Source organism: Brevundimonas sp. TWP3-1-2b1, assembly GCF_049896165.1.
Lineage (GTDB): Bacteria > Pseudomonadota > Alphaproteobacteria > Caulobacterales > Caulobacteraceae > Brevundimonas > Brevundimonas subvibrioides_B.
Genome location: NZ_JAFCTT010000005.1, coordinates 107,576 through 210,176, shown reverse-complemented (window position 1 = coordinate 210,176; position 102,601 = coordinate 107,576). Strand labels below are relative to the sequence as shown.

At 68.6% G+C, this 102,601-nt stretch carries 113 protein-coding genes, 2 pseudogenes and 1 riboswitch (1 of these 116 only partly in view); of the genes and pseudogenes, 77 read left to right on the top strand and 38 right to left on the bottom strand.

What is annotated here, in order from left to right:
- Positions 1-103: 103 nt before the first annotated feature.
- From ACP7AB_RS07045 to ACP7AB_RS07035, 3 genes are all read right to left on the bottom strand, one after another.
- On the bottom strand, positions 104-637 hold the full coding sequence (locus ACP7AB_RS07045) for a NaeI family type II restriction endonuclease (RefSeq protein WP_425988969.1): 534 nt from the start codon (positions 635-637) through the stop codon (positions 104-106).
- Between the two features lie 41 nt (positions 638-678).
- Positions 679-1,746, bottom strand: a complete 1,068-nt coding sequence (locus tag ACP7AB_RS07040; protein ID WP_425988966.1) for a DNA cytosine methyltransferase — start codon at positions 1,744-1,746, stop codon at positions 679-681.
- A 101-nt stretch (positions 1,747-1,847) separates the two neighbouring features.
- Positions 1,848-2,246: a very short patch repair endonuclease gene (locus ACP7AB_RS07035; RefSeq protein ID WP_425988963.1), complete on the bottom strand. Its 399-nt coding sequence runs from the start codon at positions 2,244-2,246 to the stop codon at positions 1,848-1,850.
- Between the two features lie 181 nt (positions 2,247-2,427).
- On the opposite strand from ACP7AB_RS07035, the gene ACP7AB_RS07030 reads away from it, so the two are divergent.
- From ACP7AB_RS07030 to ACP7AB_RS07010, 5 genes and pseudogenes are all read left to right on the top strand, one after another.
- On the top strand, positions 2,428-3,024 hold the full coding sequence (locus ACP7AB_RS07030; RefSeq protein WP_425988960.1) for a hypothetical protein: 597 nt from the start codon (positions 2,428-2,430) through the stop codon (positions 3,022-3,024).
- A gap of 111 nt (positions 3,025-3,135) precedes the next feature.
- Entirely contained in the window at positions 3,136-3,861 is a 726-nt protein-coding gene (locus tag ACP7AB_RS07025; protein WP_425988957.1) for a DUF305 domain-containing protein, read from the top strand.
- Positions 3,862-3,890: 29 nt separating this feature from the next.
- The gene (locus ACP7AB_RS07020) at positions 3,891-5,735 is read left to right on the top strand and encodes an LVIVD repeat-containing protein (protein ID WP_425988954.1); all 1,845 of its coding nucleotides are present in this window, start codon (positions 3,891-3,893) and stop codon (positions 5,733-5,735) included.
- 167 nt (positions 5,736-5,902) lie between these two features.
- Positions 5,903-8,107, top strand: a complete 2,205-nt coding sequence (gene katG / locus ACP7AB_RS07015; protein WP_425988987.1) for a catalase/peroxidase HPI — start codon at positions 5,903-5,905, stop codon at positions 8,105-8,107.
- 100 nt (positions 8,108-8,207) lie between these two features.
- Positions 8,208-9,494, top strand: a pseudogene (locus tag ACP7AB_RS07010) (MFS transporter).
- Here ACP7AB_RS07010 and ACP7AB_RS07005 read toward each other — a convergent pair.
- Positions 9,478-10,344, bottom strand: a complete 867-nt coding sequence (locus tag ACP7AB_RS07005) for a hypothetical protein (protein ID WP_425988952.1) — start codon at positions 10,342-10,344, stop codon at positions 9,478-9,480. The pseudogene ACP7AB_RS07010 and the gene ACP7AB_RS07005 sit on opposite strands and share 17 nt — an antisense overlap.
- A 247-nt stretch (positions 10,345-10,591) precedes the next feature.
- On the opposite strand from ACP7AB_RS07005, the gene ACP7AB_RS07000 reads away from it, so the two are divergent.
- Positions 10,592-11,179, top strand: coding sequence for an OmpA family protein (locus ACP7AB_RS07000; protein WP_425988985.1), 588 nt, complete (start codon positions 10,592-10,594; stop codon positions 11,177-11,179).
- Positions 11,180-11,339: 160 nt separating this feature from the next.
- Here ACP7AB_RS07000 and ACP7AB_RS06995 read toward each other — a convergent pair whose 3' ends face one another.
- A complete protein-coding gene (locus ACP7AB_RS06995; RefSeq protein WP_425988949.1) occupies positions 11,340-12,014 on the bottom strand; it encodes a bifunctional 4-hydroxy-2-oxoglutarate aldolase/2-dehydro-3-deoxy-phosphogluconate aldolase in 675 nt (224 codons plus the stop codon).
- Between the two features lie 546 nt (positions 12,015-12,560).
- Between ACP7AB_RS06995 and ACP7AB_RS06990 the strand changes: the two genes are divergently transcribed.
- On the top strand, positions 12,561-12,902 hold the full coding sequence (locus ACP7AB_RS06990; protein ID WP_425988947.1) for an endonuclease domain-containing protein: 342 nt from the start codon (positions 12,561-12,563) through the stop codon (positions 12,900-12,902).
- Positions 12,903-13,821: 919 nt separating this feature from the next.
- Here the strand turns inward: ACP7AB_RS06990 and ACP7AB_RS06985 are convergent.
- Entirely contained in the window at positions 13,822-14,430 is a 609-nt protein-coding gene (locus ACP7AB_RS06985) for a hypothetical protein (protein WP_425988944.1), read from the bottom strand.
- Between the two features lie 129 nt (positions 14,431-14,559).
- Between ACP7AB_RS06985 and ACP7AB_RS06980 the strand changes: the two genes are divergently transcribed.
- On the top strand, positions 14,560-15,465 hold the full coding sequence (locus tag ACP7AB_RS06980) for a hypothetical protein (protein ID WP_425988942.1): 906 nt from the start codon (positions 14,560-14,562) through the stop codon (positions 15,463-15,465).
- 35 nt (positions 15,466-15,500) lie between these two features.
- Here ACP7AB_RS06980 and thiC read toward each other — a convergent pair whose 3' ends face one another.
- Entirely contained in the window at positions 15,501-17,522 is a 2,022-nt protein-coding gene (gene thiC, locus ACP7AB_RS06975) for a phosphomethylpyrimidine synthase ThiC (RefSeq protein WP_425988940.1), read from the bottom strand.
- Positions 17,523-17,606: 84 nt separating this feature from the next.
- Positions 17,607-17,714, bottom strand: a riboswitch (TPP riboswitch).
- A gap of 28 nt (positions 17,715-17,742) precedes the next feature.
- On the bottom strand, positions 17,743-17,898 hold the full coding sequence (locus tag ACP7AB_RS06970; RefSeq protein ID WP_425988937.1) for a hypothetical protein: 156 nt from the start codon (positions 17,896-17,898) through the stop codon (positions 17,743-17,745).
- Between the two features lie 187 nt (positions 17,899-18,085).
- Here ACP7AB_RS06970 and ACP7AB_RS06965 point away from each other — a divergent pair, with 187 nt between their 5' ends.
- Positions 18,086-18,499 (top strand): BLUF domain-containing protein, encoded by a 414-nt coding sequence (locus ACP7AB_RS06965; protein WP_425988934.1) that lies wholly within the window; start codon positions 18,086-18,088, stop codon positions 18,497-18,499.
- A 56-nt stretch (positions 18,500-18,555) separates the two neighbouring features.
- Positions 18,556-19,557 (top strand): D-cysteine desulfhydrase, encoded by a 1,002-nt coding sequence (locus tag ACP7AB_RS06960; RefSeq protein ID WP_425988931.1) that lies wholly within the window; start codon positions 18,556-18,558, stop codon positions 19,555-19,557.
- Here the strand turns inward: ACP7AB_RS06960 and ACP7AB_RS06955 are convergent.
- Entirely contained in the window at positions 19,554-20,321 is a 768-nt protein-coding gene (locus ACP7AB_RS06955) for a hypothetical protein (RefSeq protein ID WP_425988928.1), read from the bottom strand. The two genes, ACP7AB_RS06960 and ACP7AB_RS06955, sit on opposite strands and share 4 nt — an antisense overlap.
- 277 nt (positions 20,322-20,598) lie before the next feature.
- Between ACP7AB_RS06955 and ACP7AB_RS06950 the strand changes: the two genes are divergently transcribed.
- The 4 genes from ACP7AB_RS06950 to ACP7AB_RS06935 all read left to right on the top strand — a co-directional run bounded on the left by ACP7AB_RS06950 (position 20,599) and on the right by ACP7AB_RS06935 (position 25,728).
- Complete coding sequence (locus ACP7AB_RS06950; protein ID WP_425988926.1) at positions 20,599-21,261, top strand: aspartate/glutamate racemase family protein; 663 nt, start codon at positions 20,599-20,601, stop codon at positions 21,259-21,261.
- A gap of 143 nt (positions 21,262-21,404) precedes the next feature.
- Positions 21,405-23,852, top strand: a complete 2,448-nt coding sequence (locus ACP7AB_RS06945; protein WP_425988923.1) for an alkaline phosphatase PhoX — start codon at positions 21,405-21,407, stop codon at positions 23,850-23,852.
- Between the two features lie 107 nt (positions 23,853-23,959).
- Positions 23,960-24,883 (top strand): nucleoside hydrolase, encoded by a 924-nt coding sequence (locus ACP7AB_RS06940; protein ID WP_425988920.1) that lies wholly within the window; start codon positions 23,960-23,962, stop codon positions 24,881-24,883.
- Positions 24,880-25,728 carry a ribokinase gene (locus ACP7AB_RS06935; RefSeq protein ID WP_425988918.1) on the top strand — a complete coding sequence of 283 codons (849 nt, stop codon included), beginning with the start codon at positions 24,880-24,882 and terminating at the stop codon, positions 25,726-25,728. Before ACP7AB_RS06940 ends, ACP7AB_RS06935 begins: the two co-directional genes overlap by 4 nt.
- Here the strand turns inward: ACP7AB_RS06935 and ACP7AB_RS06930 are convergent.
- Entirely contained in the window at positions 25,725-25,853 is a 129-nt protein-coding gene (locus ACP7AB_RS06930) for a hypothetical protein (protein ID WP_425988915.1), read from the bottom strand. The two genes, ACP7AB_RS06935 and ACP7AB_RS06930, sit on opposite strands and share 4 nt — an antisense overlap.
- Positions 25,854-25,933: 80 nt before the next feature.
- The gene (locus tag ACP7AB_RS06925; RefSeq protein ID WP_425988912.1) at positions 25,934-26,521 is read right to left on the bottom strand and encodes a DUF1993 domain-containing protein; all 588 of its coding nucleotides are present in this window, start codon (positions 26,519-26,521) and stop codon (positions 25,934-25,936) included.
- Positions 26,522-26,576: 55 nt separating this feature from the next.
- Here ACP7AB_RS06925 and ACP7AB_RS06920 point away from each other — a divergent pair, with 55 nt between their 5' ends.
- Positions 26,577-27,161, top strand: coding sequence for a hypothetical protein (locus ACP7AB_RS06920; RefSeq protein ID WP_425988909.1), 585 nt, complete (start codon positions 26,577-26,579; stop codon positions 27,159-27,161).
- On the opposite strand, the gene ACP7AB_RS06915 is transcribed toward ACP7AB_RS06920, so the two are convergent.
- Positions 27,158-28,291 (bottom strand): zinc-dependent alcohol dehydrogenase family protein, encoded by a 1,134-nt coding sequence (locus tag ACP7AB_RS06915; RefSeq protein ID WP_425988906.1) that lies wholly within the window; start codon positions 28,289-28,291, stop codon positions 27,158-27,160. The two genes, ACP7AB_RS06920 and ACP7AB_RS06915, sit on opposite strands and share 4 nt — an antisense overlap.
- Before the next feature lie 120 nt (positions 28,292-28,411).
- Here ACP7AB_RS06915 and ACP7AB_RS06910 point away from each other — a divergent pair, with 120 nt between their 5' ends.
- Complete coding sequence (locus ACP7AB_RS06910; RefSeq protein ID WP_425988904.1) at positions 28,412-28,849, top strand: acyl-CoA thioesterase; 438 nt, start codon at positions 28,412-28,414, stop codon at positions 28,847-28,849.
- A gap of 11 nt (positions 28,850-28,860) precedes the next feature.
- Here the strand turns inward: ACP7AB_RS06910 and ACP7AB_RS06905 are convergent, their stop codons facing one another.
- Complete coding sequence (locus ACP7AB_RS06905) at positions 28,861-29,061, bottom strand: hypothetical protein (RefSeq protein WP_425988901.1); 201 nt, start codon at positions 29,059-29,061, stop codon at positions 28,861-28,863.
- 224 nt (positions 29,062-29,285) lie between these two features.
- Between ACP7AB_RS06905 and ACP7AB_RS06900 the strand changes: the two genes are divergently transcribed.
- The 5 genes from ACP7AB_RS06900 to ACP7AB_RS06880 all read left to right on the top strand — a co-directional run bounded on the left by ACP7AB_RS06900 (position 29,286) and on the right by ACP7AB_RS06880 (position 32,697).
- Positions 29,286-30,059, top strand: a complete 774-nt coding sequence (locus ACP7AB_RS06900; RefSeq protein WP_303694213.1) for a YebC/PmpR family DNA-binding transcriptional regulator — start codon at positions 29,286-29,288, stop codon at positions 30,057-30,059.
- A 131-nt stretch (positions 30,060-30,190) separates the two neighbouring features.
- Positions 30,191-31,537 carry a hypothetical protein gene (locus ACP7AB_RS06895; RefSeq protein ID WP_425988897.1) on the top strand — a complete coding sequence of 449 codons (1,347 nt, stop codon included), beginning with the start codon at positions 30,191-30,193 and terminating at the stop codon, positions 31,535-31,537.
- 38 nt (positions 31,538-31,575) lie between these two features.
- Complete coding sequence (locus ACP7AB_RS06890; protein WP_425988893.1) at positions 31,576-31,827, top strand: CopG family ribbon-helix-helix protein; 252 nt, start codon at positions 31,576-31,578, stop codon at positions 31,825-31,827.
- Positions 31,809-32,099 carry a type II toxin-antitoxin system RelE/ParE family toxin gene (locus ACP7AB_RS06885; RefSeq protein WP_425988890.1) on the top strand — a complete coding sequence of 97 codons (291 nt, stop codon included), beginning with the start codon at positions 31,809-31,811 and terminating at the stop codon, positions 32,097-32,099. Before ACP7AB_RS06890 ends, ACP7AB_RS06885 begins: the two co-directional genes overlap by 19 nt.
- A 79-nt stretch (positions 32,100-32,178) precedes the next feature.
- Positions 32,179-32,697, top strand: coding sequence for a hemerythrin domain-containing protein (locus ACP7AB_RS06880; RefSeq protein WP_425988887.1), 519 nt, complete (start codon positions 32,179-32,181; stop codon positions 32,695-32,697).
- A 3-nt stretch (positions 32,698-32,700) separates the two neighbouring features.
- Here ACP7AB_RS06880 and ACP7AB_RS06875 read toward each other — a convergent pair whose 3' ends face one another.
- The gene (locus ACP7AB_RS06875; protein WP_425988884.1) at positions 32,701-33,234 is read right to left on the bottom strand and encodes a hypothetical protein; all 534 of its coding nucleotides are present in this window, start codon (positions 33,232-33,234) and stop codon (positions 32,701-32,703) included.
- A 1-nt stretch (position 33,235) separates the two neighbouring features.
- Positions 33,236-34,915: a M20/M25/M40 family metallo-hydrolase gene (locus ACP7AB_RS06870; RefSeq protein WP_425988881.1), complete on the bottom strand. Its 1,680-nt coding sequence runs from the start codon at positions 34,913-34,915 to the stop codon at positions 33,236-33,238.
- 133 nt (positions 34,916-35,048) lie between these two features.
- Here ACP7AB_RS06870 and ACP7AB_RS06865 point away from each other — a divergent pair, with 133 nt between their 5' ends.
- From ACP7AB_RS06865 to ACP7AB_RS06840, 6 genes and pseudogenes are all read left to right on the top strand, one after another.
- A complete protein-coding gene (locus ACP7AB_RS06865; RefSeq protein WP_425988878.1) occupies positions 35,049-35,738 on the top strand; it encodes an MgtC/SapB family protein in 690 nt (229 codons plus the stop codon).
- Positions 35,739-35,784: 46 nt separating this feature from the next.
- A pseudogene (gene ruvC / locus ACP7AB_RS06860) lies at positions 35,785-36,306 on the top strand (crossover junction endodeoxyribonuclease RuvC); the annotation flags it as partial.
- A gap of 137 nt (positions 36,307-36,443) precedes the next feature.
- Complete coding sequence (gene ruvA / locus ACP7AB_RS06855; protein ID WP_425988875.1) at positions 36,444-37,061, top strand: Holliday junction branch migration protein RuvA; 618 nt, start codon at positions 36,444-36,446, stop codon at positions 37,059-37,061.
- A gap of 145 nt (positions 37,062-37,206) precedes the next feature.
- Positions 37,207-38,241 (top strand): Holliday junction branch migration DNA helicase RuvB, encoded by a 1,035-nt coding sequence (gene ruvB, locus ACP7AB_RS06850; RefSeq protein WP_425988872.1) that lies wholly within the window; start codon positions 37,207-37,209, stop codon positions 38,239-38,241.
- Positions 38,238-38,513, top strand: coding sequence for a BrnT family toxin (locus tag ACP7AB_RS06845; protein WP_425988870.1), 276 nt, complete (start codon positions 38,238-38,240; stop codon positions 38,511-38,513). The genes ruvB and ACP7AB_RS06845 overlap by 4 nt, the downstream gene beginning before the upstream one ends.
- Complete coding sequence (locus tag ACP7AB_RS06840; RefSeq protein WP_425988867.1) at positions 38,491-38,745, top strand: BrnA antitoxin family protein; 255 nt, start codon at positions 38,491-38,493, stop codon at positions 38,743-38,745. Before ACP7AB_RS06845 ends, ACP7AB_RS06840 begins: the two co-directional genes overlap by 23 nt.
- A 4-nt stretch (positions 38,746-38,749) precedes the next feature.
- On the opposite strand, the gene ACP7AB_RS06835 is transcribed toward ACP7AB_RS06840, so the two are convergent.
- Positions 38,750-40,288, bottom strand: a complete 1,539-nt coding sequence (locus ACP7AB_RS06835; RefSeq protein ID WP_425988864.1) for a serine hydrolase domain-containing protein — start codon at positions 40,286-40,288, stop codon at positions 38,750-38,752.
- Positions 40,289-40,410: 122 nt separating this feature from the next.
- Between ACP7AB_RS06835 and ACP7AB_RS06830 the strand changes: the two genes are divergently transcribed.
- From ACP7AB_RS06830 to folP, 15 genes are all read left to right on the top strand, one after another.
- Complete coding sequence (locus ACP7AB_RS06830; RefSeq protein WP_425988861.1) at positions 40,411-41,874, top strand: alpha/beta hydrolase; 1,464 nt, start codon at positions 40,411-40,413, stop codon at positions 41,872-41,874.
- The gene (locus tag ACP7AB_RS06825) at positions 41,871-42,329 is read left to right on the top strand and encodes a YbgC/FadM family acyl-CoA thioesterase (protein ID WP_425988858.1); all 459 of its coding nucleotides are present in this window, start codon (positions 41,871-41,873) and stop codon (positions 42,327-42,329) included. Before ACP7AB_RS06830 ends, ACP7AB_RS06825 begins: the two co-directional genes overlap by 4 nt.
- A 145-nt stretch (positions 42,330-42,474) precedes the next feature.
- A complete protein-coding gene (gene tolQ, locus ACP7AB_RS06820) occupies positions 42,475-43,251 on the top strand; it encodes a protein TolQ (protein WP_425988855.1) in 777 nt (258 codons plus the stop codon).
- 21 nt (positions 43,252-43,272) lie between these two features.
- Positions 43,273-43,728, top strand: a complete 456-nt coding sequence (locus ACP7AB_RS06815; RefSeq protein WP_425988853.1) for an ExbD/TolR family protein — start codon at positions 43,273-43,275, stop codon at positions 43,726-43,728.
- Positions 43,729-43,731: 3 nt separating this feature from the next.
- The gene (locus tag ACP7AB_RS06810) at positions 43,732-44,517 is read left to right on the top strand and encodes a hypothetical protein (RefSeq protein WP_425988850.1); all 786 of its coding nucleotides are present in this window, start codon (positions 43,732-43,734) and stop codon (positions 44,515-44,517) included.
- A 365-nt stretch (positions 44,518-44,882) separates the two neighbouring features.
- Positions 44,883-46,292 carry a Tol-Pal system beta propeller repeat protein TolB gene (tolB, locus tag ACP7AB_RS06805; protein WP_425988847.1) on the top strand — a complete coding sequence of 470 codons (1,410 nt, stop codon included), beginning with the start codon at positions 44,883-44,885 and terminating at the stop codon, positions 46,290-46,292.
- A gap of 123 nt (positions 46,293-46,415) precedes the next feature.
- Entirely contained in the window at positions 46,416-46,970 is a 555-nt protein-coding gene (gene pal, locus ACP7AB_RS06800; protein WP_425988983.1) for a peptidoglycan-associated lipoprotein Pal, read from the top strand.
- Positions 46,971-47,192: 222 nt separating this feature from the next.
- Entirely contained in the window at positions 47,193-48,305 is a 1,113-nt protein-coding gene (locus ACP7AB_RS06795) for a DUF3667 domain-containing protein (protein WP_425988844.1), read from the top strand.
- 40 nt (positions 48,306-48,345) lie between these two features.
- Positions 48,346-49,203 (top strand): tol-pal system protein, encoded by an 858-nt coding sequence (locus ACP7AB_RS06790; RefSeq protein ID WP_425988841.1) that lies wholly within the window; start codon positions 48,346-48,348, stop codon positions 49,201-49,203.
- A gap of 71 nt (positions 49,204-49,274) precedes the next feature.
- A complete protein-coding gene (gene tilS, locus ACP7AB_RS06785) occupies positions 49,275-50,558 on the top strand; it encodes a tRNA lysidine(34) synthetase TilS (RefSeq protein WP_425988839.1) in 1,284 nt (427 codons plus the stop codon).
- A gap of 56 nt (positions 50,559-50,614) precedes the next feature.
- On the top strand, positions 50,615-52,564 hold the full coding sequence (ftsH, locus tag ACP7AB_RS06780) for an ATP-dependent zinc metalloprotease FtsH (protein WP_425988837.1): 1,950 nt from the start codon (positions 50,615-50,617) through the stop codon (positions 52,562-52,564).
- 110 nt (positions 52,565-52,674) lie between these two features.
- The gene (locus ACP7AB_RS06775; protein ID WP_425988834.1) at positions 52,675-53,889 is read left to right on the top strand and encodes an acyltransferase family protein; all 1,215 of its coding nucleotides are present in this window, start codon (positions 52,675-52,677) and stop codon (positions 53,887-53,889) included.
- Positions 53,890-53,949: 60 nt separating this feature from the next.
- Complete coding sequence (locus ACP7AB_RS06770) at positions 53,950-54,600, top strand: hypothetical protein (protein ID WP_425988831.1); 651 nt, start codon at positions 53,950-53,952, stop codon at positions 54,598-54,600.
- A 4-nt stretch (positions 54,601-54,604) separates the two neighbouring features.
- Positions 54,605-54,907, top strand: a complete 303-nt coding sequence (locus tag ACP7AB_RS06765; RefSeq protein WP_303694190.1) for a winged helix-turn-helix domain-containing protein — start codon at positions 54,605-54,607, stop codon at positions 54,905-54,907.
- A 31-nt stretch (positions 54,908-54,938) separates the two neighbouring features.
- Positions 54,939-55,751, top strand: a complete 813-nt coding sequence (gene folP, locus ACP7AB_RS06760; RefSeq protein ID WP_425988828.1) for a dihydropteroate synthase — start codon at positions 54,939-54,941, stop codon at positions 55,749-55,751.
- Here folP and ACP7AB_RS06755 read toward each other — a convergent pair.
- From ACP7AB_RS06755 to ACP7AB_RS06745, 3 genes are read right to left on the bottom strand one after another with little or no spacing between them, the layout of a single operon-like run.
- The gene (locus tag ACP7AB_RS06755; RefSeq protein ID WP_425988825.1) at positions 55,748-56,122 is read right to left on the bottom strand and encodes a VOC family protein; all 375 of its coding nucleotides are present in this window, start codon (positions 56,120-56,122) and stop codon (positions 55,748-55,750) included. The two genes, folP and ACP7AB_RS06755, sit on opposite strands and share 4 nt — an antisense overlap.
- Complete coding sequence (locus tag ACP7AB_RS06750) at positions 56,119-56,655, bottom strand: SRPBCC family protein (RefSeq protein ID WP_425988822.1); 537 nt, start codon at positions 56,653-56,655, stop codon at positions 56,119-56,121. The genes ACP7AB_RS06755 and ACP7AB_RS06750 overlap by 4 nt, the downstream gene beginning before the upstream one ends.
- Positions 56,652-56,963 (bottom strand): ArsR/SmtB family transcription factor, encoded by a 312-nt coding sequence (locus tag ACP7AB_RS06745; protein WP_425988820.1) that lies wholly within the window; start codon positions 56,961-56,963, stop codon positions 56,652-56,654. The genes ACP7AB_RS06750 and ACP7AB_RS06745 overlap by 4 nt, the downstream gene beginning before the upstream one ends.
- 84 nt (positions 56,964-57,047) lie before the next feature.
- Between ACP7AB_RS06745 and thiD the strand changes: the two genes are divergently transcribed.
- The gene (gene thiD / locus ACP7AB_RS06740) at positions 57,048-57,860 is read left to right on the top strand and encodes a bifunctional hydroxymethylpyrimidine kinase/phosphomethylpyrimidine kinase (RefSeq protein ID WP_425988980.1); all 813 of its coding nucleotides are present in this window, start codon (positions 57,048-57,050) and stop codon (positions 57,858-57,860) included.
- Positions 57,857-58,438 carry a nucleotidyltransferase family protein gene (locus tag ACP7AB_RS06735; RefSeq protein ID WP_425988818.1) on the top strand — a complete coding sequence of 194 codons (582 nt, stop codon included), beginning with the start codon at positions 57,857-57,859 and terminating at the stop codon, positions 58,436-58,438. Before thiD ends, ACP7AB_RS06735 begins: the two co-directional genes overlap by 4 nt.
- On the opposite strand, the gene ACP7AB_RS06730 is transcribed toward ACP7AB_RS06735, so the two are convergent.
- Positions 58,411-58,845, bottom strand: coding sequence for a GNAT family N-acetyltransferase (locus tag ACP7AB_RS06730; RefSeq protein WP_425988816.1), 435 nt, complete (start codon positions 58,843-58,845; stop codon positions 58,411-58,413). The genes ACP7AB_RS06735 and ACP7AB_RS06730 overlap by 28 nt on opposite strands.
- A gap of 49 nt (positions 58,846-58,894) precedes the next feature.
- Between ACP7AB_RS06730 and ACP7AB_RS06725 the strand changes: the two genes are divergently transcribed.
- The 19 genes from ACP7AB_RS06725 to ACP7AB_RS06635 all read left to right on the top strand — a co-directional run bounded on the left by ACP7AB_RS06725 (position 58,895) and on the right by ACP7AB_RS06635 (position 77,553).
- Positions 58,895-59,701, top strand: a complete 807-nt coding sequence (locus tag ACP7AB_RS06725) for a PhzF family phenazine biosynthesis protein (RefSeq protein WP_425988814.1) — start codon at positions 58,895-58,897, stop codon at positions 59,699-59,701.
- A gap of 99 nt (positions 59,702-59,800) precedes the next feature.
- Positions 59,801-59,995 carry a hypothetical protein gene (locus ACP7AB_RS06720; protein ID WP_426046124.1) on the top strand — a complete coding sequence of 65 codons (195 nt, stop codon included), beginning with the start codon at positions 59,801-59,803 and terminating at the stop codon, positions 59,993-59,995.
- 127 nt (positions 59,996-60,122) lie between these two features.
- Positions 60,123-60,404 (top strand): hypothetical protein, encoded by a 282-nt coding sequence (locus ACP7AB_RS06715; RefSeq protein WP_425988811.1) that lies wholly within the window; start codon positions 60,123-60,125, stop codon positions 60,402-60,404.
- 21 nt (positions 60,405-60,425) lie between these two features.
- Positions 60,426-61,106: a response regulator transcription factor gene (locus tag ACP7AB_RS06710; RefSeq protein ID WP_303694183.1), complete on the top strand. Its 681-nt coding sequence runs from the start codon at positions 60,426-60,428 to the stop codon at positions 61,104-61,106.
- Positions 61,103-62,542, top strand: coding sequence for a sensor histidine kinase (locus ACP7AB_RS06705; protein WP_425988809.1), 1,440 nt, complete (start codon positions 61,103-61,105; stop codon positions 62,540-62,542). The genes ACP7AB_RS06710 and ACP7AB_RS06705 overlap by 4 nt, the downstream gene beginning before the upstream one ends.
- A gap of 92 nt (positions 62,543-62,634) precedes the next feature.
- Complete coding sequence (locus tag ACP7AB_RS06700; protein WP_425988807.1) at positions 62,635-64,026, top strand: hypothetical protein; 1,392 nt, start codon at positions 62,635-62,637, stop codon at positions 64,024-64,026.
- Between the two features lie 17 nt (positions 64,027-64,043).
- Positions 64,044-64,856 (top strand): c-type cytochrome biogenesis protein CcmI, encoded by an 813-nt coding sequence (gene ccmI, locus ACP7AB_RS06695; protein ID WP_425988806.1) that lies wholly within the window; start codon positions 64,044-64,046, stop codon positions 64,854-64,856.
- 70 nt (positions 64,857-64,926) lie between these two features.
- Positions 64,927-65,418, top strand: coding sequence for a cytochrome c maturation protein CcmE (gene ccmE, locus ACP7AB_RS06690; RefSeq protein ID WP_425988803.1), 492 nt, complete (start codon positions 64,927-64,929; stop codon positions 65,416-65,418).
- A complete protein-coding gene (locus ACP7AB_RS06685) occupies positions 65,415-67,403 on the top strand; it encodes a heme lyase CcmF/NrfE family subunit (protein ID WP_425988800.1) in 1,989 nt (662 codons plus the stop codon). The genes ccmE and ACP7AB_RS06685 overlap by 4 nt, the downstream gene beginning before the upstream one ends.
- A gap of 149 nt (positions 67,404-67,552) precedes the next feature.
- Positions 67,553-68,050, top strand: a complete 498-nt coding sequence (locus tag ACP7AB_RS06680) for a cytochrome c-type biogenesis protein (RefSeq protein WP_425988798.1) — start codon at positions 67,553-67,555, stop codon at positions 68,048-68,050.
- A gap of 119 nt (positions 68,051-68,169) precedes the next feature.
- The gene (locus ACP7AB_RS06675) at positions 68,170-69,726 is read left to right on the top strand and encodes a Do family serine endopeptidase (RefSeq protein WP_425988795.1); all 1,557 of its coding nucleotides are present in this window, start codon (positions 68,170-68,172) and stop codon (positions 69,724-69,726) included.
- An 86-nt stretch (positions 69,727-69,812) separates the two neighbouring features.
- Positions 69,813-70,484 carry a response regulator transcription factor gene (locus ACP7AB_RS06670; RefSeq protein ID WP_425988792.1) on the top strand — a complete coding sequence of 224 codons (672 nt, stop codon included), beginning with the start codon at positions 69,813-69,815 and terminating at the stop codon, positions 70,482-70,484.
- 75 nt (positions 70,485-70,559) lie between these two features.
- Positions 70,560-70,955: an endonuclease domain-containing protein gene (locus ACP7AB_RS06665; protein WP_425988790.1), complete on the top strand. Its 396-nt coding sequence runs from the start codon at positions 70,560-70,562 to the stop codon at positions 70,953-70,955.
- A gap of 7 nt (positions 70,956-70,962) precedes the next feature.
- Entirely contained in the window at positions 70,963-72,375 is a 1,413-nt protein-coding gene (locus tag ACP7AB_RS06660; RefSeq protein ID WP_425988789.1) for a sensor histidine kinase, read from the top strand.
- Positions 72,372-75,257, top strand: a complete 2,886-nt coding sequence (locus ACP7AB_RS06655) for a bifunctional [glutamine synthetase] adenylyltransferase/[glutamine synthetase]-adenylyl-L-tyrosine phosphorylase (protein WP_425988787.1) — start codon at positions 72,372-72,374, stop codon at positions 75,255-75,257. Before ACP7AB_RS06660 ends, ACP7AB_RS06655 begins: the two co-directional genes overlap by 4 nt.
- Before the next feature lie 77 nt (positions 75,258-75,334).
- Complete coding sequence (locus ACP7AB_RS06650; RefSeq protein ID WP_425988784.1) at positions 75,335-75,952, top strand: EF-hand domain-containing protein; 618 nt, start codon at positions 75,335-75,337, stop codon at positions 75,950-75,952.
- Between the two features lie 76 nt (positions 75,953-76,028).
- A complete protein-coding gene (locus tag ACP7AB_RS06645; RefSeq protein ID WP_425988781.1) occupies positions 76,029-76,610 on the top strand; it encodes an RNA polymerase sigma factor in 582 nt (193 codons plus the stop codon).
- The gene (locus ACP7AB_RS06640) at positions 76,607-77,044 is read left to right on the top strand and encodes a hypothetical protein (protein ID WP_425988779.1); all 438 of its coding nucleotides are present in this window, start codon (positions 76,607-76,609) and stop codon (positions 77,042-77,044) included. Before ACP7AB_RS06645 ends, ACP7AB_RS06640 begins: the two co-directional genes overlap by 4 nt.
- Positions 77,041-77,553 (top strand): periplasmic heavy metal sensor, encoded by a 513-nt coding sequence (locus ACP7AB_RS06635; RefSeq protein WP_425988777.1) that lies wholly within the window; start codon positions 77,041-77,043, stop codon positions 77,551-77,553. Before ACP7AB_RS06640 ends, ACP7AB_RS06635 begins: the two co-directional genes overlap by 4 nt.
- Before the next feature lie 78 nt (positions 77,554-77,631).
- Here the strand turns inward: ACP7AB_RS06635 and ACP7AB_RS06630 are convergent, their stop codons facing one another.
- Both ACP7AB_RS06630 and ACP7AB_RS06625 read right to left on the bottom strand, forming a co-directional pair.
- On the bottom strand, positions 77,632-80,064 hold the full coding sequence (locus tag ACP7AB_RS06630) for a PAS domain-containing sensor histidine kinase (RefSeq protein ID WP_425988774.1): 2,433 nt from the start codon (positions 80,062-80,064) through the stop codon (positions 77,632-77,634).
- Between the two features lie 130 nt (positions 80,065-80,194).
- Positions 80,195-80,767, bottom strand: a complete 573-nt coding sequence (locus tag ACP7AB_RS06625; RefSeq protein ID WP_425988771.1) for a hypothetical protein — start codon at positions 80,765-80,767, stop codon at positions 80,195-80,197.
- A 264-nt stretch (positions 80,768-81,031) separates the two neighbouring features.
- Between ACP7AB_RS06625 and ACP7AB_RS06620 the strand changes: the two genes are divergently transcribed.
- From ACP7AB_RS06620 to ACP7AB_RS06610, 3 genes are all read left to right on the top strand, one after another.
- Complete coding sequence (locus ACP7AB_RS06620) at positions 81,032-81,490, top strand: hypothetical protein (RefSeq protein ID WP_425988769.1); 459 nt, start codon at positions 81,032-81,034, stop codon at positions 81,488-81,490.
- A gap of 82 nt (positions 81,491-81,572) precedes the next feature.
- Positions 81,573-83,066 carry an aldehyde dehydrogenase family protein gene (locus tag ACP7AB_RS06615; protein WP_426046123.1) on the top strand — a complete coding sequence of 498 codons (1,494 nt, stop codon included), beginning with the start codon at positions 81,573-81,575 and terminating at the stop codon, positions 83,064-83,066.
- A 200-nt stretch (positions 83,067-83,266) separates the two neighbouring features.
- Entirely contained in the window at positions 83,267-84,253 is a 987-nt protein-coding gene (locus ACP7AB_RS06610; protein WP_425988764.1) for an aspartyl protease family protein, read from the top strand.
- 115 nt (positions 84,254-84,368) lie between these two features.
- Here ACP7AB_RS06610 and ACP7AB_RS06605 read toward each other — a convergent pair whose 3' ends face one another.
- From ACP7AB_RS06605 to ACP7AB_RS06575, 7 genes are all read right to left on the bottom strand, one after another.
- A complete protein-coding gene (locus ACP7AB_RS06605; RefSeq protein WP_425988761.1) occupies positions 84,369-85,631 on the bottom strand; it encodes a glutamate-5-semialdehyde dehydrogenase in 1,263 nt (420 codons plus the stop codon).
- Entirely contained in the window at positions 85,628-86,782 is a 1,155-nt protein-coding gene (proB, locus tag ACP7AB_RS06600; RefSeq protein ID WP_425988758.1) for a glutamate 5-kinase, read from the bottom strand. Before proB ends, ACP7AB_RS06605 begins: the two co-directional genes overlap by 4 nt.
- Positions 86,783-86,824: 42 nt before the next feature.
- Positions 86,825-87,676, bottom strand: coding sequence for a KPN_02809 family neutral zinc metallopeptidase (gene ypfJ / locus ACP7AB_RS06595; protein ID WP_425988755.1), 852 nt, complete (start codon positions 87,674-87,676; stop codon positions 86,825-86,827).
- An 80-nt stretch (positions 87,677-87,756) separates the two neighbouring features.
- On the bottom strand, positions 87,757-88,122 hold the full coding sequence (locus tag ACP7AB_RS06590) for a hypothetical protein (protein WP_425988754.1): 366 nt from the start codon (positions 88,120-88,122) through the stop codon (positions 87,757-87,759).
- A gap of 47 nt (positions 88,123-88,169) precedes the next feature.
- Positions 88,170-88,820: a class I SAM-dependent methyltransferase gene (locus ACP7AB_RS06585; RefSeq protein ID WP_425988751.1), complete on the bottom strand. Its 651-nt coding sequence runs from the start codon at positions 88,818-88,820 to the stop codon at positions 88,170-88,172.
- Between the two features lie 5 nt (positions 88,821-88,825).
- Positions 88,826-89,179 carry a hypothetical protein gene (locus tag ACP7AB_RS06580; RefSeq protein ID WP_425988749.1) on the bottom strand — a complete coding sequence of 118 codons (354 nt, stop codon included), beginning with the start codon at positions 89,177-89,179 and terminating at the stop codon, positions 88,826-88,828.
- Positions 89,176-90,174: a fatty acid desaturase family protein gene (locus ACP7AB_RS06575; RefSeq protein WP_425988746.1), complete on the bottom strand. Its 999-nt coding sequence runs from the start codon at positions 90,172-90,174 to the stop codon at positions 89,176-89,178. The genes ACP7AB_RS06580 and ACP7AB_RS06575 overlap by 4 nt, the downstream gene beginning before the upstream one ends.
- Before the next feature lie 78 nt (positions 90,175-90,252).
- On the opposite strand from ACP7AB_RS06575, the gene ACP7AB_RS06570 reads away from it, so the two are divergent.
- From ACP7AB_RS06570 to ACP7AB_RS06560, 3 genes are read left to right on the top strand one after another with little or no spacing between them, the layout of a single operon-like run.
- Positions 90,253-90,657 carry a hypothetical protein gene (locus tag ACP7AB_RS06570; protein ID WP_425988743.1) on the top strand — a complete coding sequence of 135 codons (405 nt, stop codon included), beginning with the start codon at positions 90,253-90,255 and terminating at the stop codon, positions 90,655-90,657.
- The gene (locus ACP7AB_RS06565; protein ID WP_303694154.1) at positions 90,654-90,851 is read left to right on the top strand and encodes a helix-turn-helix transcriptional regulator; all 198 of its coding nucleotides are present in this window, start codon (positions 90,654-90,656) and stop codon (positions 90,849-90,851) included. Before ACP7AB_RS06570 ends, ACP7AB_RS06565 begins: the two co-directional genes overlap by 4 nt.
- Before the next feature lie 34 nt (positions 90,852-90,885).
- Positions 90,886-91,827, top strand: a complete 942-nt coding sequence (locus tag ACP7AB_RS06560) for an alpha/beta fold hydrolase (RefSeq protein ID WP_425988740.1) — start codon at positions 90,886-90,888, stop codon at positions 91,825-91,827.
- A 166-nt stretch (positions 91,828-91,993) separates the two neighbouring features.
- Here ACP7AB_RS06560 and ACP7AB_RS06555 read toward each other — a convergent pair whose 3' ends face one another.
- From ACP7AB_RS06555 to ACP7AB_RS06525, 7 genes are read right to left on the bottom strand one after another with little or no spacing between them, the layout of a single operon-like run.
- Positions 91,994-92,824 carry a DUF3298 domain-containing protein gene (locus ACP7AB_RS06555; RefSeq protein WP_425988738.1) on the bottom strand — a complete coding sequence of 277 codons (831 nt, stop codon included), beginning with the start codon at positions 92,822-92,824 and terminating at the stop codon, positions 91,994-91,996.
- A 13-nt stretch (positions 92,825-92,837) separates the two neighbouring features.
- The gene (locus ACP7AB_RS06550; protein WP_425988736.1) at positions 92,838-93,857 is read right to left on the bottom strand and encodes a UbiA family prenyltransferase; all 1,020 of its coding nucleotides are present in this window, start codon (positions 93,855-93,857) and stop codon (positions 92,838-92,840) included.
- 36 nt (positions 93,858-93,893) lie between these two features.
- Positions 93,894-94,349, bottom strand: coding sequence for a YkgB family protein (locus ACP7AB_RS06545; RefSeq protein WP_425988734.1), 456 nt, complete (start codon positions 94,347-94,349; stop codon positions 93,894-93,896).
- Between the two features lie 60 nt (positions 94,350-94,409).
- Entirely contained in the window at positions 94,410-94,859 is a 450-nt protein-coding gene (locus ACP7AB_RS06540; protein ID WP_425988732.1) for a DMT family transporter, read from the bottom strand.
- A gap of 11 nt (positions 94,860-94,870) precedes the next feature.
- A complete protein-coding gene (locus ACP7AB_RS06535; protein WP_425988730.1) occupies positions 94,871-95,341 on the bottom strand; it encodes an NUDIX domain-containing protein in 471 nt (156 codons plus the stop codon).
- Positions 95,342-95,350: 9 nt separating this feature from the next.
- The gene (gene arsC / locus ACP7AB_RS06530) at positions 95,351-95,758 is read right to left on the bottom strand and encodes an arsenate reductase (glutaredoxin) (protein WP_425988727.1); all 408 of its coding nucleotides are present in this window, start codon (positions 95,756-95,758) and stop codon (positions 95,351-95,353) included.
- A gap of 43 nt (positions 95,759-95,801) precedes the next feature.
- Positions 95,802-96,590: a hypothetical protein gene (locus tag ACP7AB_RS06525; protein ID WP_425988725.1), complete on the bottom strand. Its 789-nt coding sequence runs from the start codon at positions 96,588-96,590 to the stop codon at positions 95,802-95,804.
- A gap of 207 nt (positions 96,591-96,797) precedes the next feature.
- Between ACP7AB_RS06525 and ACP7AB_RS06520 the strand changes: the two genes are divergently transcribed.
- The 7 genes from ACP7AB_RS06520 (at position 96,798) to ACP7AB_RS06490 (ending at position 100,895) form a co-directional block, all read left to right on the top strand.
- Positions 96,798-97,550, top strand: coding sequence for an SDR family oxidoreductase (locus ACP7AB_RS06520; RefSeq protein WP_425988722.1), 753 nt, complete (start codon positions 96,798-96,800; stop codon positions 97,548-97,550).
- Positions 97,551-97,558: 8 nt separating this feature from the next.
- A complete protein-coding gene (gene folB, locus ACP7AB_RS06515) occupies positions 97,559-97,933 on the top strand; it encodes a dihydroneopterin aldolase (protein ID WP_425988720.1) in 375 nt (124 codons plus the stop codon).
- Positions 97,934-98,150: 217 nt separating this feature from the next.
- Positions 98,151-98,675, top strand: coding sequence for a 6-pyruvoyl trahydropterin synthase family protein (locus tag ACP7AB_RS06510; RefSeq protein ID WP_425988718.1), 525 nt, complete (start codon positions 98,151-98,153; stop codon positions 98,673-98,675).
- A gap of 72 nt (positions 98,676-98,747) precedes the next feature.
- Positions 98,748-99,422 carry a DUF4870 family protein gene (locus ACP7AB_RS06505; protein ID WP_426046122.1) on the top strand — a complete coding sequence of 225 codons (675 nt, stop codon included), beginning with the start codon at positions 98,748-98,750 and terminating at the stop codon, positions 99,420-99,422.
- 10 nt (positions 99,423-99,432) lie between these two features.
- Positions 99,433-99,822 (top strand): hypothetical protein, encoded by a 390-nt coding sequence (locus tag ACP7AB_RS06500; RefSeq protein ID WP_425988713.1) that lies wholly within the window; start codon positions 99,433-99,435, stop codon positions 99,820-99,822.
- Positions 99,823-99,889: 67 nt separating this feature from the next.
- Positions 99,890-100,177, top strand: coding sequence for a GNAT family N-acetyltransferase (locus tag ACP7AB_RS06495; protein ID WP_425988710.1), 288 nt, complete (start codon positions 99,890-99,892; stop codon positions 100,175-100,177).
- 52 nt (positions 100,178-100,229) lie between these two features.
- Positions 100,230-100,895 (top strand): DUF4126 domain-containing protein, encoded by a 666-nt coding sequence (locus ACP7AB_RS06490; protein WP_425988708.1) that lies wholly within the window; start codon positions 100,230-100,232, stop codon positions 100,893-100,895.
- Here ACP7AB_RS06490 and ACP7AB_RS06485 read toward each other — a convergent pair.
- Positions 100,867-101,175 (bottom strand): hypothetical protein, encoded by a 309-nt coding sequence (locus tag ACP7AB_RS06485; RefSeq protein WP_425988705.1) that lies wholly within the window; start codon positions 101,173-101,175, stop codon positions 100,867-100,869. The two genes, ACP7AB_RS06490 and ACP7AB_RS06485, sit on opposite strands and share 29 nt — an antisense overlap.
- 160 nt (positions 101,176-101,335) lie before the next feature.
- On the opposite strand from ACP7AB_RS06485, the gene ACP7AB_RS06480 reads away from it, so the two are divergent.
- Positions 101,336-101,725, top strand: a complete 390-nt coding sequence (locus tag ACP7AB_RS06480; protein ID WP_425988702.1) for a hypothetical protein — start codon at positions 101,336-101,338, stop codon at positions 101,723-101,725.
- 37 nt (positions 101,726-101,762) lie between these two features.
- On the opposite strand, the gene ACP7AB_RS06475 is transcribed toward ACP7AB_RS06480, so the two are convergent.
- Positions 101,763-102,601: the end of a monovalent cation:proton antiporter-2 (CPA2) family protein gene (locus tag ACP7AB_RS06475; RefSeq protein ID WP_425988699.1), read on the bottom strand. Its footprint extends 1,021 nt past the window's final position; only the last 839 of its 1,860 coding nucleotides appear in the window; its start codon lies beyond the right edge, outside the window; the stop codon is at positions 101,763-101,765.

Sequence of the window (102,601 nt, the reverse complement as noted above, 5' to 3'; positions counted from 1 at the left end):
CCTGCTCGCGCAGGATCCCGATGATCTGCTCTTCCGTAAATCTCGATCGCTTCATTCTGTCCGTCCTTTCGAGGGGCGGACTCTAGCTATTCCTGGAGGAGTTTCAGGGGGTCACGTCATCTGGAGCGATCCAAAGAATATTGGCATAGGCGGGAGTGAGGATGCCTCTTTTCCCGTCTCTGTTCGGTTTTCCGAGATAGCTATCACGAGCTATCATGAGGCCCATCCAAGCCTTACGTTCGGTTTCATTTGCCGCAATCAGGACAACCGGCTCTTCGTTTCGGAAGGTTTCCGGTGGGATCATCCAAGCCCAGGGCGTGCTGACCGTGTTTTTTACATCCACGTCATAGCCAGCGATAACGAGGTCTCTTACGCCCTTCGGAGCATCGAGCATGTCCCTGAGGAAGTGTTCGATCTTCAAGCCGATGAACGTCTTTTCGACGTTGTCGAGCTCGGACAGAGTCGTTCTTCCCGTCCTTACTGGATCGAGGACGAACTCAATCGCTTCAAGCGTCAGAAGAGAAAACGCCTCTCGCGGCCGTTTGCGCGTCGCAACAGCAATCGCATCGGCGATCAGCTTTAGGACGTCATAATCGACGTGGTCTGGGCCGACCGCTGACGGAGTGAGCTTGCTCATTCCATCGGGTGTAGCCGAAAATTCGGCGAGTAGGGTCGTCTTTAGGCGGCCAGGGACTGTTCAACCAAGATGGCTGAAACGACCTTGGCCAGCGCCCCCGCCAAGTGTGGCGGCACGGCATTGCCGATCTGGCGCGCGACCTGAACCTTCGTTCCATAAAATTTGAAGTCGTCAGGGAAGCCCATGAGCCGGGCGGCTTCGCGGTGACTAATTGGGCGGTTGGCTTCCGGGTGCAGATAACGCCCCTTTTCGGGTTTGTAGAACTCAGTGCGGATGGTGACAGACGGTCGGTCCCACCACAGGCGCCCAAAAAGGTCCGTGCCGCCGCTGGTCTTGCGCACCCAGCAGTCCGGCGTGATATCCGGACGGTTGGCGAGTAGGTCGAACCGGTTTCCGCCGGGCGGCACGGCTGCGTATCGCTGAAGGCTCTTCTCTGTCGGCGTGCGCCCGAAGTGGAGGTTCAGCGTCCGCTTCGAGCCGATTTCGGTGCCGATGGTCGCAGCAGGCAGGTCGGCGATGACGTCGCGAACCGTTCGCCACCGAGGAAGGTTGGATTTCAATTTCGGATCGGCGTGCGACGGCAGGGGCGGGAAGCTCGGCAGGTTGAAAGCCTGGCGCCAACCGAGGATGATCGTGCGCTTGCGCGTCTGAGGCGCGCCGAAGTCGGCAGCGTTGACGATCGCGGCCTGGGTCTGGAAGCCGTGCTGTTTGGCCTTGGCCTCGATCAATAGCCGCTCAGGCGAGCGATATAGTTCGGCGACGTTCTCCATGACGAAGACGCGCGCGCCTGAACGCTCGGCGATTTCGATGAAGGGCTCCCAAAGAGCACGTCGCGCGTCGCCGTCCCGCTTCTTGTTGAGAAGGCTGAAGCCTTGGCAAGGCGGACCGCCGATGACGACGTCGGCCTGCGGCACCTCGTTGTGAAGTAGCCACTCTTCGATGTTCGCTTGAACCGCGCGACCCGGGAAATTCAACTCGTGTGTTTTGACAGCGGCGGCGTCGTTGTCGAGCGCAAGAACCGTCTTGAAGCCGCCGCAGAGGTTTTTGTCGCAGAAGCCCAGGCTCATGCCGCCGGCACCGCTGAACAGGTCGATTACACGTAGAGTCATCGGTCTTCTCGTGAGCGGTCGGTGTCGCGTAAACAAAACGCGAACAAAAATCCCCTGTCAACAGCATGCCATCTACTGGTTGGGGGTGAAATGCCTGTTACCTACTGTAGGTAGGAGGAAAGGGCGTTTTTCAGTTGAACCGGGTCCTTGGTCTCACACTCCCAGACGGTCACCACCCTCAATCCAAGTGCCTGGAGCTGTGAGTCTACCCTTCGGTCGCGTTCTTTGTTGCGCGCAAACTTGGCGAGCCATTCGTCGCGATTGTGGCTCGGCATCGTGCCTCGATTGCAGTCGTGCTGGTGCCAAAAGCACCCGTGCACCTGGACGGCCCAGCCCTTTGATCGATTTGCGAAGTCGGGCTTGCCCGGCAGGGATTTGACGTTGCGCCGATAGGACAGTCCCATCCGGCAAAGGGCTGACGCCACCCGTTCTTCGGGAGTGGTCTTCGCTTGCTTGACCTTGGCCATGGCAGCGGAGGTTCGGGCGTTGAGGGGTTTCACGCTGCGGGCCTAGCAGCCAGCATATGCTCACTCCAGAACCGATCCGCGCTCTCGCCTTTTCAGCGCCTAATGACGGCCATACCCATCAACGGATCGTCCGATTTCGCCTTACGGATCAAGGTCCGGGATTATTTAGAGCCTTTATCCGCGCAGGCCCTCCCGGCGGCCGCACACTGTCGGCATGGCCAAAGCTCCTCCTGAAGCCCCTGCGACCTATTTCCGGCTCTCGGACGAGACCTGGGCCCTGATCGTCGAGGAGTACGCCAACGGCGCCACGGCGAAACAACTGGGCGCGAAGTGGAAGGTGGCTCCCAACTCCGTCTATCGCCACGTCAGCGCGGCGAAGATGACCAAGCGGGACTGCGGCGACCAACGGGCGCGGGCGCACGCCAGGTCGGTGACGCTGGCGGCGAAGGCGCGGGACGCGAAGCTGGGGCCCCGGGGGGAGACGGTCGAGCCGGCCCTGACCACCCTGTTCGCCCCGCCGCCGGACGACGACCCCGACGCAACCAGCGCGATCGCCCTGGCGCGGCTGGCGACGCTGGCGTCCGGGCGGGCGATGAAGTCACGGCTGTGGATCGAGGCCAAGGCTCTGGCCGGGCTGGCGGAAGCCTATGCGAGGCTGGGCGCGGCGGGGGCCGATGACTGGGCCGGGAACAGGCCGTCGCCGCAGGACGAGGCGGCGCTGGCCTATGTGCTGGAGCGGCTGGAGGCGGAGGATCGCGACGCCGAACGCCTGCGCGAGATCGAACGGGAGGGGTGGTCGGAGGCCGGATGACGGGAGCGGCGACCGTTGGCCGTGACGATGTCGGCAAGCGGCTTGCCCTTTGGCGCGGCCAGCGCCTAGTCTGGATTGTGGCCGAAACGTGCGGCGCGGGAGTGGTGTAGCGTGCGCGGTGAGTTTGGCATTCTTCTGGCGCTGGCGATCTCCCTGGCGGCAGCTCCGGTCTCCGCCCGGCCCGTGCCGGCCCAGGCCATGCCAGCCCCGTCCGTGCCGATCTTCCAGCCGGGCGCGCCGGGACAGGCCTCGCGGATCGTCACGCCCGAGGCGGCGCGGGCCCTGGGGCGCACGACCTTCACCGCGGACGACGTCCGCTTCATGCAGCATATGATCGTCCACCACGCCCAGGCGGTGGAGATGGTCGAACTGCTGCAGACGCACGGGACCGGTCCGACGGTGGGCCTGATGGGCCGCCGCATCGCCCTGAGCCAGGAGGCCGAGATCGCGCTGATGCGCGGCTGGCTGGCCGAGCGGGGGCAGGCCGAGGCCATGACCGACATGGCCGGGATGCACGCCGGTCACGGCGGCATGGATCACTCGGCCCATATGAACCCCGCGGCCGCCGCGCCGGATCCGGACGACGTCGCGCCGATGGCCGGCATGCTGACGCCGCGCCAGATGCGGACCCTGGCCGAAGCGCGGGGGACCGCGTTCGACCGGCTGTTCCTGACCGGCATGATCCAGCACCATCAGGGCGCGCTCGGCATGGTCGACGACCTGATGACCCGGCCCGACGCGGCGAACGATACGATGCTGTCCGACTTCGCCGCCGCCGTCGTCGCCGACCAGCAGGCGGAGATCCTGCGCATGCAGTCCCTGCTGTCCGACCTTTGAACCCCGAACTCCTGACCCGAGAGATGTCCATGATCCTGCGCAAGACAATGCTTTCCACCGTCGCCGCCCTGGGCGTTCTGCTGGGGGCCGCCGCCGCGGCGGCGCAGCAATCGTCGGGACCGGGCGAGCTTCAGGTCATCACCGCCGACGTGCGCTCGAGCCTGTCGGCCGGATACGACGACGCCGGACAGGCGGCGCTCGGCATGGCGCTGGAAAGCCACACGCCGCACGCGCCGGGCTTCGGAACATCGGAGACCCTGTTCTCGCCGCCGAAGACCGACGAGGAGCGCGCCGCCATGCGGGCCGCGGCCGAGGGCAACAACGCCTTCAGCGTCCTGGGCATGGCGAACTCGGACATGGCGATGTCGAACGGCCGGTTGTTCGTCGGCAATTTCAACGGCTTCAACGCCTATGACGTGTCGAACGGCGCACCCCGGCTGGTGATGTCGGTGGTCTGCCCCGGCGGCCAGGGCGATGTGTCGGTGCACGGCGACCTGCTGTTCATGTCGGTCGAGGAGAACCGCGGGCGGCTGGACTGCAGCGGCGGCGGCAACGAGGGCGAGGTCAGCGCCGAACGCTTCCGCGGCGTGCGCATCTTCGACATCTCGGACCTCAACGCCCCGCGCCAGATCGCGGCGGTCCAGACCTGCCGCGGCTCGCACACCCACACCCTGTTGCCGCACCCGACGGATCCCAATGTGCTGTACGTGTACGGCCAGGGCACATCGAGCGTGCGCAAGGCGGGCGAGCTGGACATCTGCACGGACGGCCAGCCGGATACGAACCCCGAGACGGCGCTGTTCTCGATCGACGTGATCAAGGTGCCGCTGGACCATCCGGAGAACGCCGCCCTGGTGAACCGTCCGCGCATCTTCGCCGACAGCACGACGGGTCGCGTCGCCGGCCTGTGGCGCGGCGGTCGCGCCGGCATCGCCAGCCAGAACACCGCCCAGACCAACCAGTGCCACGACATCACCGTCTATCCGGAGATCGGCCTGGCGGGCGGCGCGTGCAGCGGCAACGGCATCCTGCTGGACATTTCGGACCCGGAGAACCCGGCGCGGACGTCGGACATCTTCGATCCCGACATGGCCTACTGGCACTCGGCGACCTTCAACAACGCCGGCGACAAGGTGGTCTTCACCGACGAGTGGGGCGGCGGCATCGGCGCGCGTTGCACGGCCGAGGATCCGGCGACCTGGGGCGCCAATATGATCGCCACGATCGCCGACCGGACCCTGACCGGCCGCAGCTTCCACAAGCTGCCGTCGGCGCAGGGCGCGACCGAGAACTGCGTGGCCCACAACGGCAACATTATCCCGGTCCCTGGCCGCGACCTCATGGTCCAGTCCTGGTACCAGGGCGGCATCTCGATCATGGACTTCACCGATGCGATGAAGCCGGTCGAGATCGCCTTCTTCGACCGGGGTCCGCTGAGCGCCGAACGGCTGTACGTCGGCGGGTCGTGGTCGGCCTACTGGCTCAACGGCCGGATCTACTCCAGTGAGATCGCGCGTGGTCTGGATGTGCTCAAACTGCTTCCCAGCGATGATCTGTCGGCGGCCGAGATCGCGGCGGCCGAGGCCATCATGAGCGTCGAGATCAACCCGCAGACCCAGACGAAGATCGAGTGGGTCGACAGCCCCGACGTCGCGGCCTCCTACGTCGATCAACTCGCGCGCACCGATGCGATCGAGGACGGCGTCGAGGCGCGGGTGCGTGCGGTCATCGCCGGCTGGCGTTCGGGCTCGGCCGACAAGGCCGCTGCGGGTGAGCTGGCGACCGCTCTCGCGACGGCGCCCGAAGACGCCAGCGCGGCGACCAAGGCGCGGATGACGGCGCTGTCGGGCGTGCTGCAGCGGCTCGCGGCGTAAGCGCCTCGATCCTTGAAGGCAGAGGGCGGCGGGAGCGATCCCGCCGCCCTTTTTCTCTCCATAAGCTACCTCGATCCTGATCATTAGTTTAATCGACTTAGGTTTCCGCCCCGGGTCTGTTACCCATTGGATCCCAACTCGGACCCGATCGGAGAAGAACCATGCCCATGGACGGAAGCGACCTCGTCGAGCCCACGACCCAATGCCCGCTGCGCCATGGCGTGCAGTTCCACACCAGCTTCGGCGGACGCTCGAACCGCGACTGGTGGCCGAACCAGCTGAACCTGAAGATCCTGTCCCAGCACTCGTCGCTGACCAGCCCGTTCGCGCCGACGTTCAAATACCGGGATGAGTTCGCGAAGCTGGACATCGAGGCGCTGAAGGCCGACCTGCGGGCCCTCCAGACCGACAGCCAGGACTGGTGGCCCGCTGACTATGGCCACTATGGGCCGTTCTTCGTCCGCATGGCCTGGCACTCGGCCGGGACCTATCGCACCGGCGACGGTCGCGGCGGATCGGGGTCCGGGACGCAGCGGTTTGCGCCGCTGAATTCCTGGCCGGACAACGGCAACCTCGACAAGGCGCGCCGCCTCCTGTGGCCGATCAAGCAGAAATACGGCAACCGGGTCAGCTGGGCCGACCTGATGATCCTGTCCGCCGACGTCGGCATGGAGACGATGGGCTTCAAGACCTTCGGCTTCGGCTTCGGCCGCGAGGACGTCTGGGAGCCGTCGGAGGACATCCACTGGGGCGCCGAGGACACCTGGCTGGCCGACGACCGCTATCAGGGCGAACGCCAACTGGATGAGCCGCTGGCCGCCGTCCAGATGGGGCTGATCTACGTCAACCCGGAAGGTCCGAACGGCAAGCCGGATCCGCTGGCCTCGGCCATGGACATCCGCGAGACCTTCGCCCGCATGGCCATGAACGACGAGGAGACGGTCGCGCTGATCGCCGGCGGTCACACCTTCGGCAAGGCGCATGGCGCCGGCGACGCCAAGCATGTCGGGGTCGAACCCGAGGGCGCCGGCATCCTGGAACAGGGCTTCGGCTGGCGGAATTCCTGGGAGAGCGGCAAGGGCAAGCACGCCATCACCTCAGGCCTCGAGGGGGCCTGGACGGCCCACCCGACGACCTGGGACAACGGCTATTTCGACCTGCTGTTCAAGTATGACTGGGAGCTGACCAAGAGCCCGGCCGGCGCCTATCAATGGACGCCGAAGCACATCGACGACGCCGACCTGGCGCCCGACGCGCACGAGGCCGGCAAGCGGGTCAAGCCGATGATGCTGACCACCGACCTGGCCCTGATCAAGGACCCGATCTATGCGCCGATCTCCAGGCGTTTCCACGACAACCCGGCCCTGCTGACCGAAGCCTTCGCCCGCGCCTGGTTCAAACTGACCCACCGCGACATGGGGCCGAAGGAACGCTACCTCGGCCCGCTGGTGCCGCAGGAGGAACTGCTGTGGCAGGATCCTATCCCGGCGGTCGTTGGGCCGCTGATCGATGCCGCGGATGTCGGGGCGCTGAAGGACCGGATCCTGTCGTCCGGCCTCAGCGCGACCGAACTGGTGGCCACGGCCTGGGCCTCGGCCTCGACCTTCCGCGGATCGGACAAGCGGGGCGGCGCCAACGGCGCGCGCATCCGGCTGGAGCCGCAACGCAACTGGCCGGTCAACCAGCCGGCCCAGCTGTCGAAGGTCCTGGGCGTGCTGGAAGGAATCCAGCGCGACTTCAACGCCGGCGCCAAGACGGTGTCCCTGGCTGACCTGATCGTGCTGGCCGGCTCGGTCGGGGTGCAGCAGGCTGCCAGGGCGGCCGGCCATGATGTCGAGGTTCCCTTCATCCTCGGCCGCGCCGACGCCTCCCAGGCCCAGACCGACATCGAGTCCTTCTCGGTGCTGGAGCCGGAGGCCGACGCCTTCCGCAACTATCAGCGGGGCCAGTTCAGCCTGACGGCCGAGGAGATGATGATCGACCGGGCGCAGCTGCTGACCCTGACGGCGCCCGAGATGACGGTGCTGTGGGGTGGGCTTCGCGCGTTGAACGCCAACACCGACGGCGTGCAGCATGGGGTCTTCACCAGCCGCCCCGGACAGCTGACCAACGACGTCTTCGTCAACCTGCTGGACATGGGCACGGTGTGGACCGCGACCTCGGACGAGGAGATCCAGTTCGAGGGCCGCGACCGTGCGACCGGCCAACCGAAGTGGACGGCGACCCGGGTCGATCTGGTGTTCGGGTCGAACTCCCAGCTGCGCGCCCTGGCCGAGGTCTATGCCCAGTCGGACAACGCCGGGAAGTTGGTGGAAGACTTCGTGGCGGCCTGGACCAAGGTGATGAACGCGGACCGTTTCGACCTGGTTTGAGGTCGGCGTGAGATGACCGGGCGCGGCTGGACACGGCCGCGCCCGGTTTCAATTCCGGCAAGTCCGGGCCACGGTGGTTCGTGAGCACCGGGGGCTGCGGATGACGGACACGGACCATCTCGACCACCAGCCCATGACCAGGCGATCGATGGCCATCGCGGCCTTTTCGACCGTGGTCGAATGGTATGACTTCACCCTCTATCTCTATCTGGCCACCGTCCTGTCGCGGGTCTTCTTCGGCGGCGGGGAGGCGTCGCTCCTGATCACGCTCGGCGGGTTCGCCGTGGCCTATCTGATGCGGCCGATAGGAGCGGTGGTGTTCGGCCATATCGGCGACCGGTTCGGGCGGCGTCATACGATGCTGCTGTCGGTCGCCCTGATGACGGCGGCGATGATCGTCACGGCCGCCCTGCCGACCTACAGCCTGATCGGACCGGCGGCGGGCGTCGCCCTGCTGCTGGTCCGTTGCGTCATGGGGTTTTCGGTCGGCGGGGAATATACGGGCGTGGTCGCCTACCTGCTGGAAGGCGCGCCGCGTCACCGGCGCGGGCTGATCGCATCCTCGGCCTCGGCGGCGAGCGAGATCGGGGCGCTGCTGGCGGTGGGGGTGTGCGCGGTCACCGCGCACCTGCTGAGCCCGGCGGACCTGGACAGCTGGGGCTGGCGTATCCCGTTTGTGGTCGGGGCGCTGCTGGCCGGGAGCGTCTGGCTGGCCCGTTCGACGATGCAGGAATCGCCGGACTTCGAGCGGCAGAAGAAGGCAGGGACCGTGCCGGCCAGTCCCGTACTGCACACCCTGAGGTATCACCGGTAGGGGATTGCGCGCGCCTTCGCCATCTCGGCCCTGGGGTCGATCACCTACTATGTCGGCATCACCTATGTGCCGGTCTTCCTGACCTCGACGGGCGGGTTGAGCGAGACCGTGTCGCTGTGGCTGGCGACGATCGCGGCGGTGGTGGTGATCCTGATCACGCCCCTGACCGGGATGCTGTCGGACCGCTGGGGCAGGAAGCCGGTGCTGATCGCCCTGGCCCTGTGCGCCGCCGCCATGCCCGCCGCCATGTTCTCGCTGATGGCTGTGGGCGGACAGAACGGGGCGCTGCTGGGCGCGGTGGTTCTGGCCTGCGTCGCGGGCGGGGTGAGCGCGGTCGGGGCGGTGGCGACGGCGGAGCAGTTCCCGGGCGAGGGTCGTCTGACGGGGCTGGCGCTCGGGGCGACCTCGGCGACGGCTGTGTTTGGAGGCTTTACCCCTTGGCTGGCGCAGTGGCTGATCGAAGTGACGGGGGCGAACTGGGTTCCTGGGGCGATGATTGCGGTCGTGGCTTTGGTGGTGCTGCCGGTCTTCTTCCAGGCGCCGGAGACCGCGCCGCTCAGCGCGCGCCGGTGAGGTCCGACCAGCGCCACTGACCCTGACCCAGGGCGAGACGCGGCGCATCGGCGCCGTCGGCGAGGGTCAGCAGGACCAGACCGCGCATCGACTGGCGGCGGCATTCGCGCGGGGCGAAGGCGATGGCCACCGCGATGGCCTGACGCAGGCCCGCGAGGCCGCGGCCTTCCTCGCCCGGGTTCATCACCCAGTCGCCGTCCCAGACCAGCAGGGCGCGCCGGGAGGCGGGCAGGGCGTGATGGGCGCGGCCGACGGCGACGACCACGCCGGGGTTGTCGCGCAGGGCGTCCTGCACCCGCTGGATCATGTCGCAGCGGCCCGCTCCGGTCCCCGAGCCGCCCCCGCCTCCGGCCTCGCCAGACCCTCCGCCGACCGAGCCCGACCCAGCCGTGGCCGCTCCGGCGAGCTGGGCCTCGGTGAGGCCGGCGGGGGGAGGGGCGGGCGCCGGGCCCGGCGGGGCGGTGGCGACAGACAGGGGCTCGACCTCGGGCGGAGCCGGGTGCGGTGTGCGCGGGGCGGCGGGCGGCCGGGGCCTCGGCGGGGTCGGCGCGAGGGTGGCGGGGGCGGGCGGTTCGGCGGCCCGGGACGGCTCGGCGGGGCCGGGCGGCGGGTCGGGTTCCGCGACGGCCAGGGGCGGCGGGGGAGCGATCAGGGAGACGATGATCGGTTCGGGCGGCGGCTCTACGGAAAAAATCTTCGGGCTCGGGGCGACGGTCAGGAAGGCCAGCAGAAGGCCGATGTGGAGCGCCGCGCTGACTGCTGCCCCAGGCAGCCAGGCCCGTCGGGACCTCCACGTTGCCGCGGTTTCCGAGGCGGGTTTTCGCGTTTGGCTTTCGGGGCTTGGAGGCAACAGGCAGGCCTGCGGAGGCGACGCGGGGGCGTCGGACAGGCCCCCAGAGACCACCCGCCCGCGTCAGGATCGTGACCGCCCCGCGGCCGGCCCTCGCCCCAATCCTTACGGCCAAGGTGCCGGAATCATGCCGCATGCCGGTCATGCCTGGGCCTTTCGGCGCCACCCTGATCACAACTGCGCGACGTTCGGAAGTGGCGCACCGGCCCCTCAGGAGATCGCCTTGATCCAGTCCCCCCTCGCTTCGATGACCCTCGCATTCCCCCGCGCCAACCTGCGCCCCGTCCTGATGACCGGCGTCGTCCTCGCCGCCGGCCTGATCCTCAGCGGCTGTGTCGCCACGCGCGGCTTCGTGCGTGAGGAGGTCGCCGTGGTCGACACCCGTGTCGACGCCACCGACGCCCGGGTGACCGAGGTCGCGGGCACCGCCAACGACGCCCTGCAGCGCGCCACTGCGGCCCAGCAGCTGGCCGAGGGCAAGTTCATGTACGAGGTCGTCCTGTCGGATGACTCCGTCAAATTCCCGTCCGACCGCGACGCCCTGTCGCCCGAGGCCGAGGCCCGTCTGACCGAGCTGGCGACCCGACTGAAGGCCGAGAATGTCAACGTCTACCTGGAGATCCAGGGCCATACCGACGCCGCCGGACCCGAGGCCTATAACGACGAGCTGGGCGCCGCCCGGGCCGAGGCTGTGCGTCGCTCGCTGAGCCGTCAGGGCATCGCCCTGAACCGGATGGCGACCATCTCCTATGGCGAGGAGGCGCCGGTCGCCGACAACACCACCGCCGAGGGTCGCGCCCAGAACCGGCGCGTGGCCATCGTGGTGCTGAGCTAAAAGCCTCTCCCTCCCACTTGGGGGAGGGTCGGCGATGCGAAGCATCGGCGGGGTGGGGGCGGCCAGGCGACAAGGCGGCGATCTTGGGTCGTTTCGCCTTGCCGGCCCCACCCGACCTCGCTTCGCTCGGCCACCCTCCCCCGAGGGGGAGGGAGAAGGATTACCGACCCGCCCGGAACGCCGCCACTGCATCCACGGCGCCCCGGACCGAGGTCTCGATCCCGGCCCAGTCGCCCGCCTTGACCGCCGCGTCGGTGACGAGCTTCGAGCCCATGCCCGCCGCCACGATCCCGGCGCCGAACCATTTGGCGATGGAGGCGGCGTCGGGGTCGACGCCGCCGGTCGGCATGATCTTCGTCCAGGGCATGGGCCCCAGGACCGCCTTGACGAAGTCCGGCCCGCCGACGCTGGCACCCGGGAACAGTTTGATGATGTCGCAGCCGAGGGCGTGGGCCTCGGTGATGTCGCGCACCGAGCCGCAGCCGGGGAAGTAAGCCACCATCCGCCGGTTACAGACCGTGGCCACCTCGGGCACCAGCGCCGGCGAGACCACGAACCGCGCCGCCCGGTTCAGATACATCGCCGCCGTCCCCGCATCGAGCACCGAGCCGATGCCCAGGATGATGTCTGGATCGGTGCGGGCCAGCTCTTTCGCGATCTCGGCGAACAGGTCGACGGCGAAGTCGCCCCGGTTGGTGAACTCGATCACCGGCGCCCCGCCGCGCGCACAGGCCCGGATCACGTTCAGCGCCACCTCGGGGTCGGGATTGTAGAAGACCGGGCAGACGCCCTGGGCTTCGAGGGCTTTCAGGACGGAAACGCGGTCGATCGGCATGATGGGGCTCCGGGCTCTGGCTTGGGGATCGCGGATCGAGGACCCCTGCGTCAAGTCAGTTCGGGTTTCAGAGGTCGGCGGCGGGCGGGGAAGGCGGACGGCAAAACACCGTCCGAAGCGGTCGAAGCGTCCGCAGCGTCCGGACCGTCACCGCCCTGTGTCGACCCTCCATCGTCCGTCCTCCTCCGTGCAAACGAGACCAGTATGAGGCCGTTTGCAGGGGTGATGGGTAAAAGGACTCTCGTTAGAGCCGGGCGTTGATTTCAAAGGCGGATTCGGACGATCCGTTGATGGGTATGGGCCCCTCCCTCTCCCGGCGGGAGAGGGCTTGAGCCTCCGGGAGCGTAGCGATCGGCAAGGCGAAAGGGTGAGGGGCTGGCGTTTGAAGTCGGCGTGAGCCGTGTCTTCGTCGGTGCAGCGGCTTGCGCCGACGGACGGGCCAACCCCTCATCCGTCTCGCTCCGCGAGCCACCTTCTCCCGCAGGGAGAAGGGAAGAAGTTAGTTTACGCTTTTCCCGCAACGGGCATGCCGTGCAATCTCCGGTCATGTCCCGAGCCCCTGCTCTCCGCCAATCCGCCGGCCTGGCCGAACAGCGCGTCTGGTCGCGGCTGAGGGGCGGTGCGGTCGAGGGAATCAAGGTCCGGCGCCAGCACGACATCGGCCGCTTTACGGTGGACTTCGCCTGCGTGGCCTTGCGCCTGGTGATCGAGATCGACGGCGGCGTCCACGAGCGCGACGATGTCGTATTGCGTGATGACGTCCGCCAGACCGAGATCGAGGCGCTGGGCTGGACGGTCGTGCGCTTCACGAATGAGACGGCGCTTGGCGAACCATGGCGCATCGACGACGCGATCCGGGACAGGGCGAGGGTGTTGGGTTTGTTGTGACCCTCTCAATCCCTACCCCTCTCCTTTCGGGAGAGGGAGGATCAACGGCGACCCTCTCCCGGCGGGAGAGGGCTTGAGGCTCGGCAAGCGAAGCGCGCCGCCAGCTGAAAGGGTGAGGGGCTACTGCCTGAAATTGGGTCGCCGTCCGGCGCGACGGCTGACGCCGACGGATCCGCCAGCCCCTCACCCTTTCGCGCAATCCTGATCGCTGACGCTCTCAGGCGCTCAATCCCGTCGTCGGATCGCATGCGATCCTCCTCCACCCGCCGGGAGAGGGAGACCGCGTCCGGGGTCACGAACCGGAACGCCTCCGCCGGCTGACGCATCCCGCACCCTCTCCCGGCGGGAGAGGGCTTGAGGCTCGGCAAGCGAAGCGAGCCGCAAGCCGAAAGGGTGAGGGGCATCCGTTGAAGTCGGCGCAAGCCGTGCCCGTGCGACGGCTCACGCCGACTGACCCGCCAACCCCTCACCCTTTTGCGCAAGCCTGATCGCTGGCGCTCTCAGGCGCTCAAGCCCGTCGTCGGATCGCATGCGATCCTCCTCCACCCGCCGGGAGAGGGAGACCGCGTCCGGGGTCACGAACCGGAACGCCTCCACCCGCTGACGCATCCCGCACCCTCTCCCGGCGGGAGAGGGCTTGAGGCTCGGCAAGCGAAGCGCGCCGCAAGCCGAAAGGGTGAGGGGCTACTGCCTGAAATTGGGTCGCCGTCCGGCGCGACGGCTGACGCCGACGGACCCGCCAACCCCTCACCCTTTCGCGCAAGTCTGATCGCTGGCGCTCCCAGGCGCTCAAGCCCTCTCCCGCCGGGAGAGGGAGACCGCGTCCGGGGTCACGCACCGGAACGCCTCCGCCCGCTGACGCAGGAAGCGGTTGATGAAGGGGGGCTTCCCGGCCCCGTTCGGACCGGCGAGGAGCGGACTATTGCCTTCCGAGCCACATGCCGATCACGGCCACCACAGTTCCAATGAGAAAACTCATCAGGTTGGAAAGTGCAGGATTGGATTTAGCGAACCGTTCGAGCCACCCAAAAAGCGGCCGATCCGCCCTATCGCGTTCCTTTAGCTCCGTCAGCGCTCCGTGGACCCTTCCATGCACGTCGATCGGTTCCAGAGCGCTCCGCAATGGCACTGGCACCGGCCGAGTGAAACCGTCTCCAAGCAATCTTCCCTTGATATCAGCAGCTCGATTTCGGAGCTTTGCACGCGCCCCGAGTATGGCGGACTCCATCTCAAGAGCTGCCCGCTCGCGCTGAGCTATCGGCACGGCCGAAAGATTTGCTTCTGTGTAGCGGACGTGATGTTCGACCAAATCTTCGACTACGTGTGACACGTACTGATCGAAAACCAACTCGGGAGAACCTTGAAAGCCGATTCCTTCGTAGGCGATCTTTCCCGTGCGCGGATGATAAAGCTCGAGTTTGTACCCGCCCGACATGCGCATTAGCCAGACCGTGATGGACTCGCGGTCTGTGACGTCAACATCGTGGTCGATTGACCGACGAAGCTCGGCTACGATTCTATGAACCATCGAGATTCCAACCTATCTCGAAATAGCGTAGCGGGAGTCGCGCTTTCTGGCGAAGGCCAGACCCTCACCCTTTCGTGCGTCGGGTTCACGAACCGGAACGCCTCCGCCCGCTGACGCAGGAAGCGGTTGATGAAAGGGGGCCTTCCCGGCCCCGTTCGGACCAGCAAGGGTTGTGGCTTCGATATCGCCCTGCCATCAAAGCACGGCAGATCAATGGACGATAAAATGGCCAAATCTCTACAAGGTGAGCCGACGAAGACATGCTTCTTCATCACGCCGATCGGCGAAACAGGCACTCAGGAGAGGCAGAGAGCCGACTGGGCATTTCACTATGTGATTAAGCCAGCCGCCGAGGCCAGCAACCTACGTGCAGACCGAGCGGACCTAATGATCGGCTCGTCAATGATCGGTACAAATATATTCCGCGCGCTATCTGAAGCTGACGTGTGCGTAGCCGATATGACGGGTCTGAATCCGAATGTGTTGTATGAGATGGGAGTCCGGCATTCTCTGCGAAAACCCATAATACATATCGCTCAACTCGACACTAAACTCCCTTTCGACACTGCTCCGCATTTGACGCATTTTTACGATTTGTCGGACTATTCTTCGATGAACGATCTGTGCCTGAAGATTAGCAGCGAAATTGAGCACGTAATAGAAGATGGATATGAGGTATCAAATCCCTTCACCCAGGCTCTTGGAACAATACAAATTAACAAGAGTGGTGACCCCAAGGATCAGCTGGTATCTCAATTATTAGAGCGGGTAGAGCTTCTCGAGCATCAAAACTCCCAAAATATCAGAATCTCATCACCTGTCTCAAAAGAGAGAGACGCGAGAGATCTTATGGAAAATTTCATTAACAATCGAGCAAGCACTAAAGCCTACAACGAGAAGACATTCAAAGAATGCCTAGATTTGTTGTCTCAAGATTTTAGAATGATAGACAGAATTAGAGATGCCATAAATCATTCAAGCCGTCCTAATCGAGCGACTTTGCTAGAGATAGCGGACGCATACATTCCTTTTTAGTTCGCTCGAGAATTGATGGAGGGTGACAATGGCCCTCACACCTTCACCTCCACCACACTCCCCCCCGCCCGGAACTTCGCCGACATCTCGGCCATCCCCTTCTCGGCCTCATCCGCCAGCGAACCCCCCGCATCATTCTGCGCCGCCGCATCCCTCCGGATATCCTGGCTGATCTTCATCGAGCAGAATTTCGGCCCGCACATCGAACAGAAGTGCGCGGTCTTATGGGCCTCCTTGGGCAGGGTGGCGTCGTGGTATTTGCGGGCGGTTTCGGGGTCGAGGCCGAGGTTGAACTGGTCTTCCCAGCGGAACTCGAACCGCGCGCGCGACAGGGCGTCGTCGTGCAGGCGGGCGGCCGGGTGGCCCTTCGCGAGGTCGGCGGCGTGGGCGGCGATCTTGTAGGTGATGACGCCGTCCTTGACGTCCTGACGGTCGGGCAGGCCCAGATGCTCCTTGGGCGTGACGTAGCAGAGCATGGCCGTGCCGAACCAGCCGATCATGGCCGCGCCGATGGCCGAGGTGATGTGGTCATAGCCGGGGGCGATGTCGGTGGTCAGCGGCCCGAGCGTATAGAAGGGCGCCTCGTGGCAGTGTTTCAGCTGCTCATCCATATTGGCCTTGATCTTGTGCATCGGCACGTGGCCGGGGCCCTCGATCATGACCTGGCAGCCCTTGGCCCAGGCGATCTTGGTCAGTTCGCCGAGGGTGCGCAGCTCGGCGAACTGGGCCTCGTCATTGGCGTCGGCGATGGAGCCGGGGCGCAGGCCGTCGCCCAAGGAGAAGGAGACATCATAGGCCCGCATGATGTCGCAGATGTCCTCGAAATGCTCGTAGAGGAAGCTCTCGCGGTGATGCGACAGGCACCATTTCGCCATGATGGAGCCGCCGCGTGAGACGATGCCGGTGACGCGTTTGGCGGTCATCGGCACGAACGGCAGGCGGACGCCGGCGTGGATGGTGAAATAGTCGACGCCCTGTTCGGCCTGTTCGATCAGGGTGTCGCGGAATACCTCCCAGGTCAGGTCCTCGGCGACGCCGTTCACCTTTTCCAAGGCCTGATAGATCGGCACGGTGCCGATGGGGACGCTGGAGTTGCGGATGATCCAGTCGCGGATGTTGTGGATGTTGCGGCCGGTCGACAGGTCCATGACGTTGTCGGCGCCCCAGCGGGTGGCCCAGACCAACTTGTCCACTTCATCGTCGACGGAGGACAGGACGGCCGAGTTGCCGATGTTGGCGTTGATCTTCACCAGGAAGTTGCGGCCGATGATCATCGGCTCGACTTCGGGGTGGTTGATGTTGTGCGGGATGATGGCGCGGCCGCGCGCGATCTCGTCGCGCACGAATTCGGGGGTCACATAGTCCGGGATACTGGCGCCGAAGCTCTCGCCGTCGCGCAGTGACGAGTGGCGAGTGGCGAGTGGCGAGGAGTCGGGCGACATCGCCTGGATCGTGGAGCCGTCGTGCAGGGTGATGGTAGAGCCGCCTTCGCTCGCCACCCGCCACTCGCCACTCGCCACCTGCTCGCGCCGCAGGTTCTCGCGGATGGCGACGTATTCCATCTCGGGGGTGATGATGCCGGCCTTGGCGTATTCGTACTGGGTCGTCGGGCGGCCCTCGACGCCCTTGAAGACCTTGTGGTGCGAGGTGTCGAAACGGGGGGCGAGGTTCTTGCCGCTGGCGTGGCCGTTGTCCTCGGGCTTGACCTCGCGCGGGTTGAGGACGGGGGCGATGTCGCCGCGGTCGAGCTGCCAGCTGGACTTGACCAGCGGCAGGCCGCGCTTGATGTCGATGGTCACGGTCGGGTCGGTGTAGGGGCCGGACGAGTCATAGATGGTCAGCGGCGGCTCATTGGCCGAGGGGTGCAGGGCCACCTCGCGGAAAGGCACGCGGAGGTCGGGGTAGAGCTCGCCTGAGGCATAGACCTTGTGCGACCCGGCGCGCTCGCCGGTCGGGATGGTCCCGGTCTCGCGCATGACCTCGTCACGGGCGTCCTTGAGCGCCAGATCCACATTGGGCTCTTCGGGGGTGACGGGCGGGGTGACGGCAATGTTCATGGCGGCCTCTCAATGGAGGTCTGCCGACGCGGGATTCGATCATCTCCTCCCACCGTGCATCCCGGCCTTCGCCGGGGTGCACGGATGGAAAAGACATTCCCATCCCTTCGCCGGCATGACCCGGATCAGGTTCGACGGGTCAGGCGGATACGCCAATCTCAGCCGCTGCGTGCGACCCCCCGGAGAACGAAGACAGCCTTACGCCTGCCCGGCGCGGGCTTCAATCCGGGAAGGCGGCCCGTAGCGCATCGAACGCGCCCTCGATCCGGGCCCGGCCGGCGAGGCGCTCGACCACGCCCTCCACCCCTTCGAAACAGCGACAGACCAGCTTGCGGTCGCAGCCGGCCTCGGTGTCGAAGCCATGAAGGTGGCTCACCCGAGGGGGGGGGGCTGAGAAGCAAGAGAGAAGGTGCTGCCCAGCCAGCGGCAGGGCGAAATTCCCGCAGCCCCGGATACGTAATTCTACAGCGCCCGCCATTAGAGTTTCAAAGACGGGCTTTGCGCTAGGAATCGGGACCTGAAACCGGCTGGGTATCAAAATCCGGCGAACGTCAGAAGGCACCATGGGACCGATCCTGCAGCGGCTGATCTACACAAGCGCCGCCACGACTCCGACCGGATCGCTGCTTAACATGGCCACGATCCTGGCCCAGTCACAACGCAACAACGACCGGGACGGGCTGACCGGGGTCCTTGCAGCCCACCGCAATCGGTACATCCAGGTCATCGAAGGTTCCGCCCCGGCGCTGGACCGCCTTTTGCGGCAGCTGGACAGCGACCCTCGCCACCGAGACATGATCCTGCTGAGCCGTGAGCCGCTCATCATCCGTCAGTTCGGGCGCTGGGCGATGGCCAGTGCGGTGATCACTCCCATGCAGGGCGCTGTCCTGGACAGGCTGGTCGACCACGACGATCTGACGCCGGAGCAGGTGATCCGGATCATGCTGGACGCGCTGGATGCCGTTCCAGCGGACTGAGTTCGGCAAATCGGGTTGAGGAGTCTAGAAGGGGCCCAGCACACCGGAGCCCCCCAATGCATCTCGCCCGCTTTCCCCGCCTGCGCCTGGCGCACCTGCCCACGCCGCTGGAGCCCCTGCCGCGTCTGTCAGAGGCGCTGGGCATCGACCTGTGGATCAAGCGGGACGACTGCACCGGCCTGGCCGGCGGCGGCAACAAGACGCGGAAGCTGGAGTTCCTGCTGGGCGACGCTTTCGAGCAGGACGCCGACACCCTGGTGACCCAGGGCGCGGTGCAGTCGAACCATGTGCGCCAGACGGCGGCGGCCGCAGCCGCCGTGGGTCTGAAGTGCGAGGTCATCCTGGAGGAGCGGACCGGGTCGAAGGCCGTCGACTATGTCCATAACGGCAATGTCCTGATGGACCGGCTGTTCGGTGCGGTCATTCGCTCCGTGCCCGGAGGATCGGACATGCCGGCCGAGCTGGAGAAGACGGCGGCGGAGATCCGGGCGCGCGGTGGCAAGTCCTATGTCATCCCCGGCGGCGGCTCGAACGCGATCGGGGCGCTCGGCTACGTCGACTGCGCGCGCGAGATCGTGGTCCAGGCCGACGAGCTGGATCTGGCCATCGACCTGATCGTGACGGCGACGGGCAGCGCAGGGACCCACGCCGGTCTGGTCGCCGGTCTGGCGGTGCTGGGGGCCGACATTCCGGTGCTGGGCATCGGGGTGCGGGCGCCGAAGGACAGGCAGGAAGCCAATGTCCTGAAGCTGGCGAAGGAGACGGCGGCCCTGCTCGGGCATCCCGATCGGGTCAAGGACGAGATGGTGGTGGCCAACTGCGACTATGTCGGCGCGGGCTACGGCCTGATCGATCAGGCCGTCGTGGACGCCCTGGTCCTGGCGGCGCGGACCGACGCGATCCTGCTGGACCCCGTCTATACCGGCAAGGCGATGAAGGGGCTGATCGCCCTGGCCAGGGCCGGGACGTTCGAGGGGCAGCGGGTGGTGTTCCTGCACACCGGCGGCGCGCAGGGCCTGGCCGGCTATCAGGGCGAACTGGACGGGATGCTGGCTTAAGCGGCCGGGGGCGGCGGCGGGAAGTCCAGCGGCGCGACGGCGGCCCCGGGTGAGCCGGCGACGACCGCGTCATAGAAGACGGCGCCGAGCGGCGACCAGGTGATGGCCTCGATCGCGATGATCATCGCCACCTGGACACCGAAGCCCCAGACCCAGGCCGGGTGAATCCGGCCGGTTTTTCGCAGATCGATGATCATGCCTATGACCGGAAACAGCAGGGTGACGGCGGCGGTCGCCTCCCACGCCCAGGGGAGCAGCAGCGGGAGCGGCAGAAGCCTGCCGACCCCCGGTCCCATCAGGATGGCCATGGCGGAATAGTGCAGGCGGCGGTGCCAGTCGGTCGACCGGCGAAGCGCAACCGCCGCGATCGTCAGTCCGACGAAGGTGACGAGCGACAGGGGATCGAAGACCAGGAACTGCAGGGGCCGGAAGAAGAAGGGCACAGTGCCCTGACGGACCATGGCCTCGGTGACCAGCCAGCCCAGGACCAGCATGGGGACCAGCCAGACGGTCGCCAGCCAACCCAGCGGCCGGTGCCAGCGCACCTGGCCCGTGGCGATCAGAAGGTTCTGGAGAAGGAAGATGACCAGCCAGCCCATGAAGACGACGGCATGGGCGTGGACCATCAGCGGCGCGTCGAAGCTGGACCGCCCGGTCGCCAGCTGGACCGCAAACCCGGCCACCACGATCAGCACCATGGCGATGGCCAGGCCCGGAAAGACGCGGTCTGCGGCCGGCGCACGCCCGGTATTTGTTGTTGTCATGACCACCCCCCGATGTTCGAGACCGACCTTATCGCTCGCGACGGGGATTTCAATGTCGCATAGCGACGAAATGCGAAGATCGGCAGGGACCCTCGCCGGTCCCGAGGTGTGACGGCCGGCCGTGTCGACGGGCTGTGACCACCCGCGCTGGCGCTTTCCCGGTTTGGCGCTAACAGATGGGAGGCCGGCTTCCGGGCGGGACTGGCCCGGCGGACCCGGGCACACAGGATCCGGTCCCGGACATCGGGACCGGCAAGATCGGGGAGACGACGGCGCGATGAAGACTCTGGGTGTTCTTGGCGGCATGGGCCCCGCCGCGACGGTGGCGTTCCTCGCGCGGGTGCAGGCGCTGACGCCGGCGCAGGGCGACGCGGATCATATCCGGGTCGTTATGGACCTGAACCCCCAGGTGCCGGACCGGAATACGCGACCGGGGGACGCCGAGGCGGAACTGGGCCGGATGGCGGAGCGGCTGAAGGCGGCAGGGGCGCAGGTTCTGGCCATGCCGTGCAACACGGCCCACGCGCAGAAGCCGGGCATCGTGGCGGCCGGCCTGCCGTTCATCGACATGATCGCGGCGACCGTGGCGGCAGCCAAGGGATATGACGCCCGCTCCATCGGCATTCTGGCGACGCCGGGCGGCGAGGCTCTGTACGTCGCGGCCTTGACGGCGGTCGGGGTGAAGCCGGTGGTTTTGCAGGGCGACGACCGCGCCGCCTTCATGGCCTGCGTCTATGGGGTGAAGCGCGGCGACTTGGGTGTGGACAATCGTGCGGCCATGGCGCGGCTGGCCGAGGCGCTCAACGTCGCGGGCGCCGATGCGGTGATTGCGGGGTGTACGGAGGTTCCCCTGTTGCTCGACCCCGCCGATGTGTCTGTTCCGCTTGTCGATTCAGCAGAGATCCTGGCCAAAGCCTGCGTCAGGGCCTGCATCGACTGATCAGACGCATGATCCGGTCGCGGATAAACTGTAACTGCGTTGTATTGTCCGGTGTGTTCGCAATATAAAACGGCAATATTTCAGACACGAACTTCACAAGCACGAACGCTACCGCTGGTCCCCAGACATTCCGGGGAGCAACCATGTCCGAAATCCACCTGACCGGCAGCCATGACGACGGCGACGTCGAACTGAACACCTCGTCCAACCCGACCTTCGGCTCGATCATCGAGGAGCGCCAGTCGCGCCGCACGATCATGGGCGGCATGGCCTCGGTCGCCGCCCTGTTCGGCCTGGCCGGCTGCAACGACGACAGCGAGCAGCCGAAGTCGGACGCCACGGTCTCGGCCGGCTCCAACGGCGCCACGACCTCGGGCAAGACGGTCACCCTGACGGGGACCTCGACCGGTTCGACCGGCGTGCTGTGGACCCAGGTCTCGGGTCCGACGGTCGTCCTGACGAACGCCAACGCCAGCAACGCCACCTTCACGGCACCGAGCGTGACGGCGGCCACGCCGCTGGTTTTCTCGTTCAACGCCTCCGGCTCGAACAGCATCATCGCCTCGGCCAACACGACGGTGACGGTCAGCCCGGCGGTGCTGGGCTTCAACGCCGTCGCCAAGAGCCTGCTGGACGTCGTCACCGTGCCGGCCGGCTACTCGGTCTCGGTCCTGTATCGCCTGGGCGACCCGATCGACGCCGCCACGCCCGCCTACGCCAACAACGGCACGGACGCGAACTTCGCTTCGCGCGCCGGCGACCACCACGACGCGCTGTATTTCTTCGGCCTCGGCGCGACGACCGGCCTGCGCGACGATAACGCATCGGCACGCGGCCTGCTGGCCATGAATCACGAGAACATCTCGGCCGCCTATCTGCACCCGAACGGCCCCACCTCGGTCGGCGGCGTCCGCCCGGAAGCCGAGGCCATCAAGGAGATCGAGGCCCACGGCGTGGCCGTGATCGAGGTCCTGAAGGGCACGAGCAGCTGGAACTACGTCCAGAACTCGACCTTCAACCGCCGCATCACCCCGAACACGCCCATGGACATCCGCGGTCCCGCGCGCGGCGATGTCCAGGTTCGCACCGCCTTCTCGCCGACCGGCGTCGCCGGTCGCGGCACCGTCAACAACTGCGCCAACGGCTATACGCCGTGGGGCTCCTACCTGACCTGCGAAGAGAACTGGGCCGGCTATTTCCGCCGCTCGTCGACGGACAACGCCGCCCGCACGGCGAAGGAAGTCGTCGCCCTGAGCCGCTACGGCGTGAGCCAGGGCGCGGGCGGCGCCAACGGCTGGGCCTCGGTGGTTCCGACGGTTCCGGGCTCGACCGTCTTCGCCAAGTGGAACGCCTCCGCCACCGGCTCTGACGCGACCGCGGACTTCCGAAACGAGCCGAACCAGTACGGCTGGGTCGTCGAGATCGACCCCTATGACGCCGCCTCGACCCCGAGGAAGCGCACGGCGCTCGGTCGCATGGGCCACGAGGGCGCCTGGCCGGCCAACTTCGTCGCCGGCCGCCGTCCGGTCTTCTACATGGGCGACGATTCGCGCGGCGAGTATTTCTACAAGTTCGTCTCGGCCACCCCCTGGGTCGCCGCCGACGCGACGGCCGCCGACCGCCTGTCGATCGGCGACAAATACCTGGACAGCGGCACCCTCTATGTCGCCCGCTATGACGCGACCGGAAACGGCGTGTGGCTGCCGCTGGTGTTTGGCACGGGTGCGGTCACGGCCGCCAACCCGGCCTATGCCTTCGCCAGCCAGGCCGATGTCCTGATCAACGCCCGTCTGGCCGCCGACGCCGTCGGCGCCACCAAGATGGACCGTCCCGAGTGGGCGGCGGTCAACCCGGTGAACGGCGAGGTCTATCTGACCCTGACCAACAATTCTGCGGCCCTGCGGCCGCTGACCGGGACCGATGCCGCCAATCCGCGCCACTACAACGACCCGAAGGGGGCTTCGAACTCGGCCCAGTTCGGCAACCCGAACGGCCACATCATCCGTCTGCGCGAGACGGGCGACAATTCCGAGGCGACCACCTTCCGCTGGGACATCTACGCCTTCGGCGCCGACTCGGACCTGAACGCGGCCAATATCAACCTGTCGGGCCTGGACGCGACCAACGACTTCTCGTCGCCGGACGGCCTGTGGTTCGGCCGCCCGCAGAACGCCTCGGGCCTGGTCAATCCGCTGCTGTGGATCCAGACCGACGACGGCGCCTTCACCGACAAGACCAACTGTATGATGCTGGTGGCCCAGCCCGGCACCGTCGGCGACGGCGGCGCCCTCACCATCACCAACACCGACTCCACCGGCGCGACCCGCACCCAGTCGACCTTCGTCGGCAAGGCGCCGGGCATGACCCTGCGCCGCTTCCTGGTCGGGCCGAAGGAATGCGAACTGACCGGCATCGACTCGACGCCGGACGGCAAGACCATCTTCGTCAACATCCAGCACCCGGGCGAGAACGGCTCCGCCGCGACGCCGTCCTCGTTCTGGCCCGCCAGCCAGACCGGCGGCACGGGCGCTCGCCCGCGCTCGGCGACGATCGTGATCACCAAGGACGACGGCGGGGTGGTCGGTCTGTAGGACCCGCCTTCATCGCCTGAGACAGAGGGCGCGCCGGAGACGGCGCGCCCTTTTTCGTTGCGAGGATGCGCGCGTGGCCGCATTCAGGGCGGGTGAAAAGACAGAGTTTGATCATCGACTGCGACCCGGGCGTGGACGACGCCGTGGGGTTGTTGCTGGCCTTCGCCTCGCCGGAGCTGGACCTCAGGGCGATCACGACCGTGGGCGGGAACGTCCCGGTCGAGACCACGACGCGGAATGCGCGGATCATCCGCCAGGTCGCCGGGCGGGAGGATGTGCCGGTGTTCGCCGGCGCGGCGCGGCCCCTGAGGCGCGAACCGGCCGGCGCGGGCGAATTCCACGGGGCCGAGGGGCTGGGCGATCTCGAGGCGGTGGAGCCCGATGCTCCGGCGGCGGACGGTTCGGCCGTGGAGGCCATGGTGCGGATCGTGATGGCGGCCGAGCCGAAATCGGTGGCGCTGGCGGTCATGGGGCCGATGACCAATGTGGCGCTGGCGCTGAGGGCCGAGCCGCGACTGGCCGAACGGCTGGGGCCGGTGGTGGTCATGGGCGGGGCGCGGTCCGAGGGCGGCAACATCACCCCGTCGGCCGAGTTCAATATCTGGGCCGACCCCGATGCGGCGGCGGAGGTCTTCGCCAGTGGTTGCGAGATGGTCGTGTTCGGGCTGGACGCGACGCATCAGGTGCGGGGGACGGAAGAGCGGATCGCGGCGCTGGAGGCGGTCGGCAAGGGGCCGGCCCTGACGGCGGCGATGATGGTTCGGTTCTCGCAACGGATCGAGCGGGACATCGTCGGCTGGGACGCCGCCCCCCTGCATGATCCGTGTACGGTGGCCTGGCTGCTCAAGCCCGAACTGTTCCGGCTGAAGCCGTGCCGGATCGAGGTCGAGACCGGCAGCGATCTGACGCGCGGCCATACGGCGGTGGAGTTCCGCATCGATCCGGCGAGCGCCCGGCATCTGTGGGCGGTCGAGGCGGACGGGCAGGGGGTGTTCGACCTGATCACGCAGCGGTTGGGGGCGGTCGCATGAACATCATCGTGGTCGGTTCGATCAACCTGGACCTGGTGGCCTCGGCGCCGTCGCTGCCGGCGGCGGGGGAGACGGTGACGGGGGCGACACTGGCGCGGCATCCGGGCGGCAAGGGCGCGAACCAGGCGCTGGCGGCCGAGAAGCTTGGAGCAGAAGCAAGCCTGATCGGCCGGGTCGGCGACGACGCCATGGCGCAGGAGGCGCTGGCCCTGATGGAGAGCTTCGGCGTCGATCTGTCGGGGGTGGCGGTCGATATCGCGGCGCCGACGGGGGTGGCCCTGATCGCGGTCGATCCGTCGGGCGAAAACCAGATCGTGGTGGCGGCGGGGGCGAACCTTCTGGTGACGCCGGAACAGCTGCCGGCGCGGATCGAAAGCCCGCTGATCGTGCAGCTGGAGCTGCCGATCGAGACGGTCGAGGCGGCGGTGGGTCGGGCGGTCGGGTTCGTCTGCGCCAATCTGGCGCCCGCCGCGCCGGTGTCGGAGGCGCTGCTGAAACGCTGCGATCTGATCGTCGTCAACGAGGGGGAGGCGGCATTCTACGGCGACCTGCTGCACCGGGGCGGGGGTCGGGTGGTGATCACCCAGGGGGCCCGCGGGGCCGAGATGTATCACCGGGGCGTCAGGATGGCCTGGGCCACGCCGCCCGAGGTCGTCGCCGTCGACGCCACGGGGGCGGGCGACGCCTTCGTGGGCGCGATCGTCGTGGCCCTGCTGGACGGACTGGAGCCGAAGGACGCGCTGACATTCGCCTGCGCCGCCGGGGCCCTGGCCGCAACACGGCCGGGGGCTCAGCCGTCGCTGCCGACGCGGGCCGAGGTCGAGGCCCTGCTGGGGCGCGTCTAGCGCTTCTTCAGGCCGCTGAAGAACCACGCCATGTAGAGGCGGAACAGCCAGCCGCCCGGACGTGACCGGTCGTTGGCGCTGACTATGGCGTGCCGACCCCGGCCCTTGACCTGTTTGACGACCACGCGACACCAACTCTTCCGCAAACTGACGGTGTCGAAAGAGCCGGTGGCCGCAAAGGTTCCTTTGTACGCAAGCGCACGGATCAGGTCGGGGCGCCCATGTAGTCGCGCTTGCCGAGCGGGACGCCGGCGCCGCGCAGCAGGTCGTAGGCCGTGGTCAGATGGAAATAGAAGTTCGGCATGGCGAAGCCGGTGACATAGGGCTGGCCGAGGAATTTCACCTCGCCGCCGGGGAAGGTCAGGGTGACTTCCTTGCCCTCCTGACCGTCGACCTTGTCGCGCGGCACCGAGGCCAGATAGGCCAGGGTGTCGGCGATGCGCTGCTGCAGTTCGGCGATGGTGGTTTCGGAGTCGTCGTTGACCGGGGCGGTGACGCCGGACAGGCGGGCAAGGCAGAGCTTGGGGCTGTCGCAGGCGGTCTGGACCTGTTTCACTAGGGGGTTCATGTCGTCGATGATGCGCAGCGACAGCCAGGAGTCCGGATCGACGCCCGTTTCCTTGGCATGGGCGACGGCCTTGTCGAGCAGGCCGGACAGGGCGCGCAGACCGCGCGAGAATGGCGGAACGGTGAGGTCGTAGAGTTCAGTCGCTATGGGTCGGTTTCCTTTGAGGACTTTGTGTCGCTCCAGCCCTGCCTTAGACGATTGTGACGCCCTTGGCGAAGCGCCCATCGCAGGACTAGGGTTGGATTGCCGTCGGGGGGACGGTGATCGAGAGACGACCTTAATGATCCGCATCGTTTCCGCCGCTGCCATCGCGCTCGCGCTCGCCGCCTGTCAGCCTGCCGGTCGCGGAGAGGGCGAGCGGACGGCCGGTCAGGCGACCCTGCCTTCGGGCGACGCCCTGCCGGCGACCTATGACTGGCATTTCGTGGCGCACGGCGGGTCGGGCGACCTGGACTTCGGCGACGGCGACTGGGCCGAGGGGGTCAGCGTCTTCGGCATGTCCTGCCTGCCGCAGTCGAAAACCGTCGCACTGACCTGGGGCCATGAAGAGGAGGCGGTGCTGACGTCGGGCACGGCGACAGGCACCTTCCAGCCAGGTGCGAGCGCGCCGACCGACCACCCGGTGATCACCGCCCTGAAGGCCAGCGGCGCCATCGACGTGGGCCTGAGCGGCGCGGACATGCGGCTGGTCGCCAAGGAGTCGGGCAAGGGCGCGATCGCCGCCTTCTTCGACTATTGCGACACGGGCAAGGATCCGACCTATTCCGTCGAGGCGGCCGAGGCCGAGGACGCGGTCATCGCGGCGGCGGCCGCGGCCGCGACCCCGGCTGTCGAGGCTCCCGCGGTCGAGGCGCCGAAGACCTAGAAGGTCACCACCAGCCGGACGACCTCGCCGGCGTGCAGCCGGTCGAAGCCCGCGTTGATGTCGTCGAGCGATATGGTTCCGCTCATCAGCCGGTCCACGGGCAGGCGGCCCTGGCGGTAGAGGGCGACATAGCGGGGGATGTCGCGGCCGGGCACGCAGGTCCCGATGTAGGAGCCTTTCAGGGTGCGCTCCTCTCCGACCAGGGAGACGACATTGACCGGCAGGGCGGCGTCGGGCGGAGGGAGGCCGGCGGTGATCGTCGTCCCGCCGCGCCGGGTCATCGTCCAGGCGGCTTCGAGGGCGCGGACCGAGCCGGCCATCTCGAACACGAAGTCGGCGCCGCCACCGGTCAGGGCGCGGACCTGATCGACAGCGTCGGGATCGGCGGCATTGACGGTCTGGACCGGACCGAGGGTGCGGGCGAGGGCCAGCTTGTCCTCGGACAGGTCCACGGCGATCACCGGAGAGGCGCCGGAGGCCAGGGCGCCGAGCACGCTGGCGAGACCGACGCCGCCCAGGCCCACGACGACCGCGCTCTGGCCCGCCCTGAGCCGGGCCGTGTTCACGACCGCGCCGACGCCGGTCAGGACCGCACAGCCGAACAGGGCGGCCTCGGCGAAGGACAGGGCCGGGTCGATCTTCACCAGAGAGCGGCGCGAGACCACGGCGCGCTCGGCGAAGGCGGAACAGCCGAGGTGGTGGTTGAGGGTTTCGTCGTGGTGATGGATGCGTCTGCCGCCGGTCAGGAGCTCGCCCTTGCCATTGGCGGCGGCGCCGGGTTCGCACAGGGCGGGGCGACCCTCCGCGCACGGATTGCAGTGACCGCACGACGGCATGAAGACCATGACGACATGGTCGCCGACGACCAGGTCGGTGACGCCTTCGCCGAGCGCCTCGACCACGCCCGCCGCCTCGTGTCCGAGGGCCATGGGCATGGGGCGGGGGCGGTCGCCGTTGATGACCGAGAGGTCGGAGTGGCACAGGCCCGCGGCCTTGATGGCGACGCGGACCTCCCCCGGGCCGGGCGGGTCGAGGGTCACGGTCTCGATCGAGAGCGGGCGGCTGTCGGCATAGGGGCGGGCGGCGCCCATGGCGCGCAGGACGGCGGCGCGGGTGGTGGTCCGGGTCATGAGCAGCCTCGTCGGAAACGCGCGGGTGACCCTCGATAGGCGCTTGACGCGACGGAGGCCAAGCCCGAGCGTCGCACCAGGATCGGCGATCAAGCCGGCGCTGCGAGGGACGAAAACAGAATGCCGAAACGCGACGAGGGGCCGCTGGCCGACCGGGCGACCTACAAGGCCTATCATACGGTCTCGACGCGCTGGGCGGACAACGACCAGTACGGCCACATCAACAACGCCAAATTCTACGAGTTCGTCGACTCGGCGGTGAACGCCCACCTGATCATCGGCGGGGGGCTGAAGGAATCGATCGGCCTCGTGGTCGATTCAGGCTGCCGCTACACCTCGTCGCTGGCCTTCCCGGATGTCATCGAGGTCGGGATCAAGGTCGACCATATCGGCACGTCGAGCGTGAAATACGGCTTCGCCGTCTTCCGTCGTGGCGTGGCCGAGCCGGCCGCCATCGGCTATTTCGTGCACGTCTATGTCGACGCCGAGACGCGCCGGCCCAAGCCGCTGCCGGCGGTGCTGCGGGGCGTGGCCGAGAACCTGAGGGCGACGGCTTAGCGAGAGGGGGCTCAGTCCTCGTCCATGTAGCCCAGCAGGGCCAGGGCCCCGACGGCGGTGAGGACGCCGAGGGCGAAGGCTGCGACGATGGAGCCGGTGGCTACCGCGGTCGAGACCGTCACCGGACGGCTTTCGTACCATTCGACGATGTCGGCGTCGTCGAGATCGTCCTCGAGATAGGCGTCGGCGTCGTGCAGGGGATTGTCGGACATGGTCAAGCTCCGTCGGTGGCTGGCTTAATCCCCCGCAGGGTCGCCGGTTCCAGCGACCGATTGGTGACAGAACAGCGCGGGCGGGCTAGACGGCCCCAACCCACGCACGGAACGCGCTCAAGCAGCGAGATCCGGGCTCAAGTAGCAAGACGTAGCTTGTCCTCCGGCCGATCGCAGATCGGACCGGGGGGCGCGTCGAGCGATAGCGCACTGAAGAGATAACAATGGCCGGCCATTCCAAGTTCAAGAACATCATGCACCGCAAGGGACGCGCCGATGCGTCCCGCTCCAAACTGTTCTCCAAGCTGTCGCGCGACATCACCGTGGCGGCCAAATCGGGGATGCCCGATGTCGCTCTGAACCCGCGTCTGCGCCTTGCGGTCAACAACGCCAAGGCCGAGAGCCTGCCCAAGGACGTGATCCAGCGGGCCATCAACAAGGCGTCCGGCGGCGACGTCGATACGATGGAGGAGGTCCGCTACGAGGGCCGGGGCCCCGGCGGGGTCGGCATCATCGTCGAGGCCCTGACGGACAACCGCAACCGCGCCAACTCCAACATCGGCACGGCATTCAAGAAGAACGGCGGGGCGCTGGGTGAGATGAACTCGGTCGCCTTCATGTGGGACAAGGTCGGCAAGATCACCTACGCCGCCGAGGCCGGGAGCGAGGACGCCGTCATGGAGGCCGCCATCGAGGCGGGCGCCCAGGACGTCGAATCCGACCTGGTGAAGCCCGACATCTACGAGGACGCGCCGGGTCACACGATCTGGACCGCCTTCGAGGATCTGAACGAGGTCGCCGAGGCCATGTCCAAGATCCTGGGCGACGCAAAGTCCACCGCCATCGTCTGGAAGCCCCAGACCGAGGTGCCTGTGACCGGCGAGCATGTCGGGACGCTGATGCGGCTGCTCGACGCCCTGGACGCCGAGGACGATGTCTCGATGGTCTATTCCAACGAGGACATCTCCGACGAAGAGATGGCGAAGTTCGCGGGCTGACTGTCCACAGCCGTTCAGGATCGCCGGTATCGACACTCCTGACGCTGACCGTTAATCATTCCTTAACGGGAGGGGGCGGCTCGATTCGAGGCGCCTGCATCAGGCATGATCCGCCCGTCAGCGGGGGCGTTATGACGATGTTGTCCAGGATTGATCGAGTTCTGTCGCGGAGCGGCAAGAGCGCCCAGGGCGTCGCGCCGTCCATGGATGAGCGTGAGAGCGGCGGCGACGCCGCCGGCGTGATCGGCGAACGGTTCGAGACCATTCAGGACAGCCTCGACCAGTTGTCGGACATGGCGCGCCGGTTCGGGACCTTCGAGAGCCTGCTGGCGCAGCTGCGGGATCCGCTGGAGGCGGAGTTCCGGTCGCGGCGCGACGGCCACGTCGAACTGATCAACCTGCGCGCCGCCAGCATCGACAACGGAGCCCGGCTGGAGGCCGCGACCGTCGAGGTGCGCAAGCTGGCCGACGCCCTGGCCGAGAGCGAGGCGCGGGCGGAAGACCTGGCGGCGCGGCTCGGCGAACAGACCACAGCTTCGCAGGAAGCCCGGGTCGAGGCCGATCGTCTGCGCAGCGAACTGTCGCTGGCGACCGGCAAGATCGAGGCGCTCGAGGCGGGTGAACGCGTCTCCGGTCAGCGGATCAAGGAACTTGAACAGGACCAGGAGGCCCTGCGCACCCAGTTGAAGCAGGCCGAGAGCCTGCGCACCGACTCCGAGGCCGGCCGGGCGCAGATCCAGCGCGATCATGCCCTGGCCTCCGAAGAGAACACCGTCCTTCGTCGTCGCGTGGACGAGGTCTCGGCCGAGATCGCCGCCCTGGCCCGATCGTCGGCCGCCAGCGAAGGCCAGCTGGCCACCGAACGCGCCCGCTCGGCCTCCGAGCAGAGCGAAGCCGCCCGCGCCCTGCGCACGCTGGAGAACCAGACCGAGGCCGCCCGGGCCGAGATCGCCTCCCTGTCGTCGCGGCTCGATACGGCCACGGCCCGCGCCAACGGGCTGGAAGTCCTGAACACCGAACAGGCGTCGCGCCTGAGCGAGCTGCAGACCGGCTCGCACGGGACCGAGCGCAAGGCCGAACAGCTGCAGGTCAGCCTGGACCGCGCCATGGAGCGCATCCGCGGCCTGGAATCCGAGACCGAAGAGACCCGCCAGCGCCTGGCCGGGATGGAGGTCGCCCGCCTCGCCGCCGTCGACCGCGCCGAGTCCCTGGCCAAGGCCGCGACCACCCACGAGAAGGCCATCGCCCGCGCCGAGGACCGGATGCTGAAGATCCAGGCCAAGCTGGCGGCGGCGCAGGACGAGCACCACGCCAAGGCCCAGACCATGATCCAGCAGGCCGCCGCCCTGCGCGCGGAACTGGAAGGCGCCCGGGCCGAGGCTGCGATGTCGTCGGCCGCGCTCGACGCCGCCCGTCGCGAACGCGGCGGCCGGCCGGCCCCGATCGAAAGCGGATCGGTCCAGGCCATCGTGGCCTGAGTTTGGCGGCGGTCGGGGGTGGTGGTAATCTCCACGCCATGACCGTGCATGTGACCATCGAGATGGATGAGGCCGTGAAGGCCAAGCTGGATGCGTTCTCCAGCGCCAGAGGCCGAGCGGCCGGCGAACTGCTGGTGGAAGCGGCGGAGCTTATTGCTCGCGAGCATGACGCTCTGGAGGCGGCGATCGTCGAAGCGGAAGCCTCTCTGGCGGCGGGCAAAGGCATCCCGCATGAGGAGGTCGTTGCCCGGCTGCACGCACGGCGAGCCCGATGGACGGACGCCGCCTGAGGCTGATCTGGACGCCGGAAGCGGAAGCTGATCTGGAAGAGGGCGTCAACTACATCGCGCGAGACAATATCTCGGCCGCCATCGCGACAGAAGATCGCGTTCTGGAAGCAGCGGATGGGCTGCGTGATTTCCCCGGCAAGGGGCGGGCTCGTCCCGACGGCAGACGGGAGTTGGTGGTCGCCGCCACGCCTTTCCTGCTCGTCTACCGGACGGAGCTCGACTGTGTTCTGGTTCTGCGCGTCTGGCACACGAGCCGCGAACCCTTCAGCTGACCGACGCGAGTCGTTCGCACGGAACTGGCGCCCTGCGGCGGGCGTATCGAGGCTTCACTGTTCGCGCCGGAGCCGCCCCATGGACATCACCCAGCTGATCCTCGACGACCACGCCGAGCAAAGGCGGCTGTTCTCGATCCTCGAACAGATCGATCCGAAGGACGTCGATGCGCTGACGGCGGTCTGGTCGCGGCTGAAGGCGTTCCTGGATGTCCACGCCGAGGCCGAGGAGCGGTTCTTCTATCCCGAGCTGCTCAAACTGGGCGAGGGCGCCAACGACGCCGAGGACGGCACGGTCGAGGGCGAGACCGGGGACGCCATCGAGGATCACAACAGGCTGCGCGACGCGGTCAAGGCGGTCGAGCAACACCCCGTCGGGACCGGCGCCTGGATCGAGGCGGTCGGCAAGGCCAATGTCGTGAACTCAAAGCATATGGGCGAGGAGGAACGACAGGGGCTGACGGACTTCCGCCGCCACGCCCCGGTGTCGAAGCGGCACGAACTGGCCGTGCGGTTCGCCGCCTTCGAGGCCGATCACATCACCGGCGTGCGGCCCGTCAACAAGGACCCCGAGACCTATATCGAGGCCAACGGCTAGGGCTCAGGGCCAGCGCGTCCAGCAGGGGTGGAGGTCCCGGTCCAGCGCATAGGCCCAGGCCGCGTAGTCGCCGCCGTAATCGTTGATCGTCAGAAGGGCCGCGCTCCCGTTCGGCGCGGCCACCTCGACGGTGATCTCGTAGCGGGCCCCGTCCTTCTTGCTCTCCAGCATGAGCAGGGTTCCCGGCGGCCGGACGACGAGGGGCGTGGGTGCGGTCGATACGGGCGGTAGGGCGCGCAAGGCCTCCATGCCAGCACGCAGGACCGGACAATCGGCCGAACGGGCGACCTGCGGCGGGCCGTTGGTGCTGATCGCGATCGCCGATAGGGGGCCATCGAGAGGATCGATGCCGAGGCGGTCGGGGCGGACGGCATACAGCGTGATCTCACGGTTCGGCCAGGGCGCTTCCTGCAGGACCATGATCCGGGCCACCGCGCGTCCGCCTTCGAATTCCGGCATGCGCAGATCGTCGGACAGCCGCTGCGATCCCGCCAGCGCCGGGGTCGCGATCAGGGCGGCGAGGACCACTCCGCGCATGTCAGCCGCCCTGCATGCCGTAGCGTTTGACGATCTCGAACAGGAAGTCGCGGCCCTCGTAGAGGGAGCGGACGCGGATCCGTTCGTTGAGGCCGTGGGCGCCGCCGCCGTCGGGATCGCCGAACATGCCGGTGACGCCATAGGTCGGGATGTCCGCCGCATTGGTGAAGCGACCGTCGGTGGCCCCCGTCGCCATGGTCGGCAGGATCGGCACGTTCGGCCACATCTCACCCGCGACCTCGCGGATCGGACCCATGACGGCGTCGGACAGCGCCGGCGGCGGGGCGGTCGGGCTGGGGCGGCCGACGGGGGTGATGGAGATGGCGGCATCAGCCATCAGCCGGGTCAGTTCCGCCTGGGTCTCGGCCACCGTATGGCCGGGCAGGATGCGGCAGTTGATGTTGGCGGTGACCTTCTGGGGCTGTGCGTTCGGGGCGTGGCCGCCGTCGATCAGGGTCGGGATACAGGTGGTGCGCAAGGTCGCGTTCCAAGACGGATTGGCGGCCGAGACGCGGGCTGCGGCCTCCGCATCGGGACCGGCGGCGGCGCTGATGGCGCGCATGTCGGCGGCGTGTTGCGGCTGGGTCCCGGCCAGGGCCGCGAAATAGGCGCGGGTGACCGGGTTCAGCTCCAGCGGAAATTCAAAGCCGCCGACGCGGGAGAGGCCGGCCGCCATGGCGACGATGGCGTTGTCCTTCCTCGGGCGCGAGGAGTGGCCGCCGGGGTTGGTCAGCTCGAGCGTATAGTCCTGATAGATCTTCTCGCCCGCCTGGACGGCGAGGGCGAGGCGATTGCCCTGATCGTCGAGCAGACCGCCGGCGCCTTCGTTCAGGGCGAAACCGGCCTGAAGGGTCTCGGGGTGTTCGGCCAGCAGCCATTCGACGCCGTTGTGGACGTCGGCGGTCTCCTCGCCGCAGGTCAGGGCGATCCTGATGTCGCGGGCGGGGGCGAACCCCTCCTGCCTGAGCCGCACCAGGGTATCGACCCAGACCGAGGCCTGGGCTTTGTCGTCACTGGCGCCCCGCGCGTAGAAATAGCCGCCCTCCTCGACCAGGGTGAAGGGATCGCGGGTCCAGTCGGCGGGATTGGCCTCGACCACGTCGATGTGGGCGAGCAGCAGGAGGGCGGGGGCATCGGGGTCCGAGCCGTGCAGGGTGGCGACCAGATTGCCGTCCTTCGGCCGATCCGCCGGGGCGAGGATGCGGACGTCGGCGGCCGGATAGCCTGCGGCGGTCAGGCGGGCGGCCATACGCTCCCCGGCCAGGGTGCAGCTGCCTTCGGACAGGGTGGTGTTGGTCTCGACCAGTTCCTCGTAGAGGGCGCGGAAGGCGAGCTGGTCGGGGCGGGGCGCCGGCGCGGTCTGGGCCTTGCTGGAGGTGGCGATGGCGAGGGCCACGCCGAAGACGACGGCGATGACGCCCACGCCAATCAGCAGGCGCTGGCGGCTCTTGCGGACCGCCGCATAGACGGGCTCATCGAGGTAGTAGAAGCCGGCCCGGGCCTGACGGATGGCGTTCTGGCGCAGCAGGCCGCGCAGGGCGAGTCTGGCCAGGTTCCTGTCGGGCGACAGGGGGATGGCCTTGTCGGGGGAGAAGGCCCCGGCGGCCCGCAGCGCCTCGATCATCCGGCGCTCTGCCCGCATCCTCTGGGCCGCGACGACGGCGCCGGCTGTGTTCGACATGATCGATCCCTCTTGTTCGGCGTCGAAGCTAGCGTGAAGCCGCGCCCTTGTCCCGCCCCGGATCACGCCGGACTTGCATGCGGCGACGTTGGGGGGCTAGCCTGAAGATTCGTCAGTTCCCGGAGCGTATTTGGTGTTCGATCTGAATCTCTTGTGGCCGGTCGCTGCGGCGATGACGGCGGGCGGCCTGATCGGGGTAGAGCGGACCTATCACGGCCACCCGGCCGGCTTTCGGACCCATATCCTGGTCTGTCTGACCTCGTGCCTGCTGATGCTGGCGGCGATGCACCAGTCGACCTGGGCCTTCACGGCCTTGCCGGGCCAGACGGTCGTCATCGACCCGACGCGGATGTCGCACGGCCTGCTGACCGGCATCGGCTTCCTGTGCGCCGGGGTGATCTTCCGCGAGGGGTTTTCCGTGCACGGCCTGACCACGGCAGCGTCGCTGTGGGTGACCTCGGCCATCGGGGTGCTGTTCGGAGTGGGGATGCTGGACCTGGCCCTGCTGGGGTCAGGCGCCACCCTGGGCGTGCTGGGGATCCTGCGCGTGCTGGACGCGAGACTGCCCCATGTCGGGGTGATGGACGTAACCCTGCGCTGGAAGCGTGGCGAAGCGCCCAACGGCGTGGCCGTGCGCGAGTTGCTGCGCTTCAGGGGGGTGAAGGTGGTGCGTCTGGGGCATGTGATGAGCCACGACGGGGCCATCCATGAGCATCATCTCAAGGTGAAGGGGCATGTGCCGATCGACATCGACGGCCTGGTGGCCCAGCTCAGCGCCGAGGACGGCCTGGCCGGCTTCTCGATCCTGCCGCGCGAGGAATGACGGCGGTCATTGTCCGTCAACCTTGTTTGGGGCATGACTGGAACGAATGACGAACAGCATGATTCATCAAGGCGGGGGGACTCGAATTCTGGGACTGGACCCCGGCCTGCGCCGCACCGGCTGGGGTGTGATCGTAGCCGAGGGCTCGCGGCTGCGCTGGATCGCGCACGGGGTGGTCGCCCCGCCGGAAGGGGCGCCGCTGTCGGAACGGTTGCTCTGGCTTCTCGAGAAAGTGGGAGAGGTCTGCGCCGCCTATTCCTGTGACGAGGCGGCGATCGAGGAGGTGTTCGTCAATGTGAACCCGTCGTCGACGCTGAAACTGGGTCATGCCCGGGCGGCGGTGATGCTGGCCCCGGCGCAGGCCGGGCTGTCGGTGGCGGAGTATTCGCCCAATCTCATCAAGAAGGCGGTGGTGGGAGCCGGCCATGCCGACAAGAGCCAGATCGCCTTCATGGTGAAGCGCCTGTTGCCCCAGTCCTGCCGAGGGGCCGCCGGGGACGTGAAGGCCGACGCCGCCGATGCGCTGGCGGTGGCGATCACCCATGCGCAGCTGCGCAAGCGGGCCCTGCTTATTCCTCCCCCGTCGGGGGAGGGGGACCGCGTAGCGGTGGAGGGGGCCAAAGCCAGGCACCTTCTTCGCGGTGAGCCCCCTCCACCCCAGCGCAAGCGCGCTGCGGTCCCCCTCCCCCGATGGGGGAGGAATACATGATCGGGCGGCTGAGAGGCGTTCTGGCCGAGGTCGAGGAGGGGCATTGCCTGATCGACTGCGCGGGCGTGGGCTATGTGGTGACATGCGGGGCGCGGACGCTGCAGCGACTGCCGGCGCCGGGCGACGAGGCGACCCTGCATATCGAATCGAGCTGGTCGGCGGAGAACGGGCCGCGCCTGTACGGCTTCCTGACGCGCGACGAGCGGCGGGCCTTCACGACCCTGACCGGGATTCAGGGGGTTGGGCCGAAGGCGGCGCTGTCGGTGCTGGACGTCCTGCCGCCGGGCGAACTGGCGAGCGCGGTCGCGCGGGACGACAAGGCGGCGATCGGGCGAGCGAACGGGGTGGGGCCGAAACTGGCGCTGAGAATCGTGACCGAGCTGAAAGGCAAGTCGCTGGGGGATGTGTCGTTCACGCCGAGCGCGGCGGGCGTGCATGCGGAGATCGCACCGCCGCTTCCGAGCGTGACGGGCGAGGCCGTGTCGGCCCTGCTGGGGCTGGGCGTGGCCGAGGTCAATGCGCGCCGGGCCGTGGATCAGGCGCTGATCCGGCTGGGCGATGACGCCGAACTGTCGGCCGTGATCCGGGCCGCGTTACAGGAGCTGGGGCGGTGAGGGTGGAGTGGCGAGTGGCGAGTGGCGAGTGGCGAGGAGGTCGGTGCGGCCTTCCAGGGCTGTGCTCCGGCCATGCCGATGAGCTCGCGCTGGTTGGACGTCCGTCTCGCCACTCGCCACTCGCCACTCGACACTGGACCGAAGCGTGACTGACGACCGCATCATCTCGCCCGAGCCCGCCCCCGGCGAGGCCTATGACCGCGCCCTGCGGCCCCAGACCCTGTCGGAGTTCGTGGGCCAGGAGCAGGCCAAGGGCAATCTGAAGATCTTCATCGACGCGGCGCGGGGGCGGGGCGAGGCGCTGGACCATGTGCTGCTGTTCGGGCCGCCGGGACTGGGCAAGACGACCCTGGCCCAGATCGTGTCGCGGGAGCTGGGCGTGGGGTTCCGGGCGACGAGCGGCCCCATCCTGGCCAAGGCGGGGGATCTGGCGGCCATCCTGACCAATCTCGAACCGCGCGACGTCCTGTTCATCGACGAGATCCACCGGCTGGCCCCGACGGTGGAGGAGATCCTCTATCCGGCGATGGAGGACCATGTGCTGGATCTGATCATCGGCGAGGGACCGTCGGCGCGGTCGGTGCGGATCGATCTGGCGCCCTTCACCCTGGTGGGAGCGACGACGCGGGCGGGTCTGTTGGCGACGCCGCTGCGCGACCGGTTCGGGATTCCGCTGCGACTCGAATTCTACACGCCGGAGGAACTGGTGAGGGTCATCACCGGGGCCGCCCGGAAGATGGGAACGGGGATCAATGACGAGGGCGCGCGCGAGATCGCCTCACGGGCGCGAGGCACGCCGCGCGTGGCAGGGCGGCTGCTGCGCCGGGTGCGGGATTTCGCCGAGGCGGAGGGGGCGGCGGTGATCGACCGTATCGTGGCGGCGCGGGCGCTGTCACGGCTGGAGATCGACGAGGCGGGGCTGGATGCGAACGACCGTCGCTTCCTGAAGGCTCTGATCGAGAACTACGGCGGCGGACCGGTCGGGATGGACACTTTGGCGGCGGCGATCGCCGAGGCGCGCGACGCGGTCGAGGATGTGATCGAGCCCTATCTGCTGCAACAGGGCTTCATCCAGCGGACCCCCCGCGGAAGGATGGCGTGCGCGAAGGCCTATGCGCATCTGGGATTGAGCGAACCGCCGAAGCCGACGACTCCGGGACAGGGCGGCCTGTTCGAGTGAGCATCGACTTTGATCCGGCCAAGGACGCCGTCAACCGCACCAAGCACGGCGTGTCACTGGCCTTGGCGGAAGCGGGCGATTGGACGGCTGCCTTCATTGCTTCCGACGATCGGCAAGACTACGGCGAGCCTCGATGGTATGCTTATCTGCCGATCGACGGCCGTGTTCACGTCGTCGTCTACACCGAGCGGGACGACATCACCCGCATCATCAGTCTGCGTCGGGCGAACCCGCGCGAGGTCAGGAAGTATGACGAACTCCGCACCGGTTGATCCTTCGGAAGATTGGGACAACCCCGAACTGACGGACGCCGATATCGCGCGCATGCGCCCCGCGCGCGAGGTCTTGTCTCCCGAGGCCTATGCCCGGCTGGCGGGTCTGGGCGAGGTGGGTCTCAAACTTCCGGCCGAGACGATCCGGGCGTTCGCCGAAGAGGGCGACGACTGGCGTGAGCGCATGGCCGAAGCCCTGAACGAAGCGGCGCGGAAGAAACACGCGGCCTGACGGGTCAGGGCGCGTTCGGGATCAGGCGGTAGTTCAGGGCCTGGATCGACCACGGCGTGGTTGGGGCCAGCAGGACCCGGCCCGAGATACGGCCCTTTTCGCAAGTCCAGTCGAACATCCCGGACAGGGCGCCCGTGGCAACGACGGGCGTTTCGGTGACGCAGTCGCCGGCATCGACCTTCGCCGTCGTGAGGACGGTGCGCCAGTTCTCGACCGAGCGATCCATGAGGACGTTCATCGCCAGCCGGTCGTGTTCGACCGAGACGTCCCCGGCAGCCCAGATGCGGCCGGTCGCAGCATAGGCGGCCGCGAGGTCTTCGCTGACCGGGGTGGCGCGGACCGGGGCGGCGCCCGAGCGGACCAGCAGGTTCGCTGCCTCCAGCAAGGGCGCGGACGGGCCGGCATAGGTGCGGTTGGCGAAGGCGAACAGGCCCAGGCCCCGCTCCGGCAGCAGGATCATGTAGGAGCCGTAGCCGGGGTAGCCGCCGCCGTGGGCCAGGACCTGTCCGAGCTCGCAGTCGGCCGAGACCCGCAGACCCATGCCGTAGGCGACCCCGACCGGGCAGGGCGTACCGTCGGGCAGGGTGCGGAGGCTGGCGGAGACGAAGTTGGAGCCGGTCGCCATCTCGCGCACCGTCGAACGCCGCACGGGGCCGGTCTCCTCGCCGTCGCGGGCGGGCCAGGCGGACAGCAGGAAGGCGATCCATTTCGCATAGTCGGGCGCGCTGGTCTCGACCCCGCCCATGGCGCCGAAGACGCCGTGGCGCATGTCGGGCTCGGGCGCCCAGGCCTCGTTCTCCCAGCGGTAGCCGAGGGCGCGCCGGGTCGGGTTGGAGGCGAAGACATCGTAGCCGGTCGAGGTCATGCCAAGCGGCTGCATGATCTCCTGCCGGATATACTCATTGTACGGACGACCGGAGACACTGGTCACGATCCGGCCCAGCAGGGCGTAGCCGAAGTTGGAGTATTCGAAGGCGGTCTCCGGACTGCGGGTGAAGGGAACGCCCGCCTCCAGCATGGCGGTGAATTCAGCCTCGGTCAGGACCTGCTGGCGGTCGCCCCAGGGATCGTCGGTGACGAAGCCGGCGGCGTGATTGAGCAGGTCGCGGATCCTGATGCGCGGCGAGTCCGCCGTCGGGTAGGTCCAGTGCGCCATCTCCGGCACATGGGTTTCGGCGAGGTCGTCGAGCGACAGCCTGCCCTCGTCGCGCAGCTTCAGGATGGCCACGGCGGTGAAGGCCTTGGACATGGAGGCGATGCGGAACAGGGAGTGCAGGTCCACCGGCGCCTGGCTGTCGAGATTGCGCTGGCCGGTGAAGCGGACGTAGCGGAGGCGGCCGTCCTGAACGACGCCCCAGATCAGGCCGGGCGCGTGGGCCTGGGTCTGCCAGCGATCGAAATTCGCATCGATCTGGCCGACGGCCTCGTCGAAGGTCGTCGGGGTGGGAGGTGCCGGGGCGGTCGGGCCCGGGGTCTGGGCGAAGACCGGCATGGCGGCGACGAGGGCCAGGGCGGCGACGGCGGCAGTCAGGCTGCGATACATGGCGTTTCCCTCCAACGCCGCACAGCTAACGCTTCGCTCGCCTGGCGCGCCAGATAACTTTTGCGAGCGGCTTGCCAAGCGCCGGGCGCGGGACTTTGGTGTCGGCGAACCGGAGACCGTCCATGATCCTTCGCGCACTCGCCGCCCTGTGCCTGCTGTTCGGCGGGACCGCGCTGGCCGCGCCCGCCCTCGCCGCCGATCCGGTGTTCACCGACACCGCCTGCCCGGCCGAGTGGCCGACCGGGGTGCGCGAGGTTCGCTGCGGCACGCTGACGGTCGACGAGGCGCGTGACGGGTCGAGCGAGCGGCGGATCGATATCGCCGTGGTGATCGTCAAGGCGTCGACGCCGTATCGCGACGCGTCGGGGCATCTGCTGCCGCCGGTTCTGAATTTTCATGGGGGGCCGGGCGGGGCCTCGACGCCGGGCGTCGGGCGGATGCTGCAGGCCGCGCAGCAGAACCCGGACGCCCTGGCCGTCGATCAGGACATGATCTTCTTCGACCAGAGGGGCGGCGGGCGAGGCAGGCCGTCGATGGACTGCCCGGGCGTCGAACTGACCGACGCCGGGCCGCCCTCGGACGAGGATCGCGACGGGCTGATCGCCTGTCTGCGCGACTATCAGGCCCAGGGGATCGATCTGAACTGGTACAACGCCGCCGCCATCGCCGACGATGTGCGCGACCTGGTCCAGGTGCTGGGGCTGGAGAAGATCGACCTGCGCGGCGGATCCTACGGGCCCCGGATCGAGGCCGCCGTCATCACCCATCAACCGCAGATCGTGCGCGCCGTCGTGATGGACAGCCCGTGGCCGCCCGAGGGCAACTGGGCCGTCGGTACGCCCGAGCAGGTCTCGACCGCCGTGCGGATCATCCTGGCCAAATGCGCGGCCCAGGCTGAATGCAGCGCCCGCTATCCCGACATGCAGGCCCGGTTCGAGACCGAGGCGCGACACTGGCTGGCCGGGCCGATCACGGGCAGGGACGGGCGGACCTTCAATGTGGACGATCTGTCCGCCTTCCTGATGGACACGACCTACAGCCGCGTCGGCGTGCGTCGCCTGCCGGCCGATCTGGACAGGATCATGGCCGGCGACCTGACGCCTGTCGCCGAGATCGCCGAGAGCCGGACCTATTATTTCGAAGGCCAGCACATGGCCCACCTGTGCAAGGAGGAGCTGCCGTTCGAGTCGAAGGCGCGGCTGGCGGCCGGAGCGGCGGGCGATCCGGTTGCGGAGGTTCTGGTTCCGTCGCTGTCACGGTTGTTCGACGTCTGCGACGCGATCGGCGAGCGTCCGGCCGCCGGGATCGAGAACGCCCCGGTCGTGACCGATATCCCGACCCTGTTCGTCGCCGCCGAGATCGATCCCGGCTGCCCGCCGGCCCTGACCGAGGCCGCCGCACGCGGCTACGCCAACAGCCAGGTCGTCATCGTGACCAACGCCACCCACGGGGTGATCAACGCCAGCCCCTGTACGCGCAGGATGGCGCGGGACTTCCTGCGCGACCCGTCGGCGCCGGTGGACCGCAGCTGTCTGCCGGCAGCCGACACGCCGCTGGACTTCACCCTGGACCCGCCGGCCGCATGACCGACATCCCCACCGCCGGCCGTTTCGAGGGCCGCGCGCACCTGTTGCCGCTGCGGGTCTATTACGAGGACACTGACTTCACCGGGGTGGTCTATCACGCCAACTATGTCCGCTATTTCGAGCGCGGACGGTCGGATTTCCTGAGGCTGGCGGGCATCGGTCATGCGCAGTTGCTGGAGATCGATCCGCCGCTGGCCTTCGTGGTGGCGGAGATGAAGCTGCATTTCATAAAGCCCGCCCGGATCGACGACGCCCTGGTGGTGCGGACCACCTATGACGCTGTGAAAGGGGTGAGGCTGCTGATCTCCCAGGTCATCGAGCGGAATGGTGAGGCGCTGTGCCGGGCCGATGTCACGGCCGTCTGCATCCATCTGGACGGACGGCCGCGACGTCCGACCAGGGCGCTGGTCGAGGCGGTGACGCCCTGGCTGGCGCAACCGGGCGACGCTGGCTAGACTCCGGTAGCGCCCGTTTCCGTGGCCATTCCGCCGCAGACCGGCGGTCGTCAGGAATCGACGGCCGCCCCATCGGCCCTTCGGCCATAGAACCGCCACGCCACGTGGCTCGATAGAATCCGACTGTTCTCCCCAGGATCCGCCCATGACTGTCGCCGCCACTGTCGCCTCCGAGGCCTCGATGCTGAACCCGGTGACCCTGTTCCTCACCGCCGACTGGGTGGTGAAGAGCGTGATGGTCGGGCTGGCCGTCGCCTCGGTGTGGTCGTGGACGGTCATCATCGACAAGGCCTTCCGCTTCACCGCCCTGAACACTCAGGCGAACGCCTTCGAAAAGGCCATCGCCTCGGGGCGGTCGCTGGAGGATGTGGCGGCCCAGGCGGGACCGGAGCCGGCGCACGCCCTGCCGCGCATGCTGGTCATCGCCCTGTCGGACTGGCGCGAGACGCGGCGCAAGGGGACGCTGACCGATACCGAGGGCAATCTCCTTATCTCGCGCATCGACCGCAGCCTCGATTCCCTGATCGCACGGGAGGGTCAGCGGATCGAGGAAGGCCTGGGCGTGCTGTCGGTGGTCGCCACCGCCTCGCCCTTCATCGGCCTGTTCGGCACGGTCTGGGGCATCATGAACGCCTTCGGGCGGATCGCGGCGGCGGGAAACACCAATCTGACGACGGTCGCACCGGCCATCGCCGAGGCCCTGTTCGCTACGGCCGTGGGTCTGGCGGCGGCTATCCCGGCCTATATCGCCTACAACAAGTTCTCGATCGACGCGGGCAAGTTTACCGGCCGTCTCGAAAGCTTCGCCGACGACCTGCAGGCCGCCGTGGCGCGCCGTCTGGGCGGAGGCCCGGCCCCGGTCGCTCCGCCGCCCCCGCCGCCGCCGTCCGCTCCCGACCTGTCCTTCCGCCGGAGCGTCTGAGTCGTGGCCGGTGGTGGGGCGATGGGTGGAGGCGGAGGCCACGTTCGGGGTCGACGCCGCGCCCGCAAACGGCCGCTGAGCGAGATCAACGTCACGCCCCTGGTGGATGTGATGCTGGTGCTGCTGATCATCTTCATGATCTCGGCGCCGCTGCTGACCGTCGGCGTTCCGGTGGAACTGCCCAAGACCGAGGCCAGCGCGGTCGAGACCGACAAGCCGCCGGTGACGGTGTCGATCGACCGTGAGGGCGCGATCTTCGTCCAGCGCGACGAGACGGCCTACGACGCCCTGACCGACCGGGTGGCCGAGGCCGCCGATGGCGTGGACCGCGAGGAACTGTCGATCTTCGTCCGGGCCGACGGACGCGCGCCCTATCAGGCCGTGGCGCGGGTCATGGCCCGGCTGTCCGCGGCCGGCTTCACCAGGCTGAACCTGATCACCGACACGGCGGAACCGGCTCCGGGCGGGGAAGGCTGAGCCATGGCGGCCTCGCGTCCGTCACCGGCGATCCTCGGCGCGTTGCTGCTGCATGCGGGCGTGGCGGCGATGTTCCTGATCCGCTGGCCCGAGAGCGAGGCCGAGATCCTGCCGACGGTGTCGTCGGTGCCGGTGTCGATCGTCTCCGACATGGTGGTCGAGGCGGCCGCGCCGGACAATCCGTCCGAGGAACTGGTCACGGACGAGGCGGCGACGGCGCCGGTCGAGACGCCGCCGGAACCGGTCCCGCCGACGCCCACACCGCCCGCCCCGACGCCCCGGCCCACGCCGACGCCGACCCCGAGACCTGTCCCGCCCCGGCCCACGCCGCCCAGACCGACTCCGCCGCGTCCCACGCCGCCGCGCCCGGCTCCGGCCCAGCCGCAGCCGTCGCTGGATCTCGACGCCCTGGCCGGTCCGCGCCGGCCCGCGCCGACACCCGGTCCGCGTCCGGCCACGGGGCAGCAGGGGCGGGGACAGGCCGCCCAGGCCACCGGGCCTCAACTGACCGCCATCTTCAACCAGGTCTATCCGAACTGGACCCTGCCCTGCGACATCCCGGGCGCGAATCAGTTGCGGATCGAGATGGACCTGACGCTGTCGGTCGACGGGCGGATCACGGCGGGACCGACGTTGCGCAATCCGCGCCCCGATTCCGTCTATCGCGCCGCCGCCGACGGCGCCCTGCGCGCCATCCGTCAGACCGCGCCCTTCGACGTGCCTGCGGGTTTCCCCGGCGGCGCCTATCGCCCGGTGTTCGTCACCGAACGGGCGTGCCGGAACCGTTGAGGCGGACTGCTCCCATCTTTCGTCAGCCTCCGGCAAGCCGCGCCTTCGCGGCGCAGACCGGGGGACCCATCGTCATCCTCCGGCCGATCGGAGATCGGACCGGGGGAGGCGCCGAAGGCGATCTGTTCAGGCAGGCTGTGGGAAGCCGCGATGTGCGCGGCAGGTTCGCGCTCTCGCGCGCCGCTGCGTCCCCCGGTCGCTTCGCGCCGGAGGATGACGAAAGAAAAATGCGACCTGATCATCCCTGACGCTTCGCCCGGCAAAGGTTGCCGTCCCGAAAGTCGCCCCATTCGCCGCCATGCTGGCGTTTGTCACGCGGTCTGGCGATAAGGACCGGGACATTCTCGCTGCGCCTGGAGACATCGATGCGTCTGAACCTGCTTCTGAGCACCGTCGCGGCCATCGGCATCGCGGCGACCTCTTTCGCGCAGGCCCAGTCCGCCCGTGACCTGAACGGTCCGTCGCGCCAGCAGACCCAGGCCCAGCCGGCCCAGACAGGCGAACCGATCGAGGTCGAGATCGATCAGGGGGTGCTGCGTCCGTTCCAGATCGCGGTCGCGCCGTTCAGTGGCCAGAACGGAACCTCGATCGCCGACGTCCTGTCGGGCGACCTGCGCCGCTCGGGCTTCTTCGAGCCGATCAACCCGGCCAGCTTCATCGAGACCAATCTGAGCCTGGCCAATGCGCCGAACTTCCAGCAGTGGACCCAGATCGGTGCCCAGGCGGTGCTGTATGGCTCGGTCACGCCGCGCCCGGACGGCCGCAACGACTTCGGCTTCCGACTGTATGACCCGTACCGTCAGTGCCAGCTGGTCAGCTACAATTTCACCGCCACGCCCGAGCAATGGCGCCGGATCGCGCACAAGATCGCCGACGTCGTCTATGCCCGGATGACCGGCGAGACCGGCATCTTCGACACCCGCATCATCTATGTCGCCGAGAGCGGCACCGAGCTGAACCGCCTGTCGCGCCTCGCGATCGTCGACCAGGATGGGTACAATCCTGTCTTCCTGACCGATGGCTCGGAGATCATCCTGACGCCGCGCTTCTCGTCCAACTCCGACGAGATCACCTATATGGCGCTGGGTGAGGACTACAGCCGCATCTACCTCTACAATCTGACGACCGGTCGTCGCGAAAGCCTGGGCGAGTTCGACGGCCAGGCCTTTGCGCCGCGCTATTCGCCGGATGGGTCGAAGGTCGCCTTCTCGATCGTCCGGGGCGGCAATACCGACGTCTATGTGATGAACCTGAGGACGCGGCAGCTGTCGCGTCTGACCAGTGATCCGGGCGTCGACACCTCGCCGTCGTTTTCGCCGGACGCATCGCGGATCGTGTTCAACTCCGACCGGACGGGGACGCCACGCCTCTATGTGATGAACGCCGACGGCTCGGGCCAGCGGCCGATCTCGCGAGGCGGCGGCAGCTATACGGCCCCGGCCTGGAGCCCGCGCGGCGACCTGATCGCCTTCACCAAGTCCGGCGGCGGCCAGTTCGGCATCGGGGTGATGGGCGTCGACGGGTCCGGCGAACGGATGCTGAGCCGCTCCTATTTCGAGGAAGGCCCGTCCTGGGCCCCCAACGGCCGCTATCTGATGTTCTCGCGCCAGACGCGCGGCGGGAACACCAACCTGTGGATGGTCGATCTGTCCGGCCGCGTCATCGCCCAGTCCGGCTATCAGGGGCGGGGGTCCGATCCCGCCTGGTCGCCCTTGCTGGACGAAAGCCCCAACAACCTCGGCGTCGGTCAGGGGGCCGACAGCTGCTCTTCGTAAAAGCCGTTCGGAGGACCCGCCCGAACAACAGTGCGTTATCGCCGGAGACGGCACAGACAAAAGCCACGGTTCGCGACCTATGCTCAAGCTTCGCAGGACCGCCAAGGAGGAGATGATCCGATGATGACCGCATCCAACATGACCAGGTTCGCATTGGTCGGTTTGGTCGCCCTTTCGATGGCCGCCTGCGCGCCCCGCCGCCCGGTGACCGGCGTGGCTGACGGCACGGGCGGTCCGGCGATCGACAACCCCGCCTACCCGGGCCCCGGCAACGGCGGCATCGACGGCGGCAATATCGGCTCGGGTGCGCCCGGCTCGGAACAGGACTTCGTCGTCAACGTCGGCGACCGGATCTATTTCGACCTCGATTCCTATTCGGTCAGCCCCGAGGCCTATCCGCGCCTGGACGCCCAGGCGGCCTGGCTCGCCCGCTATCCCGGCGTGACTGTCCGCATCGAGGGCAATGCCGACGAACGCGGCACCCGCGAATACAATCTGGCCCTGGGCGCCCGCCGCGCCGAATCGATCCGCAACTATCTGATCGAACGCGGCGTCTCGGCCGGCCGCATCGATACGATCAGCTTCGGCAAGGAACGCCCGATCGCCGTCGGCTCCAGCGAGGACTCGTGGGCCCGCAACCGCAACGGCCACACGGCGATCGCTTCGGGCGCGCAATAGAAAAACGTGTCTCCTCCCTGTTCGCCGCTCGGCGAATGGGGAGGTGGATGCGAGCCCTTGCGAGCAGACGGAGGGGTTCTGGACGGCGGCAAGAGCCCCTCCGTCTCCTCCGCTTCGCTACGGATCCACCTCCCCATGCTTCGCACAGGGAGGAGACCGATCCGCCCTTGCTCGCTCCCTCGCTGCACTGCACATAGGGCCGACACAGTGCCGGAAGGGGCCATGGTGGATATCGATGCGGCGGGCGGTCTGGCGACCGGTGCCCTGATCGCGGGGGCGGTCGAGAAGCCGAGCGGCGTCGCAGGCGAAGACCACGTCGGGACCTGCAGCGACTGCGGTGAGCCGACCACGGCCAATTTTTGCGCCAACTGCGGCCAGCCGACCCATGTCCACCGGACCCTGCTGCACCTCGGCGAAGAGCTGTTGCACGGGGTCATGCATTTCGACGCTCGCATCTGGCGCACCCTGCCGCTGCTGGTCGCCAATCCCGGCCGGCTGACGCGCGAGCGGATCGAGGGCAAACGGACCCGCTACGTCTCGCCCCTGGCCATCTTCCTGTTCACCGTCTTCCTGATGTTCTTCGCCCTGAGCTTCGGCGGGGCCGCCCTCATGCCGACCGAGACGCGCAGCGTGGACGAGCGGATCGCCGGCGCGGAGACTGCGATCACCAACCTGCGGGCCCAGATCGCCGAGGCTGAAACCAGAAGCGTAGCGGACAGCCCGGGCGCAGAGGGGGCGCGGGCCGGTCTGCAGGCCGGCTTGGCGGGGGCGGAAGCCGAGCTTCAGGCGCTCAAGGAGGCGAAGGCGACCGGCACGCGCGCCGATGGCCTGACCGTCGGCAGCTGGCAGGCGAGCATGGCCGACATGGCCCACAACGGGAACATCCGCATCGGGCTCGGCGACAAGACAATGCAGGAGAAGATCCTGCACAAGCTCGCGAACCCCGACCTCGCCGTCTACAAATTCCAGCAGACGACCTACAAGTTCGCCTTCCTGCTGGTGCCGATGTCGATCCCGTTCCTCTGGCTGTTGTTCGCCTGGAAACGGGGGTTCACCTGGTACGACCACGGGGTGTTCGTACTGTATTCCCTGACCTTCATGTCCATCCTGTTCATGCTGCTGGGCGTTCTGGGGCGGATGAACGGCTGGTTGGCCGGGTTTCTGGGCCTTGTCGGCGCCTTGGCGGTTCCGGCGCATATGTTCGCCCAGTTGAAGGGGGCCTATGGGCTGTCGATCTGGTCGGCGCTGTGGCGGACATGCTTCCTGCTGTTCTTCTGTCTGCTGGTCTCGACCCTGTTCCTCGCGGCCATTGTCGCGCTAGGCCTCGGGGCCTGACGCCTTGCGGCGGCCTCAAATCGATGAAAGCTGTAGCGTCATGAAGAGCTCATTCTCCCTCCGTAACATCGCCCTCGCGACCGTGGCCCTCGGCCTGATCGGCGGCGCGGTCATCGCCCAGACCCAGCCCCTGCCGGCCATCCAGTGGGACGTGCGCCGCCTGGACAACCTGGACCGCAACGTCCGCCGGCTGGAGCGCGCCCTGATCCAGCGCAACAATCAGGTCGGCGAGCCCCTGCTGGTCGAGTCCGATCCCGAACTGATCGCCCTGCAGGGACGCGTGTCCCAGATGGATCGCCGGCTGCAGGACATGGAGGCGACCGTCCAGCGCGTGAACGGCGACATCGAGCGACTGACCTTCCAACTCGATGAGAGCGACCGCGACAACGCCGCCCTGCGCAACCGGCTGAACGATACGGACAACCGCGTCGAACGGCTGGAGAGCGCTGCTGAAGCGGCCCGGCGCGCGGCCGAGGAAGCCGCCGAGGAGGCCGCGCGCGGGCCGCGCTCGCCGACCGGGGACGCGGTCTCCGACCTGGCCGCCGCCCGCGCCGTGACCGACCCGGCCGCCTCGCGCGCCGCGCTGGAGGCCGTGGCGACCAACTGGCCGGACACGCCGTCGGGCAAGGAAGCCGTCTGGCGTATCGGCGACATCATCCGCGCCACGGGAGACCAGGCCGGCGCGGTGCAGCAGTACGCCACAGCCCTGTCGGGCTGGCCGACCCTGCCGTGGGCCGGAGAGGTGACGTTGAAGCTCGCGCGCGGGCTGGAAGCGACGAACCGGGACGCTCAGGCCTGTGCGGCCCTGGGCGAATACGTCCGGCGCTATCAGGCGACCTCGACGCCGGCCCTGCGCGCCATAGCCACCGATACCCGCACGCGGGCAGGCTGCCGCTGAACCCGACCGGGCTGGAAGGCCGGGTCGCGGCGCGGCTGGAGGCGCGGCTTCAGAAGGATGTCGATCATCCCGTGGCCCTGGCCCTGTCCGGCGGCGGGGACTCCATGGCTCTGCTGCGGATCGCGGCGGCCTGGGCCCGCGCGTCAGGCCGACGGCTGCTGGCGATCACCGTCGATCATCGGCTGAACCCGGACAGCCGCGACTGGAGCCGGCGCTGCGAGGCGGCGGCCCGGGCGTCGGGGGCGGACTGGATCGAGCGTCGCTGGGAGGGGGCGAAGCCGTCGACCGGCCTGCCCGCCGCCGCCCGCCGGGCCCGGCATGGCCTGATTGCGGAGGCCGCGCGCGAGGCGGGGGCGAAGGTCGTGCTGTTCGCCCACACGGCCGATGACATCGCCGAGGGCGACTGGATGCGGGAGCGGGGCTCGACCCTGGGCCTGTTGCGGGAATGGTCGCCATCGCCGGCCTGGCCGGAGGGGCGGGGGCTGATGCTGCTGCGCCCGATGCTCGGGGAGGGGCGCGAGGCGCTGCGTGCCGTTCTGCGCGAGGCCGGGGAGGACTGGATCGAGGACCCGGGGAATGCGGCGTTCGGGCGAGGACGAGCGCGTGCAGCATTGAACCCTCTCCCGGGGGGGGAGGGCTTGAGTCTCGCAGAGCGTAGCGATGCGTCTTCAGCCGAAAGGGTGAGGGGCAGCCTTCGGCGGTTAGCGCCAACCCCTCACCCTTTCGCGCAAGAACGACGACCAGCCGTCGTGCGCTCAAGCCCTCTCCCTCTGGGAGAGGGAATTGAGATCGATCGATCGATTGATGCAGCAGAGCTCGCAGCGGTGTTGCTGTGCGCATCCGGTGGCGATGCGCCCCCGCGCGGGGATCGGCTCGAGAGGCTGGCGGAACGGTTGAATGCAGGCGAAGACTTCACCGCCACCCTCGTCGGCGCGCGGATCGAGGCCCTGGGGGGGACGGTTATCGTCGGCCGCGAGGCGGGCGAGATGCGCCGTCGCCCCGTCGCCGAGATCGCCCTGCACCCGGGAGTGTCCGTCGTCTGGGACGGCCGTTATGAGATCACCGGACGCGAACCCGGCTGGACCGCAGCCGCCGCGCTGGGTCGCCTGAACGCCCTGTCGAAGGCGGATCGCGCCATCGTGAACGCGGTTCCGGCCTGGGCGCGGGCAGCCCTGCCGGTCCTGATCCGGGACGGCGGGGGTGCGCCGGTTCTTGCATGGAGAAAGGCCGAGGTTCGCACCCTGGGGCCGCGCCGTCTGAGCCTCGCCCTGTGGGCGTCCTCGGGCGAAACGACGCAGGAAAGCGACCTTGCCGGAACCATCCATGGCGAAACGCCGCCGCCTGACCTATTTTGACGACAACGACGTAACATCTCCCGGCTCACGAGGTCGGCGACGAGGATTTCAGACCAATGAACCTGCGTAACCTGGCGATCTGGGGCGTGATCATACTGGGCCTGCTGGCCGTCTATGCCGCCATCAGCCAGAATGGCGGCGCGACGATGCCCGGCCAGGCCCCCGGCGCCCAGGCGCAGGGCCGGCCCGATCCGATCACCTATTCCGAACTGGTCACTGCGGTCGAAGGCCGCCAGATCAAGGATGTCTCGGTTCGCGGCGATCAGGTCACCGGGACCTATCGCAACGACACCCGCTTCGTGACCACCACCCCCTATCCGAACGAGGGTCTGGTCGAGGCCATCCGCGCTTCGGGCGCCGAGGTGGATGTGAAGACCACTCGCCAGTCGTGGTGGCAGGGACTGCTGATCGGCCTGCTGCCGATCCTGCTGCTGGTCGGCGTCTGGATCTTCTTCATGCGCCAGATGCAGGGCGGCGCGCGCGGGGCCATGGGCTTCGGCAAGTCCAAGGCCAAGCTGCTGACCGAGCACAAGGGTCGCAAGACCTTCGACGACGTGGCCGGCGTGGACGAGGCCAAGGAGGAACTGCAGGAGGTCGTCGACTTCCTCAAGGACCCGGCCAAGTTCCAGAAACTGGGCGGCAAGATCCCCAAGGGCGCGCTGCTGGTGGGCCCTCCGGGTACGGGCAAGACCCTGCTGGCCCGCGCCGTCGCCGGTGAGGCAGGCGTGCCCTTCTTCTCGATCTCCGGCTCCGACTTCGTCGAGATGTTCGTCGGCGTCGGCGCGTCGCGGGTCCGCGACATGTTCGAACAGGCCAAGAAGAACGCGCCCTGCATCATCTTCATCGACGAGATCGACGCCGTCGGTCGTCACCGGGGCGCAGGCCTGGGCGGCGGCAATGACGAGCGCGAGCAGACGCTGAACCAGCTGCTGGTCGAGATGGACGGGTTCGAGGCCAACGAAGGCATCATCCTGATCGCAGCGACCAACCGTCCCGACGTGCTGGACCCGGCCCTGCTGCGTCCCGGCCGCTTCGACCGTCAGGTCGTGGTGCCGAACCCGGACGTCGCCGGTCGCGAGCGTATTCTCCGCGTGCACATGAAGGACGTGCCCCTGGCCGCCGACGTGAACACCAAGACCATCGCGCGCGGCACGCCCGGCTTCTCCGGCGCCGATCTGGCCAACCTGGTCAACGAGGCGGCCCTGATGGCGGCGCGCAAGGACCGGCGCATGGTCACCCAGCGCGACTTCGAGGACGCCAAGGACAAGGTCATGATGGGCGCCGAGCGCAAATCCATGGCCATGAATGAGGAGGAGCGCCGCCTGACCGCCTATCACGAGGGCGGCCACGCCCTCGTGGCGATGAGCGTCAAGATGGCCGACCCGGTGCACAAGGCGACCATCGTCCCGCGCGGGCAGGCCCTGGGCATGGTGATGCAGCTGCCGGAAGGCGACCGCTATTCCATGAAATACCAGCAGATGATCGATCGCATCGCCATCCTGGCCGGCGGCCGGGTCGCCGAGGAGATCATCTTCGGCAAGGACAACATCACCTCGGGCGCCTCCTCGGACATCCAGCAGGCCACCAAGCTGGCGCGCCGCATGGTGACCCAGTGGGGCTTCTCCGACGTCCTGGGCACCGTGGCCTATGGCGAGAACGAGCAGGAAGTCTTCCTGGGTCACTCGGTCGCCCGCAGCCAGAACATCAGTGAAGAGACCGCGCGCACCATCGACGCCGAGGTCCGCAAACTGGTCACCTCGGGCTGGGACGAGGCGCGCCAGATCCTGACGGACCGGGCTGCCGACTTGGAGACCCTGGCCCAGGCCCTGCTGGAGTACGAGACCCTGTCGGGCGAGGAGATCAAGGATCTGCTGGAGAAGGGCGCCGCGCCGAACCGCGACGAGAACAACTTCCCCAACTCCGGTCCCTCGGTCTCCGTGCCGGTCACCCCCGTGTCGGACGGCGTCAGCGTCGTGGCCTCGGAACAGCACCCGACCGTCCACTAGGCCTTCGGAACCCCGCCTTGAGAGATCGAGGCGGGGTTCTTTTTGACGAACAAGTTTGCATATCAAACAAGTCTGTGAGAAACCGCTCTCCACACGAGGGGAGATCCATCATGACCACCGACACCGACCGGCCGGAACGGCTGCATGGACTGGACGCCCTGAGGGCGGGCGCCCTGCTGCTGGGCGTCGTCCTGCACGCCAGCCTCGCCTTCTTTCCGCAGCAGATCTGGATCGTCGCGGACGACAGCCGGTCCATCGGCGCGGCGGGGCTGTTCTTCGCCATCCACCTGTTCCGGATGACCGCCTTCTTCCTGATCGCCGGTCTGTTCGCCCATATGATGCTGGCGCGTCGGGGGTGGCTGGGCTTTGCGAAGGACCGGATCCTGCGGATCACGGGACCGCTGGCGGCCTTCTGGTTCCCGGTCATGGTCGGCATCGTCGGAGCCCTGATCTGGACGTCGCACATAAACGGCCTGATCGTGCCGGGCGCCCCGCCGCCTCCGCCGCCGACCTACGACTGGACCAACTTCCCGCTGACCCATCTGTGGTTCCTGTATGTGCTGATGCTCTTCTATGCGGCGGTCCTGATCCTGCGCGCGCCCTTCGCGCTGCTGGACAAGGACGGCGGCTGGGGGCGGGTCGTGGACCGGTTCACCGGCGCCTTGATCGGCCCATGGACCCCGGCCGTTCTGGCCGCGCCGCTGGCCCTGGCCCTGTATCTGGACCCGAAATGGATCGCCTTCTTCGCCGTGCCGACGCCGGATGCGGGGCTGGTTCCGCATACGGCGTCGCTGGTCGGGTTCGGCCTGGCGTTCGGCCTGGGCTTCCTGCTGGACCGTCGGCGCGACCTGCTGAACCGGATCGCCGCCTGGACGCCCCTGTTCCTCGCCATCGCCGTGGTGTCGAGCGCCGCCGCCTACAGTCTGGCCGGCGGACCGAAGATCACCCCCATGGTCGAGCTGACGGACGAGAAGGCGATCGCGGCGGCGGTGACGGCCCTGGCGGTCTATGCCTCGGCATTCGCGGCCATGGGGCTGTGCCTTCGCTTCCTGTCGGGGCACAGCGCGATCCGGCGCTATCTCGCCGACGCCTCCTACTGGGTCTACATCCTGCACCTGCCGCTGGTCATGCTGGCCCAGGTCTGGGTGCAGGACTGGGCCGGGCCGTGGTGGCTCAAGCTGGGCGGGGTGTCGCTGGGCGTCTTCGCCGTCTGCCTGATCACCTACGAGCTGCTGATCCGCCACAGCTTCATGGGCCGCTGGCTCAACGGGCGGCGCGTGCCGTGGCGTCGAAGCCCGCACAGCGCGGCCGTTCCTGCTGAATAACTTGCCAAGCCCGGCCGGCTCGTCCACCCCGGGCGGGCCGGTTGCAGATGAGAATCGCCCATGCCCGCCAAGCCCGCCAGCTCCACGAAGCCGTCCGCCGAGGCCGACCTCGCCTTCCTGCGCTCGATCGTCGAGGGCGGCGGCAAGCCGTCGATCACCATGGCCATCTGCTATCTGGCGGGCGGGCTCCTGTATGGTCTCCAGTGCCTGTTCCACATCGGCCAGATGGTCGGCGTGATCCGCTGGCCCGACCTGGCCAATCTGGCCTTCGTCATCGGCATCACCGTCGCTGTCTGCGCCACGATCGCCTGGGCCTCGATCCGGGACATGCGCCAGGGCGGCGGCGGCAATCGCGGCCCACTGGCGACGCGGACGCTGAACGCGGGCTTCTCCAGCGCGGGCATGGTCAATCTGGCCATGATCATCATCTTCGGCGCAGGCGCGGCGAGAGATAACGACTTCGCCCTCTGGCTCTACTATCCGGCCGTGGTGTTCGGGCTGCAGGCTGCGGCGTGGTCGGTCGCCTGGGTGCTGAAGAAGAAGGCGTGGATGCTGGCGACCTCGGCCGGCGGATGGCTGACGGCGGTGGCGCTGGGGCTGCTGGTGCGCCAGCCGGACCAGTATCTCTATGTCTGCACCGCCGCCCTGTTCCTGCTGTTCGCCCTGCCGGGCTGGATCATGCTGCGTGAAGCCCAGAGCAAGGCCGCCTGACTCCATGGCCCTGACCGATCTTGGCCGGATCGACGAGGTCATCCACGGCCGCATGCGGCTGGGGATCATGGTCTATCTGGCCGACGTAGAGACCGCCGACTTCACCGAGCTGAAGACGGTGCTGGAGGCGACCCAGGGCAATCTGTCGGTCCATCTGAAGAAGCTGGACGAGGCCGGCTATGTCGCGATCGACAAGAGCTTTCAGAACAACAAGCCTTTGACCCGCGTCACCCTGACCCCCTCTGGCCGAAAGGCTTTCGCCGCCTATCTTGAAGCCCTGGGCGGACTGATCGGAAAGAGGGACTGATGGCGCCGCAGAAGAGGGCCGGGAACAGCGCATGAGTTTGATCCGGCCCCGCGTCATGGGCATCCTGAACGTCACGCCGGACAGTTTCTCCGACGGAGGCCTGCACGCCTCGGTCGAGGGCGGCCTGGCCCAGGCGATGCAGCTGATCGGGGACGGGGCGGACATCCTCGACATCGGCGGAGAATCGACGCGGCCGGGGGCCGAGCCGGTCGCTGTGCACGAGGAGATCGCGCGGACGGCGCCGGTGATCGCGGCGGTGCACGCGCGCTGGCACGGGCCGATCTCGATCGACACGATGAAGCCCGAGGCGGCCCGGGCGGCGGTCGCGGCGGGGGCGACGATCTGGAATGACGTGACGGCGCTGACGTATTCGCCCGATGCGCCGGAGGTCGCGGCGGAACTGGGCTGCGACGTCGTCCTGATGCACATGCTGGGCGAACCGCGCAGCATGCAGGTCGAGCCGCGCTATGCCGACGTGGTCGCCGAGGTGCGCGACTACCTGGCCGGCCGGGCCCAGGCGGCGATGGCGGCGGGTGTGGGGCGCGAGAAGATCACGCTCGATCCCGGCATCGGCTTCGGCAAGACGATCGAGCACAATCTGGCGCTGATCGCCGGACTGGGGACGCTGGCGGAGCTGGGGTTCCCGGTGCTGCTGGGGGCCAGTCGCAAGCGCATGATCCGGAACATCGACCCGTCGGCGACGGAGGCCGGCGATCGGCTGGGCGGCTCGATCGCCCTCGCGCTGGAAGGCGCCCGTCGCGGAGCGGCGGTGATCCGCGTCCACGACGTGCGCGAGACGGTGCAGGCCCTGGCGGTCCAGGCGGCGGTGGCGGCCGCGAGCTAGGCGGCGTTGATCTGCCAGGAGACGCCGAACCGGTCCTGAACCCAGGCGAAGCGGCGCGAGAAACCGTAGTCGCCGGCCGGCATCATCGCCTTGCCCTCGACGGCGAGCGCCTCGGCCAGAGCATCGACCTGATCCGGGTCGTCTACGGTCAGGAAGGTCGAGGTCGAGGGCATAAAGTCGAAGTCGTGCACGGGCGGCGAATCATTGGCCATGATCTCCAGACCGGCGACCGACAGGCGCGCCATGGCGACCGTCCCGTCCGGCTTCTTGTCCAGCGACAGGATGCGGGTGTCGGGCAGGGTCGCGGCGTAGAAGTCTAGGGCCGCCGCGCAGCGACCCTGGAACATGAGGAAGGGGTGGGCGGTGGTCACTGGAGCTTCCCCGACCAAGCCGCTCGCAGGGCGAGGAACCGGTCCCAGTCCCAGAGGTGGCGCACGCCGTGGATGGCGTCCTCCAGACCCGCCATGTGCATCTGCCAGCCGCTGAGGACATTGGCGCGACCGCCGGCCCAGCCTTGCGGGATGCTGTGGACCAGCAGGATGTGCGTCCCGTCGCCGTCGGGCGTCAGCCGCCAGCGGACGACGGACAACCCGTTGGAGCCGAAGGTGTGTTCGAACCGCGTATAGGGCTCGGCGACCAGCACCTCGTTGTGCTGCAGGCGGCGATCGGGCGTGTCCGGCATGAACTCGTGGTCGGGCTGGCGGAAGTTCAGCTCCATCCGGCCGCCGGGTCGGGCCTCGATCTCGGCCTCGGCCAGCCAGCAGGCGAGGCCTTCGGGCGTCGTCAGGGCCTTCCAGACCCGCTCGGGCGAATGGCGAAGGCGGCGTTCGAAACGGATCTCCCAGCCGTCGTCCAGGGTGCGGATCGACCCGGCGTCGGCGGGCAGTTCGAGCGTATCGGTCATTGCGGAAACTCCTTGTCGAGATGGCGTTCGAGGGCGTCGAGGCGGTTGGCCCAGAAATGGCGATAGGGTTCCAACCAGGCGTCGAGCTCGGCCAGGGGTGCGGGATTCAGGCTGTAGAGACGGCGCTGGGCGTCCTTGCGCACGGTCACCAGACCGGCCTCGCGCAGGACGGACAGGTGTTTCGAGACTGCCGGCTGGCTGATCGGCAGGGCATCGACGAAGTCTCCGGCGGGGCGTTCGCCGTCGCGCAGCAGTTCCATGATGGCCATACGGTTCGGTTCGGCGAGGGCGTTAAGGGCGGCGTGCATGAATATCAAATAATGGCTATATAGCCATATTACAATATGCAAAACCCGCTTGCCGACTTCGGCCGGGCGCCGCATCCAGCCGCCATGTCCTCGCCAGCCCCCTTCCTCGGCCGCGTCCTGATCATCGCCGGATCGGATTCCGGCGGCGGGGCGGGGATCCAGGCCGACATCAAGGCGGTGACCGCCATGGGGGGCTTTGCCGCCACGGCCATCACGGCGATCACGGTGCAGAACACGCTCGGCGTCCACGGCGTTTACCCCCTGCCGCTCGACCTGATCGAGGCCCAGGCGCGGGCGGTGCTGGATGACATCGGGGCCGATGCGATCAAGACCGGCATGCTGGGCTCGGTGGCGGTGGTCGAGCGGGTCGCGGCCATTCTCGATACGTCGCGTGCACCGGTCGTGGTCGATCCGGTCATGGTGGCCAAGGGCGGCGCGGCCCTGCTGGACAATGACGCGGTACAGGCGGTGCGAAGCCTGATGATCCCGCGCGCGACCCTGCTGACCCCCAATGCGCCGGAGGCCGAGGCCCTGACCGGGATCGCGGTCGAGGATCTGGAGGGGCAGCGTCGAGCGGGCGCGGCGCTGCTGGGGCTCGGAGCCCGGGCGGTGCTGATGAAGGGGGGCCATGTGCCGGGGGAGACCGTCGTCGACCTGCTGGTCACGCCGTCGGGCGAGACCCTGCTGGAGGGGCCGCGGATCGAGACGACCTCCACCCACGGCACCGGCTGCACCCTGGCCAGCGCCATCGCGGCGGGTCTGGCCCAGGGGCGGCCGCTCGAGGTCGCGGTGGCGGAGGCCTGGGCCTATGTGTCCGAGGCGATCCGGCGGGCGCCGGGTCTCGGCGGCGGACACGGCCCGCTGGATCATGGCTGGCCCCTGAGGGACGCGCGATGAGCGATCTCGAGACCCGGCTGGTCGAGATCGTCCGGGCGGACACCGACCTGATGCATGTGCTGACGACCGTGCGCGGGCTGGGCCTGCCTGACTGGCGTGTCTTTTCCGGCGCGGTCTATCAGTCGGTGTGGAACGCAGTGACGGGGCGGCCCGTGGGGTATGGCCGCAAGGATTTCGACCTCGGCTATTTCGATCCGGACACGTCGTGGGACGCCGAGGACGGGGTCATAAAGCGGGTCGCGACGGCCTTCGACGAGCCCTTCCGCACCGATGTCGAGGTGCGGAACCAGGCGCGCGTGCATCTGTGGTTCCATGACCGGTTCGGCGAGGACTATGAGCCGCTGCCCGATACCGACGCGGCCCTGGAGCGGTTCGTGGCGCCGGCCTTCGGGATCGGGGTGCGGCTGGAGGACGACGATACGATCAGCGTCGCCGCGCCGTTCGGGCTCCAGGACGTGTTCGACATGGTCATCCGGCCCAACCCGAACCGGCCGCTGGCCCGGGGTTGGGGCAAGGTCGTCGCCAGCGCCCGTTCGCGCTGGCCCGAGCTTCAGGTCGTCGGCGACAGCACCGGATAGATGTCCCGGTCGACCCGCTCCATATGGCGCAGAGGGTCTGCGGCTTCGAAGCCGTATTGCGAATAGAGGCCGTGGGCGTCAGCGGTGGCGAGGCCCCAGCGACGCAGATCCTGCAGGCGTGGATCGGCGAGAATGTCCTGCATCAGCTGCTTGCCCAGACCCCGGCCGCGCGCCCGGTCGTCGACGAAGACATCGCACAGCCAGGCGAAGGTGGCCTGATCCGTGACGACGCGGGCGAAGGCGAGCAGGTCTCCGTCCTCGACCAGACCAAAGCAGAGCGAGCCGCGACAGGCCCGCTCGAACGTGGTCCACGGAATGCGGGCACCCCAGTAGCTTTCCTCGGCGATCCAGCGCCAGGCCGTGCACAGGCGGGCCTCGTTGAAATCAGTGGTCAGGGCGGCGGTCATGGGCGGGTCCGTCTGGTCTCTCCTCGCGTCCTAGCTTAAGCCCGGCTGCATGCGCCAGTGGACCGTCGACGCCTTCGCCGAACGCCCGTTCATGGGCAACCCCGCCGCCGTGCTTCAGCCGCTGGACGCGTGGCCTGACACCGGGTGGATGCAGTCGCTGGCGGCGGAGAACAATCACTCGGAGACCGCCTTTCTGCGCAGCACGGCCGATCGGGCGCGTTTCGACCTGCGCTGGTTCACCCCGACAGTGGAGGTGTCCCTGTGCGGTCACGCCACCCTGGCGGCGGCGCATGTGCTGTGGCGCGAGCTGGGTGTTGAGGCGCGTCAACTGACCTTCGACACCGCGTCGGGCCCGCTGACTGTGGGGCGGTTCGGCGAGGGTTACGAAATGAACTTTCCGGCGGACCCCCTGACACGCGTCGAGACCCCGAAGGGGCTGGCGGAGGCCCTCGGCGCCGCGCCGCTCGAGGTCTGGGCCAGCCGTTATCTGATCGCGGTCATGGCGGATGCGGCGACTGTGCGCGGCCTGACCCCGGATATTCCGACCCTGCTGGCGTTCGGAGACGGGGCGATGGAGCGCGGACAGGTGATCGCTGCGGCCCTGTCGGATGACGGCGGCGTCGATGTCGTGGACCGTTTCTTCGGGCCGGGCTGCGGAATCGACGAGGATCCGGCGACGGGCTCGGCCCGGTGCGGCCTGGCGCCCTTGTTCGCGATGAAGCTCGACCGGAGCAACGTCACCTTCGAACAGGCCTATCCCGGGCGGGGCGCGCGGTTCGAGACCGAGCTGGCGGGCGACCGGGTGCTGATCCGCGGGCATGCCGTGACCGTCATGGGGTCGGTGCTGCGGTTCTGATCCACGGACTGAAAGGGGGCGTGACCCTTTCGGACCACGCCTCCCGCCTTGCGAGCGACCGTGTCTTCGGCACAGCCGCCCGAAGCTCGCGAACCGTCAGTGGCGACGATTGTCGCGGTCGCGGCGTTGCTCGCGGATCGAGGCCGACAGACGGTCAAAACGACGATCGAGGTCGGTCCGTTCCCAAGCCGTCAGGCCGCCACGACGGTAATTCGCCTCAAGGCGCAGCAGGGCGTTGAACTCGCAGCAACCGCGATCGGCTGCGTTGATCTGATGAAAGCTGATCGCCACTGAGCCGATCCTGAACGGGCCGGGTCAGGTTCCGTTCATCCCCTGCGAGAGGCCCGTTTCCCCGGAAGTTAAACGTCCCTAAGCTTCGTGTTCAGCCGCCGTTCAGAGCGCCGGCCTCATAAGACGCCCCATGACCCGCCTGTCCGTCCTCCTTCTGTCCGTCCTGATCGCCGCAGCGCCGCTGAGCGCCGCGAACGCGCAGGACCGTGGCAACCGTGGCGGCGACCGGAACGGGCAGGAGTTCCAGCGTGAGCCGCGTCGCATCAGCGAGGCGGAGGCCCAGGGCATCGCCCAGTCGCGGGCTCGCGGCGCCCGCTTCGTCGGCTCGCTCGGCATGCGCGGCAACAGCTATGTCTTCCGCTTCGAGCGCGACGGTCAGATCATCGACATCTCCGTCGACTCGCGCGGCTGACGGACACGAGGGACCAACACGATGCGAGTTCTCCTGGTCGAAGACGACGCCGACCTGTCGCGCCAGCTGAAACAGGCGCTGGGCGACGCCGGCTATGCGGTCGATCACGCCGCCGACGGCGAGGAAGCCCATTTCCTGGGCGACACCGAACCCTATGACGTGGTCGTGCTGGACCTGGGCCTGCCCAAGATCGACGGCGTGTCGGTGCTGGAGCGTTGGCGTCGCGACGGCAAGGCGACGCCGGTCCTGATCCTGACGGCGCGCGGCGCCTGGTCGGACAAGGTCGCGGGCTTCGACGCCGGGGCCGACGACTATCTGACCAAGCCCTTCCATACCGAGGAGCTGCTGGCGCGCCTGAGGGCCCTGCTGCGGCGGTCTGCAGGAATCGCCTCGGCGACCCTGGCCTGCGGCGGGCTGCGACTGGATCCGCGCGCGGCGCGGGCGACCGTCAATGGCGAGCCCCTGCGGTTGACGTCACTGGAGTACCGGCTGCTTCACTACATGATGATGCACCAGGGCCGGGTGATCAGCCGGACCGAGCTGGTCGAGCACCTGTACGACCAGGACTTCGACCGGGATTCCAACACCATCGAGGTCTTCATCGGGCGGCTGCGCAAGAAGGTCGGGTCCGACCGGATCGAGACCGTGCGCGGACTCGGCTATCGCCTGACACCGCTCGCCGGCGAGTCCGAGGCCGCGTGAGCGACGACGTCCCAGCGCTTCAACCCGTGACGAGGCCGTCCTGGGGACGCTGGTTCGGCCGGCCGGGCCGGAGCCTGACGCGGCGGCTGATCTGGCTCGCATCCGCCTGGATCGTCGTTGCCCTCGTGCTGACGGGCTGGATGCTGACCAGCCAGTATCGCGAGAGCGCCCTTCGCCGGCTGGACAATCAGCTGAGCGCCGTGATCGACGACGTGGTCATCGCCAGCGTCATGACGCCCGACGGCCTGAGAGTCGCCGAGATCAAGGACGCCCCGACCCTGCGCGGCCTGTCCGGAAAATACTGGATGGTCGGAGAGGTGGACGCCGAGGGCGGCTTCGTCGTGCTGGCGAAGTCTCCGTCCCTGGCGGGTGAGAGCCTGTACGTCGATCCAGAGTTGCCCGAGCGGCTGAGGGCGGCGTTGGGGGCGACCCTCAGCTACAACGATCCCGGCATCCTGGCGGACGGGACACAGCCATTGCAGATCGCGTCCAGCATGAAGTCGCTGGACGGACGGCCATTCGTTTTCATGGCGGGTCTCGACCGGTCCGAGATCGATGTCGATACCCGCCAGTTCGCGACCTTCACCTGGACGGCGCTGCTGATCCTGGGGATCGGCCTGGTCATCGCCGTCTTCCTGCAGGTCCAGATCGGGCTGCGGCCGCTGTTCGATCTGCGCGTCGAGATCGCCAATGTGCGCAAGGGCAAGGCCGCCCGGATCGAGAAGGACTATCCGACCGAGATCCAGCCCCTGGCCGAACAGGTCAACCGCCTGCTGGACCACAATCAGGAAGTCGTCGAGCGCCAGCGCACCCACGTCGGCAACCTGGCCCACGCCCTGAAGACGCCGCTGTCGGTCATGCTGGCCGAGGCCGGGACCGACGCCGGGCCGTTGGCCGATATCGTCCGGCGTCAGTCCGAGGTGATGAAGGGCCAGGTCGACCACCACCTGCGCCGCGCCCGTGCCGCCGCCCGCGCCGCCCACGGCCTGGGCGAAAAGACGCCGGTGGGCGAGGTGATCGACGAACTGGCGGTCATGCTGGAGCGGGTGTTCCAGTCGAAGGACGTGGAGATCGACTGGCGCGCGCCCGACGACCTGGCCTTCCTCGGCGAGCGTCAGGACCTGCAGGAGATCCTCGGCAATCTGATGGAGAACGCCTGCAAATGGTCGACGCGCCGGGTGCGGGTCTCCGCCGGCGCCAGCGGCCTGGGCCAGATGATCGCTGTGATCGAGGACGACGGACCTGGCGTGCCGGCCGATCAGCGCGACGGCATGTTGAAGCGGGGCGCCCGTCTGGACGAGGATGCGCCGGGGTCGGGTCTGGGGCTGGCCATCGTCGACGACCTGACCCGCGCCTACGGCGGGCGGCTGACGCTGGCGGCCAGCGATCTGGGCGGGCTCAAGGCCGTGCTGGAACTGCCCGCAGCCGAGTCCTGAAACGACGGAGCCGTGTTCTCCGCTTCCGGAATCTTAACCTTGCGCCTTCACCGTGTCTTCTGGCCGCCGTTCCGGGGTCGACGGAGTGTGGGATGGCCGAGCTTTCGGTCGCGCAGCGTGCAGTGCTCGCCCAGATGCTGGAGCGTGTGCCCGACCGCGTGTTGACGATCCTTTCGGGCGCCGTCGCCCAGATGCCCGGAGAGCGCGCCGCCGCGCTCAGCATCATGCTGGCTGACGAAAGCATCGACCGCCGCCGCCGCGCCATCGCCTTCGCCCCCCTGTTGCCGATGTTTCAGCGCCGTCCCGACGGCGTCGAATCGCTGACCTTCCCGGCCGGCGTGCTGCCTCGCCTGTGGAAGGCGGCCTCGAGCCTGGAGCCGGAGCTGCTGCTGGCGCTCGACGACTATCGTCCGATCGAGGAAAATCCGAAGATGTGCGCGATCGCCGACCGCATCTGCGTGGCCGCCGCCGCCGCCGTGCGCGACAAGCCGGAGGTCGTCTGGCCGTCGAACGGCGGCGACGAGGCAGCCCGCATCAAGGGGCTGGACGAACTGGCCCTGTGCTTTGACCTGGCGGCCATGGCCCGGCGCGGCCTGCTGAACCTGCCCGACCTGATCCTGAGACCGACGGGCGACCAGTTGGCCGAGCTGCGCCTGTTGATCCGGGACTGCGCCGAGATCACCGTCGACGGCGGGCCGCGCATGCTGGAGATCATGTTCGCCCACCTGGGCGACGCCTCCCTGATCCTGCGGCTGGTGGTGCATTCGTCCCATGCGGCGGCCAAGGAAGGCTTCCTTTCGGAATCGGAGATGGCCGGTTTCGTCAATCGCCTGATCGCCGAGGTCGAGGCTCGCATCACCCGCATCGCCTCCTACAAGCCGGGCGCCAAGGCGGACCCCGGCCCGGGGGTGCGCACCGACATCGCCTGGTGCGCCGAGACCCTGGGCGAACTGGACGCCACGCTGAAACTGGATCCCGAGGGGGATTGGGGCAAGCAGGCGCGGGAGGCCCGTGACCGGATCAACGGCGCCCTGTCCAAGTCGCTCCGATCTCTGGACAAGGCGCTGGACCGGCTGATGCCGTCCAAGGCGGTCAAGACCACGGGCCGCATGACCCGTCAGGCGCCCGATCTGGAGGCCGAGGCGCCGCCGCTGGAGGCCGTTCAGGCCGCGATCGTCCTGCTGACCCTGCTGGGCGCCATCCGCACGGCGGCCCTGGTCTTCGGCTGCGAATCCCTGCGCTATCAGCTGGTGCAGTCGGTGACCGAGCGGGTCACCGTCTATGTCGATCAGGTCGTCGAGGCGGTGAACGCCGGCGATGCGCCAGACCAGCGGAAGTCGCTCGCCCTGGTCGAGACCCTGGCCAAATGCCTGTTGCTGATCGAGGCGACCGACGCGGCCCGTACCGCCCGCCGTCGTGCCGCCGCCGCCGGGGCCCGCCCGTCGTCCGCTGCGACGCAGGAGCGCTCGCCCCGGGCGGCCTGATCCGCTAGTCAGGGCGGATGATCGTTTTCTGGACCCTGGCCGGGCTCGCCACGGCGCTGGCCGGGCTGCTGGTGTTGAGCGTGGCCCGGCTCCGCGCGGACCATGAGCCGCCCCTGTCTGACACCGGCGCGGCCGAGCTGGCCGAACTGGATCGCCTGAAATCGCGAGGTTTGCTGGACGAGGACGCCTGGGCCGCCGCACGGGCCGAGGCGGGACGGCGGCTGCTGACGAGCGCGTCGCCGGACGCCGCGCCTCGCGTCGGCGGGCGGGACCGGACGATCGTTCTGGTCGGACTGGTCGGGGCGGTCGCGGCGACTCTGGGCCTGTATCTCGTCTTCGGCGACCCGGGACTGCCGGACCAGCCCTATGAGCGCCGGATCGACGAATGGGCCTCCAGCCCGGAGACCCTCGATGCGCCCCGGATCGCCGCCGTTCTCGGCCGGGCGGTCAAACGCGAGCCGGACAACCGCACCGCCCTGGTCATGCTGGGCGCGGCCCGGTTCGAGGCCGGTGATCCTATCGGCGCGTCCTCGGCCTTCCGTCGGGCTCTGGCGCTGGATGCGAACGACGCCACCAGCTGGGCCCGTCTGGGCGAAAGTCTGGTGCGGGCGCAGGACGGGGAGGTCGGTGTGGACGCCGAGGCGGCCTTCACCCGCGCGCTTGCCCTCGACCCGGACCAGTTGGGCGCGCGCTATTTCGTCGGTGAAGCGGCCCTGGCCCGGGGCGATGTGGCGAAGGCGCGCGAGGTCTGGGCGCCCCTGATCGCCGTGCTGGATCCGGCCGATCCGCGCCGGACCGATCTGGTCAGCCGCCTGGACGCGGCCGCATGACCCGTTGGAGCCCGACGGGACAGGCGCTATACGGCGCGACTTCTCCGTTCCCGGAACCCGTTGTCCGCCCATGAGCTGGCTTCCCAAATCGCCGAAGGCGCGTCGTCGCCTGTGGGTCGTGGCCGCCGCCGCACCGGTGCTGGCGCTCGCCGTCGGGCTTTCGCTGTGGGCCATGCAGGACAGCGTGACCTATTTCTTCTCGCCGTCGGAGGCGACGGCGGACGCCGCGCCGGCCGGTCGGGTCATCCGCCTTGGGGGACTGGTCGAGGCCGGCAGCGTCGAGCAGCATGGTACGACCGTGGCCTTCTCCGTCACCGACAACGCCGCGACCAGCCAGGTGATCTTTGAGGGCGACCTGCCCGACCTGTTCCGCGAGGGGCAGGGGATCGTTGCGCAAGGCCGGTTCGGCCCCGACCGCGTCTTCCACGCCGATACCGTTCTGGCGAAGCACGACGAGACCTATATGCCGCGCGAGGTCGCCGACCGGCTGAAGGAAAAGGGCGAATGGCGGCCTGAGGGCGGCGCATCGACGGCACCGCCTGTGCAGAGCCAAGCCCTGTGATCGTCGAATTCGGCGCCTTCGCGCTGATCCTCGCCCTGATGCTGTCGGTGCTGCAGACCGGTCTGGCGGCGACCGGCCGTTGGCGTCGCAGTCCGCTGCTGGCCGGCGGAGCAGAGGGCGCGGCGATGGGCGCAGCCCTGGCCACGGCCCTGGCGTTCGGAGCCCTGATCTTCGCCTTTGCGACGTCGGACTTCTCCGTCGCCAACGTCGCCAACAACAGCCACACCGACAAGCCGATGCTCTACAAGGTGGCCGCCGCCTGGGGCAGCCACGAGGGGTCGCTGGTCCTGTGGTGCCTGGTCATGACCGGGTTCGGCGCGGCCCTCACGCGTGCGAGGGGGCTTCCGTTCGGGCTGAAGGCCTCGGCGATCGGGGTGCAGGGCGGGCTGGGGGCGTTGTTCCTGGCCTTCGCCGTCTTCACCTCCAACCCGTTCGCACGAATCGATCCGGCGCCGTTCCAGGGCCTGTCGCTGAACCCTCTGCTGCAGGACCCGGCGCTCGCCATCCATCCCCCCCTGCTCTACGCGGGCTATGTCGGTTTCTCGGTGACCTTCTCCCTGGCCGTCGCCGCCCTGATCGAGGGCAGGGCCTTTTCCGGCTTCTGGCCCGCATGGGGGCGCTGGGTGCGGCCCTGGGCCCTGGCGAGCTGGGTCTTCCTGACGGCCGGGATCACGCTCGGCGCCTTCTGGGCCTACTATGAGCTCGGCTGGGGCGGCTGGTGGTTCTGGGACCCGGTCGAGAACGCCAGCTTCATGCCGTGGCTGGCGGGCACGGCGCTTCTTCATAGTGCGGTGGTGACCGAGCGGCGCGGGGCGCTGGCGGGCTGGACCGTGTTCCTGGCGCTTCTGGCCTTCACCTTCTCCATGCTGGGCGCCTTCCTGGTGCGCTCCGGCGTGCTGACCTCCGTCCACGCCTTTGCGGTCGATCCCGAGCGGGGGCTGATGCTGCTGGGCATCCTGGGCTTCACAGCCGGGTCGGCCTTCGCCCTGTTCGCCTGGCGCGCGCCCCAGCTGAAGGGCGGCGGCCTGTTCGCCCCGGTCAGCCGCGAGGGCGCCCTGGTGCTGAACAACCTGTTCCTGACCGTGGCGGCCGTGACGGTGCTGCTGGGCACCCTCTATCCGCTGATCCTGGAGGCGGCGACGGGCGCCACCATCTCGGTCGGCCCGCCCTATTTCGCCCTGACCTTCACGCCGTTGATGGCCGTGGCCTTCCTGATCCTGCCGGCCGGGCCGCTGCTGGCCTGGAAGCGCGGCGACCTGAAGGGGGCGATGCAGAGGCTGGCGCTCGCCGCGGCGCTTGCGATCGCCTGCGGCTTCGTCGGCTGGCTGGCGTTCGAGCCGAGGAAGGCCTTCGCAGCCGCGGGTCTGGCCGTCGGGGCCTGGCTGATCCTCGGAGCGCTGGCGGAGGTGGTCGAACGCGTCCGCCTGTTCCGGGCGCCGCTGGCCGAGGTCGGTCGTCGGGCCAGGGGCCTGCCGCTCGGCGCCTGGGGCATGACGCTGGCGCATGCGGGTCTGGGCCTGTTCGTGCTCGGGGCCGTGGTCGAGACGGGTTTCAAGGTCGAGGCCGCCGCCCCCCTGCCCATCGGCGGGGAGGTCCATGCCGGACGCTGGGTGGTGACGCTCGACAAGGTCGAGATCGTCGAGGGCCCCAACTATCTGGCCGAACGTGGCACGCTGACGGTGGCCTCGACCGATGGCCGCGCCGACCCGCGCACAATCACGGCCGAGCGCCGTTTCTTCCCCGCCGGGGGGCAGACGACGACCGAGGTCGGGCTCGATTTCCGGGGTCTGGACGACGTCTATGTCGTCATGGGCGAGCGCCGTAGCACCCCTGAGGCGGCCCAGGCCTGGACCGTTCGGGTCTACTACAATCCGTGGGCGCGGCTGATCTTCCTCGGGCCGTTCGTCATGGCGCTGGGCGGGGTGCTGTCGCTGTTCGACCGACGGCTGAGGCTGGCGGTGGGCGGGAAACGCAGGGCTGCATGAGCTCCCATTTTTCCGTGCATCCCCGCGAAGGCGGGGACCCAGTGCTTTGGGCGAGAAACGGCGCCGGGTGCGTGCTGGCCGTGATCCCGCGCACCGCGCCCTTGGCTAAAACCTGGGTCCCCGCCTTCGCGGGGATGCACGAATTTGTGGTGGCTCTGTTTTTCGCGGTCCTGACGCTGTCCACCCCCGCCCTGGCCCAGGAACCCGCCGCCCCGCCGGACCGGCCGCTCGCCTCGCCGGGTCAGGAAGCCCGCGCCCAGGCGATTTTCGAGGTCGTGCGCTGCGTCGTCTGCCAGCACGAATCCATCGCCGACAGCCCGGCCGGGATCGCCGGAGACATGCGCCGCCTGGTCCGCGAGGAGATCGCCTCGGGCGCCAGCGACCAGGCGGTCAGGGACGATCTCGTGCGCCGCTACGGCGACTATGTCCTGTTCACCCCGCCGGTGCGGACCGGGACCTGGCTGCTGTGGTTCGGACCCGCCCTGCTGGCGCTGATCGGCGGTCTCGCCCTGTTCGTCTTCGCGCGGCGCAAGGCCGTCGAAACCGCGCCGCTTTCGCCCGATGAGGAACGTCGGCTGGCCGATCTTCTCCAAAGGGAAACGGTTCGCCCCGATCCTGACGCATCCGCGCCTCACGACGGGCGTTGAGGCGGACCAAGGGTCATGGCGCAATGGTTGGCGAAAGTCGCCATAGCCCTATATCACAAGGCGAAACGGGCGCCGGTCAGTCTTCTGGCCGGGCCCATTGAAGGATCGAAAACACACCGATGATGAAGCGTAAGGAATTCATCCTGGGGGCCGCTGTCGGCCTCGTGTTCGCCGCCGCCGCGACTGCCGGAGGCGTGATCGACTGGCCGGGCGCCAATGCCGCAGAGGCCCACGGACGGCTGATCCCCTCCGCCGGCGCCTCGGGTCTCGCCTTCGCCCCGCCGCAGGGCGCGCCGCTCAGTTTCGCCGACATCTTCGACCAGGTGTCGCCCGCCGTGGTCCAGATCGACGTCGAGACCCCGATCGAACGCCAGCGCGGCGGCATGATCCCCATTCCCGGCCTGCCCGGCTTCGGCTTCCAGGCCCCCGAGACCCAGGAGCCCGGCGAGGAAGAAGAGCCCCAGACCGCCCAGGGCGCGGGCTCCGGCTTCTTCATCTCGGCCGACGGCTTCATCGTCACCAACAACCACGTCGTGGCCAATGCGACGAAGATCACGGTGCGGATGTCCGACGGCCGTGAACTGCCTGCCCGGCTGGTCGGTCGCGACGCCGACACCGACCTGGCCGTGGTCAAGGTCGAGGGCTCGGGCTTCAACTTCGTCAGCTTCGAGGAAGCCGCGGAGCCGCGCGTCGGTGACTGGGTGCTCGCCGTCGGCAACCCCTTCAGCCTCGGCGGCACGGCCACGGCCGGTATCGTCTCGGCCCGCGCCCGTGAGATCGGCGACAGTTCGACGCCCTACACCGACTATCTGCAGATCGACGCCGCCATCAACCGGGGCAACTCGGGCGGCCCGACCTTCGACATCTATGGCCGAGTCATCGGCGTGAACTCGGCGATCTTCTCGCCGACGGGCGGCTCGGTCGGCATCGGCTTCGCCATCCCGGCCTCGATCGCCAAGACGGTGACCGATCGTCTGATGAGCGGGCAGGCGATCCAGCGGGGCTATCTGGGCGTGCAGATCCAGGACTTGCTCGACGAATACCGCGAGCCGCTGGGTCTGCCGGAGGATCAGGACGGCGCCTATATCGCCGACGTCACGCCGGGCGCTCCGGCGGAGCAGGGCGGCCTTCGTGCAGGCGACGTCGTTGTGGCCCTGAACGGTCGGCCTATCGCTTCGTCGTCCGACCTGACGCGTCAGGTCGGCCAAGCCGCGCCGGGCGACAATCTGCGACTTGAGATCCTGCGCGAGGGTGGCCGCCAGACGATCAACATCCCTTCGGGCACGCGTCCCGCCGATATCAACGCGGCTCTGCAGAATCAGGACGAAGACGGCGACCAAAGCCAGCCGGGGCGTCCGCAGGCTCCGACGGGCGAGGTCGTGGAGGGTATGACGGTCGCGCCGATCAGCGAAGCGCTGCGCTCACGCTTCTCCATTGACGAGAACGTGCGCGGTCTGGTCGTGACCTCCGTCGCAGAAAGCTCGCGGGCGGGCCGGGCCCAGGTTCCTGCCGGGGCCGTAATCCTGCAGGCGAACGGCCGCCCGGTGGCGACCGTCGCCGAGCTGCGTGCCGTCGTCACCTCGGCCCGCGAGGCGGGTCGAGAAAGTGTCCTGTTGCTGTTCCGCATCCCGGCGGGCAATCGGCCCTTCGTTCTGGAACTGTCGGACGCCAAGTAGTCCGCAGCCTGAACAAGCCTTAACTCCCCAAGTCGCCGCCGATGGACTACCGTCGGCGGCGATTGTGATTCCGGAGGGGCTGGCCTGTGAAAATTCTTGTGGTCGAGGACGACGCCGAGGCGGCCCAGGCGATGGTGCGCGGTCTGGCCGAGGCGGGTCACGTGGCCAGTCACGCCATCGACGGCGCCTATGGCCTGCTGGAGGCCCAGAAGGGCGACTACGACGTCTACGTCGTTGACCGGATGATGCCCCGCCTGGACGGCATCGGCATGGTCGAGACCCTGCGCAAGGACGGCGACCAGACGCCGGTCCTGTTCCTGTCCGCCATGGGCGAGGTCGAGGATCGCGTCATGGGCCTGAAGGCCGGCGGCGACGACTATCTGGTCAAGCCCTACGCCTTCGCCGAGCTGGTCGCCCGGGTCGAGGCCCTGTCGCGCCGTCGCGAGACGGGCGGGGTGCAGACGGTGCTCAAGGTCGGCGACCTGGAGATGAACCTGATCGCCCGCACCGTGCATCGCGGAACCTCGGAGATCGACCTGCAACCGCGCGAGTTCCAGTTGCTGGAGTTCCTGATGCGCCACGCCGGCCAGTCGGTGACCCGCACCATGCTGCTGGAGAAGGTGTGGGAATACCATTTCGACCCCCAGACCAACGTCATCGACGTCCACATCAGCCGCCTGCGCTCCAAGATCGACAAGGGCTTCGACAAGCCGATGCTGCAGACGGTGCGCGGGGCGGGGTATCGGCTGGAGGCGTGAGGCCACGCAGCATTTTCTCCCTCCCCCTCGGGGGAGGGTGGCCGCGAAGCGGCCGGGTGGGGAGGGCCAGGCGACATGGCGATCATCGCTCGGGCGCGCGAGATGCGGAAGGCCCTGACACCGGCGGAAGCGCGTCTTTGGGTCGCGCTCCGGTCGCTTCGAGCCGAAGGCCTGCATTTTCGACGGCAGTGTCCGTTGCGCGGCTACTATCTCGACTTCTTTTGTTGGGCCCGTGGCGTGATCGTCGAGGTGGACGGAAGCTCACATCACAACGAGGATCGTCAGCGTCAGGATAGTGTTCGAGACGCTGTTTTCGCCAGAGAAGGCCTGCTGACTTTGCGCTACGATAATCTGATGGTGCGAGATCGGCTCAACAATGTGATCGACGAGGTGCGTGCGGCCTGCCTTGCCGCCCCCACCCGGTCTCCGTTTCGCTCCGACCACCCTCCCCCGCAGGGGGAGGGAGAATAGTTCCCTGATGCGTCTCCCGTCCCTCTTCCGCCGCACGCCCTTCAGGCTGACGCTGTTGTTCCTCGCGCTGTTCGCGGCGGCGGCCAGCGCCATCCTGGCCTATGTCTATGTCGCCTCGGCCTCGGAGGCCCAGGCGCGGGCCGAGGCCGATGTGCGCGGCGAGCTCAAGACCCTGCTGGGCGTCTATGACAATCGCGGCGTCGATGCCCTGAACGTGGCGTTGATCGACCGGACCCTGACCCGAAGCGCCTATATCTATCAGTTCATCAACAGGGACGGGAGCCTGGGGACCGGCAGCCTCAATGTCTCGCCGTTCGACGCCGGGCCGGCGACCGAGGAATGGACCACCTTCACCTTCACCGACACCGAAGCCGACGGTCGGGTGATCCGGCCGCAGGTGAGGGCCGTCCAGGTGCGGCTGGCGGGCGGCGAGGGGCTGATCGTCGGGGAATCCCTGGGCGATACCGAGGCCTATCTGGGCCGGCTGACCCAGGCGCTGTGGATGGCCATGGGTATGGTCCTGCTGCTCGGCCTCGGCGGAGGTCTGCTGATCAGCCGTAATCTGGAACGATCCATGGGGCGGTTGAACGCCGTCGTCGGCTCCGTGCAGGACGGCGACCTGAAAGCGCGGGTGGCGGTGCGGGGATCCGGTGACGAACTGGACGAGCTGGGCCAGGGGCTGAACGGCATGCTGGACCGGCTGGAGACCTCCATGGCCTCGATCCGCCACGCCGGCGACGCTATCGCCCACGACCTGAGGTCGCCGCTGACGCGCATGCGGGCCAGGCTGGAGGTCGCCCTGATCGACGCCGAGAGCGGGCGGATCGACGGCGTCGACGCCCTGCAGGTCGCGCTGGACGAGGCCGACACGCTGCTGAAGACCTTCAACACCGTGCTCGCCATCGCCCGCCTGCAGGCGGCGGCGGGCCGCGTGCCCGATGCTGCGGTGTTCGACGCCGCCGAACTGGCTGCGGACATGGCCGAGCTGTACGAGCCGGCGGCCGAGGACAAGGGGCTCGACTTCTCCGCCGAGATCGAGCGCGGCCTGATGATCGAGGGCGCCCGGCCGTTCCTGGCCCAGGCCCTGGCCAATGTCATCGACAACGCCATCAAATACACGCCGGTCGGCGGGGCGGTCAAGCTGCGCGCGCGCCGCCGGTCCTCGGGCGAGATCGAATTCTCCGTCACCGACACCGGGCCGGGGGTGCCGGAAGAGGATCGCGGCCGGGTCATCGAGCGGTTCGTCCGCCTCGACAACAGTCGCACCGAGGCGGGCTCCGGCCTGGGCCTGTCTCTGGTGGGGGCGGTGATGGAGGCGCACATGGGCCGCATCCAGCTGGATGAGGGCCCCGGCGCCTATGGCGAGTCCGGGCCGGGCCTGCGCGTCGCCCTGGTCCTGCCGCCCGCGAGCGAGGGATGAGTTCGGCGCCCCTGGGCGAACGGCTGGCGGCCTGCGGGCCCGTGGTCGACGCGGAGGCGGTCGGGCGTGCGCACGACCGGTTGTCGGGCAGCGCGGCGGAGGGCGGCTGGGGCACGCTGCTGGACACTGTCTGGCCGGCGTTACAGCCCGTGTTCGCCGCCTCGCCCTATCTGTTCGGTCTGGCGCGACGCCGGCCCGAGACCCTGCACGCCATCCTTTCCGACGCGCCCGAGGTTCGGCTTGACGATATCGCCGCGCGCACCATCGCCCTGACCGGGGGGGCGGACGACATGCGCTCGCCGCTGCGGCGGCTGAAGGCGGAACTGCATCTTCTGACGGCCCTGGCCGATCTCGGCGGAGTCTGGGACCTGGATCAGGTCACCGGCGCGCTGAGCCGGTTCGCCGACGTCGCCTCACGCGCGGCCCTTTCGGGGGTGGCCGAGGACCTGCGTCGACGCGGCAAGCTCCTGACCGCCGCCGACGACACACGCGGCCCCATTCCCGGCCTGTTCGGCCTGGCCATGGGCAAGCACGGCGCGTTCGAGCTGAACTATTCCTCCGATATCGACCTCAGCCTGTTCTTCGACCCCGAACGTCTGGCCCCTGTGCTGGCCGAGGGCACAGAGGCGCAAGGCCTGATGAACCGGGTGGCGCAGGGGGTGGCGTCGCTGCTGTCCGAGCGGACGGCCGACGGCTATGTCTTCCGCGTCGACCTGCGTCTGCGCCCCGATCCGTCGTCGACGCCGCCGGTCGTCACCGTGCCCATGGCGCTGGATTACTACGAGAGCGTCGGCCAGAACTGGGAGCGGGCGGCCTTCATCAAGGCCCGCGCCATCTGCGGCGATTTCGGCGCGGCGACCGAGTTCCTCAAGGCGCTGGTCCCCTTCGTCTGGCGCCGCAGCCTCGACTATCAGGCCGTGCTCGACATCCAGTCGATCAAACGCCAGATCCACGTCCACAAGACTGGCGAGGGGATGGAGGCGGCGGGCGCCAATCTGAAGCTCGGGCGCGGCGGCATCCGCGAGATCGAGTTCTATGCCCAGACCCAGCAGCTGATCCTCGGCGGCCGCGATCCGTCGCTGCGCAGTTCCCGGACGGTCGATGCGCTCGCCGCCCTGGTCGCGAAAGGGCACCTGCCCGCCGACGTCGCCGCCGAAATGACCGGGGCGTATGTGGAGCTGCGCGGACTCGAGCACCGGGTGCAGATGCTGGAGGACGAACAGACCCATATCCTGCCCGCCGATCCCGTGCGCCGGGCGGCGGTCGCGGCGCTCGCGGGGCAGGGCGATCTGGCGGCCTTCGACGCGGGGGTCGAGGCCATTCTGATCGGGGTGAACCAGCGCTACGGCGCCCTGTTCGAGGGCGAGGAGGAACTTTCCTCCCCGTTCGGCAGTCTCGTCTTCACCGGAGTCGACAACGATCCCGAGACCCTGGCGACGCTGGAGCGAATGGGCTTCTCCGATCCAGGCGCGGTCGCCGACACGATCCGGTCCTGGCACCACGGCCGCATTTCGGCGACGCGTTCGGTGCGGGGGCGGGAGCTGTTCACCCGGCTGGCGCCGCGGCTGCTGACGGCGCTCGCGCGGACCGGCGCGGCCGATGCAGCGTTCAAGCGGTTCTCGGTCTTCTTCGCCGGCCTGTCGGCGGGGGTTCAGGTCCAGGCCCTGTTCCTGAACCAGCCCGAGCTGTTCGAGCGGATTGTCGGCGTCATGGCCTTCGCCCCTCGACTGGCGCGGACCCTCGGCCGCTATCCGGCGGCGCTGGACTCGATGCTCGACGCCCGGTTCGAGACCGAACTCGGCGTCAACACCGGCCTGTTCGATCAGATGGCGGAGGAGGCGGCCGCCGCCGGGGATTTCGAAGGGGCGATGAACGCCGTCCGTCGCCTGCATCGCGAACAGGCCTTCCGCATCGGCATGCAGACCCTCAGTGGTCGGGTGGGGCCGGAAGCGGCGGGCAAGGGATTCACCAACCTCGCCGACGCGGTCATGCGCACCCTGTCGGCGGCGGCCCTGACGGAAACCGAACGGCTGGGCGGAGCGATGCCGGGCGCGGTGGCCGTCATCGCCCTGGGCAAGGCCGGGTCCGGGGAGATGACGGCGGGATCGGACCTCGACCTGATGACCGTATACGGCGCGCCGTCGGACGCCGTGTCCGCCACCAAGGGCTGGTCGCCTGACGTCTTCTACGTCCGCTTCACCCAGAGACTAATCTCGGCCCTGTCGGCGCATACGGCCGAGGGGGGGCTCTACGAGGTCGATATGCGGCTCAGGCCCTCAGGGTCGAAGGGGCCGGTGTCGGTGCCGCTGTCGGGGTTCCAGACCTACTATTCGGACGAGGCCGCGACCTGGGAATTCATGGCCCTGACCCGGGCTCGCGTCGCCTGGGCCAGCGAGACGGCGTTTGGCGCCCAGGTGACGGCGGCCATCGAGGCGGCGCTGCGTCGTCCGCGGCCCGGGGTGGACACGGCCGGCGACGTGCGGGCCATGCGCGACCTGATGGACCGGGAGCGGCCGGCCAAGGGCTTCTGGGACCTGAAGCTGGTTCGCGGCGGTCTGGTCGACGCCGAGTTCGTCGGCCAGTTCCGCCAGTTGCAGACGGCCGCCGAGGGTGGATTTCTGAGCGTCTCGATCCTGGATCAGCTGGAAAGGGATCCGCCGCTGAAGGACGCCTGGGTCCTGCACCAGGCCCTGGCGCAGCTCCTCGCCTGCGCCTTTGATGACAAGGGCGATCCGGAGGCCGAGTCGGAAACCTTCCGGACCCGCCTTGCCGAGGCGGCGGGGGAGGCGGACTTCCCGGCCCTGCGTCTCCGTCTGGAGCGCGTGCGCAAGGCCGCGCAGGAGGCGTTCGAGACGGCGCTGCCCTCCCGGAACGACGGATAGTCCGGACTGGCCCGTTACAGTTCCAGGACGGGGGTCTTGCGGACGCTTGAGCGGCCGTTCTTTTCGGAGACGAACAGATGAAGAAATCCACCCTGGCCGCCGGCGCCGCCGGCGCCGCCGCCGTTCTGGCCGTCCTGAGTGCTGGCTCCGCTATGGCCCAGCAGGCGCAGACGCGGGGCGCCCGTGGCGACGCCGACGGCGACGGCCGGATCAGCCGCGCCGAGTTTGTCGACGGCCGGATCGCCGGCCTGACCGCCATCGACGCCAACCGCGACGGTTCGATCAGCGCCGAGGAGCGCCGGTCGGGCATGGACACGCGCCGCAACCAGCGCGTCTCCGCCCGCTTCGAGACGCTCGACACGGACGGCAATGGCGCCGTCAGCCGCGAGGAGTTCACCGCTGCCCGCCAGATGCGCGGCGACCGCGCAGAGGGTGGGGCCCGTCACGGCATGCGCGGCCATCGCGGCGGTCGGGGGCACGGCGGCGCACGGGGTGATGGCTCCGAGGGGCGCGGTCCCATGGCCATCGCCGATGTCCAGACCCGTCTGACGGCCCGGTTCGACAGGGTCGACGCCAACCGTGACGGCTTCATCACTGCCGAGGAACGCACGGCGGCCCGCCAGGCCATGCGCGAGCAGCGCCACGATCGTCGCGCCGCGCGCCGGGCGTCGCCTTCGGCGCCCGCTTCGGAGTAAGAGGGTGGGGACGGTCGCACTTCCTTGGCCGTCCCGCCCGTTCGCCCGCTTGTCTGCTCGCCCGGAAAGGGACCGTTTGGCCTCTGTCGCCGACCCCGACGAGGACCTGGTGCGCCGCGTGGGTCAGGGCGACCCGGCGGCCATTCAGGCCATGGTGGCGCGGAAACTCCCGCGCATGCTGGCCCTGGCGCAGCGGATGCTGGGCGACCCCGCCGAGGCCGAGGACGTGGCGCAGGAAGCCCTGCTGAGAGCCTGGAAACAGGCCCCGCGCTGGACGCCGGGCAAGGCGAAGTTCGACACCTGGCTGCACCGGGTGGCGCTGAACCTCTGCTACGATCGGCTCCGTCGGCGACGCGAGGTTCCGACCGAGATCTCTCCGGATCGACCCGACGAGGGGCCGGCCCCGGATCGCGGGATCATGACGGCCCAGCTGGGCGCGCAGGTGGATCGGGCGCTGATCGCCCTGCCGCAGCGCCAGCGCGAGGCCATCGTGCTGTGTCACTATCAGGAACTGACCAATATCGAGGCCGCAAGCCTGATGTCGGTCAGTATCGAGGCGCTGGAAAGCCTGCTGTCGCGGGGTCGCAGGACCCTGAGGCAGACGCTGGCGCATCTGGCCCCCGGCGCGGAGCCGGCGGTCGAAGGAGCACGACGATGACCCGCGAGGGCATGGACGAGACGCGTATCGGCGAACTGGCCGCAGCCTATGGGGGCGATATCCGTCGCTGGCCCGAGAGCGTGCGCGACGCCGCGCGCACATGGATCGAAACCCATCCGCTCGAGGCCGGACGTGCGCTGTTCGACGCGCGCCAGACCGACGCCGCCCTCTTCGCATCCCCCAATCCCGCCGTGTCCATGGACCTGCGGGATCGTGTCCTTGCCTCGGCCGTAGCGGCGAACCTGAAGGCGCGCGCCGGTTGGCCTTCGCTACGCAAGCTGCTGTGGATCGGGGGGGCGAGCTGGGCCGCCGCGGCCTGCGCCGGCGTGGTCTTCGGCACCAATCTGGGCGGCCATCTGGCGGCGCAGAGCCAGGCCGACGCCGTGCTCGACCAGGCCATGTTGAGCTTCGACGAGACCGAGGTGCTGGGATGAACATGCGCACCCTCGCCATCGTTCTCGGCGTCGCCCTGGCCGCCTCGGTCGCGGTGAACCTGTTTGCCGCGACCGCCGCCTATACGGCCTTGACGGGACAGGATCGAATCGAACGCCGTATGGACGGCAAGGCGGGGGACGAGCGCCGCGCCTCGCCGCGCGAACTGGTCGCTGCGCTCGATCCCGAGGTTCGCGGCCGGGTGCGTCAGGCGTTGCGGGACGCCGGCCTCGCCGCCCGGCCCGACTTCCAGCAGGCCCGCGCGGCGCGTCGACAGGCGATCGCCGCTGCCGCCGCCGATCCCTATGATCGGGTGCTCGTGGAACGACTGCTGGACCAGGCCCGCGCGGCCGAGATTCGCGGTCGCCGGCGGCTGGAAGCCGACACATTGACCATCCTCGGCACGCTGGAGCCGGCGGAACGCGCCGCCTTCGCCGAGATCCTCCGTCGCGGCAAGGGCGGCGGAGACAGCGGCCCGGGCGACAAGGGCGGAGACGGACCGCCCAAATAGGCGTTCCCAATCAGCGGGGTTGTGGGTCGACGTCTTCGCCGTGATGGCCACAGTGACTTTCGAGCCATGAATCAGACCCTAGGCCGCTCGCGCCTGGATCTGTTCGACCGGCGCGCCGGGGCGTCTGATCGGAATGTCGAAGCTGACCGTGGTGCCGACGCCGGGCTCGCTCTGCATCAGCATCTGCCCCTGGTGGAGCTCGATCAGGGCCTTGGTCAGGGACAGGCCGAGGCCGGTCCCTTGTGTCGTCTTGGAATGCTGGCCCTCGACCTGTTCGAAGGGCTGGGCCAGGCGTTTCAGGTCCCCGGCCGCGATGCCGATACCGGTGTCGGTCACCGATATCCGCACCCGGTCCGCGTTCAGGGTGTCCAGCGACACGGTGATCTCGCCGCCCTCCGGCGTGAACTTCACCGCATTGGAGATCAGGTTGAGCATCACCTGTTTCAGCCCGCGATAGTCGGCGTCGATCTCAGGCAGATCATGCGCCTGCAGCGACAGGATCAGGCCCGAGTCCTGCGCCTTGCCGCGCATCAGCCGGATGGCGTCCTCGCAGATCTCGGTCAGGGACACGGGCTCGTAGTGCAGGGTCATCTTGCCCGCCTCGATCTTGGCCATGTCGAGGATGTCGTTGATCAGGCTGAGCAGGTGCTGGCCGGACTTGAGGATGTCGGCGGCATAGCCCTTGTATCTGGCGTCCCCCAGCGGCCCGAACATCTCGCCGGCCATGATCTCCGAGAAGCCGTTGATGGCGTTCAGCGGCGTGCGCAGTTCGTGGGACATGTTGGCCAGGAACTCGGACTTGGCCTGGTTGGCGGCCTCGGCCCGGGTCATGGCGATCTCGTATTTTCGGGCCAGGAGGCTGAGTTTCTCCTGGCTGGTCTCCAGCTGGTCGACGGTGATCCGCAGACTGTCGGCGGCCCGCTGGCGCTCCAGCTCCTGGCGGCGGATGGCGGTCACGTCGGCGGCGGTGACGACCGTGCCGCCGTCGCCGGTGAACCGCTCGGACAGCTGCAGCACGCGGCCGTCATGTAGTTCGACCTCGCGAGCGCCGGCACGGCCCTCGGCGGAGGGCCGTTCCTCCTTGATGGCGAGGGCGGCGATACGGTTCAGCTCGTCCTTCATGGCGCCCTTGCGCACCGCCTCGTCGGCGAAGCCGAAGGCGTCCTTGAAGGCCTGATTCCACAGGATCAGCCGGCCGTGTTTGTCGAACAGGACGAAGGCGTCCGAGACGCTCTCGATGCCGTCGCGCAGCCGGTTCTCGGCGGCCTGGGCCTGGGCCTTGGCGCGGCGAGCCTCGGTGATGTCCAGGGCGACGCCCAGGATGATGCTGAAGCCGTCCTCGCCGCGCGACCCGCGCGCCTGGCCGCGCGCGTCGATCCAGCGGGCTCCGCCGGTCGCCAGCGGTACGGGGAAGGTCACCTCGAAGGCGCCGAAGGTCGCGGCCTGACGCAGGGCGTGTTCGACCAGATCGCGATAGCGAGGGTGAATCCGCTCCATCACGTCCTCAGCCTTGACCGCTCCGCCGGCGGGAAGGCCCAGCAACTCCGCCATGAAGTCCGACACCACGAGCTCGCCGGCGTTCAGATCCCATTCCCAGACGCCGCAACGCGCCGCCTCGACGGCGACGCGGAAACGATGTTCGGTCTCTGCCCAGGCCTTGGACGCGCGCGCCTGTCGCCAGCGCTGCAGCAAGGCGAGGCCCAGCACCAGGACCCCCAGGCCCAGCGGCGCGATCAATAGCCACAGGTCGCTGATGATGGCGGCGGCCCCGGTCGAGTCCGGCCGCCAGGCGACGACGCTGAGGCCGGTGTCGCCCACGGGGGATGCCGTGGCCCGTACCGCTTCGTTCGGTCGGGGCGAACCGTGGACGACGGTCTGCGAGGCGGTCACGGCCGACAACTCGAGGCCCAGTCGATCTTTCAGTGAGGCGCCGGCAGCGCCCGCGATGAGCCCCTCCGTCGGCGAGACGACGAGGGTGCGTTCGCCGGCCGCGCCGGCGACGGGCGTGCGGGCGACCAGACCCGCGGTCCCCGGGGCGAACGACAGAAGGGCGATGCGATCGCGGGTCGCCCGAGGTCCGGCGGACCCGGAGGCCGCCAGCGGGCGAAACTCGGCCGGGCTCGCCCCGACGGCCGCGGTGGCGACACCGCCGGCGTCGAGCACGGCGAAGGCGCTGGTCGGGGCGGCGGCGCGGGCGGCTTCCAGCGCGTCCAGCGGGCGGCCCGGGTTCCTTCTCAGGGCCTCGGCGGCGACGTTCAACCCGAGGTGGGCCCGGGCCAGTTTGGCGTCCAGCAGGGCGGCGCCCAGGTCGGCGTCGCGATGCAGCACCTCGGCCTTCAGCACCGCCGCCTCGCGCGCGGGGCGCGTGCTCTCCCGCGCGAACAGGACGACATAGATGGCAAGGCCGAGCGTGAGGGCGAGAACCAGCACCCGGCCCCAGGTCGGCAAGCCTTCGGGACGGTCCTGCGACCGTCGCCCCGGCTGCTGAATGCGGCGCTCTGTGCCCCGCAAGGCGCTCTCCCGGACATGATCGCTGCGGTCCCTGCCGGGGCGGCAGGGTCAGGCGCTGGGCGATTCGACGACGGCTCGGAATCTAGGCTGCGTCGCTGAATCCTGTCGAGGTTTGGTTAACGAAAGTATTCTAGGCGGCGTGCGCGCGAACAGCGGGCGCGGCGGCCTCGGGCGCGGGGGCCAGGGCCTCGGTCACGGACTTCAGGACCTCGCGCGCCTGACGGGCCAGGGCCAGGGTCTCCGGCGGGGCGTCCTCAGGGCTTTCGGCGACCGTGTCGACCAGCTTCTGCGCCAGATCCATCAGGCGCGGCGCGGCGGCGATCAGGCGGGCCTGGAACTCGATCCGCTGCGGATCTCGATCGTATTCGGCGCCCGGCACGCGCCAGCCGCCCCAGTCCGCCGGATCGGTGACCACGACGGGATAGGTGCCCGGATAGGGGTGGTGCGGCACGTCCTCGGCCAGCTGCCACTTGTTGCGCGCCCGCAGCATGCGCCATGTGCCCAGAGCGCCCCCGGCCTCGTCCTCGGCGGGGAGCATCAGTTCGGAGGCTTGGAACTCGCGGCCGAGGCCGACGTCGTAGGTGACCTTTACCGGTTCTTCGAAGCCTTTGGCCCAGACGGGCTGGACCTTTTCGATCTGGGCCCATGCGCCCACGCACTCGACCCAGACCTTCTGGCCCTTCTGGAATTGCGCACGCGCCATGGTCGTCCTCACCGGTTCCGCTCCACCCTGCGGGATCAGCCCTTGACGCCCGGTTTCGCAAGAGGGTGAAGCAGGGATGAAGATGCGACGGATTTCAGTCCGCCGCGCGTTGAACCTCACAGACCGACGCGTTCAGCGCGGGCATCAAGCCTAGCCGTTCATCAACCTGTCTGTTTCACAACAGCCGGCTCAGACGCGTGTCAGGTTCAGAGTGGTTTTCTTCACCTCGCAGCCCACCCCGGGCCGAGATGAAGGAAAAAGATCATGACGACCGCCCTGACGAAGAAAGCCCTGCTTTCGCTTCTGGCGGCGTCGGCGGTCGCGATCGCGACCCCGACGCTGGCCCAGGACTACGGCCGAGGCCACGGTGATCGTGGTGGAGACCGTGGCGGCGGCTACGGCCAGGACCACAACGGTGGTTACAATGGTGGTTACAATGGTGGTTACAATGGTGGTTACAACGGCGGCTGGAACGGCGGCGGCCTGAACGGCGACCAGGCCCGTCTCGCCCAGCGTATCGATCGCGCCGCCTACAACGGCCGCATCAGCCGCCGCGAGGCCCAGAACCTGCGCTGGCAGCTGGACGAGTACCAACGTCTGGAGTGGCGCTACCGCCGCGACGGCCTGTCGAACTGGGAACGTCGCGATCTGCAGGGCCGCCTCGACCGGATCGAGCGTAACCTGCGTGAAGAGCGCCGCGACCGCGACGGTCGTGGCTGGTAAGCTGATCGCAACCTGATCGAGGGGCCGCTTCCGAAAGGAGGCGGCCCTTTCGCTTTTCCGGTCGTGCGGCTAAGCCGCCGACATGACCGCAGCCCAGAACGCCCATGCCATCCTGACCCGCCTCGGCGTTTCCGAGGCGACCTTCGATCCCTCCGGCCTGCCCACCCGCTCGCCCATCGACGGCTCGACGGGCGCGGCGGTTCGCGCCGCCGACGCCGCCGCGATCGAGGCCGCCCTGGCCGCCGCCACCGCCGCCTTTGACCCCTGGCGCCGTATCCCCGCGCCCCGTCGCGGCGAGCTGGTCCGGCTGCTGGGCGAGGAACTGCGCGCGTCCAAGGACGACCTCGCCATGCTGGTCACGCTCGAGGCCGGCAAGGTCACCTCGGAGGGGCTGGGCGAGGTGCAGGAGATGATCGACATCTGTGACTTCGCCGTCGGTCTCTCGCGCCAGCTCTACGGCCTGACCCTGCCCAGCGAACGTCCCGGCCACCACATGCGCGAGACCTGGCAGCCGGCAGGCCCGGTCGTCGTGATTTCGGCCTTCAACTTTCCGGTCGCTGTCTGGGCCTGGAACGCGGCGCTGGCCCTGGTCTGCGGCGACCCGGTGATCTGGAAGCCGTCGGAGAAGACGCCCCTGACCGCCATCGCCACCCATGCGGTGATGCAGCGCGCCTTCGCCCGGTTCGGCGATGCGCCCGTCGGTCTGGTCCAGCTGCTGGTCGGCGGTCGCGAGGTTGGCGAGGCCTTGGCCGCCGATCCCCGCGTGGCCCTGGTCTCCGCGACGGGTTCGACCCGGATGGGCAAGGCCGTCGCCACGACGGTCGCCGGACGGCTCGGGCGGTCTCTGCTCGAGCTGGGCGGCAACAACGCCATGGTCGTCACGCCGAGCGCCGACATGGACATGGCCGTGCGCGCCATCGCTTTCTCCGCCGTCGGCACCTGCGGTCAGCGCTGCACGACCCTGCGTCGCCTGCTGGTGCACGAGGATGTGGCCGACGCCCTGATCGAGCGTCTGGCGAAGGCCTACGCCACCCTTCCCATCGGCGATCCGCGCGAGGACGGGGTGCTGGTTGGACCGCTCATCGACGAAGACGCGGCGAAGGGTTTCGACGCCGCGCTGAAACAAGCCGTGGAGCAGGGCGGTCAGATTGTCGTCGGCGGAAGCCGGGAGGGCGACTATGTCCGCCCCGCCATCGTCCGCATGCCGGCCCAGAGCGCGGTGGTGCAGCATGAGACCTTCGCCCCCATCCTCTACGTCCTGACCTGGCGCGAGTTCGACGAGGCGGTGGCGATGCAGAACGCGGTGCCGCAAGGGTTGTCGAGCTGCGTGTTCACCGACAGCGTGCGCGAGGCCGAGGCCTTCCTCTCGGCCTGGGGCTCGGACTGCGGCATAGCCAACGTCAACATCGGCCCTTCGGGCGCCGAGATCGGCGGGGCCTTCGGCGGCGAGAAGGAGACCGGCGGCGGCCGTGAGTCCGGCTCCGACGCCTGGAAGGCCTATATGCGCCGCCAGACCCAGACGGTGAACTTCTCCTCCGCCCTGCCGCTCGCCCAGGGCGTCCGGTTCGAGGTGTGAGGTCACCAAGTAATCCGTTCATCCCCGCCGAGGCGGGGACCCAGTGCTTGGGGCGATAGTGCTCCACGATGACTCGCTGACAGCAACCCATGCACCGTTCGCATGGCGAAAACCTGGGTCCCCGCCTCCGCGGGGATGCTCGGAAAAATGGGCTGTCTTGCCGCCTCGACAGCGCCGCAACCCGTCCCCACTGTCAAAGAATGAATCGCCGCGCCCTCCTGACCCGCGCCGTGCTCGTCGCCGCCGGTCTCGGCGGGGCGTGGTGGCTGAGGGACCATGTGCTGTGGCGCGATCCCGGCGTCGCCTTCGGGCCGGAGGGAAACAGCGGCTGGCTGCCCTATGACGAGCGGCGCGCCTCGGTGCCGACCGTAAGGGTCACGGTCGCCGGCCAGCCGGTCCGCGCCCTGGTCGATTCCGGGGCCCAGTATTCCGTCATCGACCGCAGCCTGTTCCAGCGGCTGGGCCTGACCCAGGCCTTCGACATTCCGCTGGTGGCCTATGGCGTCGGCGGCGGGGCCCAGATGGGACGGGGGGTGACACTGGACGTGTCGGTCGGGGCGATGCGGATCGAGGCGCTTCGCACTGCCATCCTGTCACTCGGACCGCTGGCGGTCGGCGAAGGCCTTTCGGCTCCGCTGATCCTCGGCCAGGACCTGCTGGGCGAGACGGTGCTGGAGCTGGACACCGAGGAACGTCGCATGCGGTTCCTGCCGCGTGAGGGCCATGTCCTGCCCACCGACGTCGCCGCCATACCGGTCGTCAGGGCGCGCGGCGCCCTGACGACCGAGGTGACCGTCGAGGGGGCGTCGATCCAGGCCGTGGTCGACACCGGCGCCTCGGCCCTGCTGGCCCTGTCGCGAGAAGCGGCGGAGGGCGCAGGCCTGCTGGACGGTCGGCCGTCGCAGCGTGGGAGCAGTATCGTCCTCGGCGGGTCGATCGACTCGCAGATCGTCCGGTCACGGACGATCACCGTCGGCGACCAGATCTATCGCGACGCCGACACACCCATCTATGCCGACATGCCCCTGCCCGGCTTCCCCGCCGCCCTCGTCGGGATGGAGGCCTTCGCGGGGCGTCGGATGGTGCTCGATCTCGGCGGGGGTCGTCTGCACGCCTCGCGACCGCTGGACCTCGAAATCCTCCCCCGTCGGGGGAGGGGGACCGCCCCCGGGTCTCAGCTTCGCTGAGCCCGAGGACAGGCTAAGCGGTGGAGGGGGGTAACCGCAGATGCAGGTGTTCGGGGTGAGCCCCCTCCGTCTCTGCGCTGCGCTCCGAGCCACCTCCCCCGATGGGAGAGGAATGCTAGGGTCGGGTCTGGCCGGTCCCGCGCACAACGTATTTGTAGCTGGTCAGCTGTTCGGCGCCGACCGGCCCGCGCGCATGCAGGCGCGAGGTCGAGATGCCGATCTCTCCGCCGAAGCCGAACTCGCCGCCGTCCGCGAACTGGGTCGAGGCGTTCCACAGCACGATGGCGCTGTCGACGCGGTTCAGGAATTCGGTCGCCGCCGCCTCGTCCCCGGCCACGATCGCGTCGGTATGGCCCGAGCCATGGGTGCGGATATGCTCGATCGCCGCGTCCGTCCCGTCGACGATCCTGACCGCCAGGATCGGCGCCAGGAATTCATGCCCCCAGTCGTCGTCGGTCGCAGAGCGCATCTGCGGCGCCAGCGCCCTGGCCTCCGCATCGCCGCGCAGTTCGCATCCGGCTGCGATGAGCGCCTCGGCCACCGGCGGCAACAGCCGCGCCGCGCCGGCTCGATCGATCAGAAGGGTTTCCGTCGATCCGCACACGGACACCCGCCGCATCTTGGCGTTGACCACGACGTCGCGCGCCATCCCCACCTCCGCCGAGGCGTGCAGATAGGTGTGGTTGATCCCCTCCAGATGACCCAGGACCGGAACCCGCGCCTCCGCTTGCACCCGGGCGACGAGGCTCTTGCCGCCTCGTGGGATCAACAGGTCGATGGAGCCTTCCAGCCCCGTCAGGAGCGCGCCCACCGCAGCCCGGTCTGGCGTATCGACCAACTGAACCGCGTCTGCCGGCAACCCCGCCGCCGCCAGCCCCTCGACGACCGCCGCATGGATGGCCAACGAACTGTCCAGACAATCTGACCCGCAGCGCAGGATGGCGACATTGCCCGAACGGATGCACAGGGCCGCCGCATCCGCCGTCACATTGGGCCGGCTCTCGTAGATGATGGCCAGCACGCCGATCGGCGTCCGCACTCGGGCGAAGTCGAGCCCGTTCGGCCGGGTCCAGCGCACGGTCTCGACGCCCAGGGGATCGGGAAAGGCTGCGACCTCGTCGACCGCCGCCGCCATGGCCTCGATGCGGGCGGGCGTCAGGGCCAGCCGGTCGATCTGCGCCTCGGCCATGCCGTTTGTCCGGGCCCGGTCGATGTCGCGGGCGTTGGCCTGAAGGATGGCCTCGGCACGCGCCCGCAAGGCCGCCGCCATGGCCGTCAGGGCCGCTGACCGCTTCCCGGCCGGGGCCAGCCGCACGGCGTCCGCCGCCGCCCGCGCCCGTCGCCCCATCGCCCGCATCGCCGCGTCCAGATCGCTCATTCGTGCAGCACCAGATCATCGCGATGGATCGCGACGCCCGGTCCCTTGTAGCCGACCAGATCCTCGATCTCCCCGGAGTGACGGCCGCGTATCCTTTCCATCTCGTCGGCGGCGTAGGCGGCCAGCCCCACGCCCAGCACCCCGCCATCGGCCCCGATCACGCGCACGCAGTCGCCCCGGTCGAACCGGCCCTCGACCCGTTTCACGCCGGACGCCAGCAGGCTGCGTCCGCTCGCCAGAGCCTCCGCCGCCCCGTCATCGACCCCCAGCGAACCCGCAGGCTCCAGACTGCCCGCGATCCATGACTTGTAGGCCTGCAAGGGCGTCGCGGTCGCCGTGATCAAACTGGCCCGCGCGCCCGACGCGACCGCGCTCAACGGCCGCGCCGCCAGTCCCGAGACGATCAGGGTCGCGCAGCCGGCCGAACGGGCGATCCGCGCCGCCTCCAGCTTGGTCGCCATGCCGCCGGTGCCCACGGCGGCGTCGGCATTGGCGCCGCCCGCCATGGCGAGGATTTCGGGACCGAGGCTCTCGATGATCGGCAGGTGCTGTGCCGTCGGATCAAGACGGGGATCGGCCGTGTACAGACCATCGACGTCCGACAGCAGGATCAGCAGGTCCGCCCGTACCAGCTGGGCCGTGCGCGCCGCCAGCCGGTCGTTGTCGCCGTAGCGGATCTCCTCGGTGGCGACGGTGTCGTTCTCGTTGACCACAGGCACCACGCCGAGTTTCAGCAGGGCCTCCAGCGTCGCCCTCGCATTGAGCCAGCGCCGCCTGCGTTCCGTATCGTCGCGGGTGAGCAAGACCTGTCCGGGCGTCAGGCCCGCCCCGGCGAGCGCCGCCTCCCAGGCCTGCATGAGCAGGGATTGTCCAACGGCGGCGGCGGCCTGTTTCTCGTCCAGCCGTGCATTCTTCTCCAGCCCGAGCCGACCGCGCCCAAGCGCCACGGCGCCGGACGACACGATCACGACCTGTCGCCCCTGCGCCCGCAGCGCGGCGATATCAGCGGCCAGACCGGCCAGCCACACGGTCGCCGGGGCCTTCTGGTCCACCACGAGCGAGGACCCGACCTTGACCACGATGCGTCGCGCCGCGCGCAGGCTGGCGGCGGGGGAGGCGACTTCGGGCGGGGTCAGGGCAGGGGCGGTCACGGCGCGACCATGCCGCGCCGTGTGCGATGCAACAAGCGGCCTTTAGAGGTCCTGGAACGTATCGCAGCTCGCCGGATCGCCGGTCTGGTAGCCGCGCTGCAGCCATTCCATCCGTTGTGCCGACGAGCCATGGGTGAAGCTTTCCGGGCTGACCTGACCGCCCGAGCGACGTTGCAGGGTGTCGTCGCCGATGGCCGAGGCTGTGCGCAGGCCCTCCTCCATGTCGCCCTGTTCCACCGCGACCTCGCCGCCCGAGACGGAGGCCGCATTGGCGGCCCAGACCCCGGCGTAGCAATCGGCCTGGAGCTCCAGCGCCACGGAATAGCGGTTGCCCTCGGCCTCGGACGAGGCACCCTGCTGGGCGCGCTGCACCTGTTCCGACGCCCCGGTCAGGGTCTGGACGTGGTGGCCGATCTCGTGGGCCAGAACATAGGCGCGGGCGAAGTCGGCGCCCGACGCGCCGAGCTGGGTCTCCATCTCCTGCCAGAAGGCCAGGTCCAGATAGACCTGGCGATCGGTCGGACAGTAGAAGGGCCCCATCGCCGACTGACCGAAGCCACAGCCCGTGGGCGTGCCTTGCTCATAGAGGACGATGTTGTCGGGCGGCCGGTAGCCTTCGAGCTTCGTCGCCCAGACGTCGTTGATGTTCTTGCCCACGATATCGACGAACAGACCGGCCTGATCCTCAGGCGTACCCTGGACGCCCTCTTGCGAGGCTCCCGCCTGGCCGAACTGGCTGGCGACCTGGGTGGTGGTCGAGGGGTCGATACCGAAGACGAAATAGCCGATCAGGGCCAGCACGGCGACGCCGATGCCCCCACCCGCGACCGCGCCGCCGCCCATGCCGCGGCGATCCTCGATCCCGCCGCCCCGCTGTCCGCCCTGCCAACGCATCGTCGCCTCCAGTATGTCCCACTCAAGCTAGGCCGGAACGCTGCCGGAGGGGAAGGGATGCAATCCTGTCGCGGCGCCCGCTATCGCGGGGGACGCGCCAGCCAGTCGTCGATCTGGCCCACGCCGGACGAGACGGCTTCACGGCGCGCCGTGGCCGCTTCGCGCGCTCGCCGCTGGGCGTCGGGCGAGGCTGGGACGTCGACCAGAGGCACATAGGGCTCCGGCTGGCGCCGGGCGCGGATTTCCATCTCGATCAGGCGGGCGCTGAGCTGATGCTGACGGGCATAGGCGGCCTGTTGTTCGGACTGAAGGCGCTGGGTTTCCATCCGATCGCGCAGCCGGTCGGCCATCGGGTCGCCGATCCAGGGCTGGCCGGGCGAATACACCTGCACCGAGGCGGTCCCGGCGGACAGGACAGACAGCAGGATGACGGCTGCGACTTTCATGTCCCCAAGATGGGGCCGGACGCTGCTTTGACCAAGCGTGGCCGCGGTCAATCCAGAGAGAAGACCGAACTGCGTTTGATGGCGAAATCCTCAAGTTCGCGCGTGGTCGGCACCTGGTACTCGGCCAGATGCATCAGGCCGTCGGTGCGGAAATAGGTCCGGTGCGGATCGCCGATCAGGACTCGCGATCCCTGTTTCCGCGCCTGTCTCAGCCATTCCATGACCCGGTCGGTCATCGGCTTTTCATAACAGACGTCGCCGGCGCAGAGGACATCGACCTCGGGCGGGGCGGCGTCCAGCAGGTTGGCGTCGGTGAAGGACAGGGCCACACCGTTCGCCTCCGCGTTCAACCTCACCGCCGCTTCGCAGAAGGGGTCGATATCGGCGCACAGCACGCTCGCCGCGCCCGCCTTCATCGCCGCCACCCCGACGAGTCCCGATCCGGTGGCGAAGTCGACGACCGTCTTGCCGGCGAAGGTCTGCGGGTTATCCAGCACCCAGCGCGCCAGTCCCTGTCCGCCCGACCAGGCGAAGGCCCAGAACGGCGGCGGCAGGCCGAGTTCGCCCAGCTCCTCCTCGGTCAGCTTCCAGATCGGGGTGATCTCGTCGGCCAGCCACAGCGAGATCTCCGGCGCATGCGGCACGGCCTGGAGTCGGGTGTTGGCCAGGATGAAGGCGGCGGGATCGGCGATGGTCAAGCGGCTCAGATCTGCTCGATGGCGGCGTCGAACAGGAAGCCCTCGCCCGCATCCAGCCCCCGCACGAAATAGTCGTGGATCCAGGCGGCGATGGTCTCGGGGTCGCGGGCCGCCAGTGTCACGGTCAGGTGCTGACGGGCCTGGAAGGAAATGATCACGGCCGGTCCCAGTTCGGCGACCAGGGCATCGGGCTGGCTGTCGGCGAACGAGGCCATATTGACCTGGTCGTCGACGAACTGAAGCCAGCGATCCGCGTCACCCTCGACGGTGAAGGTGACGCACAGGCCTTTCGGCCCTTCCATCACGCGGGTCAGGATTTCGGCCATGCTGGCGATGATGTCGGCCCTGGCGTCGCTCATGCTCGTTCCGCTCCGCTGGCCTGACGCAGGACGCTGACATAGCCGTCCGCCACCTCCATCCGGCCGCCGGGCTCCGTCGCCCGGATCGCCCTGTGCAGGCGCGGCAGGTTCCAGCAGGCGACGTGCATGAACAGATGATGCTCGGCGTGGAAATTGACCCAGTAGGGGGCGATCAGGGCGCGCTCCCACCAACTCGCGCGGGTCGTGCGGGCGGCGCGGAAGGGGTCGGTGGCCGAGCCCTCGACGCAGGCGTGTTCGGCGATGTTGCGCAGGCGCGTGACCAGCGGGAACCAGGTCGCCATGGGCAGCAGCCACAGGGCGAACCAGGCCCACCAGACGCCGGCGACGATGAAGCCTGCCAGCATCACAGCATTGACCAGCAGGAAGGGCGCGACCGAGCGGCCGGTGACGATGGCGTCGTAGTCGTGCGCGTCGCCGCCCTCCGATCGCTTCCGCAGCACGGCCAGCGGCAGCAGGACCCGCTGCTTGAAGAAGGTCTGGCCGGTCAGGTCGCGGATCATCTTGCGGCGCAGGGAGGCGCCGGAGACGGGGAAGGGGGCCGACAGGACCAGATCGGGGTCTTCGGGCTGCTGGGCGAACCGGTGGTGAGACAGATGATAGGGGCGATAGGCGTCCAGCGACGCCCCGATCGGCACGGCGCACAGCCAGTGGCCGAGGAAGTCGTTGAGCTTCAGGTCCTTCGCCAGCGCCCCGTGCGCCGCCTCGTGCATCAGGATGGCGAGGCCCAGCTGGCGCGTGCCGATGATCATGACGCAGAGCGGGATCAGGATCGGCTGCCAGACCCCCGCCAGGACAGCCAGGGCGATGACGCCCCAGGCGTGGACGACCAGCAGCGGTCCCTTCCACGCCGAGCGCGCCTGGAACGGCGCCCACGCGTCGGGAGCGAAGACCTCGGCGGGCGATATGCGCGGGGCGGCGGGCATGGCGGCGATGATAGGCCGCCACAGCGCGCCCACCAAGCCGCCTCGATGCATGTCAGCATCACCTGACAAAAGTCATGTTGACCTGACAAAATCATTGTGTAAGGTAAGCCTTACAAAAGGAGATTGCACATGGCTTCCTGGAAGACACTGGATCCGGCGCACAAACGCTATGTGATCCGCACCAATATGTTCATGGCCGGCTATGTCCTGGTCAATGTGGCGGCCATCTTCGGCGCCTTCGACGAGATCATCGGCAAGGCGGCGGGCGTCGTCCTGGGACTGTGCGTTGCCGCCCCGATCGCGGGGCAGTTATGGGCCACCCTGTCGCTGATGAACGAGGCCGACGAGTTCGTGCGCGCCCTGACCGCCAAACGGTTCATCATCGCCTCCGGGCTGGCCATGGCCCTGTTCAGCGGCTGGGGCTTTGCCGAGAGCTACGGTGGCGCGTGGCATGCGCCGGGCTGGCTGATCTATCCGCTGTTCTGGGGCCTGTTCGGACTGGTTTCGCCGTTCGTGAAGAGCAGCGGCCGATGAAGAACAGCCTTCGCGAACTCCGCACCGGCAAGGGCTGGACCCAGGAACAGCTGGGTCAGGCACTCGGCGTCTCTCGTCAGGCCGTCAACGCGCTCGAAACCGAGAAGCACGATCCCTCCCTCGACCTCGCCTACCGTATCGCCGCCCTGTTCGAACGCGCGGTGGAAGACGTCTTCGACAATCCCCACGCCTGACGGTTCGTCAGGGTAACCTTACAAGGACATCATCATGCTGCATCTCCGCCACGTCGTCGGGCGCTCGACCCTGCGCGCCCTGTTGCTGGCCTCTGCGACGGCCCTGGCCGTGGGCGGCGCCGTCTTCGCGACCCAGGCTCGCGCCGAGCCGGCCGCCGCGATCCAGACCGCGCCCTTCCGCTCCGATCGTCTGTCCGTCGAGGTCATCGGCTCCGGCCCCGACGTCATCCTGATCCCCGGCCTGGCCTCGTCGCGCGAGGTCTGGCGTCCGCTGGCCACGCGGCTCGCCGCCACCCACCGGGTGCATCTGGTTCAGCTGGCGGGCTTCGCCGGCGACCCCTGGAGCCAGGGCGACGGCCCGTTCGTCGCGCCCGAGGTCGAGGAACTCGCCCGTTACATCGCCGAGGTCGGCCTCGATCATCCAGCGGTCATCGGCCACTCGATGGGGGGGCTCAGTGGCCTGCTGCTGGCCCAGTCGCATCCGGATCGCGTCGGCCGACTGATGATCGTCGATGCCCTGCCGTTCTACAGCGCCATGTTCGGCCCGACCGTCACCGCTGATCAGGCTCGTCCCTTCGCCGCCCAGGCCGCCGCTGGCATCCTCGTCGCAGACGAGACCGCCTTCCGGGCGCAGCAGGGTCAGACTGCGGCGAGCCTCGCCCGGGATCCGGCCATGCGCGAGCACATCATCGACTGGTCGATGGCGAGCGACCGGCGCGCCTTCGCCGCCGCCATGAGCGACGTCATGACCACCGACGCCCGTCCGGGTCTGGCCGGCATGACCACCCCGGTCACCGCCCTCTACGCCACCGACCCGGACGGCGGCCTGCCGCCCGCGATGGCGCAAGGCCTGTGGGAGCGCGAATACGCCGCCCTGCCGGGCGTGAAGCTGATCCGCGTCGACGCCAGCCGCCACTTCATCATGGCCGACCAGCCGGCGCGCTTCGACGCGCTGGTGGACGAGTTTTTGAGGTAGGGCGCGACTTTCTCCCTCCCCCAAGGGAGAGGGTGGTCGAAGCGAAGCGGAGACCGGGTGGGAAGGGCAAGGCGATACGGACACCGCTGTGTGCGGCCTTGCCTCGCCGCCTCCACCCGGTCGCTTCGCGACCTGCCCTCCCCCGAGGGGGAGGGAGAAGCCCGGCTTAGGTCGCCGCTTCCGCCTTCGGCTCACCGGCGAACTCGTCGGCATAGGCGGGGGCCAGCAGGGCCCGGAACGCGCTCTGCGGCACCGTCACCTCGTATGGTCCGTCGGAATAAGGCCCCACCAGATAGGGGCCTATCAGGAAGACCAGACCGCCGGCCTTGCCCGGCATTGTCCCGGTCACCAGCACAAAGGGCACGGTCGCGGCGCGCGGGCATTTCCACATCTCGCTGCCGGTCAGGGAGACGGTCTCGGCCTGCGGGTCGCGCTTCTTCTTCTCGGCATTGATCGCGGCGCAGAGGGCGACGTCCAGGGCCGACAGATCGGCCGTCTTGGTGAACAGGTCGGCCGCCGCCACCTCGCGCTTCAGCGCCTTGTCCCACAGGATGGAGGCGAAGGCGGAGTTGGGATGCGCCCCGCCGGTGTATTCGGAATCGGTGCGGATCAGGCTGAACAGCTTGCCGGTCTCGGCGCCTGGCGTGATCTCGATCGACCTGTTGTAGGCGCCCATGCCCTCGTCGCCGCCGGCCTCGGTGCGGTCGGCCTGGGCCCCTTCGGCGAACTCACGCAGGTCGCGGACGGCGGCGGCGTACAGGCGGGCGTGCAGGTCGGGCTGGGCCTTGATCGCGACCGGCAGGGTCAAGCTGACCTCGGCGAAGGCCGTCTTGGACTCGAAGGCCATCGGGGCGGCGGCGTCGGCTGGGGTCACCGTGGCGCCCGTGCCCGCGGTCGCGGCCGGCGGGGTGGTGTCCGCCGGCTTGTCCCGGTTGCAGCCGGCCAGGGTCGCGGCGACGGCGAGGCTCAGAACGGCGAGACGAAACGGCATGGTCATGGCGATCTCCGGACTAGAAGGGCAGTGATACGGCGCCGAGGGCGATGGCCGCCAGCAGGATCAGCCCCGCTTCCCGGTTCGACTTGAACAGTTTCAGCGCCAGGGCGCCGTCGGCGGGCCTCAGCGTGCGCAACTGCCAGGCCAGATGGGCGGCATAGACGAAGAGGCCGACGTAGAAGACCACGCCCAGTCCGGCGGCTGCCCCGGCGGCTACGGCCGACAGCACGGCCAGCCCGTAGAAGGCGGCGACTCCGGTCTTCACGCCCTTGCCCAATCGCCGCGCCGAGGATTTCACCCCGACCATGGCGTCGTCCTCGATGTCCTGCAGGGCGTAGAGGGTGTCGTAGCCGAGGGTCCAGAACACGCCGCCGACATAGAGCAGGATGGCCGCGATCGTCAGTTCTCCGTTCGCCCCCGGCGCGACGGCGAAGGTCAGCCAGTCGCCTGTCATGACCTTCCATTGGCCATTGGCCCAGACGAGGAAGGACAGGGCGCCGGTCGCGGCCCCGTAGCCCATCAGCGCGCCCCAGTTGAACGTCAGCCCCAGCCAGGCCTGCGGCCACCAGGTGATCCGCTTCATGAAGGGATAGGCCGCCACCAGCGCCAGCGACCCGACGCCCAGAAGCACCGCCGTCAGGTTCAGCGTCAGCAGGATCGACAGGCTGACCAGGCTGCACCCGATCACGAACCGCCACGCCTGCCGCACGCTGATCCGGCCCGACGGGATCGGCCGCGCCGCCGTCCGTGCGACCTTCAGGTCGATATCGCGATCGACGATGTCGTTGAACGCGCAACCCGCCGCCCGCATCAGACAGGCGCCGACGGCGAACCCGACGAACAGCCACAGCTCATGGAGGCCGGGTATCGTCCTGTATTGCACCAGCGCCAGGGCGATCCCCTGCCAGCCCGGCAACAGAAGCAGCCAGATGCCGATCGGCCGGTCGAACCGACCCAGCTTCAGCCACGGCTTCAGGCCTTCGGGGGCTCGGGCGTCGACCCAGTTGCGGCCGGCGTCGGGGAGGGGGGCTGACATGGCGGACGGATAGCACTCCGTCCGCCCGGCGTCAGGTCACAGGTCGAGCCGATCGCGCGCGTCGAGCACCAGATAGGCACAGATCGCCAGCAGCCCGACGTCCTTGGCCAGGAACTGCCCGGTCGAGCCCAGGGCGGGGAAGCCGTAGCCGTCCTGCCAGACGCCGGGCGCGGTGAAGAAGAAACTCAGCGTCACGACAAAGGTCGCCATGCCCATCAGCGCGCCTAGCAGCCCGGCCCAAGGGAACCGGCCGCCGAGCGCGATCAGGACGCCCGCCGTGACCTCCAGCACGCCGATCACTGCGGAGGCGCCGCCCACGCCGACCAGCGGATAGAGCCATCCGAACAGCCAATAGTCCTCGGCGATGCCGCGAACCCCCTCGGCCTCGTAAGGCAGGAATTTCATGTAGCCGAACCACAGCAGGATCAGGGCGATGCCGAACCGCAGCGCGGCGCGGCCGTCGAGACGGGGCGGGGACAGGGATTCGATCATGGAGGCTCCGGTGGCGGTTCGCCTCGGGTTCGCCGCCGGAGCCGCTGAGGTTACGTTCGCCTAGCTCCGGCGCACGAGGATGACGCCGCCGATGACCAGGGCCACGCCCGCTATGCGGCCCAGATTGACCGGCGCCCGCGGCACGCCGAAGGCGCCGAAATGATCCAGCGCCAGACTGATGATCAGCTGGCCCGCCACCATCAGGGTGATGGTCATGGCCACGCCCAGTCTGGGCACGGCCCAGGTTGCGGCGACCACGAAGATCGCGCCGTACAGGCCCCCGACCCAGGCATACCAGGGCAGCGCCTTCGAAGCCGCGATGTCGGGGCGGCTGTGCAGAATGGCCGCAAGGATGCCCAGCGCCGCCGTGCCGATGGCGAACGAGACGAAGGCGGCGTTGACGGGGCCGGTCACGGCCGTCGCCAGCCGGGCGTTCGTGGGCGCCTGAAGGGCGGTGGCGCCGCCGGCGAGGACAACCGCCAGCATGGCGATCCAGGGTGCGAAGTTCATAGGTTCAGCCTCTACCAGCGCGGATCGACGGGCGCACCGCCGAACATTTCGGCCAACCGGTCACGGGTCGACCTGTGCGCATCCTCGGGCAGGTTCCGCGGATCGAACCAGCCGGTCTCGGCGATCTCGCCATGGTGGGTCAAAGCGCCCGCCTCGAAGGTGTCGAAGCGATAGACCAGCACATGATCCCCCTTGAAGAACCGCTCGTTGGAATGGACCGAGACCAGCCGGCCGGGCACCGTCGCCCTCAGCCCCGTCTCCTCGACCAGTTCGCGCGCCGCCGCATCGCCGGTGGCCTCGCCGCGATCCACGCCGCCGCCGGGAAGCCACCAGCCGGCCAGATAGGTGTGTTTCACCAGCATGACCCGCCCCTGGGCATCGACCGCCACGGACCGCACGCCCAGCGTCATGCCGCGCTGAAGCCGGGACCAGGCAAAGAAGAACGGCCGGGTGAAGGGCTCTATGCGGACGCGCCAGTTCATGCGGCGACGCTACAGGACGACGACCTCGCCGTCCTCCTTGACGAACCGTTCGGGCCGCCGGTCCAGGATCTCGAACACCCGCTCCGAGGGTCTGGCCATGACCACGCCCAGCGGCGTCTCGACGATCGGCCGGTTCACGAGGATCGGATGCTCGACCATGGCCGAGATCAGGGTCTCATCGGAGACCGCCGGATCGAGCAGACCCAGCGTTTCGGCGGGCGTGCCCTTCTCGCGGAGGACGGCACGGGCCGAAACGCCCATGCGCGCGATCAGATCGGTCAGTTGCGACGCCGTCCAGCCGCTCTCGAGATAGAGGACGACCTTCGGCGCATAGCCCTGGTCGAGTATCGCGCGAAGCCCATTGCGAGACGTACCGCAGTCGGGGTTGTGAAAGATCGTCACGGGAAAGTCGGTCATGGCCGCCTTGTCCGACAGGGACGGCCGACGATCAACGCCTGCGTCAGACCGCCGGGACCGTGCGACCCGTTCCACCACCCGGATGCCCGCCAGCCCGCTGCGGCAGCAACAGGATCAGCCCCACGATCACGACGGCGAGCACGGCCGACGCGACAGGTCTGCTAAAGGCCAGTCCACCGTGGTCCAGCGGCTTGTCGAGGAAGTCGCCCACCGTCGCGCCCAGCGGTCGCGTCAGGATGAAGGCCGCCCAGAACAGCAGCACCCGGTTGACGCGCGTCCACAGCGCCAGCCCGGCCACGACCGCCAGCAGGGCTCCGAACACCGCTGCCGCGCCCAGATAGCCCAGCCCGCCGGTGTCCGCCGTCCAGTCGCCCAGCGCCGTGCCCAGGGTCTGGGACAGGGTGATGGTCACCCAATAGAAGATCTCGGCGCGGGGCGAACTGACCGTGTCGGACTGGATCTCGCCCTCGACCCTTCGCCAGACGAACAGCGACGCCAGCACCGCGGCCAGCAGCAAGGCCGATCCGCCGGTGTAGCCGATGCCCAGCGACCGCGTGGCGAAGTCGGCCAGGGTCGTCCCGGCAGTGGTCGAAGCGATGATCGTCGCCCAGTACAGGAACGGGTGAAACCGCTTCGCCCGGATCTGCGCCGCCACCAGCACCAGCAGGATCGTGGCGAAGATCGCCGTGCCGGTCAGATAGCCCAGCCCCATCGACATGCTGACCGTGTCGCCGCCGGTCTCGCCGAGGGTCGTGGCCAGGATCTTGATCAGCCAGAAGCCGGCGGTGATGGCCGGGACCTTGCTGAGGATATCGCGTTCGCTAGGGGTCACGTCGGTCGCCTTTTTTGTTCGTCACAACGCTGATCTTCAATCGGGGCTTTGTTGCGTTCCAGGCCTTGCTCGCATCGACACCTTGAACCGTTCGACTGCGCCCTCTATTCCGGCACCATAATCAGGAGCTCCCCATGCTGGCCCTCTACATCATCCTCGGCTTCGTCGCCGTTCTCGGCGCCATCAACCTGTTCGAGTTCGGCCGGGTTGACTGAACCCCTGCGCGGCGCGGCGCTCGTCACGGGCGGGGCGCGCCGGATCGGCCGCGCCATCGTGCTGGCTCTGGCCGCGCGCGGCCATGACGTCGCTATCCATCATCGGGATTCAGCCGCGGACGCGGAGCAGCTGGCAGAAGAGGTGCGCGCGCTCGGTCGCCGCGCAGCGGTCCTGCCTGCCGACCTGACCGACGAGGCCGGGACCCGCGCCCTGATCCCGGCGGCGGTCGAGGCGCTCGGCCCGATCTCGATCCTGGTCAACAATGCCTCTGTGTTCGAGGATGACCGTGTCGGCAGCCTGTCTCGCGAGACCTGGGACCGGCATCTCGAGACCAATCTGCGTGCGCCCGTCGTGCTGGCCGAGGCCTTCGCCGCCCAGGCCCCCGACGGCGCCTCGATCGTCAACCTGCTGGACCAGCGGGTGCTGAAGCCCGACCCGCGCTTCTTCTCCTATGCCCTGTCGCGAAACGGCCTTTGGTGGGCGACGCGGACCCTGGCCCAGGCCCTGGCGCCTCGTATCCGCGTCAATGGCGTCGGCCCCGGTCCGACCCTCGCCTCGATCCATCAGTCGGAGGCCGAGTTCGCCGCCGAACAGTCCGCCATGCCTCTGGGCCACGGCCCGTCGCCGGAGGACATCGCGGGAGCCGTCGTCTATCTCGTTGACGCCCGCTCGGTCACCGGCCAGATGATCGCCGTGGACGGCGGCCAGCACCTGGCCTGGCAGACCCCCGACATCGCCGAGTGAACCCCGCCGTGATCCAACCCCTTTCGGCCGCCCGGCGCTCCAACCTGACCGTCTTCGTCAAGGGCCTGCGGGTCGAGGCCGGCATCGGCGTCTACGACCACGAGCACGGCCGGCTGCAGACCCTGGTCATCGACGTGACCCTCGATCTCGGCCCCGCCGAGGTCCACGGCCTTTCCGACACCATCAACTACGAGACCGTCGCCGCCTCCGCCCGCCGCATCATCGCCGAGGGCCACGTCGGCCTGGTCGAGACCTTCGCCGAGCGGCTGGCCCTGCACTGTCTGGAGGATGCCCGGGTGCTCGGCGTGACCGTGCGGATCGACAAGCCGGACGCGCTGGAGGCCGCCGACGGGGCCGGGTGCGAACTGAGTTACCGCAGGTGATTCCCTCTCCCGCCGGGAGAGGGCTTGAGGCTCGCAGAGCGTAGCGATGCGTCTTCAGCCGAAAGGGTGAGGGGCGCGCCCTCGCCGGTCGACGACTAACCCCTCACCCTTTCGCGCAAGGACGACGGCTCTGCCGCCGTGCGCTCAAGCCCTCTCCCGCCGGGAGAGGGGCCGTGGCTTGCTTTGAGTCGCAACAAGCACGACATGTCGCCACGCAATGCCCCAGGTTCGTTTCACCCGCCGTTTCTCGATGGCCCACCGCCTGCTCTCCGACCCCGCGTCGCGGTGCGCGGTGCCGCATGGCCACAACCAGTTCGTCCACGTCGTCCTGGCCACGGAGGCGGAGATGGATTTCGGCGCCTCGAACTTCGTCACGTCGTTCGAAACGCTGAAGGGCCGCTGGCACGGATTCATCGACAAGGCCGTGGATCATGCCTTCCAGCTGAACGGCGCCGATCCCATGCTGGCCTGGTTCCAGGCGAACGAGCCTCAGCGGGTCGCCCGCCTGATGGTGTTCGACGGCGATCCGACGACCGAGGCCTTCGCGGTCGCCCTGCGTCGCAAGCTGGACGCCATCCTGGCCGACGACGGCTCGCCCTACCGCTGCGTCGAGCTCACCCTGGAAGAGACCCCGACCAATGCCATCATCATCGGCGAGCACCTGAGCGCCGCCGAACGCGCCTGGGCCGCCGGAAGCTGGATCGACCGGGCCGATCTGTCGATCAACGACCTGAAGGCGTAAGGTTACGCGCGGTTCGGCTTGCCTCCGACCGGCGGCCCCGCCATTGTCCTGACCATGAACGCGAGGACCCCGATGGCCGAGCCCGGCGATCCCGATGCGCCCCAGAACTCTGATCCGGAGCTGCATGACGACGACCTGATCGGTTTCGCCTCGCCCGCCGCGCTGGAGGGTCAGATGCGCGCGCCCGCGCCGCCCCCGGTCGAGCCTGAACCCGAAGCGCCGGCTCCCGAGCCCGAGCCCGAGCTTGTCGTCGCGGAGCCCGGCCCGGTGGACACCCCGGTTCCCGAGATCGCCGCGCCGACGCCGGTCCCGAGCCCGCCGGCCGCGCCGGAACCGGCGCCGCAATGGGCCCGCGAGACGTCGATGCCCGAACAGCCCGTCGGCATTTTCGCGAGTCGCCGCGAAGAGCCCGCGCCGATTGACGGCGCCATGGGCATCTACGCCGTCTACGCCCTGATCCTGTTCGCCGTGCCGACCCTCGGCGTTTCGGCCCTGATCGCCCTGCTGGCCGTCACCGGTCGTGCCGGTCCGCAAGGCGAAGTGGCCGCCAGCCATTTCGTGTTCCAGCAGCGCACCCTGTGGGCCGGCGCCGTCGTCGCCCTGCTCGGCGCCATCCTGATCGCTGTGGGGCTGGGTGTCTTCGTCCTGTTCATTCTGGCGGTGTGGTTGATCCTTCGCGGGGCCGGCGGCGTTCTGAAACTCAAGGCGGGCCGTCCGATCGAGCGCCCCCGCGCCTGGCTGTTCTAGGAGAGTCCCCATGTCCGACGCGTCGCAACCTCGGCTCGAGCCCGGCCACGAGGCCGAGGGCAAGCCCGCCGCCCTGATCGCCTGGGCCCTCTACATCCTGTCGATTCCGTCGGCCAATGTGCTGGTCCTGGTCGGACTGGTCGTCGCCTACGCCGCGCGCGGCACCGCCACCGGTCTCCCGCGCCAGCATATCGAGGCCCAGATCGCGCTGTTCTGGTCGGTCTTCTGGTGGACGATCGCCCTTTGGGTCCTGATCGCGATCAGTATGGCGGCGTCGATCATCCTGATCGGCATCCCGTTCCTCCTGCTGTTCGGAGCCCTGTGGTTCCTGCTCAGCATCTGGTTCACGGTGAAGAGCATTCTCGGCGTCGTGAACCTGATGTCGGACAAACCCGCCTGATCAGGCGTGACCATACGGAACGGTGCGTCGACCCAGGGGGTTTGACTCCGGCTCCGAGGGAACACTCATGACCGACTTCCGCGACGTCGTGGCCGAGCAACGCTACGAACAGGGCTTTACCGACGCCGACGGCGAAATCCGCCGCGTCTGGGCCGACTATTCGGTTCAGGGAAACCGTCGCGCCATCCTTCACGTCGAGGCCGAAGACGAACTGCGCGGCTCCGGCGCGGCGGGCAAATCCATGCAGAGCCTCGCTGACCACGCCCGCGCCGGGAACCACAAGTTGACGCCGGTGTGCAGCTATGCGGTCGCCTGGTTCAGGCGGCATCGGGACTACGCCGACGTGATCGGCTAAACCTTTCGGGGCGCTATGCCATACGGCCGGCAAGGGACCGGCAGGAGCAGGGATGGACAGCATCGACCTTCAAGCCGTTCAGCAGGGGCTCGGCGCCGCTGCCGGCCCGCTCCAGACCTGGGTCCTGCCCGCCCTGCTGGGGCTCGGCCTCGCTTCGGCGACCGGCCTGCGCACCTTCCTGCCGCTGCTGATGCTGGCCCTCGCCGCGCGGTTCGGCCTCTTCGGCATCCAGTTGAACGACCAGATGGACTGGCTCGCGGACTGGCCCGCCATTGCGGCGCTCGGCGTCGCTGCGGTCGTCGAGTTCGCGGGCGACAAGATCCCCGTCGTCGATCACGGCCTCAACGTCCTGGGCGCCTTCACCAGACCGGTCGCCGGAGCGGTCGCGGCGGGCAGCGTCTTCGCCGGCCTCGACCCGACCACGGCCGCCATCGCCGGGGTCATCGTCGGCGCCCCGACCGCCTTCGCCTTCAACGCCGCCCAGGGAGGAGCCCGCCTGACCTCCACCGCGACGACCGGCGGCGTCGGCAATCCGGTCCTGTCCCTGATCGAGGACGTGCTGGCCTTCTGCACCGTGATCCTGGCCTTCCTGGCCCCGATCCTCGTTCCGGTGGTGCTGATCGTCCTTGCGGTTCTGGTGTTTCGCCTCGCGAAGCGCCTGCGGCGGAGGCTTTACGCCCGTGACGGCGTCACGGCAGGCGCGACACGATCGCCTTGATCGTCCGGGCCTTGGCCGGCAGGTCCTCGGCCAGGCGAGAAGCGATTTCCCTTGCCCCGACCGGATAGGCGTCGCCGCCCCTGGCGATCTCGTCGGCCAGGGTCGCCGCGTCATTCAGAATCTTTTCCAGCGCCTCGACCTGCTCGGTGGCAAGGGCGCGTGCTTCCATCTGTAGGCGTCTGACCCGCTCGGTGGTGCTTTCTGGCGCGCGCATGAGGTCATAGACCTCGGATTCGACGACGAGTCTGAGCTCGGGCTTGTTCGGCTTCTTCGTCGGCATCGGCAATCCTCTTTCACGGAGGACAATGGTGATGTGGTCAAGCTGTTCCTCGCCTTCGCGGAGAGTTGTGTTTGTCGTCCCCGACTGTTGCCGGGGCGCCGCAGCAGGGGCTGACTCCCCCGACCCAAACGGCTAGGATTGAGCAGTCCGGAGGGAAACCATGCATGTGTTTCAGGCGGGAGTCGGGGTGGCGCTGGGTCTGATCGCGGGGGCCGCGAGCGAGCCCGCGGCGACGCAGGAACGCGTAGTCACGGAAATTCCCTACATCACCTGTGACGGCTCGCTGTGGCGGGCGAGTCTCGACGGCGAACGGTTTCTGCATACGGCGAGAGACGCCGATGCGGGGCACGAAGACACCGTCATCCATTATCAAACCTGGGACGGAGGCTGCTGGCGTGCGAGGTGGGACGCCGATGCGCGGCGCTTCGACCATTCGCCCTTCGGCGCGGGGTCGGCCCATCCCGACACGATCCTGAACTTCCTCGACTGGGAAAGTGTGCCCTGGACCGCCCGTCGCGACGGTGACGACTGGATCGTCACGCGACGCTAGAGTCCACGGACCCTCGAGCGGGCTTGGCCTGGGGACCTCAGGCCTCTTCCTGTTGCCGCTCTCGCTCCTCGGCGGTCATGACCTCGGCGGCGTCCTCGTTCAGGGCCTGGGCCTCCCGACGCGGCTTGACGTAGGGCTCGGGCTGCGGGGTCGAGGTGTTGTTCCTCCACAGGCTGCGGCCGGCCTGTAGCCCGCCGGTGACCTGGAGGATCAGCCTCTCCTCGTCGCGACGACGCACGTCCTCGATCGTCTCGCGCGCCTCGTCCTCCGAGAAGCCGAGGTCCTTCAACACATGCTCGCCGAACGCCAGGGCGCTTTCGAAGGTCTCACGGATGTGGAACTCCACGCCCGCGTTGATCAGCCGGATCGAATGGCCCCGGTCATAGGCGCGCACAAACAGTTTCGTCAGCGGGAACTCGGCCTTGACCAGTTCCACGATCCGGTCGGCCGCCTCAGGCTTGTCGACGCAGACCAGGATGGTCTCGGCCCCTTCGGCGCCCGACGCGCGCAGCACGTCCAGGCGCGAGCCGTCACCGTAATAGACCTTGAAACCGAACTTTCCGGCGGCCTGGATCATCTCCACCTCCATGTCGATGATCGACACATCGACGTCGCGGGCCAGCAGCGGCTGCGCCACGACCTGGGCGAACCGGCCGAACCCGATGATCAACACCCGCTCGCGCAGGTTCGCGGCCCTGTCCACCCCGTCCGCCTTGTCCGGATCCAGCGCCTCGTCCGGTCTCAGCCTGTCGGCGATGAACAGCCGAAGCGGTGTCAGGGCCATCGACAGAATGACCATCGCCGACAGGATCGCCGCCATGCGCGGATCGAACAGGCCGGCCGCCCCCGCCGTCGCATACAGGACGAAGGCGAACT

Coding starts and splice junctions, on each gene's coding strand:
- ACP7AB_RS07020 (WP_425988954.1), top strand. CDS start 3,891: ATGATCCTGCGCAAGACAATGCTTTCCACCGTCGCCGCCCTGGGCGTT.
- ACP7AB_RS06870 (WP_425988881.1), bottom strand. CDS start 34,915: ATGTCGAACACAGCCGGCGCCGTCGTCGCGGCCCAGAGGATGCGGGCA.
- ACP7AB_RS06610 (WP_425988764.1), top strand. CDS start 83,267: ATGAATCGCCGCGCCCTCCTGACCCGCGCCGTGCTCGTCGCCGCCGGT.
- ACP7AB_RS06560 (WP_425988740.1), top strand. CDS start 90,886: ATGCTGCATCTCCGCCACGTCGTCGGGCGCTCGACCCTGCGCGCCCTG.
- ACP7AB_RS06545 (WP_425988734.1), bottom strand. CDS start 94,349: ATGATCGAATCCCTGTCCCCGCCCCGTCTCGACGGCCGCGCCGCGCTG.
- ACP7AB_RS06890 (WP_425988893.1), top strand. CDS start 31,576: ATGACCGTGCATGTGACCATCGAGATGGATGAGGCCGTGAAGGCCAAG.
- ACP7AB_RS06945 (WP_425988923.1), top strand. CDS start 21,405: ATGTCCGAAATCCACCTGACCGGCAGCCATGACGACGGCGACGTCGAA.
- arsC (WP_425988727.1), bottom strand. CDS start 95,758: ATGACCGACTTTCCCGTGACGATCTTTCACAACCCCGACTGCGGTACG.
- ACP7AB_RS06815 (WP_425988853.1), top strand. CDS start 43,273: ATGGGTGGAGGCGGAGGCCACGTTCGGGGTCGACGCCGCGCCCGCAAA.
- ACP7AB_RS06535 (WP_425988730.1), bottom strand. CDS start 95,341: ATGAACTGGCGCGTCCGCATAGAGCCCTTCACCCGGCCGTTCTTCTTT.
- ACP7AB_RS06505 (WP_426046122.1), top strand. CDS start 98,748: ATGGCCGAGCCCGGCGATCCCGATGCGCCCCAGAACTCTGATCCGGAG.
- ACP7AB_RS06905 (WP_425988901.1), bottom strand. CDS start 29,061: ATGTCCGACAATCCCCTGCACGACGCCGACGCCTATCTCGAGGACGAT.
- ACP7AB_RS06895 (WP_425988897.1), top strand. CDS start 30,191: ATGACGATGTTGTCCAGGATTGATCGAGTTCTGTCGCGGAGCGGCAAG.
- ACP7AB_RS06540 (WP_425988732.1), bottom strand. CDS start 94,859: ATGAACTTCGCACCCTGGATCGCCATGCTGGCGGTTGTCCTCGCCGGC.
- ACP7AB_RS06950 (WP_425988926.1), top strand. CDS start 20,599: ATGAAGACTCTGGGTGTTCTTGGCGGCATGGGCCCCGCCGCGACGGTG.
- ACP7AB_RS06550 (WP_425988736.1), bottom strand. CDS start 93,857: ATGTCAGCCCCCCTCCCCGACGCCGGCCGCAACTGGGTCGACGCCCGA.
- ACP7AB_RS06745 (WP_425988820.1), bottom strand. CDS start 56,963: ATGCACGCCGCCCTTAACGCCCTCGCCGAACCGAACCGTATGGCCATC.
- ACP7AB_RS06650 (WP_425988784.1), top strand. CDS start 75,335: ATGAAGAAATCCACCCTGGCCGCCGGCGCCGCCGGCGCCGCCGCCGTT.
- ACP7AB_RS06715 (WP_425988811.1), top strand. CDS start 60,123: ATGACCCGCCTGTCCGTCCTCCTTCTGTCCGTCCTGATCGCCGCAGCG.
- ACP7AB_RS06875 (WP_425988884.1), bottom strand. CDS start 33,234: ATGCGCGGAGTGGTCCTCGCCGCCCTGATCGCGACCCCGGCGCTGGCG.
- ACP7AB_RS06790 (WP_425988841.1), top strand. CDS start 48,346: ATGAAGAGCTCATTCTCCCTCCGTAACATCGCCCTCGCGACCGTGGCC.
- ACP7AB_RS06900 (WP_303694213.1), top strand. CDS start 29,286: ATGGCCGGCCATTCCAAGTTCAAGAACATCATGCACCGCAAGGGACGC.
- ACP7AB_RS06775 (WP_425988834.1), top strand. CDS start 52,675: ATGACCACCGACACCGACCGGCCGGAACGGCTGCATGGACTGGACGCC.
- ACP7AB_RS06915 (WP_425988906.1), bottom strand. CDS start 28,291: ATGACCCGGACCACCACCCGCGCCGCCGTCCTGCGCGCCATGGGCGCC.
- pal (WP_425988983.1), top strand. CDS start 46,416: ATGACCGCATCCAACATGACCAGGTTCGCATTGGTCGGTTTGGTCGCC.
- ACP7AB_RS06750 (WP_425988822.1), bottom strand. CDS start 56,655: ATGACCGATACGCTCGAACTGCCCGCCGACGCCGGGTCGATCCGCACC.
- ACP7AB_RS06615 (WP_426046123.1), top strand. CDS start 81,573: ATGACCGCAGCCCAGAACGCCCATGCCATCCTGACCCGCCTCGGCGTT.
- ACP7AB_RS07045 (WP_425988969.1), bottom strand. CDS start 637: ATGAGCAAGCTCACTCCGTCAGCGGTCGGCCCAGACCACGTCGATTAT.
- ACP7AB_RS06710 (WP_303694183.1), top strand. CDS start 60,426: ATGCGAGTTCTCCTGGTCGAAGACGACGCCGACCTGTCGCGCCAGCTG.
- ACP7AB_RS06765 (WP_303694190.1), top strand. CDS start 54,605: ATGGCCCTGACCGATCTTGGCCGGATCGACGAGGTCATCCACGGCCGC.
- ACP7AB_RS06980 (WP_425988942.1), top strand. CDS start 14,560: ATGAAAGGGGGCCTTCCCGGCCCCGTTCGGACCAGCAAGGGTTGTGGC.
- ACP7AB_RS06920 (WP_425988909.1), top strand. CDS start 26,577: ATGATCCGCATCGTTTCCGCCGCTGCCATCGCGCTCGCGCTCGCCGCC.
- ACP7AB_RS06580 (WP_425988749.1), bottom strand. CDS start 89,179: ATGAGCGACGCCAGGGCCGACATCATCGCCAGCATGGCCGAAATCCTG.
- ACP7AB_RS06995 (WP_425988949.1), bottom strand. CDS start 12,014: ATGCCGATCGACCGCGTTTCCGTCCTGAAAGCCCTCGAAGCCCAGGGC.
- ruvA (WP_425988875.1), top strand. CDS start 36,444: ATGATCGGGCGGCTGAGAGGCGTTCTGGCCGAGGTCGAGGAGGGGCAT.
- ACP7AB_RS06605 (WP_425988761.1), bottom strand. CDS start 85,631: ATGAGCGATCTGGACGCGGCGATGCGGGCGATGGGGCGACGGGCGCGG.
- ACP7AB_RS06795 (WP_425988844.1), top strand. CDS start 47,193: ATGGTGGATATCGATGCGGCGGGCGGTCTGGCGACCGGTGCCCTGATC.
- ACP7AB_RS06935 (WP_425988918.1), top strand. CDS start 24,880: ATGAACATCATCGTGGTCGGTTCGATCAACCTGGACCTGGTGGCCTCG.
- ACP7AB_RS06570 (WP_425988743.1), top strand. CDS start 90,253: ATGGCTTCCTGGAAGACACTGGATCCGGCGCACAAACGCTATGTGATC.
- ccmE (WP_425988803.1), top strand. CDS start 64,927: ATGAGCTGGCTTCCCAAATCGCCGAAGGCGCGTCGTCGCCTGTGGGTC.
- ACP7AB_RS07040 (WP_425988966.1), bottom strand. CDS start 1,746: ATGACTCTACGTGTAATCGACCTGTTCAGCGGTGCCGGCGGCATGAGC.
- ACP7AB_RS06635 (WP_425988777.1), top strand. CDS start 77,041: ATGAACATGCGCACCCTCGCCATCGTTCTCGGCGTCGCCCTGGCCGCC.
- ACP7AB_RS06965 (WP_425988934.1), top strand. CDS start 18,086: ATGGGACCGATCCTGCAGCGGCTGATCTACACAAGCGCCGCCACGACT.
- ACP7AB_RS07000 (WP_425988985.1), top strand. CDS start 10,592: ATGACCCTCGCATTCCCCCGCGCCAACCTGCGCCCCGTCCTGATGACC.
- ftsH (WP_425988837.1), top strand. CDS start 50,615: ATGAACCTGCGTAACCTGGCGATCTGGGGCGTGATCATACTGGGCCTG.
- ccmI (WP_425988806.1), top strand. CDS start 64,044: ATGATCGTTTTCTGGACCCTGGCCGGGCTCGCCACGGCGCTGGCCGGG.
- ACP7AB_RS06480 (WP_425988702.1), top strand. CDS start 101,336: ATGCATGTGTTTCAGGCGGGAGTCGGGGTGGCGCTGGGTCTGATCGCG.
- ACP7AB_RS06665 (WP_425988790.1), top strand. CDS start 70,560: ATGGCGATCATCGCTCGGGCGCGCGAGATGCGGAAGGCCCTGACACCG.
- ACP7AB_RS06655 (WP_425988787.1), top strand. CDS start 72,372: ATGAGTTCGGCGCCCCTGGGCGAACGGCTGGCGGCCTGCGGGCCCGTG.
- ACP7AB_RS06565 (WP_303694154.1), top strand. CDS start 90,654: ATGAAGAACAGCCTTCGCGAACTCCGCACCGGCAAGGGCTGGACCCAG.
- ACP7AB_RS06625 (WP_425988771.1), bottom strand. CDS start 80,767: ATGGCGCGTGCGCAATTCCAGAAGGGCCAGAAGGTCTGGGTCGAGTGC.
- ACP7AB_RS06825 (WP_425988858.1), top strand. CDS start 41,871: ATGACCGACATCCCCACCGCCGGCCGTTTCGAGGGCCGCGCGCACCTG.
- ACP7AB_RS06700 (WP_425988807.1), top strand. CDS start 62,635: ATGGCCGAGCTTTCGGTCGCGCAGCGTGCAGTGCTCGCCCAGATGCTG.
- ACP7AB_RS06495 (WP_425988710.1), top strand. CDS start 99,890: ATGACCGACTTCCGCGACGTCGTGGCCGAGCAACGCTACGAACAGGGC.
- ACP7AB_RS06725 (WP_425988814.1), top strand. CDS start 58,895: ATGCGCCAGTGGACCGTCGACGCCTTCGCCGAACGCCCGTTCATGGGC.
- ACP7AB_RS06590 (WP_425988754.1), bottom strand. CDS start 88,122: ATGAAAGTCGCAGCCGTCATCCTGCTGTCTGTCCTGTCCGCCGGGACC.
- ACP7AB_RS06555 (WP_425988738.1), bottom strand. CDS start 92,824: ATGACCATGCCGTTTCGTCTCGCCGTTCTGAGCCTCGCCGTCGCCGCG.
- ACP7AB_RS06840 (WP_425988867.1), top strand. CDS start 38,491: ATGACGAACTCCGCACCGGTTGATCCTTCGGAAGATTGGGACAACCCC.
- ACP7AB_RS06955 (WP_425988928.1), bottom strand. CDS start 20,321: ATGACAACAACAAATACCGGGCGTGCGCCGGCCGCAGACCGCGTCTTT.
- ACP7AB_RS06835 (WP_425988864.1), bottom strand. CDS start 40,288: ATGTATCGCAGCCTGACTGCCGCCGTCGCCGCCCTGGCCCTCGTCGCC.
- ACP7AB_RS06485 (WP_425988705.1), bottom strand. CDS start 101,175: ATGCCGACGAAGAAGCCGAACAAGCCCGAGCTCAGACTCGTCGTCGAA.
- ypfJ (WP_425988755.1), bottom strand. CDS start 87,676: ATGCGTTGGCAGGGCGGACAGCGGGGCGGCGGGATCGAGGATCGCCGC.
- katG (WP_425988987.1), top strand. CDS start 5,903: ATGGACGGAAGCGACCTCGTCGAGCCCACGACCCAATGCCCGCTGCGC.
- ACP7AB_RS06960 (WP_425988931.1), top strand. CDS start 18,556: ATGCATCTCGCCCGCTTTCCCCGCCTGCGCCTGGCGCACCTGCCCACG.
- ACP7AB_RS06810 (WP_425988850.1), top strand. CDS start 43,732: ATGGCGGCCTCGCGTCCGTCACCGGCGATCCTCGGCGCGTTGCTGCTG.
- ACP7AB_RS07030 (WP_425988960.1), top strand. CDS start 2,428: ATGGCCAAAGCTCCTCCTGAAGCCCCTGCGACCTATTTCCGGCTCTCG.
- ACP7AB_RS06660 (WP_425988789.1), top strand. CDS start 70,963: ATGCGTCTCCCGTCCCTCTTCCGCCGCACGCCCTTCAGGCTGACGCTG.
- ACP7AB_RS06575 (WP_425988746.1), bottom strand. CDS start 90,174: ATGCATCGAGGCGGCTTGGTGGGCGCGCTGTGGCGGCCTATCATCGCC.
- thiC (WP_425988940.1), bottom strand. CDS start 17,522: ATGAACATTGCCGTCACCCCGCCCGTCACCCCCGAAGAGCCCAATGTG.
- ACP7AB_RS06490 (WP_425988708.1), top strand. CDS start 100,230: ATGGACAGCATCGACCTTCAAGCCGTTCAGCAGGGGCTCGGCGCCGCT.
- ACP7AB_RS06910 (WP_425988904.1), top strand. CDS start 28,412: ATGCCGAAACGCGACGAGGGGCCGCTGGCCGACCGGGCGACCTACAAG.
- folP (WP_425988828.1), top strand. CDS start 54,939: ATGAGTTTGATCCGGCCCCGCGTCATGGGCATCCTGAACGTCACGCCG.
- ACP7AB_RS06770 (WP_425988831.1), top strand. CDS start 53,950: ATGCCCGCCAAGCCCGCCAGCTCCACGAAGCCGTCCGCCGAGGCCGAC.
- thiD (WP_425988980.1), top strand. CDS start 57,048: ATGTCCTCGCCAGCCCCCTTCCTCGGCCGCGTCCTGATCATCGCCGGA.
- ACP7AB_RS06510 (WP_425988718.1), top strand. CDS start 98,151: ATGCCCCAGGTTCGTTTCACCCGCCGTTTCTCGATGGCCCACCGCCTG.
- ACP7AB_RS06640 (WP_425988779.1), top strand. CDS start 76,607: ATGACCCGCGAGGGCATGGACGAGACGCGTATCGGCGAACTGGCCGCA.
- ACP7AB_RS06830 (WP_425988861.1), top strand. CDS start 40,411: ATGATCCTTCGCGCACTCGCCGCCCTGTGCCTGCTGTTCGGCGGGACC.
- ACP7AB_RS06735 (WP_425988818.1), top strand. CDS start 57,857: ATGAGCGATCTCGAGACCCGGCTGGTCGAGATCGTCCGGGCGGACACC.
- tolB (WP_425988847.1), top strand. CDS start 44,883: ATGCGTCTGAACCTGCTTCTGAGCACCGTCGCGGCCATCGGCATCGCG.
- tolQ (WP_425988855.1), top strand. CDS start 42,475: ATGACTGTCGCCGCCACTGTCGCCTCCGAGGCCTCGATGCTGAACCCG.
- ACP7AB_RS06925 (WP_425988912.1), bottom strand. CDS start 26,521: ATGGGCGCTTCGCCAAGGGCGTCACAATCGTCTAAGGCAGGGCTGGAG.
- ACP7AB_RS06990 (WP_425988947.1), top strand. CDS start 12,561: ATGTCCCGAGCCCCTGCTCTCCGCCAATCCGCCGGCCTGGCCGAACAG.
- ACP7AB_RS06500 (WP_425988713.1), top strand. CDS start 99,433: ATGTCCGACGCGTCGCAACCTCGGCTCGAGCCCGGCCACGAGGCCGAG.
- ACP7AB_RS06985 (WP_425988944.1), bottom strand. CDS start 14,430: ATGGTTCATAGAATCGTAGCCGAGCTTCGTCGGTCAATCGACCACGAT.
- ACP7AB_RS06620 (WP_425988769.1), top strand. CDS start 81,032: ATGACGACCGCCCTGACGAAGAAAGCCCTGCTTTCGCTTCTGGCGGCG.
- ACP7AB_RS06885 (WP_425988890.1), top strand. CDS start 31,809: ATGGACGGACGCCGCCTGAGGCTGATCTGGACGCCGGAAGCGGAAGCT.
- ACP7AB_RS06675 (WP_425988795.1), top strand. CDS start 68,170: ATGATGAAGCGTAAGGAATTCATCCTGGGGGCCGCTGTCGGCCTCGTG.
- ACP7AB_RS06730 (WP_425988816.1), bottom strand. CDS start 58,845: ATGACCGCCGCCCTGACCACTGATTTCAACGAGGCCCGCCTGTGCACG.
- ACP7AB_RS06880 (WP_425988887.1), top strand. CDS start 32,179: ATGGACATCACCCAGCTGATCCTCGACGACCACGCCGAGCAAAGGCGG.